This window comes from Candidatus Methanoperedens sp. (assembly GCA_012026795.1).
Taxonomy (GTDB): domain Archaea; phylum Halobacteriota; class Methanosarcinia; order Methanosarcinales; family Methanoperedenaceae; genus Methanoperedens.
The window spans coordinates 57,672-153,777 of the sequence record VEPM01000009.1 but is presented as its reverse complement, the minus strand read 5'-3'; the positions used below and the strand labels follow the sequence as shown (position 1 = coordinate 153,777).

The 96,106-nt window shown below is 40.5% G+C and carries 101 protein-coding genes and 1 CRISPR repeat array (1 of these 102 running past the window's edge); of the genes, 55 read left to right on the top strand and 46 right to left on the bottom strand.

Annotation, left to right across the window (positions count from 1 at the left end; translation table 11 throughout):
- Nucleotides 1-42: 42 nt before the first annotated feature.
- Complete coding sequence (locus FIB07_05150; protein NJD52237.1) at nucleotides 43-516, bottom strand: ATP-binding protein; 474 nt, start codon at nucleotides 514-516, stop codon at nucleotides 43-45.
- A 245-nt stretch (nucleotides 517-761) separates the two neighbouring features.
- Here FIB07_05150 and FIB07_05145 point away from each other — a divergent pair, with 245 nt between their 5' ends.
- The 3 genes from FIB07_05145 to FIB07_05135 all read left to right on the top strand — a co-directional run bounded on the left by FIB07_05145 (nucleotide 762) and on the right by FIB07_05135 (nucleotide 1,952).
- Nucleotides 762-1,178 carry a nucleotidyltransferase domain-containing protein gene (locus FIB07_05145; protein ID NJD52236.1) on the top strand — a complete coding sequence of 139 codons (417 nt, stop codon included), beginning with the start codon at nucleotides 762-764 and terminating at the stop codon, nucleotides 1,176-1,178.
- A gap of 127 nt (nucleotides 1,179-1,305) precedes the next feature.
- The gene (locus FIB07_05140; GenBank protein ID NJD52235.1) at nucleotides 1,306-1,542 is read left to right on the top strand and encodes a hypothetical protein; all 237 of its coding nucleotides are present in this window, start codon (nucleotides 1,306-1,308) and stop codon (nucleotides 1,540-1,542) included.
- Nucleotides 1,539-1,952, top strand: a complete 414-nt coding sequence (locus tag FIB07_05135; GenBank protein NJD52234.1) for a PIN domain-containing protein — start codon at nucleotides 1,539-1,541, stop codon at nucleotides 1,950-1,952. Before FIB07_05140 ends, FIB07_05135 begins: the two co-directional genes overlap by 4 nt.
- A 23-nt stretch (nucleotides 1,953-1,975) precedes the next feature.
- On the opposite strand, the gene FIB07_05130 is transcribed toward FIB07_05135, so the two are convergent.
- The 21 genes from FIB07_05130 to FIB07_05030 form a co-directional block, all read right to left on the bottom strand.
- Entirely contained in the window at nucleotides 1,976-2,956 is a 981-nt protein-coding gene (locus FIB07_05130; GenBank protein NJD52233.1) for a metal-dependent hydrolase, read from the bottom strand.
- Complete coding sequence (locus FIB07_05125; GenBank protein ID NJD52232.1) at nucleotides 2,956-4,128, bottom strand: MFS transporter; 1,173 nt, start codon at nucleotides 4,126-4,128, stop codon at nucleotides 2,956-2,958. Before FIB07_05125 ends, FIB07_05130 begins: the two co-directional genes overlap by 1 nt.
- 31 nt (nucleotides 4,129-4,159) lie before the next feature.
- Nucleotides 4,160-4,429: a hypothetical protein gene (locus tag FIB07_05120; protein NJD52231.1), complete on the bottom strand. Its 270-nt coding sequence runs from the start codon at nucleotides 4,427-4,429 to the stop codon at nucleotides 4,160-4,162.
- Nucleotides 4,430-4,432: 3 nt separating this feature from the next.
- Entirely contained in the window at nucleotides 4,433-5,131 is a 699-nt protein-coding gene (locus FIB07_05115; GenBank protein NJD52230.1) for a hypothetical protein, read from the bottom strand.
- A gap of 66 nt (nucleotides 5,132-5,197) precedes the next feature.
- Nucleotides 5,198-5,617, bottom strand: coding sequence for a type II toxin-antitoxin system VapC family toxin (locus FIB07_05110; protein ID NJD52229.1), 420 nt, complete (start codon nucleotides 5,615-5,617; stop codon nucleotides 5,198-5,200).
- Entirely contained in the window at nucleotides 5,574-5,774 is a 201-nt protein-coding gene (locus FIB07_05105) for a ribbon-helix-helix protein, CopG family (GenBank protein NJD52228.1), read from the bottom strand. The genes FIB07_05110 and FIB07_05105 overlap by 44 nt, the downstream gene beginning before the upstream one ends.
- Before the next feature lie 39 nt (nucleotides 5,775-5,813).
- A CRISPR array of direct repeats spans nucleotides 5,814-6,512; the repeat unit is 37 nt; unit sequence ATTTCAATCCTCATTTTGCGAGGAAGCGCTCTGAAAT.
- 112 nt (nucleotides 6,513-6,624) lie between these two features.
- On the bottom strand, nucleotides 6,625-7,206 hold the full coding sequence (gene cas4 / locus FIB07_05100) for a CRISPR-associated protein Cas4 (GenBank protein NJD52227.1): 582 nt from the start codon (nucleotides 7,204-7,206) through the stop codon (nucleotides 6,625-6,627).
- On the bottom strand, nucleotides 7,200-8,243 hold the full coding sequence (gene cas1 / locus FIB07_05095; GenBank protein NJD52226.1) for a CRISPR-associated endonuclease Cas1: 1,044 nt from the start codon (nucleotides 8,241-8,243) through the stop codon (nucleotides 7,200-7,202). Before cas1 ends, cas4 begins: the two co-directional genes overlap by 7 nt.
- 7 nt (nucleotides 8,244-8,250) lie before the next feature.
- Nucleotides 8,251-8,646 carry a HEPN domain-containing protein gene (locus FIB07_05090; GenBank protein ID NJD52225.1) on the bottom strand — a complete coding sequence of 132 codons (396 nt, stop codon included), beginning with the start codon at nucleotides 8,644-8,646 and terminating at the stop codon, nucleotides 8,251-8,253.
- Nucleotides 8,639-8,992, bottom strand: coding sequence for a nucleotidyltransferase domain-containing protein (locus FIB07_05085; GenBank protein ID NJD52224.1), 354 nt, complete (start codon nucleotides 8,990-8,992; stop codon nucleotides 8,639-8,641). Before FIB07_05085 ends, FIB07_05090 begins: the two co-directional genes overlap by 8 nt.
- 97 nt (nucleotides 8,993-9,089) lie before the next feature.
- The gene (locus FIB07_05080) at nucleotides 9,090-10,430 is read right to left on the bottom strand and encodes a TIGR02710 family CRISPR-associated protein (protein ID NJD52223.1); all 1,341 of its coding nucleotides are present in this window, start codon (nucleotides 10,428-10,430) and stop codon (nucleotides 9,090-9,092) included.
- Entirely contained in the window at nucleotides 10,427-11,416 is a 990-nt protein-coding gene (gene csm5 / locus FIB07_05075; GenBank protein NJD52222.1) for a type III-A CRISPR-associated RAMP protein Csm5, read from the bottom strand. Before csm5 ends, FIB07_05080 begins: the two co-directional genes overlap by 4 nt.
- The gene (gene csm4 / locus FIB07_05070) at nucleotides 11,413-12,387 is read right to left on the bottom strand and encodes a type III-A CRISPR-associated RAMP protein Csm4 (protein NJD52221.1); all 975 of its coding nucleotides are present in this window, start codon (nucleotides 12,385-12,387) and stop codon (nucleotides 11,413-11,415) included. Before csm4 ends, csm5 begins: the two co-directional genes overlap by 4 nt.
- A complete protein-coding gene (gene csm3, locus FIB07_05065; protein NJD52220.1) occupies nucleotides 12,384-13,070 on the bottom strand; it encodes a type III-A CRISPR-associated RAMP protein Csm3 in 687 nt (228 codons plus the stop codon). The genes csm4 and csm3 overlap by 4 nt, the downstream gene beginning before the upstream one ends.
- Nucleotides 13,067-13,546 carry a type III-A CRISPR-associated protein Csm2 gene (csm2, locus tag FIB07_05060; GenBank protein NJD52219.1) on the bottom strand — a complete coding sequence of 160 codons (480 nt, stop codon included), beginning with the start codon at nucleotides 13,544-13,546 and terminating at the stop codon, nucleotides 13,067-13,069. Before csm2 ends, csm3 begins: the two co-directional genes overlap by 4 nt.
- Nucleotides 13,543-15,933 (bottom strand): type III-A CRISPR-associated protein Cas10/Csm1, encoded by a 2,391-nt coding sequence (gene cas10, locus FIB07_05055; protein NJD52218.1) that lies wholly within the window; start codon nucleotides 15,931-15,933, stop codon nucleotides 13,543-13,545. Before cas10 ends, csm2 begins: the two co-directional genes overlap by 4 nt.
- Before the next feature lie 56 nt (nucleotides 15,934-15,989).
- Complete coding sequence (locus FIB07_05050) at nucleotides 15,990-17,924, bottom strand: hypothetical protein (protein NJD52217.1); 1,935 nt, start codon at nucleotides 17,922-17,924, stop codon at nucleotides 15,990-15,992.
- A gap of 34 nt (nucleotides 17,925-17,958) precedes the next feature.
- Nucleotides 17,959-18,852, bottom strand: coding sequence for a type I-A CRISPR-associated protein Cas4/Csa1 (gene cas4a / locus FIB07_05045; protein ID NJD52216.1), 894 nt, complete (start codon nucleotides 18,850-18,852; stop codon nucleotides 17,959-17,961).
- 13 nt (nucleotides 18,853-18,865) lie between these two features.
- Nucleotides 18,866-19,150 (bottom strand): CRISPR-associated endonuclease Cas2, encoded by a 285-nt coding sequence (gene cas2, locus FIB07_05040; protein NJD52215.1) that lies wholly within the window; start codon nucleotides 19,148-19,150, stop codon nucleotides 18,866-18,868.
- Entirely contained in the window at nucleotides 19,147-19,749 is a 603-nt protein-coding gene (locus FIB07_05035) for a CRISPR locus-related DNA-binding protein (GenBank protein NJD52214.1), read from the bottom strand. The genes cas2 and FIB07_05035 overlap by 4 nt, the downstream gene beginning before the upstream one ends.
- A gap of 101 nt (nucleotides 19,750-19,850) precedes the next feature.
- Complete coding sequence (locus tag FIB07_05030) at nucleotides 19,851-21,218, bottom strand: ATP-binding protein (protein NJD52213.1); 1,368 nt, start codon at nucleotides 21,216-21,218, stop codon at nucleotides 19,851-19,853.
- A 290-nt stretch (nucleotides 21,219-21,508) separates the two neighbouring features.
- On the opposite strand from FIB07_05030, the gene cas3 reads away from it, so the two are divergent.
- The 6 genes from cas3 to FIB07_05000 are packed head-to-tail and all read left to right on the top strand — an operon-like array spanning nucleotide 21,509 to nucleotide 28,008.
- A complete protein-coding gene (gene cas3 / locus FIB07_05025) occupies nucleotides 21,509-23,071 on the top strand; it encodes a CRISPR-associated helicase Cas3' (GenBank protein ID NJD52212.1) in 1,563 nt (520 codons plus the stop codon).
- Entirely contained in the window at nucleotides 23,064-23,819 is a 756-nt protein-coding gene (locus tag FIB07_05020; protein ID NJD52211.1) for a CRISPR-associated endonuclease Cas3'', read from the top strand. Before cas3 ends, FIB07_05020 begins: the two co-directional genes overlap by 8 nt.
- A complete protein-coding gene (locus FIB07_05015) occupies nucleotides 23,816-25,426 on the top strand; it encodes a hypothetical protein (protein NJD52210.1) in 1,611 nt (536 codons plus the stop codon). Before FIB07_05020 ends, FIB07_05015 begins: the two co-directional genes overlap by 4 nt.
- Nucleotides 25,423-26,379 (top strand): hypothetical protein, encoded by a 957-nt coding sequence (locus FIB07_05010; GenBank protein NJD52209.1) that lies wholly within the window; start codon nucleotides 25,423-25,425, stop codon nucleotides 26,377-26,379. The genes FIB07_05015 and FIB07_05010 overlap by 4 nt, the downstream gene beginning before the upstream one ends.
- Nucleotides 26,366-27,103, top strand: a complete 738-nt coding sequence (locus FIB07_05005) for a hypothetical protein (protein NJD52208.1) — start codon at nucleotides 26,366-26,368, stop codon at nucleotides 27,101-27,103. Before FIB07_05010 ends, FIB07_05005 begins: the two co-directional genes overlap by 14 nt.
- A gap of 2 nt (nucleotides 27,104-27,105) precedes the next feature.
- A complete protein-coding gene (locus FIB07_05000) occupies nucleotides 27,106-28,008 on the top strand; it encodes a hypothetical protein (protein ID NJD52207.1) in 903 nt (300 codons plus the stop codon).
- A 33-nt stretch (nucleotides 28,009-28,041) separates the two neighbouring features.
- Here FIB07_05000 and FIB07_04995 read toward each other — a convergent pair whose 3' ends face one another.
- On the bottom strand, nucleotides 28,042-29,340 hold the full coding sequence (locus FIB07_04995; GenBank protein NJD52206.1) for a hypothetical protein: 1,299 nt from the start codon (nucleotides 29,338-29,340) through the stop codon (nucleotides 28,042-28,044).
- A gap of 9 nt (nucleotides 29,341-29,349) precedes the next feature.
- Between FIB07_04995 and FIB07_04990 the strand changes: the two genes are divergently transcribed.
- Genes FIB07_04990 through FIB07_04980 form a run of 3 tightly spaced genes read left to right on the top strand, consistent with a single transcriptional unit; the run spans nucleotide 29,350 to nucleotide 33,258 of the window.
- The gene (locus tag FIB07_04990; protein ID NJD52205.1) at nucleotides 29,350-30,102 is read left to right on the top strand and encodes a uroporphyrinogen-III synthase; all 753 of its coding nucleotides are present in this window, start codon (nucleotides 29,350-29,352) and stop codon (nucleotides 30,100-30,102) included.
- A complete protein-coding gene (gene cobB, locus FIB07_04985; GenBank protein ID NJD52204.1) occupies nucleotides 30,092-31,429 on the top strand; it encodes a hydrogenobyrinic acid a,c-diamide synthase (glutamine-hydrolyzing) in 1,338 nt (445 codons plus the stop codon). Before FIB07_04990 ends, cobB begins: the two co-directional genes overlap by 11 nt.
- Complete coding sequence (locus FIB07_04980) at nucleotides 31,426-33,258, top strand: ABC transporter substrate-binding protein (GenBank protein ID NJD52203.1); 1,833 nt, start codon at nucleotides 31,426-31,428, stop codon at nucleotides 33,256-33,258. The genes cobB and FIB07_04980 overlap by 4 nt, the downstream gene beginning before the upstream one ends.
- A gap of 12 nt (nucleotides 33,259-33,270) precedes the next feature.
- Here FIB07_04980 and FIB07_04975 read toward each other — a convergent pair whose 3' ends face one another.
- From FIB07_04975 to FIB07_04965, 3 genes are all read right to left on the bottom strand, one after another.
- Entirely contained in the window at nucleotides 33,271-33,669 is a 399-nt protein-coding gene (locus tag FIB07_04975; GenBank protein ID NJD52202.1) for a HEPN domain-containing protein, read from the bottom strand.
- Complete coding sequence (locus FIB07_04970) at nucleotides 33,666-33,995, bottom strand: nucleotidyltransferase domain-containing protein (GenBank protein ID NJD52201.1); 330 nt, start codon at nucleotides 33,993-33,995, stop codon at nucleotides 33,666-33,668. Before FIB07_04970 ends, FIB07_04975 begins: the two co-directional genes overlap by 4 nt.
- Nucleotides 33,996-34,117: 122 nt before the next feature.
- Nucleotides 34,118-34,762, bottom strand: a complete 645-nt coding sequence (locus FIB07_04965; GenBank protein NJD52200.1) for a DUF4145 domain-containing protein — start codon at nucleotides 34,760-34,762, stop codon at nucleotides 34,118-34,120.
- A gap of 158 nt (nucleotides 34,763-34,920) precedes the next feature.
- Between FIB07_04965 and FIB07_04960 the strand changes: the two genes are divergently transcribed.
- The 12 genes from FIB07_04960 to comE all read left to right on the top strand — a co-directional run bounded on the left by FIB07_04960 (nucleotide 34,921) and on the right by comE (nucleotide 45,925).
- On the top strand, nucleotides 34,921-35,142 hold the full coding sequence (locus FIB07_04960) for a type II toxin-antitoxin system HicB family antitoxin (protein NJD52199.1): 222 nt from the start codon (nucleotides 34,921-34,923) through the stop codon (nucleotides 35,140-35,142).
- 130 nt (nucleotides 35,143-35,272) lie between these two features.
- Nucleotides 35,273-36,232 carry an ABC transporter permease gene (locus FIB07_04955; GenBank protein NJD52198.1) on the top strand — a complete coding sequence of 320 codons (960 nt, stop codon included), beginning with the start codon at nucleotides 35,273-35,275 and terminating at the stop codon, nucleotides 36,230-36,232.
- 3 nt (nucleotides 36,233-36,235) lie between these two features.
- Nucleotides 36,236-37,138 carry an ABC transporter permease gene (locus tag FIB07_04950; GenBank protein ID NJD52197.1) on the top strand — a complete coding sequence of 301 codons (903 nt, stop codon included), beginning with the start codon at nucleotides 36,236-36,238 and terminating at the stop codon, nucleotides 37,136-37,138.
- Between the two features lie 11 nt (nucleotides 37,139-37,149).
- The gene (locus tag FIB07_04945; GenBank protein NJD52196.1) at nucleotides 37,150-38,112 is read left to right on the top strand and encodes an ABC transporter ATP-binding protein; all 963 of its coding nucleotides are present in this window, start codon (nucleotides 37,150-37,152) and stop codon (nucleotides 38,110-38,112) included.
- Nucleotides 38,109-39,068 (top strand): ATP-binding cassette domain-containing protein, encoded by a 960-nt coding sequence (locus FIB07_04940; protein ID NJD52195.1) that lies wholly within the window; start codon nucleotides 38,109-38,111, stop codon nucleotides 39,066-39,068. The genes FIB07_04945 and FIB07_04940 overlap by 4 nt, the downstream gene beginning before the upstream one ends.
- A 91-nt stretch (nucleotides 39,069-39,159) precedes the next feature.
- On the top strand, nucleotides 39,160-39,690 hold the full coding sequence (locus FIB07_04935) for a hypothetical protein (GenBank protein NJD52194.1): 531 nt from the start codon (nucleotides 39,160-39,162) through the stop codon (nucleotides 39,688-39,690).
- Nucleotides 39,691-40,869 carry an SPFH domain-containing protein gene (locus FIB07_04930; GenBank protein NJD52193.1) on the top strand — a complete coding sequence of 393 codons (1,179 nt, stop codon included), beginning with the start codon at nucleotides 39,691-39,693 and terminating at the stop codon, nucleotides 40,867-40,869.
- A 22-nt stretch (nucleotides 40,870-40,891) separates the two neighbouring features.
- On the top strand, nucleotides 40,892-41,641 hold the full coding sequence (locus FIB07_04925; GenBank protein NJD52192.1) for a hypothetical protein: 750 nt from the start codon (nucleotides 40,892-40,894) through the stop codon (nucleotides 41,639-41,641).
- Nucleotides 41,638-42,690 carry a hypothetical protein gene (locus tag FIB07_04920; protein ID NJD52191.1) on the top strand — a complete coding sequence of 351 codons (1,053 nt, stop codon included), beginning with the start codon at nucleotides 41,638-41,640 and terminating at the stop codon, nucleotides 42,688-42,690. The genes FIB07_04925 and FIB07_04920 overlap by 4 nt, the downstream gene beginning before the upstream one ends.
- A gap of 4 nt (nucleotides 42,691-42,694) precedes the next feature.
- Nucleotides 42,695-43,315 (top strand): hypothetical protein, encoded by a 621-nt coding sequence (locus tag FIB07_04915; protein ID NJD52190.1) that lies wholly within the window; start codon nucleotides 42,695-42,697, stop codon nucleotides 43,313-43,315.
- A gap of 117 nt (nucleotides 43,316-43,432) precedes the next feature.
- On the top strand, nucleotides 43,433-44,743 hold the full coding sequence (locus FIB07_04910) for a cysteate synthase (GenBank protein ID NJD52189.1): 1,311 nt from the start codon (nucleotides 43,433-43,435) through the stop codon (nucleotides 44,741-44,743).
- 48 nt (nucleotides 44,744-44,791) lie between these two features.
- Nucleotides 44,792-45,925 carry a sulfopyruvate decarboxylase subunit beta gene (gene comE / locus FIB07_04905; protein ID NJD52188.1) on the top strand — a complete coding sequence of 378 codons (1,134 nt, stop codon included), beginning with the start codon at nucleotides 44,792-44,794 and terminating at the stop codon, nucleotides 45,923-45,925.
- Nucleotides 45,926-46,099: 174 nt separating this feature from the next.
- Here comE and FIB07_04900 read toward each other — a convergent pair whose 3' ends face one another.
- On the bottom strand, nucleotides 46,100-46,363 hold the full coding sequence (locus tag FIB07_04900; protein NJD52187.1) for a hypothetical protein: 264 nt from the start codon (nucleotides 46,361-46,363) through the stop codon (nucleotides 46,100-46,102).
- Nucleotides 46,364-46,554: 191 nt separating this feature from the next.
- Between FIB07_04900 and FIB07_04895 the strand changes: the two genes are divergently transcribed.
- From FIB07_04895 to metG, 4 genes are all read left to right on the top strand, one after another.
- Complete coding sequence (locus tag FIB07_04895; protein NJD52186.1) at nucleotides 46,555-47,310, top strand: glycosyltransferase; 756 nt, start codon at nucleotides 46,555-46,557, stop codon at nucleotides 47,308-47,310.
- Between the two features lie 83 nt (nucleotides 47,311-47,393).
- The gene (locus FIB07_04890) at nucleotides 47,394-47,666 is read left to right on the top strand and encodes an AbrB/MazE/SpoVT family DNA-binding domain-containing protein (protein NJD52185.1); all 273 of its coding nucleotides are present in this window, start codon (nucleotides 47,394-47,396) and stop codon (nucleotides 47,664-47,666) included.
- Between the two features lie 15 nt (nucleotides 47,667-47,681).
- Nucleotides 47,682-48,506, top strand: coding sequence for an arsenite methyltransferase (gene arsM / locus FIB07_04885; protein NJD52184.1), 825 nt, complete (start codon nucleotides 47,682-47,684; stop codon nucleotides 48,504-48,506).
- A 45-nt stretch (nucleotides 48,507-48,551) separates the two neighbouring features.
- Entirely contained in the window at nucleotides 48,552-50,573 is a 2,022-nt protein-coding gene (metG, locus tag FIB07_04880) for a methionine--tRNA ligase (protein NJD52183.1), read from the top strand.
- Nucleotides 50,574-50,612: 39 nt separating this feature from the next.
- On the opposite strand, the gene FIB07_04875 is transcribed toward metG, so the two are convergent.
- Nucleotides 50,613-50,807, bottom strand: a complete 195-nt coding sequence (locus FIB07_04875) for a hypothetical protein (protein ID NJD52182.1) — start codon at nucleotides 50,805-50,807, stop codon at nucleotides 50,613-50,615.
- Between the two features lie 201 nt (nucleotides 50,808-51,008).
- On the opposite strand from FIB07_04875, the gene FIB07_04870 reads away from it, so the two are divergent.
- Nucleotides 51,009-52,184 (top strand): MFS transporter, encoded by a 1,176-nt coding sequence (locus FIB07_04870; protein ID NJD52181.1) that lies wholly within the window; start codon nucleotides 51,009-51,011, stop codon nucleotides 52,182-52,184.
- A 204-nt stretch (nucleotides 52,185-52,388) separates the two neighbouring features.
- On the top strand, nucleotides 52,389-52,583 hold the full coding sequence (locus FIB07_04865; protein ID NJD52180.1) for a hypothetical protein: 195 nt from the start codon (nucleotides 52,389-52,391) through the stop codon (nucleotides 52,581-52,583).
- A 27-nt stretch (nucleotides 52,584-52,610) separates the two neighbouring features.
- On the opposite strand, the gene FIB07_04860 is transcribed toward FIB07_04865, so the two are convergent.
- Together FIB07_04860 and FIB07_04855 are read right to left on the bottom strand one after the other, a co-directional pair.
- Nucleotides 52,611-53,570 (bottom strand): TerC family protein, encoded by a 960-nt coding sequence (locus FIB07_04860; GenBank protein ID NJD52179.1) that lies wholly within the window; start codon nucleotides 53,568-53,570, stop codon nucleotides 52,611-52,613.
- A 61-nt stretch (nucleotides 53,571-53,631) separates the two neighbouring features.
- Nucleotides 53,632-53,850 carry a hypothetical protein gene (locus tag FIB07_04855; GenBank protein NJD52178.1) on the bottom strand — a complete coding sequence of 73 codons (219 nt, stop codon included), beginning with the start codon at nucleotides 53,848-53,850 and terminating at the stop codon, nucleotides 53,632-53,634.
- A gap of 129 nt (nucleotides 53,851-53,979) precedes the next feature.
- On the opposite strand from FIB07_04855, the gene FIB07_04850 reads away from it, so the two are divergent.
- Together FIB07_04850 and FIB07_04845 are read left to right on the top strand one after the other, a co-directional pair.
- Nucleotides 53,980-54,564, top strand: a complete 585-nt coding sequence (locus FIB07_04850) for a carbonate dehydratase (protein NJD52177.1) — start codon at nucleotides 53,980-53,982, stop codon at nucleotides 54,562-54,564.
- Nucleotides 54,565-54,580: 16 nt separating this feature from the next.
- Nucleotides 54,581-54,859: a winged helix-turn-helix transcriptional regulator gene (locus FIB07_04845; protein ID NJD52176.1), complete on the top strand. Its 279-nt coding sequence runs from the start codon at nucleotides 54,581-54,583 to the stop codon at nucleotides 54,857-54,859.
- 224 nt (nucleotides 54,860-55,083) lie between these two features.
- Here FIB07_04845 and FIB07_04840 read toward each other — a convergent pair whose 3' ends face one another.
- On the bottom strand, nucleotides 55,084-56,406 hold the full coding sequence (locus FIB07_04840) for a signal recognition particle protein (GenBank protein ID NJD52175.1): 1,323 nt from the start codon (nucleotides 56,404-56,406) through the stop codon (nucleotides 55,084-55,086).
- 107 nt (nucleotides 56,407-56,513) lie between these two features.
- Between FIB07_04840 and FIB07_04835 the strand changes: the two genes are divergently transcribed.
- The 4 genes from FIB07_04835 (at nucleotide 56,514) to FIB07_04820 (ending at nucleotide 59,759) form a co-directional block, all read left to right on the top strand.
- Entirely contained in the window at nucleotides 56,514-56,717 is a 204-nt protein-coding gene (locus tag FIB07_04835) for a hypothetical protein (protein NJD52174.1), read from the top strand.
- A 2-nt stretch (nucleotides 56,718-56,719) separates the two neighbouring features.
- A complete protein-coding gene (locus FIB07_04830) occupies nucleotides 56,720-57,283 on the top strand; it encodes a UbiX family flavin prenyltransferase (protein ID NJD52173.1) in 564 nt (187 codons plus the stop codon).
- Complete coding sequence (locus FIB07_04825) at nucleotides 57,280-58,548, top strand: UbiD family decarboxylase (GenBank protein NJD52172.1); 1,269 nt, start codon at nucleotides 57,280-57,282, stop codon at nucleotides 58,546-58,548. The genes FIB07_04830 and FIB07_04825 overlap by 4 nt, the downstream gene beginning before the upstream one ends.
- A 308-nt stretch (nucleotides 58,549-58,856) precedes the next feature.
- Entirely contained in the window at nucleotides 58,857-59,759 is a 903-nt protein-coding gene (locus FIB07_04820) for a hypothetical protein (protein NJD52171.1), read from the top strand.
- On the opposite strand, the gene FIB07_04815 is transcribed toward FIB07_04820, so the two are convergent.
- Complete coding sequence (locus tag FIB07_04815) at nucleotides 59,756-60,982, bottom strand: hypothetical protein (protein ID NJD52170.1); 1,227 nt, start codon at nucleotides 60,980-60,982, stop codon at nucleotides 59,756-59,758. The two genes, FIB07_04820 and FIB07_04815, sit on opposite strands and share 4 nt — an antisense overlap.
- 399 nt (nucleotides 60,983-61,381) lie before the next feature.
- Here FIB07_04815 and FIB07_04810 point away from each other — a divergent pair, with 399 nt between their 5' ends.
- Nucleotides 61,382-62,539 (top strand): DUF521 domain-containing protein, encoded by a 1,158-nt coding sequence (locus FIB07_04810; protein ID NJD52169.1) that lies wholly within the window; start codon nucleotides 61,382-61,384, stop codon nucleotides 62,537-62,539.
- Nucleotides 62,540-62,827: 288 nt separating this feature from the next.
- Here FIB07_04810 and FIB07_04805 read toward each other — a convergent pair whose 3' ends face one another.
- Together FIB07_04805 and FIB07_04800 are read right to left on the bottom strand one after the other, a co-directional pair.
- Entirely contained in the window at nucleotides 62,828-63,835 is a 1,008-nt protein-coding gene (locus FIB07_04805; GenBank protein NJD52168.1) for a 4Fe-4S binding protein, read from the bottom strand.
- A gap of 17 nt (nucleotides 63,836-63,852) precedes the next feature.
- Nucleotides 63,853-64,575, bottom strand: a complete 723-nt coding sequence (locus FIB07_04800; protein NJD52167.1) for a DJ-1/PfpI family protein — start codon at nucleotides 64,573-64,575, stop codon at nucleotides 63,853-63,855.
- Nucleotides 64,576-64,725: 150 nt separating this feature from the next.
- Here FIB07_04800 and FIB07_04795 point away from each other — a divergent pair, with 150 nt between their 5' ends.
- Nucleotides 64,726-64,911: a hypothetical protein gene (locus tag FIB07_04795; GenBank protein ID NJD52166.1), complete on the top strand. Its 186-nt coding sequence runs from the start codon at nucleotides 64,726-64,728 to the stop codon at nucleotides 64,909-64,911.
- On the opposite strand, the gene FIB07_04790 is transcribed toward FIB07_04795, so the two are convergent.
- Complete coding sequence (locus FIB07_04790; protein NJD52165.1) at nucleotides 64,862-65,431, bottom strand: TetR/AcrR family transcriptional regulator; 570 nt, start codon at nucleotides 65,429-65,431, stop codon at nucleotides 64,862-64,864. The two genes, FIB07_04795 and FIB07_04790, sit on opposite strands and share 50 nt — an antisense overlap.
- A 180-nt stretch (nucleotides 65,432-65,611) precedes the next feature.
- Between FIB07_04790 and FIB07_04785 the strand changes: the two genes are divergently transcribed.
- The 3 genes from FIB07_04785 to FIB07_04775 are packed head-to-tail and all read left to right on the top strand — an operon-like array spanning nucleotide 65,612 to nucleotide 68,290.
- Nucleotides 65,612-66,610 (top strand): ATP-binding cassette domain-containing protein, encoded by a 999-nt coding sequence (locus FIB07_04785; protein ID NJD52164.1) that lies wholly within the window; start codon nucleotides 65,612-65,614, stop codon nucleotides 66,608-66,610.
- Nucleotides 66,607-67,377, top strand: coding sequence for a multidrug ABC transporter permease (locus FIB07_04780; GenBank protein NJD52163.1), 771 nt, complete (start codon nucleotides 66,607-66,609; stop codon nucleotides 67,375-67,377). The genes FIB07_04785 and FIB07_04780 overlap by 4 nt, the downstream gene beginning before the upstream one ends.
- Before the next feature lies 1 nt (nucleotide 67,378).
- Complete coding sequence (locus FIB07_04775; GenBank protein NJD52162.1) at nucleotides 67,379-68,290, top strand: 2-phospho-L-lactate transferase; 912 nt, start codon at nucleotides 67,379-67,381, stop codon at nucleotides 68,288-68,290.
- A gap of 17 nt (nucleotides 68,291-68,307) precedes the next feature.
- Here FIB07_04775 and FIB07_04770 read toward each other — a convergent pair whose 3' ends face one another.
- Entirely contained in the window at nucleotides 68,308-68,613 is a 306-nt protein-coding gene (locus tag FIB07_04770; GenBank protein ID NJD52161.1) for a hypothetical protein, read from the bottom strand.
- A gap of 97 nt (nucleotides 68,614-68,710) precedes the next feature.
- Here FIB07_04770 and FIB07_04765 point away from each other — a divergent pair, with 97 nt between their 5' ends.
- The 8 genes from FIB07_04765 to FIB07_04730 all read left to right on the top strand — a co-directional run bounded on the left by FIB07_04765 (nucleotide 68,711) and on the right by FIB07_04730 (nucleotide 77,322).
- Nucleotides 68,711-69,178: a DUF255 domain-containing protein gene (locus FIB07_04765; protein NJD52160.1), complete on the top strand. Its 468-nt coding sequence runs from the start codon at nucleotides 68,711-68,713 to the stop codon at nucleotides 69,176-69,178.
- Nucleotides 69,179-69,356: 178 nt separating this feature from the next.
- Complete coding sequence (locus tag FIB07_04760; GenBank protein NJD52159.1) at nucleotides 69,357-70,484, top strand: hypothetical protein; 1,128 nt, start codon at nucleotides 69,357-69,359, stop codon at nucleotides 70,482-70,484.
- Between the two features lies 1 nt (nucleotide 70,485).
- The gene (locus FIB07_04755) at nucleotides 70,486-71,250 is read left to right on the top strand and encodes a cytochrome c biogenesis protein CcdA (protein NJD52158.1); all 765 of its coding nucleotides are present in this window, start codon (nucleotides 70,486-70,488) and stop codon (nucleotides 71,248-71,250) included.
- A 2-nt stretch (nucleotides 71,251-71,252) separates the two neighbouring features.
- Nucleotides 71,253-72,662, top strand: coding sequence for a 4Fe-4S binding protein (locus FIB07_04750; GenBank protein ID NJD52157.1), 1,410 nt, complete (start codon nucleotides 71,253-71,255; stop codon nucleotides 72,660-72,662).
- A gap of 126 nt (nucleotides 72,663-72,788) precedes the next feature.
- Nucleotides 72,789-73,268, top strand: a complete 480-nt coding sequence (locus FIB07_04745) for a thioredoxin family protein (GenBank protein ID NJD52156.1) — start codon at nucleotides 72,789-72,791, stop codon at nucleotides 73,266-73,268.
- 5 nt (nucleotides 73,269-73,273) lie between these two features.
- On the top strand, nucleotides 73,274-75,664 hold the full coding sequence (locus FIB07_04740; GenBank protein ID NJD52155.1) for a hypothetical protein: 2,391 nt from the start codon (nucleotides 73,274-73,276) through the stop codon (nucleotides 75,662-75,664).
- Between the two features lie 99 nt (nucleotides 75,665-75,763).
- Nucleotides 75,764-76,426: a hypothetical protein gene (locus FIB07_04735; GenBank protein ID NJD52154.1), complete on the top strand. Its 663-nt coding sequence runs from the start codon at nucleotides 75,764-75,766 to the stop codon at nucleotides 76,424-76,426.
- Nucleotides 76,427-76,458: 32 nt separating this feature from the next.
- A complete protein-coding gene (locus tag FIB07_04730) occupies nucleotides 76,459-77,322 on the top strand; it encodes a RimK family alpha-L-glutamate ligase (protein NJD52153.1) in 864 nt (287 codons plus the stop codon).
- 19 nt (nucleotides 77,323-77,341) lie between these two features.
- Here the strand turns inward: FIB07_04730 and FIB07_04725 are convergent, their stop codons facing one another.
- The 4 genes from FIB07_04725 to FIB07_04710 are packed head-to-tail and all read right to left on the bottom strand — an operon-like array spanning nucleotide 77,342 to nucleotide 79,798.
- A complete protein-coding gene (locus FIB07_04725) occupies nucleotides 77,342-78,520 on the bottom strand; it encodes a hypothetical protein (GenBank protein ID NJD52152.1) in 1,179 nt (392 codons plus the stop codon).
- Nucleotides 78,517-78,990, bottom strand: coding sequence for a GNAT family N-acetyltransferase (locus FIB07_04720; protein ID NJD52151.1), 474 nt, complete (start codon nucleotides 78,988-78,990; stop codon nucleotides 78,517-78,519). The genes FIB07_04725 and FIB07_04720 overlap by 4 nt, the downstream gene beginning before the upstream one ends.
- Complete coding sequence (locus tag FIB07_04715; protein ID NJD52150.1) at nucleotides 78,960-79,367, bottom strand: DUF2111 domain-containing protein; 408 nt, start codon at nucleotides 79,365-79,367, stop codon at nucleotides 78,960-78,962. Before FIB07_04715 ends, FIB07_04720 begins: the two co-directional genes overlap by 31 nt.
- A gap of 32 nt (nucleotides 79,368-79,399) precedes the next feature.
- A complete protein-coding gene (locus FIB07_04710) occupies nucleotides 79,400-79,798 on the bottom strand; it encodes a universal stress protein (GenBank protein ID NJD52149.1) in 399 nt (132 codons plus the stop codon).
- Nucleotides 79,799-79,900: 102 nt separating this feature from the next.
- Here FIB07_04710 and FIB07_04705 point away from each other — a divergent pair, with 102 nt between their 5' ends.
- The 3 genes from FIB07_04705 (at nucleotide 79,901) to FIB07_04695 (ending at nucleotide 83,710) form a co-directional block, all read left to right on the top strand.
- Nucleotides 79,901-83,059, top strand: coding sequence for an isoleucine--tRNA ligase (locus FIB07_04705; protein NJD52148.1), 3,159 nt, complete (start codon nucleotides 79,901-79,903; stop codon nucleotides 83,057-83,059).
- Nucleotides 83,060-83,063: 4 nt separating this feature from the next.
- Nucleotides 83,064-83,321, top strand: coding sequence for a hypothetical protein (locus tag FIB07_04700; GenBank protein NJD52147.1), 258 nt, complete (start codon nucleotides 83,064-83,066; stop codon nucleotides 83,319-83,321).
- A 125-nt stretch (nucleotides 83,322-83,446) separates the two neighbouring features.
- Nucleotides 83,447-83,710 (top strand): hypothetical protein, encoded by a 264-nt coding sequence (locus FIB07_04695; GenBank protein NJD52146.1) that lies wholly within the window; start codon nucleotides 83,447-83,449, stop codon nucleotides 83,708-83,710.
- Between the two features lie 109 nt (nucleotides 83,711-83,819).
- Here FIB07_04695 and FIB07_04690 read toward each other — a convergent pair whose 3' ends face one another.
- A complete protein-coding gene (locus FIB07_04690; protein ID NJD52145.1) occupies nucleotides 83,820-84,017 on the bottom strand; it encodes a helix-turn-helix transcriptional regulator in 198 nt (65 codons plus the stop codon).
- 10 nt (nucleotides 84,018-84,027) lie between these two features.
- On the bottom strand, nucleotides 84,028-84,246 hold the full coding sequence (locus FIB07_04685; GenBank protein ID NJD52144.1) for a hypothetical protein: 219 nt from the start codon (nucleotides 84,244-84,246) through the stop codon (nucleotides 84,028-84,030).
- A 283-nt stretch (nucleotides 84,247-84,529) separates the two neighbouring features.
- Here FIB07_04685 and FIB07_04680 point away from each other — a divergent pair, with 283 nt between their 5' ends.
- The 3 genes from FIB07_04680 to FIB07_04670 all read left to right on the top strand — a co-directional run bounded on the left by FIB07_04680 (nucleotide 84,530) and on the right by FIB07_04670 (nucleotide 91,017).
- A complete protein-coding gene (locus FIB07_04680; protein NJD52143.1) occupies nucleotides 84,530-86,890 on the top strand; it encodes a PAS domain S-box protein in 2,361 nt (786 codons plus the stop codon).
- Nucleotides 86,891-87,083: 193 nt separating this feature from the next.
- Complete coding sequence (locus FIB07_04675; GenBank protein NJD52142.1) at nucleotides 87,084-88,094, top strand: ABC transporter substrate-binding protein; 1,011 nt, start codon at nucleotides 87,084-87,086, stop codon at nucleotides 88,092-88,094.
- Nucleotides 88,095-88,104: 10 nt separating this feature from the next.
- A complete protein-coding gene (locus tag FIB07_04670; protein ID NJD52141.1) occupies nucleotides 88,105-91,017 on the top strand; it encodes a PAS domain S-box protein in 2,913 nt (970 codons plus the stop codon).
- Here FIB07_04670 and FIB07_04665 read toward each other — a convergent pair whose 3' ends face one another.
- The 4 genes in view from FIB07_04665 to carB are tightly spaced (at most 43 nt apart) and all read right to left on the bottom strand, a layout consistent with a single transcriptional unit that may run on beyond the window.
- Nucleotides 91,018-91,827, bottom strand: a complete 810-nt coding sequence (locus FIB07_04665; protein ID NJD52140.1) for a hypothetical protein — start codon at nucleotides 91,825-91,827, stop codon at nucleotides 91,018-91,020.
- A 20-nt stretch (nucleotides 91,828-91,847) separates the two neighbouring features.
- Nucleotides 91,848-92,252 (bottom strand): hypothetical protein, encoded by a 405-nt coding sequence (locus FIB07_04660; GenBank protein ID NJD52139.1) that lies wholly within the window; start codon nucleotides 92,250-92,252, stop codon nucleotides 91,848-91,850.
- Complete coding sequence (locus FIB07_04655; protein ID NJD52138.1) at nucleotides 92,233-93,096, bottom strand: menaquinone biosynthesis protein; 864 nt, start codon at nucleotides 93,094-93,096, stop codon at nucleotides 92,233-92,235. The genes FIB07_04660 and FIB07_04655 overlap by 20 nt, the downstream gene beginning before the upstream one ends.
- A gap of 43 nt (nucleotides 93,097-93,139) precedes the next feature.
- On the bottom strand, nucleotides 93,140-96,106 hold the 3' portion of the coding sequence (carB, locus tag FIB07_04650; protein ID NJD52137.1) for a carbamoyl-phosphate synthase large subunit. The gene runs 228 nt beyond the window's last position; 2,967 of the gene's 3,195 nt are visible here — the last part of the coding sequence; its start codon lies off the right edge, out of view; its stop codon occupies nucleotides 93,140-93,142.

The window sequence follows — 96,106 nt, the reverse complement described above, 5'->3', positions numbered from 1 at the left end:
GCATGATGAATCTCAGAGAAATTCACAGGAAGATATTGGCACTTATGGGCTCAAATTATGAAAAAATGTATTTGTGTTAGGGGGTATGCGGAATGTGGGATATATGAAAATTTCCTCTTTAAACAATGGGGCTCGAACTGAATTTGATAGTTCGACTTTATATTTTATTATATTAGAAATATCCTTATCAAACTCTTCAAAAGAAACCTCCTGAAGTGATAATTTAGAGAATAATGAATTTTTATCGTCGTATGAGAGAGAGATTTCTAAATTGAATGCAATTCTTTTTTTGTTATCACCACCAAAAACAATTTGTTCATAACCTCCCCAAGAATTTAGTGCTTTTTCCATTTCCCATTCACTCATCACAACTTCAGAAATAAACATCAGAGTATCTATTATATTTGATTTTCCGACATTATTTTTTCCTATTAGAATATTGAAATTTCCGTTGAGATGTAGATCAATATTTTTAATACTTTTATAATTTTCAATATGCAGTTTTTCTATTTTCATTTTATTACTTGGTAAAATTGTCTGCTAACATATTATCCTTTTGCTGTCTGTCGAAGTGAAGAGAAATTTATTGGGGCGAGAATTTAAATTTCATATGCCATTTTTCTGCAACTTTCGGCGCTGGAATTTTAATAATTATAACATAATAAAATCCCTAACGATACCTGCCCCTGTTATGCTACCGCCTAAAAAAGCTACAAATGAGCGAAGGACATATATTTCAAAAAACAAATTACAAAGTGTACATGACACCCTACGAAAAAGAACTGAGAGAATATTTCAGCGGCAAAGATAGCGTGATACTTGCTTATCTGTTCGGTTCAACAGTGAGGGGCGATGCAGGCAGGTTGAGCGATGTTGATATCGGAGTATTAATAGATGAAAATTTATCTAAAATAGACCGCTTCGATCTGGAATTAAAAATGATGGGGGAAATCGCAGCTTTAATTAAGAAAAATAAAATAGATCTGATTATTTTAAACGAAGCGCCTTTACTTCTGGCATATAATATTGTTAAAGATGGAACTATTTTAAAATCCAGTGAAACAAAGAGAGTACAGTTCGAAACAAAACTCCTTTCTATGTATCTTGATCGAAAATATTACATAAAAAGGCATACTGAAGAAACTTTGAAACGGACTGCCGAGGTTGGTTTTTCATGAATGACGAAATAGCCTCCAAACTTGAACACCTCAGGGAATATGTGACCATATTAAAAGGCTATCAACATTATCAATATAGAAAGGGGAAGCAATAACTATATATTCTCATGTAACACATGTGTTACACATGGACACCACAATCAGGAACATTGACCCTTTCGTTTACAAAAAATTAAAAACAAAGGCCGCAGAAGAGGGTATCTCCATAGGGGAAGCTGTCACAAAGGCGGTCAGTGAATGGCTTGGACTTCCCGGGAAAAAGAGAAGAAGTATAATTGATATCAAACCAGAGCATTTTGGCGACCAGTTCCGAAATCTCAGTGAAGAGATCGATGAGGCTTTATATAAACGGAAGCAAATTTGATATTTCTTGATTCCAGCGTGATTATTGCATATAAGAATGCTGATGATACAAATCACAAAAAGGCTGTGAATATTTTTCAAAAACTCAACGCAGGGGAATACGGGATCGGAGTAATATCGGAATTTGTGTTCTCGGAAGTCACAACCGCTCTGGCGCTCCGAAAAAGTATGGAGGCTGCAAAGGAGGTGGGAAATGTCCTGCTTGAGGCCAGGGAAATTGAAATAATGAAAGCGAGCGAAGTATTTGAAAGAACGTGGGATATTTTTACGCATCAAGAGAACACGGCGCTGAGTTTTGTGGATGCTTCGAATCTTGCATGTATGGAGAAGAGGGGGATAAGGAAGATAGCAACTTTTGACCGGGATTTTTTAAGAATAAAAACTGTGGAGGTCGTGAATGGGTTGATATAAAACATGTCTGATATAATTATCAGTTACCTTGCAACCGCTTTATCCCCGGTCACGTTTATAGTAAGTGAACCGAATCGGGCTCCGGATCTTCTGAATATTCCCGGTATATTCCTCATTTGTGCTCTCTGGATCGGGTCATAATATTCAAGCGACCATGTTCCATTGCCGTAAGATGCGTTGACAGCCACTGAATGCGCCCTCCACCTGAACATTTTTAACTGTGCAAGTTCGTCAGCAAGCTGAAGCGCATTATCAAGACCATCTCCTTCTGATATCACGTTCAAACGCGGAAAAGTATCATTGTATTGTGATGTTCCTTTCAAACCATTATATTCGTATATTTCTATTTTCGTACTCTCTTCTTTCTGGGCATACCAGTTGAAGGGATTCATAGTAGAAAATAATTTAATAGAAGTATCATGGAAAAATTGCTCTGCATTGCTTTTTTCTGCAAACCGCAGGGCGCCCAATCCACCTGAAATGAGAAGTAATATTATCAGGAATTTTGAAATTGTCCTGGTCCGGAAAGGCTTCCTGAATAAATATATTACCATTATCAGGCTGGCTATTGTTAGATATAAGTCCGTATAAAAGAATAATTCGGCAGAATATCTTGTCGTATCAAACGGATAAAACAGCGGTATACCTCCTGATGTTGAATAATCAAGGGCAAGGTGGACAACAATACCTGCGAAAGCATACACTATGTTGCGGCGCGAGAATACGGGTTTAAAATCGATGTACTTCTGAATTCTCTTCTTAATAGCGTTACTGGAAGCAAGATATAATACAATAACCCCGGTGAAAAACCCAAAGAAAATCGAATGGGCTATACCCCTGTGGGTGATCAGGAAAAAAGTAGGGTAAAGATATTGTATCAACAAGAGAAAAATATCAAAATCCGGGGCAATGCCGCCGAGAACAAAAGCTGTGATCTCTTCTTTCTTTTTTTTGAAATAATTCCCGAACAGATATGGAAATAACGCATGAGTGAAAAGATCCATTATATCTGCCTCGAAGCCCTTCCGTTACCGGCTATTAAAACAATCGCGCCTGTTAACACTATCAGGCCGCTGAGTGTATACATGATATGGAAACCATAGTATTGCAGGACTAAACCAAGAATGATAGAACCCACTCCAATCCCAAGGTCAAAAGCTGCTGTAAACGTACCCATGGCAGCGCCGCGGCCCTTGTCACTCACTTTGTCAACAAGATATGCCATAAGCGACGGATGCACAAGCCCAAAACCAAGACCGTAAAGAAACGCGGATGTGAGAAAACTCTCAAGAGCGCTTGCTGTCGATAAAACCCAGAGACCTGCGGAAATAACAACCATCCCTGGTATTATTACATATTTTCTTCCTTTTATATCTGATAGTTTACCTGCAAGAGCCCTTACAAGAATGAGGGTCGCAGCAAATACTGTAAAAAAAATTCCCGGGTTTGCCATCCCCTGTTTCTCGGCAAACAGTGAAAGAAACGAAACTATTGAACCATATGTTAATGAGACTGTGAACATAAGCGCTGATGGAAATAACGCCTCTTTGCTGAAAAGAGATGTTTTCGGACGCACAACCATGGTTTCAGCTATCGGAAGTGCAAGAAGCAAAGATACAAGTGCAATGCCTGCGCCTATTGAAAAAAGAATAGGAAAGTCATACGCCTGAAGCAGTATCATGCTTAATGCAGGGCCTATCGCCATGGCGACGTTGGAGGCCATTCCGAATACACCCATGGCCTCGCCTCTCCTGTTTGGAGGAGCGATATCAGCTATAAGAGTGTTTGCTGCGGTTGTTGCAGCCCCCCAGGCAACCCCATGAAGCATCCTGAGAAGAAGTAAAGAGATAACACTCTTCGTATAATCATAAAGAAGCATGGATATCAGGAAAACAATGAGGCCCACTATGAGAATTATTTTTCTTCCACGTCTGTCAACCTCCTGCCCTATGAACGGTCGAAGTGCCACTGCGGATATAGTAAAAACACCTATGATCAATCCGATTTCGGATTCAGTACCGCCAATTTTCTGAATGTAAATCGGAAGAGTGATAAGAAGGAAATAAAAACTTGCAAAAAGAGTAAATGTTGAAAGGCTTGTAAGGACAAAGTCCTTTGAGAAGAGCTTTTCGTTTTTCGCCGTTTTTTGCATGTAATATTCTTTAATGAAGTTCATATATTAAAAATCATGACATTTCACACTTATTTCAACCTTTGAATCCCAGAATAAGCTGTTTTCCCTTCTTTGCAAGATCAATAACTTCAATCCCCTGGAATCCCCCGTCCTTGAGCCATTCCCTGTACTGAGCCTCAGACCAGGTATTTCCTTCTTCCGAATTCGCAAGCATATTTACTGCAAAAATCTCAGCGTGCGGGCTTCGTCCGCGAACGAAATCCTCTATTGCTATCATCCCTTTCTTATTCAGTAAATTATAAACCTGCCTGATAAGTTTTCTGTTATTGTTTTCAGAATAAATATGTCAAATATTTCCCATGAAAACAATATCAAACTTTTCGTTAAGAACATTTTCAATGTCTTTTATGAAATCCCCTTTTACAAGGACAAGATTCTCTATCTGGTTCAGATTGAATGCTGTACTGACATAATCGATTACTTCTCCCATGTCAAAAAGAACTGCCCTTAGCCCTCTTTCAACAAAAGCTCTTGAATATTTTCCAGGGCCTCCGCCAAGATCAAGGACATTCTTCGCATCTTTTTTCCTGCTCAGGATCTGGCTTACTGCCTCCTCTGCTATCGTATCCGGCCTTGATGCCATAGCATGCATAAAAACCGGGATATCGCGGGGAACAGGTTCTCTTTCCGGCCTTTCTCCCCTGATAATTTCAGGAAGCGCAAGCCATGATTTCAATATGTTCATAAGATGCGGCAGATAACCGCCTGCGTATTCTTCGCCTTGCAGAAGGAAAAGGGGACGAGCCTTTCTGGCAATTACATACCTGCCGTCCGATTTAACAACATATCCCAATGAACAGAGTGCCTCAAGCACGATGAAAAGAGCTCTCTCATCAGCTTTGAGTTCTTCCTTAAGGGTGGCTAGAGGCTTTTCCGTCTCAAGAGCCTGGAATATTCCTGCTTTCAGGGCAGAACCAAGCAGTATAAGCTTGTTTGCATCATCACCTGCTTTTTCGATATCCAGTTCCTCGTTTGAATTCCACATATTAGTTACCCCATTTATTAATTTTCTTCATGCTCCACATACCCCAGAAGGGCTCACTGTGATTTTTCACCTTTCCAGGAATATAACATCACTTAAGCCCCTGAAATGCGGATCTCCAGTCATTACCTTTGCTTCTTCTCGTTTTGCGGTTGCATATATTATAGAATCCCCAAGACCCCATTTCTTTTCATGCATTATCTTTGCAGAATCAACAGCGATCTTTTCATCGACCTCACAGATATATGACCTTTGTTTTATCGCATTCCTTGAAGCCTTCGCATAGCGATTGTTATCCGGATAAGAATAATCCCTCAGAAATGAGTTATACACTTCTGCAATATTTACCGTACTTACAATTATCTTATCCTGTGAGTTTTCTAATAATTCCTTGACCTTTTCACCAGCCAGAGTTCCTTTAAAATACTCGATCCATGCCCAGGAATCAACCAGCACAGTCATCTTCTTCCTCATCCCTCTTGAATTCATCAAGCTCAGTGAACGTCCCAAAATATGATTTTTTAAGCCTCTTCTCTGATCTAAGAAGTGCCCTGATAACCTCTTCGTAGGATTTGAGATTTAATTCCTTCTTTAAAGCGTTCAATTCCTTTATGATATCTTCATGCATCTGGATGGAGGTTACCATTTTTCACCTATAGAACTATAGGTGGGGGGATATATAAATGTTTCAATCCTCATTTTGCGAGGAAGCGCTCTGAAATCGGAAAAAAGGAGTAAATTATGGCAAGAAGATTTAGTATTTCAATCCTCATTTTGCGAGGAAGCGCTCTGAAATCAACTCGGCCGTCAATTCTGCATCGCGGGTACAGTACTATTTCAATCCTCATTTTGCGAGGAAGCGCTCTGAAATTAACATAATAATATTGGAATTGTTGCAGCAACACGAATTTCAATCCTCATTTTGCGAGGAAGCGCTCTGAAATTGATTACCTTTTAGGTAATGGTAATATAGATATTAAATTTCAATCCTCATTTTGCGAGGAAGCGCTCTGAAATTGGCCAGACTGATAACGTTGCGCGAGTCGCGCATAGATTTCAATCCTCATTTTGCGAGGAAGCGCTCTGAAATTTTAGATAAAGTCAATTTAACCATTATAAGATCAATATTTCAATCCTCATTTTGCGAGGAAGCGCTCTGAAATCATTGGCAGAAAAGAAACAGAAAGTTCTATCACTCAGATTTCAATCCTCATTTTGCGAGGAAGCGCTCTGAAATAACAACCAGAAGGTTCTGGCATTCAAATTGTTACATTATTTCAATCCTCATTTTGCGAGGAAGCGCTCTGAAATATTCAGTAAAGAGATGGTGATTTGAGGTTATAAGAAATTTCAATCCTCATTTTGCGAGGAAGCGCTCTGAAATAGCCAATAAAACAAGGCTTTATTGCGGTTTAAAGCTTCCTATTGCCTTGAATCCCAGGGCCATTTGTGAAGGTCTAAAAATCGTAAGGGTATTTATCAAGGTCTGCACAATCTCAGGTACAGAATTTCTTCATCTCACAGTAACCACACTGATTTCCCTTCGAAATAGGTGGCATCTTTTCACTATCGATCAGAGCTTTTATCTTTATTATATCCTGTTTTAATACGGCCTTGGCTTCATCGGGAATATCAACCAGTATTTGCCGGTGTTTTGCCGGTAAATAAACAAATCCTCTTCTTACTGTTGTCTCAAATCTGGAGTCCAGGAGGATAGCATAAGCTATTAACTGTTTTTTCCAATTTATTCTAACGCTCTCTGCATCTGTATATTTAACATCTACTGGAACCACTTCTTTGCTTTTCATTATGATCGTCGTATCCACCATACCATAAAGACCTGTTTTAATATCCTCCACAGCAAGGTCATGGATAACCTGAGCTATCTTCTCTTCTGGAAAGCCATATACTGTGTTTCTCTCTTTGACGCGGCGGTGCTCCTTTTCATGTTCTTCTTTGCCCATATCCATCTTTGGTTTAGCTCTGATCTTGATGCCAAGCGTTTTCATAAAATACACCTTGCGAGGACAATAAAAATATTGAGTAATATCGCTTACTGCAAGCATCTCCTCTACCATCGTAGCCAGAACCCCTTATATGTTTTAGAATCTCCTCTCAGGAATTGAGCAACATCCCGGGCCTGGTTAAGGATAAGATCAGTCCATTTAAGGTTCTTATCCTCATATCTCACCTGGCTTTCAAGCTTGGTCAAAAGTTCATTCAATAGCAGCTTGCGTGCGCCATCAGCCATTTTGCATATCCCATTTTCGATGGTGAAATCATCAGGTTTTACCTGTCCAAGTGAAAAAATCTTTATAACCGACTTATCTACTATCTGCTGCCTGAACTCTTCCATGATATCATAGACAAGGCTGGCTTTACCTGGTCGATCTACATGCAGGAAACCGCCATAGGGATCAAGACCTGAGTAATGGATTGCACGCCAGCATTCGCCTTCAAGCACTCCATAGCCGTAGTTCAGCATGGCATTGACAGGATCGGCAGCGTATCTTCCGCTCCTGTCTTTAAAGCCAAACTCATCTGGAATTATCGCTAAGATAGATTTCCAGTAGGAAGCAGATGCATTTCCCTCATAACCCATGATGGTCTCTCTCATGTCACTGCATGACTTGCCTTTGATATTCAGCTTTTCAAGTTTGTCTATCCAGACATTGGCCGCATCCCTGGCTATTTTTAGCGCTTCTGCTGAATCCGGGAATGTATCTTTTCTGGATTTTGAAAGTGTACCAAGAGTAGCGGACATGTTGTGCAGCTTTGCATTAATGAACTCCTTTGCAAGCACTGTGCCAGCAGGAGTATCGAAAGCACGGTACTGCTCGCGCCGGGTGTTCACAGTTCTCATCTGAGGCGGGGAAATATAGGCTGTGACCTGGCCGCGCCAGTCTATCAGAACCACATCCACGCCGTGTTCAGCCAGAAGCTCGATGGCATCGGTGCTTATGCTGCCCCTGCCTGAGATCACTACCTGGCGCAGGTCCTGGGGGATGCATCTATGTATGACGGTATTTACACCATCCTTTTTTTCTTTTACGATTATCTGTTCATGGTCTGTGCCGATGAACTTTCCCCAGCCGTCGATTACGAGGCGATCCATGATTTCATTAATCCTTTTTCGTACTTGAAATTTCTTTTATGGCTTTCTTTACAATCCCAAGAAACCGTTCCGAATACTCAATTACACTCTCGGCTTCTTCGTGTGTGAATTCATATCCTATCCCATAGTCAGCCCTTTCGCGTATCTCTCTTGCAGTGCTTATCGCTTTCAGGTAATAATCCTCAATAATACCCTCTTTTACAAATTCCAGACCAAGCTGTGCAATGACCCCTTTGTGGGTTTTTGGGAAAATATTCCTGGTACTCAGCAGTGCCCGCGCTGAGTAGTGCATGCTGTAGTATGCCCTGCTAATGGCATCGCTATACATTCTTTTTTCAAATAGGAATGTTGCAGAAATGAATTTTGATTCCGCTTCTTTTATGAGAAGCCCGGCTTCATCCAATCGCCACACCCTCTCTTGCAATGTTCTGGTAAAATCCGGTGTTTATTTTTTTCATGAAAGAATACTCTTCAACTGATACTGCTTTTGCCGATATATACACTCCAGTCTGAAGCAAAATTTCAACAGTTATTTCTGAAAGGTTTTTCTGCATTTCAAACCTGTTCCCGCTTGTAATAACAAGCACATCTATATCGCTTTCCTCTGTGGCTTCTCTTCTTGCAAAGCTACCAAAGAGAAGGATTTCCTTGGTTTTGTCGCTGTATTTTTTCTTTACTGATTCTATGAATTGTTGTAAGATTATTTCTTTGTTAATGGGATTTTTTGGAGGAGCACTAGCATCTCTCATAGCGGTATTGCCTCCTTAAGGATGCTGTGCTTTCTGGCGTTGCGTAGGATGGCGGGGCGGTGGAGGGATAGAATAGGGGGATGGGGGCATAGGTTAATCATTGTGGATTGTTTGAATTATTGATATTAAATTGACATCTTTGAATATGTTTACTTCCAAAATTCAATAGAAATTTTTCCAGAATGTCATCAACAAATATCTTATGGAATTCTTCATATTGCTCTTTCAAAATCGGGGTCAGACCGTGTGCGTACAGTGAATTATTTCTAACATTTAGTGAGTTCCACAGATATTTTTCTTTTTCAGTATATATTTTAGCCAGAGGATCTTCACGGTTCTTTTTTACAAGTAATTCATAGCTTTCTTTTAGACCGATTTTGATTTTGTTATCTTTTTTGTCTCTTTTTGCTTCATATTCATTTTTATAAACATCAGGAAGTTTTTCCACATCAATATTGGCAGTAAGGATTGAATACTCTAACCATAATCTCAATTGAATCAACAGCTCTAACGCCCTGTAAAGCCTTCCAGTGGCATCATCATATCTACCCTGTTTTGCTCTCCTTTGGGCATTTAAAACAATATCTTCAACAAGCTCATAACCACATCCCTTTTGCGAATGACTCAGATCTTCTATTGCATTTTTATTGAAATCTTCATCAAACTTTTTATGGCTCCATATAACAGCCTCCAAAAACATCACATTTTTTACATACAACCTGCGATAATTATGCAGCAATCTCCATGCTTCAATATGGTCGAAACGATCCCATGCCAGATATGCGTTCGAAATATTAAGATATTTGTCGATTTGTGTGTCGATTTCTGCTGGTAAATTTGGAGTCTTTGCAGTTTCTTCAAGAACACTTATGGCGCCATCATAATCATATCTGTCCATTCGGTTTTCTGCAATTTCAACCTGTCTTTTCAGAAAAACCATGTTCATTTGAGTGAGCCGTATCCTCTGAGTTCCATTTTGAACTTTTATCAAATCAGTTCGTGTTCCTTTAACAAGACAGACAGTTATTCCACTTATATCCATAGCAGCCGCCCCAAGTCCAACGCTCATGGATTTTGTTCCGCCTGTATAGTCAGTAAGGATTTCTGCACCGGGATTCTTATCTTTAATATTTTTGAGTAATCTCAGACTTTCAATATAGCAATCATTAAGATCATCAAAATTCTTTATTTTATGTATGTGCTCCTTCTCCCATTCTTTATTCTTAATTAGTCCGACTTGTTTAAGAATATTTACTTCATCTGGATTTTTTGGGTCTTTTCCACATACTTTTCCATCACCAGTCACTGTATTATAGCTTCCTTTGACTATATCTAAATCATCAGAACAGATAAAATGGACGTCATCTGGAGAATTCTGATTGATTGATGTAATTATTGGTGCGCATGAACCACCTACGGTAAGTATCAGGATTTTCATTTCTCATCCATAATTTTCACTTTCACCCATCCCAGTGGGAATTCTCCTTTAATCAGACGGCGAGAGATTTTATTATCAGGTCGTTCTTTTGCTAAATTTATGGTCACAGAATTATATGCTGAACCCCATCCAAGCCTTAAAATAAATGAGTTTTCATTTTTTAAGGATTCCATATCTTTTGCCAGTTGTTCATATTTCTCATAAGCATAACTTGTTTTTGAGCTTCCAAAAAATTCTAATTCTTTGTTTATGACCATTCCATAAAATTCGTTGCATGATGAAATTATTTTTTTTATGTTTATATCAATGAATTCACTTTTCTTCTTCAGATCTTCATCTATCCAAATATCATGAGATGCAACTGCTGCCCTGTCAAAATAATATGATTTTGTTCCTTCAAACATCATATTATACCCTGATGCAGAAAAATTATCCTTTTTTGAAAATGTTTTTACATTATAAATCTTCATATCATCAAAAGCTAAAGGTAAAGAATCAGATATTTTCAAAACTCTGAAAGGATCATCCTGTGGATTTCTATATCCAAAAACATCTTTTTCAATATTTCCGCTTTCAGTCAGCGGTTTAGGAGTCATTGAATAAAGCAATGCAGTCCTTATTGCACCCTTTACGGAACTCCCTGGAATAAACGGTCTGCTTGATGTCTTAATGAATGTCTGTATAGATAACTGGTTATTCGGATCGTTCTTTTTATCCTCATATACTTCCAGTACATCAGAATCAATTTCCATTGAATATTCCTGAACTTTTGAAGTGTCTGCCATCTCTTTAATAAAATTGCGTGTTTTTATCATATCAGATGATGAGATTTTTAAAAACTCCTCTTTATTCGCTTTATCAAGAGATAAAATAAATTTGGAAAGATTTATTCGATAAAACCTGTCTTTAATAAAATACTCATATGGTTCAATGCTTTCACCGCTTCCTATAAAAACTGGAGTCAGAGTTTCCACTATCATTTTCATATTTTCATCCCCACTGCAAAAACATAGCCGTATTGTTTGATCTTCTCGTCGGTATGGACATTAGAAACCAGTTGACCATAATATTCTTTCAAATTATTTGTTTTGAAAACAGAGCCTGCCTGAAACATGCGAATCGGTTTCTTAAAAGGTGTTCTTGAATTCCCTGAAGCATAATGACCGCCAAGTTTTCCATATTTCACCTGCAGATCATACCATCCTTCAACAGGGTCATTTTCGGATGGAACAAATGAAGAAAGAGAAACAAAAGCATTCGGATTTTCAGGAGAATTAAACTTATATTCTTTAATATCAATTAATTTGAAATGACCTTTTCCGGTAGTTTTCTTCTTTCCAAATCCATTCAATGAAATGAATTTAAATATCTTTTCGATAAATTCTTTATCGATCCCATTAATTTTTATGAAAAATGAAATGTTTGTTTCATTTGAATAAAAAGTTTCATCCTGTGTAAAAAGACCTCCTTCTTCATTAGTATGAGAAGTTACACGATTGATAGCATTTTTATAAAGTGTAAATTTTTTTTCTGGATAATAAACTTCATGATTTTCGTCTATCTTTCGTTTCAAATAATCTTTTTCAGATAAACCATTTAATAATTCTTCAAACACATCTTTTTTGATCAGCTTTTCTTTCTTGAATTTTTTCATTATTTTCAGGATATCAATTAATTCTTTTTTCGAATCTTTTTTGATTTTATCTGTTTCCTTCACAATCTCTATAAGCTGTTCTCTGGTAACAGGTTCATGTAATGGCTTAGGAAAAAATCCTGTGGGAAAACCATTTGAGATTATCAGTGGTGGCGATGTTTGATATTTCGAGATAAAATCTTCAAGTTCTTTTTCCCCTTCCATGTACCTTATCGCCCAGCAAATTGAACCGAATATAGTATCTGCTTGAAAGGGCGTCAAGAATGATGATTCGGGATGGAGAATTATTTCATATGTTTTCATATATTAAAATCCACTGCTGAGGATTGATCTGAACTATCAAACATTTTAATATTGTTGAACTTCACTTTTCCTGAGCCGCGGCTTCCAGAACCGCCAAGCGCATCATTTTCTATTAATTTCAACCCTTCTTTAACATGTTTGAGTAAATCAAGATCAGTCTTGCCTTCATCACCCATATCGAAAACACGATATACAAGTTCAAAATTAAATTTAATTCCGGCAGGGACTCTTTCTATAGATCTGGGATTTGCTCTGGCAGTAATTCTATTTATCGTATTCTCATATTTTTCTTCAGAATAGGGCAGTCCTTTTTCTTTTTTCAGCTTTGTTAGTTTTTCTTGAGATTCCTGAAAAAGATTTGCATCACGAACGATTAATCTACCAGGTCCAAGTTCTGATTTTTCTGCTGATGTTCCAAATATTCGACATATAAAACAATTATTATTTCCACAATATTTATGGAATTCACCTTTGTTATCAAACAATCCATATTTCAATTCCAATAATGACCGCATTCGCCCCTTGACAGATGATCCTGGAATATAAGGAAAACCTGTAATTGGATGTTTTATAATTGGATTATCCATCCCACCTATTTCAATGGTTTCAGACGAACCGCCTATGTGAAGACCAGTTATACACTCGATTTCTCCCCTGATTATTTTATGGGCTATCAATTTCATCTATGTTCCTCCTTGAATTTACTATGAAAGTAATAATATCCAACTACACTTTCAAAAAACTTCATGAATGCGTCAAAATCTTTACTATCAGAGATTTTGTCTACACATGCATCAATGAATTCTTTAAACTCTTTAGGTGTTTTACTTGAATCTTTTCCGACGGAATATGCCACCTTGGATTTAAGCATTAAAATCAAAGCTTTTTGTTCATCAAATCTTCCATCTATTTGTGCTTCAATAGAACGAACTTCATTGAAAAATTTCCTTAATTGTGAACTTGTTAATTTCAAATCCGCAAATTTCTTTCCTAATTTTTCAGACTCTGTCGTTATCAAAATATCTATTAGTTTGGTCTTTTCTTTGTCTTGATAAAATCCCTTGTCAAGAAAACTCATATTCAAAGGTTGGGAAACCTGTTTTTGACTGAAATTTCGTCCTCTATCAGTTCTGAAATTTGTCCGGTCATAATCTCTCATTTCTTTTCATCCCTGTTTTTATATAATGCATAAGATACTGGAATTATCATATCTGACATTTCATCCCTCATTTTCAGAAGCCTCCTAATTATTTCATTTTCATTTGTTCCCATATTTTTATTAATAATATTTCGCCCAATATCATATTTTATCCTAGAAAGATACATTATATCCCCTTCCTCAGCCATCCTGCAGTATTTAAAGAGCCTGTTGACAAATGACGAATTAATTGGAGACTCTCCGTTTTTGTTTTTCTTCAATTCTTCATCAAGAAAATTACCATGATCAATTAATTCTGTAAATCGTTGCCACTTGACGGTTTTATTAAACAAAGTTACCTGATTTTTATCCCCTTTTTTGGATTTCTCCAATTCTTCATCAGAGAGGTTTGAACTTCTTGCGATTGGAAACTTTGATTTGGACAGGAATATCCCGGCAGATAATGTAATATTTTGATTATTGCAGGTATAGCTCCTGAAATCCTGGTTTATTTTTTGAGATAATTCTATTATTTTATTCCAGGGACCTGCGATCAGGAGGTCATCTCCCCCTGAATAGACAATGTAGCACTGAGGATAAACTGTTTTCACCACATGATGAATCCACCCTGTAAAAAACATATCAAGCATTCTGCTGAGCATTGTGATTCGGGAAATTGTGTCCCGGTCTGAATCTTCTTTGTTATTTTTCTTAAGCCCCATGCTGAATATATAACCAAGGTTATCAACATCGGCTTTTAAAATACCTAACAGAAATTTGCCTTCACTCAATCTGACTAAACAATCAAAACTTGCTGTTTTGGGAAAGTTTCCCTCTTGTATGACAGCACATTCATCTATTTTCTGGCAAGCAGCGCACAGAGTGTTGCGATCTTTTAATTGAAATACATGATTTGCAATGAGTTTAAAACCATTCGCTGTGTGGTCTATAGTAAAATCATTGAGTTTTAAAGTTGATTCATAATTGTTCCCATCAATTCTATTTAATATTGATACATAATATGGAACATCAGAGAATAATGTGATATGTTTTTCATTTGTCGGTTTTGTTTTTGAAATAGCAATATATTTAGCTTCAAGAAGTAAATCCCCAATGTTAGCATCGAATTCACATTTATCACATATTTCCAAATTTTTAACAACTGGCATTTTTCCACAGCTTCTGCATATATTTGCCATTTTAATTTCAGTCTTGAAACTATCATTCCATTTGTTTTCTGAAACAAGAATTTCGTTGAATTTATGTAACTTTGCGCTGTCAAGCTTATCACTTATTCTATCAAAAACTCTTGAAAAACCTGATTTACTGCTGCTGTTTCCAATTTCTAATCCTTTTCCAGAGAATTCAATGTATTCAAGGTTTAAAGATAAATTCCCATGAAACTCATTCAACAGCCATTCCGACACATTTTTCTTGATATTTATGAATTTATCGTTGGTTGTTTCTGTATTTGGGGCAATTATGAAAAATCTGCCACCAGATGAAATAATATTGCATACAGAAGGTAGATTAAACTCATCCAGAAGTCTTTGTGTAAGGACTTCAGAGATCATGCTGATATAAAATGATCTTGCACGCAATCTTTTTGCTACTCCACCGACTCCAACTGATGTTATATAGTATATATATTTCTGGATTCCGGAAATATCTCCTCCAATTAATAAAAATTTCTGTGTATTTCTGTCATTAATAGATTCACCATCCCATTGATCGAAAGAATCATGGAATTTGTATAAACAAGCTGAAATAGCACAGGTTGTTTTCAAATGGTCGAACAATGAAATATCAGGTGTATTTTTATAAACCGCAGAGGGGATGCACCAGGTATATTTTTGGAGAATATAATATAAACTATTAAAATATTTATTAAAATCCAATATTCCCTTTATTGTATCTACTTCGCCAATGAACTTATTCCAGAGATTTCTGTAATCAGATTTTAAATCTACCTTTCCATCTTCAATTTTAGGGAATAGACTATTTTCATCCAGAGATAATATTTTTAGAGGTATGCGCCATTTTTTATTTTGTTGATCTATACCAAGATTGATTTCTGAAAATATCGATAGCAACGGTTCGTTGATTCTTTTCCCCAAATCATCTTCGTCCCGATCATATCGTTCTCCTGAAGAAAGCCAATCACTGACCATTAGAATCTTTAATAATTCGTATCCTGCTGAATTGAGTTTGCCAGCCTCATGATGCATTGAGATAATTCCCGCTGCCTCTTGCCACTGCTCTGGAAAATACTCTCTTACAAATTTTGTGCCAAGTTCCTGATGCGTTCCCTTCTCTCCTGTCCCCTGCCAGAACTTCCCAATATCATGCACCACCGCCGCCAGCATCAGTTTCTCACAATCCTTATTATCACCCATACCGTTATTCATGTGACACTTCTTTATATATTTTTCTCAATATTTTCAACTTCAGTGAAAGCATCGCTTCACAAAACCACTTTGAACTCCTTCCTCACCATTTCTATCAGCTTCTTCTTACCCTTGTTTTCAGCAGCGAACTTCCTGATGAACTCCTGCCATTCAGGCTCATTTCCTGAATAGATTTCCTTCACAGCAGATAGAAGACTGACCGCTTTATCATAATGAACATGCGACTGCAAAATATCCTGATTGATGCGCAATCTGCATAGCATTGCCCCCTCGCCAGGTGACTTCTGCGCTACTGAAAGAGCGACTTTAATCACCATCTCCACAGGAATATCCTTAATGAAGTTCTTTGCAAGCAAAGCCGAAAGCTCAGGTGATTTTTTCAAAAAATATGGTATCAATAAGAGTGCAGTTCCTCTATCTTTGTTTTTCAAAATGCGATCACAAAGAGATTGCAGAACGGGCATCTCAGAAATATCTACCATTACCTTAAGCAGTTCTCCCACATGCGGTAAATCATTGATCCTTCCACGCTCAAGCGCAATTCGCATGAGCATGGCTGATTCCTGTTTCATCCCCTTATCCAGCGCTGCTCTTGAAACCGCAATGATAGTCCCCTGAGAAATATTTGGCTCTGTGCGGACTGTATCTATTGCAGCCTGTAATTCGCCATCCTTCAACATTGCAAGAACAGCGCTGTTCCTGTTCTTGATGGTTATATAAAATGCTGATCTGAAAGCCCCGGATTTTCCGATCGCTTCGAATACCTCTTTTGCTGCTATGTATTTTTCTCCATCAAAACGTCCTGACATAAGGTCAAGCGCCACATTAAGAGAGAGATTGAAATCTATCATATCAGGTCTCAAACCGATCAGCGCGCGGGCAATATCAAAATAGAGATCATTCAAATAATGCGATTCACCCGGCATCAGCAGTCCTTTTTTGGCAGCATCAAAGGCTTCCTGGAATCTCTTTTTCTCAAACAGTATTTTTGCCAGCCTGTAATAGTCCTCTTTATCCACAAGCTCATACATGGCAAGGCGCAGCCTCTCATCTGGCTTTCCAAGTTTTTCATAAAGCCCGTTAAGTATCCCCAGCGACTTTTCTTTATGATACCTGTAACTTGAATCTGATGCGATCTTCCTTGTCTCATCCAATTTTCCAAGAAAATATTCTTCTACTCTTTTGATATTCTCATCATTGATCACACTATAGAGCATGTCGCTTGCTTCCAGGCCATAATCCTCGATCCTGGCAAGATTCATTATCTTGCCAAGGAGTCTGTTGTTATAAGCAGGATCGTTTATCTGCTCCGCACATTCATTAAAATCTTTTATGCAGCTTATTGCAAAATCTCCCATGCTGCCGTTAGAATCATCAGCACCTTCATCAAATGCATCGACGCATCCTTCAACCAAGACAAAATATATATCAACAGCATCTTTAAAAGATTTCTCTTCTTTTAGCCTGTCAGCGATATTTTTAATCTCATCAAGTTTGTCGATGGCATCGTCGATATGGTAGTAGTCAAGTTCTCCACTTGTTATCCAGGCTATCTTTTTGGAAATAGCATCTATATTAATTCTGGGTTTTTCTCTTTCCTCTCTTGTAAATTCAATGACAAGAGACGGATGTTGTTTTATTGCTCTCCCAATCATATTGATTATTTCATCTTTGCTAACTTCATCCAGAGATTCCAGGAATCTATCAGCATCAATAAATGAAGAAGGTTCAAACAACCATTTCAGGAGAAGCGCTGTTCCATGTTTGCACATATTTCCTACAGGGCATGTACATTTTGTGCTTATCTCTGAATCTTTGATCAAAGCTCTCACCTCATATGGTTCGGGAGAACTTCCCATCACCTGAGCAAAAAGAGTATCATCTAATTTTACAGTTCCCCGGACATGACCGTTTTTATAATAATCCTGTCCCTTGAAGAACGTTGTATTGCCAAAGATTTGTTTAATTGCATCTTCTGTCAAAGCTTTCATATTTCACCGGAATATTCTTCTGCCATGCCTGAAATCACACTGTCATGCACTCAGCCGCGTACATGCACCTTCTCTCGCATTGCGCCATTCCGGGGTCTTTCTCCTCATATACCATCTCCGCCTTTTTGTCCCTTTCCTCAATCCACCAGCTTCTCAGGTCGTCGCTAATGTGGAAAATATCGCGCTCAACCAGGAGGCGGTCATCTTTAAAATTCAGGAAAACCGTGCATCCTATGTCAACAGGAATCTCGTATATGCTCTCAAAGACAAGAGCATAGCCTGTTGCGTAAAGCTTGAAGGGGTTCACTTCTTCTTTTTTTATACCGGTTTTAACATCGAACATGATATTATGCAGATAGTCGTAGCAGTCCACGCTGAGGATGCCGCTGCATCCTATTAACTCACCGCTGATCTTATGTTCGATAAGGAAGGGCGCTGAAGTTGCGATCATATCTTCCTCTGTAGAATACGGCTGGCTGCTTGAGGCATCTGTGAATTTAGATTCGGCGTTAGTGAGAACATGCTTCCAGACCATTCCTGCATATTTTTTTATAAGTTCAAGGTTTCCCTGGATATGCGTCTCAAACTTCTGCGTATTATACCACTCTTCAAAAGCTGGAGTGAAGCTTTTCCGCCTCACCTGCCTGTATGCTTCATTTATTGAGGCATGTGTAACAGAACCCAGAGATACAGGATATGTCATCTCGCCTTTCTTTTTAAGCACATGCCTCAAGTAGACATCCCTTGACGTCGGGCAGTACTTGCTGCATATAGAATACATTGGCAGCTTTACATCGTAATAGGGTTTCAATGGGGAATTGTCCCAGCTCCAGCCACGAAGTTCCTCTGTTACGCCAACACTCCTTGAAAGCGGGCGGAGCTTCTTTAAGAGCTGCTTATGCTCGATATCGTTTAAGTAGTACACCATAATATCACACTCATCACACTATCTGTACGCTTGAGTCCTTAACGAGACACGTACCGCTGTTACTGATTATCTCAGCTGTGCCTGTACACCGGTCACACAGGGGAATAATAAAGATGCTGTCATGTCCATCGTTCACGAATTGGCTTACTCTCCTGGCAAGTACGGCCCTGTCATTAGCATTTAACTCACCTCTGAAAGCGCTGTACTGGATACGTGCAAGACCAAAGGTCTGGAGCATTGTAGCAAGCCTCTTCCGCTGGCCGTCATCTGTTATATCGTACACTACGAGGCAGTTCATATTATCGCGATCCTCCCTGCGCTTGTTATTTTGAAGCCGTTCCCCTCACTCACATAACCCATTGATTTGAGTTCCCTGAGATGGCTGTAAGCCATTCCTTTTGAGATGCCGATCTTTATAGCAATCTTGCTTACAGATGTCTCACTGCTCTCAAGCTGTTCAAGTACCGCGCGCTTTGTATCCGAAATACCGAATCCAAGCAGAGGGAAATCGATCACAAACTGGTCTTCCTCTGTAACATAGACTACCTGCTCTACCATTTCCTTCCTTGCATAAGATCCAAAGAGTGCGCCAAATGCCTGGGGCTTCCTGCCGCCAGAGACGTTCACTATTATGCGCTGCCCTTTTGCGTTCTCTTCTTCAATTATTGCAGCAACGTCCCTGGCAACTTTTACAACATCGTAGAGAGAGGTATATTTTTTCTCTACCTTAAGGACCGAGCCGAGGGTGTCAGTGATCATCTTCTCCGCACGCTCCTTCTCTTCGGGAGCCTTCTCTTCAGTCAGCAGAATAATACGCGAGGGTGAGAAGCGGGTGGCACAGACGATAACAGGCTCTATGGAATAGATGGTTGAGATGAGAGTGAGGGTGGTTGTCATTGATATGTATTTTGAATATAAATGTATATATTGTTTACTAATTTATGAATATATATGATGTATTTGTGAGGTTTTGAGGTGTACAAATAGAACCTTCACGTTCATATCAGTAATAAGAAAAGCCATATCGGAATAAACAGTACCCGGCGTCCTCCAAGTTCTCCTTTCTTAAAGGTGTCTTTTGTCACGACTATCCCGGTGTTCAGATCTTCCATCTCCATGAATTCTATAAGTCCTTTCAGATCGGCATTTGTAGGATGCTCTCTGTACTTTATTTCGATTGGGATTACTTTTTTCGAGTCATCATATACGAAATCAACCTCATGTTTATTTTTCCAATAGTAAGGTTCATAGAATGGTTTTGACTCACGACCTTTTTTAATCAGGTGCCATGCCGCTACATTTTCTGCAGCTTTACCATCGTCCCTGTCCAGGGTCAGCGCCCTCCTGAGACCTTCTTCCCAGAAATATAGTTTCTTTGCCCGCTTCTCAGCCGCTTTCTTGGAGGGCGCAAAAACATCTGCTACGAACACCATCATTGAACTCTGCAGGTAATAAAGGTAGAGTTTCAAGGTCTCCCGGTCAATATCGAGCCTTTCGGATAATCCTTTGTAGGTGAACCTGTTAGTGGAAACGGCAGCAATATCCCGTACCATCTTTTCAAGAAGTATGGGGTCCTTCACTTTGAACACGCTTACGATGTCCTTGAACAGGATGAGGGCGAAATAATCCTCCACGATAGTTCTGTACCACTGCTCCATATCCCTGATCTTGAACCATTCAGGATACCCTCCCGTATCGAAATACTGGCTAAGAAAATACAATATGCTCTGTTTATGTTCTACAATGCCGTTGTATGCTTTTTCAATATCTTCAAAACCCTCAAGGTCGGGTTTTTGTGGAAGCATCCCGGAAACATCAATATTATTGAATTCCAGGAACTCCCGGAGCGTCAGAGGAAAAACGTCCAGGAACCTTATCCGCCCTGCCAGACTTTCTGAAGCATCCAGATACAGCAGGGTTTTGGATGAACCTGATATTATGAACCTGCATTTTGCATGTGCATCTATGTAATATTTCAACTGCAACTGCCACTCTTTCATGACATGTATCTCATCAAGCAGGAAGTATGTTGATTCCCTGGATGGGTCTATGCCTGTAAGTTCATGGTACGTGTTCAGGATATCGTGGACGCTGTCTATTTTTCCGATGAGGTCATCAATTTTCGCATAGACGATCTCTTCGGGTTTTTTGGTTTTAAGAAGAAGGTCTATGTACTGGTATAGTATGGTTGTTTTTCCGCTCCGCCTTATCCCTGAGAGGCAGATGATCCTTTCAAGTTTGTCGGATTGCTGTATCTTGTTGAGATAATCCTGTCTCTCTGTTCCTCTGTCCGAAGGTGCGATATTTTTTGTTTGCCACCAGTAGTTTCTTTTTTTTAGATAGCTTATCAGGAACTCTTTATCCATGTGCAAGTATAGTAAGCAGAATAAATATAAATGTTGCGGTTTATGTTTGCATCTATATATAGTGCTGATAGCATCGCTCTATATTTTTAACAGACTTGGTGCAGGAAGTATATGTATTTACAGTATTTGTGAAGGTAAATGGTAAACAAGTGTATAGTAAAACGAAAAAGTTAAATATTGAAACTGCATAGTTTCAGCCATGAACTTTAGGGATGTATGTGGAAGAATGGCGTTGCAGTTGGACGCAAGAGACGCTACGCTTAAACAATGGAAAGGGATAGGCGTAATAAATGCTTGAATTATACCATCACCAAAAAGCAATGCAGGAGCCGATGCGTGAGCGCAAGAATGCGCTTCTTCTCGCGCCATGTGGTAGCGGAAAAACACTCGCAGTAGTTTATAGCTGGTTGAAAGAGCGCCCGACTAAGCATTTGATTTATGTTCTACCGACTAAAACGCTTCTTAAAAGCATAAAACAGGACATTATCGAGCTTATCGAAGGAAAAGATGGGAAACCTGACGCTGTAAAAGAATTAGGTTACAGAATTGTTGATCTGGAACAGACTGAATTCAGCAATCCTAAACTGATAAGTATCGCCACCGATTATGGGGAAGAAAGGGAATCAAAACTTTATGCACATGATATTATTATTACGACAATGGATAGTTACATTGCGCGACTTTATCGCAGTTCCCTGACTCCTAAGAAATTCAGGGATTTGCCTATCGCCCGCATTTTTAATTCAACCACTATTTTTGATGAAGCGCAGATGTATGATAACTATACCCATACCCTGGCGCGCTATACTTTTAAATTACTGAGGGAAGGAAAGGCACATCATATCGTTATGACTGCTACACTTAGCGATAAAATGATAGATTTTTTAGAATTAAAAGACGAAAAAGGTTACAAGAAAATTCCAGTTCCTGATGATAAATGGATGAATTTTACTGGTAAAAAACAAATCGCAAAGATTGTTGAATTCAATGACTTTACATCAAAAGTCGAAGAAATAATTAATGAAAATAAAATCTCAAAAGCTTTGATAGTTTGCAATACGGTTGGTAAAGCTCAGGACTTATTTAATAAATTAAGTGGCAATGTAAGAAATGTTCTATTGCTGCATAGCAGATTCAAATATGAAGACAGAGAAAAGAAAGAAAATCAAATAAGGGAGCATTTTACGAAAGACAATGCGTTTATCGTAGCTACTCAGGTTGTAGAGGCTGGAATTGATATCAGCGCGCCATGCTTGATTACTGAAATTGCTACTGGTGATTCGCTTGTTCAGAGAATTGGCAGATGCGCTCGAAGGAAAAATGAAGAGGGAAGTATATTCCTGCTGTACTCAAAAGAAGAAAAACAATTGCCGTATAAAAAGTCTAAAATAGAGCCAGCTATTCAGATGTTAAAGGGATTGTCGGGTAATCAAGATTATGATTTTACTCTGGAAAAACAACTTGTTGGGAGTGTGATTCCTCCAGCACTTGAAGGCAATGCCGAATCAAAGGCGAGAGGAATAATATTGAGTGCTTTTGTATCGCTTTCAGCTTTCGGAGATGCATGGATAAATGTTCCAACAAGGGATGCAACACCTGTTTATATTTATTTTGGTAAAAATATCAATAAAGATGATAATAATAAAGTGATGGAAAATTGTGTAAGAGTAGATTTGCGGTTCTTATATAGTATTTCAAAAGATCTTTCTGAATTTAAATTTTATGACCGAGAATATGATAAAGAAGACCAAAAAATCACCTTCAGAGAAAAAAATAATCCTAATGCCTGGTCAATAGCAGTTTCAAAGAGTGTTGGATATGACTCGATTTTAGGAGTGACAAGAAATGAATAATGATATTTATAAATTGTTACCCACCGAAGATTGTTACTCAAAAACTCATGGGAGTGATTTTTTTGAAACCTACAATAGCCATATAAACCTGTGCCTCGCATTTCTTAACCCGGTTTTAAAAGCGTTAAATTATCATAATTCAATAGATGACGTAAAAAGGATGGTTCAACTTCACGACATTGGAAAGCTGGGCCCTGAATTTCAAGAAGCTATAAAAATGAATAAACCACAATACATTCGTCATGAAGAGTTGGCATTTATTAAATGGTTGGATAATTATTCAAATCTAAAGGATTTAAAATTACCTTATATTTTAGCAATTCTTGCACATCACAAAACACTTATAGATGATGAATCTGCAATATTAATCGAACAATTCATATCAAATCATCCTAATTGGAAAAAATTGTCCAAAGAGTGGCTGAGCATTATTAAAAGACAGAGACCCGAAAGAATAGACCATGAATTTCTTTCAGCTCTGCCGCTCATTGATATTCTAAGAACTGTTGACATTCTGGCAAGTTTTACAAGTGAAACTGTTTATCTGCAATATATGAAAAAACCAGAGATTAAAAAATCACTGTATGAAGCAGCCTTTTCTGATATCAGTAAAGAACTTTCTTGCATCAATATTAGAACAGATGAAATAAAGTATGAAACAATATCCGATGATGGGAAAACTGTGAAAATCGATTTGAATTCTCCTGTTAATTCGATTATTGAATACGTGCGAAGGGAGAAGTCATGAAACTTATATTTCCAAATTTGCAAAACGAAGAGGGAAAAACAATTTGCCAGTTATTTGCAGTGGATTTTTTAAAATTCCTTCAAAGCAAAAATATGAAACTTAAAATGGTAGATTTAAACAATATGGTCGCAGAACTGGAAGGTACAATAGATTTAGATAAAAATTTTGATGATTACTTAAATGAAGTTTTTGATGAAGGACTGGTTTCTTACAATTATACAAGTAAATTGATAAGGCGTGGTAAGGGCGACATAGCCAAGAAAGTCACTAATCCTGATAAGGTTAGTGACTTTACAAAGAAAATTTTTGAGCATTCTGGCAATGAATTTGAATTTAAAGATAAAAGTGAAAGCCTGTTTGCAGGACACATAGAGGGGCTTCATTCTATTAGAAATAACATAAAAGCGCATAGATGCGTACAGAGCAGCGATGAAAAAGGAAGCGTTTGCAATGTGTGTGGGTTAGTAGAAGGCAAGAAATCAGATATCACAGAAAGAATAAGTCTTGTGGCAGATAAATGCTGGAAACCTCTTGGAACGTATGAACAGCTTAAGGGATGTAAGAGATGTACATATGTTATGGGGCTAATCAGCAACATGCGCTTTTTATGGAGAGTTAATATTAGCGGGAAAAATGGAAAAGCGCGCTATTCCGTCATCCCAAAATTTAGAATAGATACAAATGAACCAAATATAATTGACAAAATCATTGAAAACTCGGCATATTTTGGATTATTTAGAACCAGAATGTATGGAACAACTTCCATTGATTTTCTCTTAAATTCACTAAAAGCGCAGCCAATCATAGCTAAAATAGTGGACGATGAGGAAGTAAGCCTCATGGTATTCAGTCAATCTGCCACTGGGCAAGGCGGATTTATCACCGAGAACGTCATTAGTTCAAAAAAAATCCAGAAAATTGCCAAGTTTGCGGTGTTTTTGAATAAATACTTCCCAAAATTGCCGTATGCTGACGGCGGTGCACAGCAAACACTTCCGCGGATCATTAGCGATACAGCCTATATTTGTACCACAAAAGGTAAAAGTGCTGCAATGTTGCATTTTTTCACTGAAATAAGTACAGATTTTGATGTTCTATTAAAAGTATTAGGAGGAGACAAAGATATGAAAGTAGAATATTTCAGAAATAATGAAGTAATACAAAATATGAATGAATACGAATGGGATAACCCATTAGTAAGAGTAAGTACCTTTTTTGTTGCTGAAAGAGCCAATGAAGAAAATAAGAAGAAAATAAGAGGAGATCGTGCTAGAGATGTTCAACAAGTAATTAACTCGCCTATGGCACTTTTTAACTCAATACCAGAAAAAGAAAAAAATAAAACGATAAGGAAATTTATAGAAGAAATTACAGAAAATGGAAGAAGCCCGTTATTAGGAAGAATTGACAGACCGGAAGATTTTCGAACAGAATTTTCAAAAGCGTTGAATGTATGTAAACCGGATCAACTAAAAGAAATTGTTAGATCGATGCGAATGTTTGCAAATACATACCAGTATAAAAAAGCAGAGGAAAAAGATGCAATTCTTAAGGAGACACTTGAAAAATTGGGCTATTCATTTAAACCACGGGAGGAAAAAGCATGAGCTTGATTAAACAAAAAAATAATAAAGAGTTTGAAACTAAGCGAATAGGGGTCACCTATCTCATAAAATTAGAAAACGAATCGCCGCTTAATGAAAATATGGTTGAAGAGACCGGTAATATTCATAAAAGGATAACCTTATACGATGGAATCGAAAAAGCAAAGCGCAGCGGCAATAGCGTAAAATCGCAGCATCGAAAAGCATTGATGGACCATATTGGAAAAGATGAAGCCCAATGCGATTCGACTGAGAATCCATGCGGTGAATGTCTTGGATGTGCCCTTCATGGATTTGTAATGTTAACAAAGAACACAATGCACAGTTCCCTTGTCAGTTTCAGCGATATGGTCAGCATCGAAAAATCGGATGACTGCATCACAGGTTTGAGAGAGACGATGTTAAAATCGCCAAGTATGAACGTAAGTCCGCAGCCTTTCAGTTACGAAAGAGTGAAAGCGGGAACACATTTAGTCGGAACTGCGTATCTGACGCTTACAGGCAGAAAAACCGATATGGAATTTGTCTTTGAAGATGAAGCACAAATAATCGATGCTTTCTGGTATGGTCTGCGCTCTGTATTAACAAACCAGACATACCAGCAGACTGTCATGACCGCACGCCATGATGCAAGATTCACGCCAGAACTGCTCGTCGTTTCAGAAGCAAAAAATTTACCCGTTGATATAATGGTCAGTCCAAATCTAACAATCTGTGAGCCAGAAAAGACAAAGGATGATCTAAAAGCAAAAGCCAATGCGCTCAAATCTCTGTTAAAACAGGGTGATGTAAACACTATTGATATAAAAGAGGGCGCAGAAGTACTGCAATATTTGAGTACAAAAGGCCATATCAAATCAAAAACAATAAAATCCATCAGCAAAGTCAAACCCAAAAAATCTGATAAGTCAGAAAAGCCTGTATCGAGCGGGGATTCTGAGAATGAAAGCAATTAAAATGATTCTTGACCCTGCCATCGGATGGCATATTCGCAACCCTGCGACATACAGGATAGAACGAACCTATCCTGTGATCCCACCAACCGTTTTATTCGGAATCGTTCAAAATCTGTTAAATACAAGTTCGCATAAAACAACTTTTAAACAATTTATAGCTTTAGGAGGTTTTCCATCAAGCGATGTTGGGCTGAGTCTTGAAATGCAAAGAATTGTGAAAATAAAAGGCAAAGATGATATTGTAGGAGACAGGCACGAAATAGAGGTTGCTCATACAAATTTGATAAATTCCTATCTGCTTGTACCTGGTGAGCTTGCTGCTGAATATATTTCAAGTTTGAGGCAACGGGTAGGGGATGTTGTTCTGTTGACTACAAACCAATTTTCGGTAACTATCAGAAAAATATCAGAACATGAAGTTATAAAAACAAAAAGTAAAAAGCTGCTTTTCGGACTGGCACGTGAAGGTATGGGATTCCCATATGTGCTCCCGTTGCGATACAAATTTGGCAAAACGATAGATCACAGGACGCAACAATACTGGAGAGTTTTACTCCCTTTTGTACCTGTTGTGTCAGATAAATCGATCAGAAAAGCAGATATTGAATTATTTGAAGAAATTGATGTGCTTTCTATTGATGGTGCAAACTTTGATGCTGAATTGGTAAAGCTTTGTGAAAATAAATGGGATAAGAGTATTGCACCTCTGGTTGGTACGATTTAGATATGCTCCCCCTCGCCAAACTCACCGCCCGCCTCTCCTTCCCCACTTCGGTCACCTTCCCCTACTGGATGGGCAACACCTTTCGGGGCGGCTTCGGCATACACCTGCGCCGCGCCTGCTGCCCTGATTTAAAGAGGGACTGCTATTCCTGCGATGCCAGGGAGGACTGCATCTTTTATTATACGCATATGAAGAAAGACTCTAAGGTGGGTTACGGCGCTCCTCCCAAACCAATTGTTTTTATTCCTCCTTTTTTCGGGAAAAGTTTCACCGTTGAAGAGAACGGTTTCCTCGATGTGGGTATTCTTCTGTTTGGCAGGTTTACCCGTTTCCTTCCCCATGTGGCACTTGGGCTCTCCATGCTCGGGCAGAGCGGCATCGGTTCTGAGAGACACTATGACATTAATAAGTTCAGGCTGGATGAAATGAGATGCAGCTTCTCCGGAGATGTTGTTTATGATGGCAATACGATAAATATCGGTGCGATGAGAACAGTTGATCTGGCTGATTATGCCAGTGATGGCGTTTCTGCTACTGACAGCCTTTCCATCGGCTTTGAGGCACCCATTATGGTTAAGACCGGAAAATTCCCGCCTGGATTGGATAAGCTACTTGGTATGATTCGCCAGCGACTGATTCTTTACGTTAATGAATATGGTGAAGGCGCAAAGATTCCTGATTTTGAATGCAGCGCATCCATAAAATCTTCAAGTGTCCATTTTCATAACATTAAGAGCAGATCGCAAAGGGAAGGTAAAAGGGACTTCTTTACATATACAGGAACTGCTGAATACTCCATTCAGAAAATAGATGAGAATGCAATTCAATTACTCCGCATTGGTTTACTCATAGGTGCTGGCCCTAAACCATCATTTGGGCTTGGATTTATAAAAAAGATTGATTAAAAGGAATCATGCTAATAGATAAAATTCTATTCATCATATAAAATACAATATCACAGGCAGCATTATGACCCCCATTGCGTTTATTTTCCTTATCTTTGCATACGATGCTATCATTCCAACAGGCGTGGAGATCAAAAATATGATAAACCCGAACCAGCCTGTGAACACAAATACCATAATTGCCAGTCCCGCCAACACAGTTGCACACAATTTAGAATAATTGATCCTTGAAAGGAAGCCCGAAATCCTGCCGCCAAGATAGATCGTTGTAAAATATGAAATTACAGAAACAAAGATTATGACGATCAACAGGAGGATAATGATCGAATAATCCCATTCGCTGACATCCACGAGCTGGTCGATCGCGACCATTGCACCACTTCTTGCTTTTCCAATAATGAACAGGGCAATAAGGCTGAAAATCGCATTTGCTGTATTGGCGCTGCTTATTGAAACCATGAATTCTTTTGATGACATGCTATCCCTTTCCTCGCGGACAAAGAGCCTCGCAAGAAGTGTCCCTACCGCTGATGATACACCAGGAAGCCATGCCACAAAAGAGCCTGCTGCTGTCCCTGACACCATCCCCCTGATAATTCTTTTTCCGGGAAGCACGAACATGCAGTTCTTCTGCTGAGGCGGCAATTCGGATTTTGTCATGAGGCTAATAACGAGCATGGAAGCACCGAATAATCCCGAAAGAAGGGGTAAAAGAATTGAGGGCTCGCCAAATTTAACAAGGGGCTGCATCAATACTGCGTTGTCAAATGCAAATATGCCAAGGAACCCGGAAATAAAGAAAAGAAGAATTGCATAAAACTTGAATTTAAGATGCACAAGCGACCCCTGGCCTTCCACGTATTCCCCATTCTCTGTGGCTATCATCAGTACTACAATCAAAATAAGGATCCACCCGATGTAAGCGTTGATCATTCCATATATTTCCAGAAAGAAAAAAGCCATTGGGATTGCCATTATCAAAGATACGATGACCGCCCCGGCGCTGCCTATGGCAGAAAGGCGTATTGCCTCAGCGCCTCTTCCCTCCATGAGGAGCGCATGACCGGGGAGCACGGCAAGGGCAGTATCTGCTTCAGGAGCGCCAAGAAAAATTGAGGGAATTATGTCCAGAAAGGTATGAGCTATCGAATTTGAAAGGATTATTACGGCAATGTAGAATGGAGCAAACCCGATCCCTGAAAGAAAAGGCGATATCGCAACAAGTATTAAGGCGAAATTATTTACATGTATCCCCGGGGTAAGGCCTGTTATGATACCAAGCAGGAAGCCGAACATTATTGATATGATCAGGATTGTCAGGGAGATGTCCATGGATTTCTCCTGAAAGCATCTCTTAAACAAAAGGGTTATGTTTTCAAGTGTGATTTTAGCTTTGTGAAAATCGCAGTAACTAAACTTGAAGAAAAATCCGAAGGTGTCCATGAACTATTCAGGAGCTATGGCCATGAAGCAGTAATAGTATCAACGATGCGTGCTGCTGCCCCCTCCGACCCTGAACCGCTTTTAAGGTTGTGCGATATGATATCGAAAGAGAAGATAGATATTCTTATTCTCACAAGCTCACTTGGCGCTGAGAAACTCCTCGATAATGTAAAGCCCGGGAAAAAAATAAGAATCGTAAGCGTGGGGCCTAAAACTGCAAAGAAAGTGGAAGAGTACGGATTGAAGAGTGAGATCATTGAAAAGTTCTCCTCGGAGAATTTCGCTGGTTACCTGGGCGAAATAAAAGGCAAAACCATAGGCATCGCGCGTGCAGAAGTTCCGAATCCTGAATTGATAGGATCACTGGAGTCAAAAGGCGCAGTGGCTATTGAAGCCCCAGCATATCGGTTAGAGCCTGCCGGGAACAGTATTCTTGAAGTATTAAATGATGTTGATGCGGTGATATTTACAAGCGCGAAATCTTTTGAGCTTTCAGGATTCAAACCCGGAAATGGGAAAAAAATCAAATCAATTGCGATTGGGCCAAAAACTGCTGATGCTATGAGGAAATATGGTGTACACCCGGATTTTGTGGGGAATGGGACTTTAGAAAATTGTCTATCTTCATTATTTTATATTTATGATAGATAAAACAAGGGCGCTTTTGATCGCAGGGACCGCCAGTGGCGTGGGAAAAACCACGGTCGCAACAGGTCTTATGGCTGCCCTTGGCAAAAATCACATAGTACAGCCTTTCAAGGTCGGTCCTGATTTTATCGACCCGGGGCATCATACGCAGATTTGCGGCCGACAATCGAGGAATCTTGACAGCTTCATGATGGGAGAAAGAGGTGTGCTGGAAACATTCGCGCGCGCATCCAGGGGTGCTGAATATTGCATAATTGAAGGTGTCATGGGCTTATTTGACGGCCTCGATTCAACCGAGATCGCAAGTTCTGCCCATATTGCAAAGATCCTGGATGTGCCGGTTCTACTTGTTATTAATGCGCACGGAGTATCGCGAAGCATTGCTGCTATTATAAAAGGTTTCTCTGAATTTGACCGCAGTGTCAACATCCAGGGAATAATACTCAATAATACAGGAAGCGACAGGCATGTTAATCTCATCAGGGATTCGCTGCACAGCGCAGGGATCAAAATACCTGTTATCGGCGCGCTTCCAGGAAACAAAGAATTATCAATCCCATCCCGGCATCTCGGCCTTCATATGGCCGGTGAAAATGATCCGAAAACATCGGAACTTGCCAATTTTATTGAACAGCATATCGATCTGGATTCAGTGAAAACAATTGCAGGGAACTTTAGAGCACATGATATTGATTTTAAGGAATCAGATGCAAAATTCAATGTGAAAATAGGCATTGCAAATGACAACGCCTTCTGCTTCTATTACCAGGATACATTTGATGCACTTAAAAGATCGGGAGCAGAGCTTATCTTTTTCAGTCCAATGAACGATACGCTGCCGGAAGTCGATGGACTCTACCTTGGAGGAGGGTATCCTGAATTATTTGCGAAGGAACTTGAAGCCTCAGGCACACGCCACGAGATAAAAAAAGCAGCAGAAGACGGGATGCCCGTATATGGTGAATGTGGCGCGCTTTTATATTTATGTAAAAGCCTCGAAACCGATAAGACTTATAAAATGGCAGGAGTCTTTGGCGCAAATTCAAGGATGACAGGGAAGCTCCAGGCGTTGGGTTATACCGAAGCTGAATCTGTTATTGATTCTCCGGTGGCGAAAAAAGGCAAAATAATAAGGGGGCATGAGTTCCATTATTCCGTAACGGAATGCGACCGAGATGCGCGTTTTGTGTATAAATTGAGGCGCGGGAAGGGGATTATTGAAGGGCGGGATGGTTTGATGGAGCATAATACAATGGCAAGTTACATGCATACGCATCCGGCTTCGAATTCATTTGATGAGTTCCTGCGACAATGCAGTAAATATGCGTGAGATTTATATATTGTGAGACATATTCGACTCCCAGAACAAATGGTGATTTTATAATTTACAACCGGATGATCAGCAGGCGCAGATTCATGAGCATGTGCGGGAAGGCAGCGCTCCTTGCCGCAGGCACAGGGCTTTCAGGGTGTCTTGGGGCAAAAAATGTCGAATCAAAGAATTCAACGGCAGCTACGTCCAAACTGGGCGGGACTTTCATAGACGGCGCATCAGGAGCCGATGCCGAAACTCTCAACTGGATCCTTGCCGCAGATGCTACCTCCCTTGGATATATCGGGCTTGCACTTGATGGTTTGATAACTTATGACAACAAGTTCAATATTGTTAATCGCTGGCTAAAAAATGAAATTCAGGCATCTGAAGATGGATTATCCTATACTGTCACAATCCGCGATGACCTTTTCTGGAGCGATGGCAAGCCTGTTACAACAGATGATTTTGTTTACACCATGAAAAACCTGATGTTTTCCGACTGGATGGCATATACCTATGCGGGAGACTGGATGGAAGAGGTTGACGGTAAGAGCGTCTACGTAGAACCCGTGACAGAGAACGAAACCACTCTCACAATCCACAGGAAGACCGTTGATCCTGAGTTCCTGTACACTGTAACCGACCTGCTTGTATACCCGAAACACATTGTCTCAAAATATGAAGGTGATGTTAAGGCGTTCACCCAGGCTCCTGAACTAAATAACCTGTCTTATACAGGAAATCTTGGCCCTTACCGGTACAAGGAATGGATACGAAATGACAAGATCGTGATGGAACGAAATCCTGATTATTACCTGGGAAAACAACATGGTGAGCCGTATTTTGAAGAATATGTAGTCAAGATATTCGGGACATCGGCTGCACGTCATGCAGCAATGGAAGCAGGCGATATTACATCTACTGGTATCGATCCCGAACAGGTCATGAAGTTCAAAGCCATTCCTTCAATCCAGGTTTTTACAGTACCGACATCCGGGTATCGGATATTGCAGTATAATATGAGAGATAACGGATGGCCGGGTTTGCGGGAAAAGAAAGTCAGACAGGCGCTTTCAATGGCGATCAGTAAAGAAAAAATAATCCAGCAGATCTTGCTTGGCTTTGGTGAGCCAGCATTCAGTTTCATACCAAAGGTCTCTCCATGGTATGATGAAGCAGGGCTTTCTATGTTCGGGGTTGGCACACTGTATGACAAGAACGGGGCGAAACAATTGATGAAGGAAGCTGGCTATGGAATTGAGAAAAATGGTGAAATCCAGGTCATTGATAAGAAAGGGGGAAAAATAAAGTTAAATTTTGTCACAATAACAGGAAGCGCAGTCCATGAGTCAATGGCATACCTGATAAAACAGGAATTAGGCGATATCGGGATTGATGTAGAAATAAAGTTCGTTCCATGGGAAACAATTCTTCGTAAATATTACATGAATAAAGTTCCTGGCAGCGACCAGCCTGAAAGGAACAACAACGGTCTGCGTGCAGTGAGTGAGGAACCATGGGATCTCATTTATGCCGGGCAGGTCACTGACCCATTGCAGCCCTCAGGAACTGAGATATTCTTTGTCACGGACGGAGGCCTGAATACCTATGGATACTCAAATCCGCAGGTTGATGCCCTGTTCAAGAAAGTACGCTCAAAAGAAGCGCTTGATAAAGATGCAAGAAAAAAGATATACGCTGAGCTATCAAAGATCATTTCAGATGACCAGCCCCTTGATTTCCTGGCATATCCGGCGGCAAATATGGCTTTTTCTGCAAAGGTCAAAGGGATCGAGCCGGGGATAAGTATGAGCTATAATTACCAGGAATGGTATTTTGGATGATCTCGCTTTCTTCTAAATATCCCTATCTAATTCCAACTTCCTTAATACAAAATCCCTGACCGCAGACGCTATTTTGAAACATTCTTTTGCCTCTTGCACGGAAGGCATGTAAAATTCATCAGGATATCTGACTGCCACAGCATAAAATGAAAGATTCCCGACATCTATTTTCCCAAAATCAAGGTCTTGTTTTTTGCAGAGTTCCAATAAAAATTCCAGGTTATGTGTTTTTCCAGTATCGATATTTTTCAGGACAAGATAAGCTTTCAAGAATTTCTCGACTGATTGCTGACAGTGAAAACATATAGCGTCGGTAACCATCTCGCTTTCCGGGTGGACTAACTCATGTTTTGAGATATTGATGTCATTTATAGCTTTCATGGTCCATTTCTTGACATAATCATCATTCATAATGCAATCCCCTCCTTCAATGCACTCTTTATGATACTTCCTGTTTTCTCTCTCAAAAATTGGACTTCAGCGTCTGATTTTATAATTACATCTACATCAAAACCTGCTTTTGCGAGATATTCCCTTATTTTTTTAGATAAATTCATTTTTTCTTTGATTTCAATTGTTCTATCAGTTATCAAAAGAATGTCATAATCGCTAAATTTGGTATAATCCTCTCTTGCTCTTGAACCAAAAAGAATAATACGGGCTGAGGTTCCTGCATTTTGCAATATTTCAAAAATTTTTGCTTTTATTAGAATCTTAGAATTTTCTGTTTCTTCCATTTTGCACCCGCGTCTCAAGTCATAATACCTTTTTTATATTTGTTAGTATTTATACCCCTTCAATGTTTTTCTTTTTTATCTCAGCTTATTTTGAATGATATGTCTATAACCTATTATTTTTTTCACTTCATGGGAGGTTTTCCTGCATCCTTCAATTTTTGATTCAATGCAGCCTTCTTTTTTTGCAATATATCCGGTTGCACAAAATAGAAATCAAAAAGTCCTTCTAAGACATCAAGTAGCCATTCAGCTTCTCCCTGTTCAACATCAACGATTGCCCCCGTATTGGTACTTTTAATAGGATGTGCAGCAAAGTTACCGATGTTTCTAACAGCATCAATCGCTTCAGATAAATGAGATGGAAGTACCTTCAATCCGAGAACTTCATCAATCTGTTTGCTTAAATCTGAAGATTTTACCTTTTGAACATTTCTCAGAAGATTCTGCAAGCAACGACGACTTAAAGCCGCACTTGCTTTTGCACTATCTGATAAAACCAAGCACGCTTCTTTATATTCCTGAGCATATATATCAGGCACCACCGGGCTCAGAGGTGCCCTAGATATTCCTTTGGGATAAACAAGAAATTCTTTTATGAAATTCAAATTTCCAATTTTGTCTGTCGAATATTGCTCTAACCATATAATACACTTTTTGCAATGAGGACACGTAGCAATCGATGTCTTCCAATAGAATTCATTATCCGCTCCAATGTCACGGTTCTCTGATGTTAGATGAACTTCAACAAGGCAATGTGGGCATTTCATTCATTTATTTCTCCATAGAATTTTATAAATCCTTAACTTTCACTATACACGATGTGCATATATATACTCACTTTGATTTATTATTCATTTTTTACGGTTTAAATAAGTATAAGAGAAATCAGCAACTATAAATCAATTTGTAATTACAGAGGTTTAAAATGCCTACACTAACAGCATATATCGAAAAAGATCCGGAAACTGGCCTGTATGTGGCCATAGTTCCGGGAATTCCTGGCGCCCATACTCAGGCAGAGACTCTTGATGAGCTTCAAGACAACCTTAAAGAGGTACTGGAATTATGTCTGGAAGAAATGGAGCCTGAGAACAAGCAACATTTACCTCAATTTATCGGAATTCAGCAAGTTGAGGTAGGTATTTGAGCAGGCTTCGAATAATCGATGCCAGAAAAATGGAGAAGTTGTTGTTCAATCTTGGCTTTGAGCGCGTTCGTCAAGATGAATATGAGGAATATTTGAGAAAGTTATAAACTCCCATTATATTTTACTATTTATGAAATCCTACATCGCAAAAAGGCTCCTCCACACATTCCTTATCGCATGGGGTGTCATGACCGCAGCCTTTTTCCTGATGAGGATCGGCCCGCATTCCCCGGCTGATAAATATCTGGCAACCCTTGGGGCAGGCCATAATGTGAGCCAGGTCGCGGCTGCAATCGAATCCCGTTATGGTGTTGACCGGCCGCTGTATGAGCAGTATTTCACTTACATCAGTTCCCTTCTCAATGGGGACTGGGGCTGGTCATTCAGTACTTCAATGCCTGTCAGCGACCTTATCCGTACCCACTGGGTATATTCATTCCAGCTAATTCTCCTGAGTTCGATTTTTGCGATATTGCTCGGCATAATTATTGGAATTTTTTCAGCCGCAAAAAAGAATACAACAGCAGACCACATTACAACATTTTTTTCATTTGCAGGGATCTCTATTCCTAACTTCTGGCTCGGTATGATGCTTATCCTTATTTTTTCTGTGAAACTTGGCTGGTTCAAAACATATTATGATACCGGTCTTCCCATGTTCTCACTTTCCAATCTATATGCACTTATATTACCTGTTATAACTCTTGCTACTGGTATGGTAGCAGGATACAGCAGGTATGTCAGGAGCGCAATGCTTGAAAACATGAACAAGGATTTTGTAAGAACAGCAAGAGCAAAAGGACTCCCTGAAAGTATAGTCATAAGAAGGCATGTATTTCGAAATGCGCTTCTCCCGATCGTTACTATAATCATGCTTGATATGAGCGGTATCTTTTTCGGGGGCGCATATATTACCGAGGTGATCTTCGGGATACCTGGTCTTGGATGGATGTCCCTTAAGGCTGTTTTTTCCGATGATTATTCTGTTGTACTGGCCGTTACATTGATCGGGGCATTTGTGACATTATTATTCAACCTGATAGCAGATATCGCATATACATATTTAGACCCGAGGATAAGGTATGAATAAAACATGAAGTTCACAATATATTACTGGGAACGAATAAAAGGGCATATACTTGCCATGTCTGGCCTGGCATTTATTATAATTCTCATTTTAATAGCCTCCATCGGTCCATTTTTCACTGTAAGCCCGACTGTTGTGAATTTTGATGAAAAGAACCTTCCTCCAATCGGTTTTTCCATAGAACAATCAAAATACAGCAAGGAAGCAGGAGGCTTGATCCCAACTCATGTCCAGGGAACATGGAAACATCCTCTTGGCACGGATGGCATGGGACGTGATTTGCTATCACAGCTCATTTCAGGGGCGAGGATTTCCTTGCTTGTAGGCTTGTTCGCTACCGGTCTTGCGATAATAATAGGTGCGATTATAGGTGTTTCTTCAGCCTATTTCGGAGGGATCGTAGATAATATCCTGATGAGATTTACAGACATTATGATGACTTTTCCTTTCCTCCTTCTCCTGATACTTATCGTTTATATGTTTGGCTCCAGCCTGGCATTAATAATACTTTCCATAGGTCTCACAGGCTGGACTGGAACGGCACGGCTGGTAAGGAGCGAGACACTGTCCCTTCGGACAAGGGAATTTGTGATTGCATCAAAAGCTCTTGGGGCAAGCAATCTACGGATAATTTTCTATCACCTTCTTCCCAATACGATCAGCTCAATAATCGTGCTGGCAACTCTCACAATCCCCGGGGCGATACTTGCTGAAGCTGTTTTGAGTTTTATAGGTCTCGGAGACCCGCAGGTTGCAAGCTGGGGAAATATTTTAAATGCAGGACAGAATGATATCCAGACCGCATGGTGGATCGCAGTTGAGCCTAGGATTATGTTATTCCTTACTATTATTTCATTTAATTTCCTGGGAGAAGGTCTTCGCGATGCCTTTGATCCAAAAAATGGATGATGGGGGATAAAATGGAGCCAATCCTCTCAGTTTCGAATCTTAAGACCTATTTTTTTACAAAAAAAGGAACTATAAAGGCAGTTGATGACATTTCCTTTGACTTGCGGAAAGGAGAACTCCTGTGCATTGTTGGTGAATCCGGTTCAGGAAAAACCGTAACCGCATTATCCATCATGCGACTTATAGAAAGTCCCGGGAAAATAATTGGCGGGAGAATTATCCTGGATGGCAGGGATCTTCCTGGGCTTTCCCCTGAACAAATGCAGGGAGTTCGTGGGAGTAAAATTGCTATGATATTCCAGGACCCGCATTCATCGCTTAATCCTGTTTTTACAATAGGATACCAGGTAGATGAGGCAATAACCGCGCATAAAAGACTCAATCAAAATGAAATTACATCAAAAACCATCGAACTTCTGGAACTTGTAGGAATTCCAATGGCTAAAGAGCGATATCATGATTATCCCCACCAGTTCTCAGGCGGGATGAAACAGAGAGTTGTTATTGCAATGGCGCTTGCATGCCATCCTGAGGTGTTGATAGCAGATGAACCGACAACTGCTCTTGACCTGACAGTACAGGCACAGATCCTTGACCTTTTTTTAGAGCTTCGCAATAAATTTTTCATGTCAATAATTTACATAACACATGACCTTGCGGTGGTATCCGAAATAGCGGACAATATAGTTGTCATGTATGCAGGAAGAATTATGGAAAAAGGAAGCAGGGAAGATATATTGGATTATCCGTTGCATCCTTATACGAAAGGATTAATTGGGTGCCTGCCTTCCCATCATGGGGAAATCGTTCCAATCCCGGGAACGATACCGAATTTAATAAATCTCCCTGAAGGATGCGTTTTTCATCCACGATGCATTAATGCAATGGAAATTTGCAGGAAAAAGAGACCCCTGTTAAAACAGATCAACGAAGCACATTATGTCAGCTGCTTCCTGTATGAGGGATATTCATGAATAACCTGATTGAAATTGAGAATATAAGGAAATATTATCCTGTAAAACGTGGTTTTTTTTCAAGGAAAAGAGGTGATGTTAAAGCAGTTGATGGTGTTTCACTTTCAATTGGAAGAGGCGAGACACTTGGCCTTGCAGGTGAATCCGGATGCGGTAAATCCACATTAGGACGAATCATTTTAAGACTTGAAGAGCCTGATTCAGGAAAGATATTGTTCAGGGGCAGGGATATCGCCAATTTCAAAACAGATCAGTTAAAAGAGTTCAGGAAAGAATGCCAGATAATATTCCAGGACCCAAAATCCAGTCTTGATCCGAGAATGACAGTTGGGAATTCGATCGAGGAAGCACTGGTAATTCATAATATTGGCAGCAGGGAAACGCGCGAAAATATTGTTGAAGAGTTGCTTATAAAGGTTGGTCTTGAACCTGGTTTTATCGCACGATATCCGCATGAACTGAGCGGGGGCCAGCAGCAAAGAATAGGCATTGCAAGAGCCCTTGCAGTTAATCCCGGACTGATAGTTGCAGATGAACCTGTAAGCGCTCTTGATGTTTCAGTACATGCCCAGATCCTGAACCTTCTGATGGAGTTAAAAAAAGAGCTTAAAATTTCGTATTTATTCATCGCCCATAACCTGTATGTCATCCGCTATATCTCTGACAGGGTGGCAATTATGTATCTTGGAAAGATCGTGGAGCTTGCCAGTAAAGATGAGTTATTTGAGAATCCGCTACATCCATATACTGTAGCGTTATTATCTTCAATCCCGGGTAGTAAGAACCGGAAAACCTTAAGAGGGGAGGTCCCTTCACCAATAAACCCGCCGAATGGATGCAGATTTCATACACGCTGTGAAAAAAAGCTGGATATATGCAATATAATTGAGCCTGGAATGAAAGAGATCGGGAAAGGACATTTTGTTATATGCCATTTATATGATACATCTATATGAGAAAGTTTCATTACACAAACATTTAATTACAATGAAATAATTCACAGTCAAAATTTTGGAAAACATTATAAAATTTTAAAAGAGTGAAAAAATGACAGACCTTCGAACACGAGTTGAGGCAGATAGGGGACTATTGAAAAAGATCGAGCTTTTCATACCCGGTTTTAAAGGATACCGCCGGCGTGAGGATTTGCGGGCCGCAGATAGCCTGCTAAGACAACAGCTTGCCAGGCGTATGGGTGAGATAAATAGAAAGTTTGAGAATTGCAGGGAAGAGCTGACAAGAGCCCTGGAACTTGAGCTCGTCTCGGATATAGGTGATGTATTGAAATTATCAAGACAGATAGAAAATAAGATACGGCATACAGAGCAGGGATATTCAGGAGTATCAGCAGATATCCGGATAGAAGAAGAAGAACTCAATAAAATGTATGAATGGGACCTTTCTCTTCTTCAAAATATAGATTTTATCGGGAAAACAGCGGACGAACTCAATAGTTCCATAATAAGCTCTGATGGTACATCAGGGCAGAAAATGAAAGAAATAATAAAAGCATTGAAGGATTTTAATTTGATATTCGATAAGAGGATTTCTATAATTACAGGGCTGGAGGTAAGTTAGATGTTATTTGATAAAAAAACCCCAACAACATCGGGTTCAGGTGGAAGTATCCTTGGCTCTACCACTTTAATGTGGGATGATGCGGCAAAAGGCGAAAATGTAATATTCAGGATACCAAGGAACCTTATCTGGAATGATAATGTAGTTGTCAGGGAAGATGAGTATGCGGTTTTCCTCAGGGATGGGAAAATACTTACAGTACTTGACCGCCCGGGCAGGTTCGGGCTCTCAACACTTAATATTCCCGTACTTACAGAACTCCAGAGAATAGTAACTGGTACCCAGCCTGTAGCTGAAGCATATTACGTCCAGCGCAGGGAACTGAGAAGTAAATTCGGAAGTGCCGAACCAATGGTATTCAGGGACCAGGATTTCGGGATTGTCAGGCTTAGGATTTTCGGGCAGTTCGCTTATAAAGTTGTTAACCCCATACAGTTCATTACCCAGTTTGTGGGCACAAAAGGATTTAGCGACAGCGACCAGGTAGTGGGCTGGCTAAAGGGCGAGATAATCATGCAGCTCAATGATACCCTCGGTGAGCTCAAGTCTAAAAAACAATTATCAGTCTTAGATATACCTGCATATCTTGAAGAAATCTCACAGATGCTACTTTCAAAGGTTGAGACAAACGTGGCTGAGTACGGGCTAAAGGTCATGCGTATCGCAGAACTTAACATCAACCTCCCAGAAGAAGTCCAGAAAGCCATTGATACGCGCTCTGGCATAGGCGCACTTGGTTTAACAGACCAGAGACAGAAGGAAGCATTTCTTGCTTTCCAGGCTGGAAGTGCCATGCGGGATGCTGCAAAACAGGAAGGCGGGGCAGCAGGCGCCGGGGCAGGGGCTGGTGTCGGGCTGGGGGCCGGCATGGGAATGGGAATGATGATGGCTTCCCAGCTGGGGCAAACTATGCAGCCGCAACAACAGCAAGCGCGCCCAAATGGAATAAAATGCCCCTCATGCGGCGCTGACTTACCTTCAGGTTCTAAATTCTGCACTAATTGCGGAAACAAGATCGGAGGAGGCATATCATGCCCGAAATGTAAAGCAGATATTCCGGCCGGTTCAAAATTCTGTCCTGGCTGCGGATATAAAATTATCTCAAATTGTCCGAAATGCAACGCCGAGCTTGCACCAGGGGCTAAGTTCTGCCCATCATGCGGCACAAAGATAGAATAGGAAGAGCAGGAGGAAGGCAGTAATGGAAATAAAATGTCCTCAATGCGGCGCAGATGTCAAAGCCATAGAAGGCCAGACATTTTTAACGTGTGAATATTGTTCATCTGCCATTTACATTGATAAAAGCAAAATTGTATTCCATTATATGCTAAAATCCACTATTGACGAGGTTGCAGCCGCCGCATCGCTTCGGCGCTGGATGGCGGGAAGTTCCACTGTGAAAGGTCTGGATAAGGAAGCAGCGATATCAGGAAAAGAATATGTATATTTTCCGATATGGTATTTCAAGATAAAACAGGGGGAAAAAGAGGTAATAAAGATACAACCGGCATTACCTGCCCCATTGCCTGGAATAAGAACAATGGTTATTCCTGCAGGAGATTTTAGGTTCTATGGACAGGAAGATGCAGGTAACCCGGTCATAAAAGATCCTACTGTGTTATACTTATCAGCAGTGGAATGGCTGAAAAAAGAAGCTGTAGATGTGTCCAATATCACCCAGAGCGCTCTTGTCCATATACCTCTATATATTTTTCATTATAATTACAAAAAAAATGCATACACAGCCATAGTGGATGGCTCATCAGGCAAGATCATGGCTTCGGAATACCCATCCAAACAGGAGATGCCTTATTTTCTGGTTGGAGGCGGAGCCGCAATAATATTTTTCCTTGAAGGTATGTCAATGGATTTTCCACAGGTGCTGGGAGCATACATAATAACTGCAATAATTGTTGTTATTGCAGCAGTATTCGTTGCTGAGAGGGTATGAAAATGGAATCAGGCAAGCATGAAATAATAAAGGGGCTAATGTGTCCTGGCTGCGGGGGAACAGTTGAGCTCAGGGAAGGAAATAATGTCCTTAAATGTACGTATTGTGAGATACCTCTTCTTGTAATGGGCGATGAGGGCGTGATACAATATTATGTAAAAAGCAAGGTCAGTGAAACTGATACAAAAGCCGCCGCAAAAAACTGGTTCGGTAAATTCGACAAGGACAGGAAACTGAGAACAGGAGCCGAGTTTACTGAGATATTCCTTGTCCACCTGCCATTCTGGAGATCCATCGGCCAGGTATGCGGCTGGATTTTCGGGAATAAGATACATCATGAGACACACCGGGACAACAAAGGCAATATGCACACTACTACAAGAAAAGAGCCGGTTGAACGCATGATCATGAAAGAATATATCTGGAATAAAGCGGCCTGCGATGTTTCCGAATTTGGCGTTGAAGAAATAGACAATTCAGGGATTTCCGGGAACCTTGAACCCTTTGATATCTCAACAGTTGAAAAACAGGGAATGGTGTTTGAGCCAATGCATTCAAGAACAGATGCCGTTTTAGAGTCAGAAAACTGGATGTTAAACCAGGCAAAAAGAAGTGTGGATATAGATGAAGTTACTTTCCAGAAACTTCACTCCACAGGAAAAAAATTATCCATTATTTATTATCCTCTCTGGATTGTCAGGTATAAATTCAAAGACAGGAATTACCAGCTTGTAATTGATGGGCTTCACAACAAGCTTCTGTATGGGCGTGCACCCGGAAGCACCATTTACAGGGTTAGCATGTTCGTCGCAAGCCTGATGATAGGGAACCTCATACTTACGACATCGCTCCGGCTATTTTCTGAGGAATCAAATGAATTAATAATTGCGGGTGCAATAGCAGGTATTGCATTGATAATCTTTGGTTTCAGTAAATTCAGGTATGGTGGCGAGGTGATCGAAGGAAAGACAACAGGATTTAAGGCAAAGGGCCTTCAGGAGACCTTCAATTCATTAAAAGAAATTGGTTTTGACAATACACCGGGATGAGATAATGACTGACCATTCAGGATTAAGATTAGTACCTTTAAAATGCAAAAAATGCGGGTCGCTTCTAAATGCAGATACCAGGGACGTGGTATATTATTGCGGCAATTGCGATTCAGGTTTTGAACTTATCAGTGAAAAAGACGAACTTGTTCCTGTGAATATTGATTTTGCGGTTCCGAATAAAAATATGGATACCGGGAAAATATATTTGCCTTTCTGGGTTTTTGAAGCAGATATCAAAATCAGTTCAAGGGATGCAGCAGGAAGCATCACCGGTTTTATCATGAATATTTTTGGCAAAGAAGATAAACATGTTGGAAAATTCTATGTCCCTGCATTTGAGACATCATTGGAAAATATCCGCAAACTTGGGCTTGAATTCACAAAGAGCCAGCCTGAGTTCGCTGTTATAAAAAAGGGCAAGCTGAACGGATGTTCCTGTTCAAGTAAAGATGCTGAAAAGATCGCTGATTTCATTTTCCTGAGCATTGAAGCAGGGAAATCCGATATGTTAAAAAATATTACATATTCTCTTGGACTTTCATCTCCGAAAGTAATCGCAGTGCCTTTTTACAAATTAAGTGGTTCTGGCATGGTAGATGGCATAATTGGTATAAGTATATAAATTAGTTATATAAATGATTGGACAATCGTATTTTTTATAAAAAATAATGTCCCATTACGGGCAATTCTGTGAATCCAATGGATAAAACTATATACTCATCGATTGAAACTATTAATTATGACAATAAGTGAAACCGTGTGCCGTGGGAGCATTTTAGACAAAAATCCTGCCATCACAATACCTGAGAACCAGAAGTACGATCTTATATGTACAGGCTGCAAAACCGCTTATTTTAACGATCGCCTCAAATGTGATTGTGACAATGGCCTCCTGCGCACAAATTACAGGAACAAAAAACTTGAATTAAAAGATGCTCCCGGAATAGGAAAATTCCATGACTGGCTGCCTGTTAATGAACTCATCACCACTGATTCGGGCCCGGTAACATACAGGAGCACGGAACTTGCACAATATCTTGGCCTGAAGAATCTTTTCATCGGTTTCAACGGCTACTGGCCTGAAAGGGGAGCAAACATAAAAACATGCAGCTTCAAGGAGCTGGAAGCTTTTCCAACGCTATCAAAATTCAAGAACTCAGGTAAATCCCTTGTCCTTGCTTCTGCCGGGAATACGGCGCGGGCTTTTGCCCACGTGTCTGCAATGACTGGAGTAAATGTTTATATCGTGGTGCCCGGAAGCGGAATATCAAGAATGTGGCTGCCGGAAGAGCCCACTGATTCAATTCATTTTATACAAATGGGTAATAACTGCGACTATACGGATTCCATCCATCTTGCAGAAAGACTTTCCGCCGCTCCGGGTATGCAGGCTGAAGGCGGTGCAAGGAACGTGGCACGAAGAGATGGTATGGGAACAGTGATGCTTGATGCATCGGTTTTTATGAAACGGATTCCGGATCATTATTTCCAGGCAATAGGAAGCGGAACAGGAGGAATAGCCGCATGGGAAGCAGCACTCAGACTGCTTGAAGACGGAAGATTTGGTACGGCTCTCCCCGAACTTCATCTTTCCCAGAACCTTCCATTTGTACCGATGTACAATGCATGGAAAGCAGGGCGGCGCGATATCATAAAAGATATTGATATGCCTGAGCCAAAAAAACTCATTCATGAGATGTATGCAGATATCCTTTCCAACAGGGAACCACCATATTCAGCATCTGGAGGCGTATATGATGCGTTGTGTGCAACGAATGGCAGCATGTATGCGATCTCCAACAACGACGCAAAGAACGGTGTAACGTTATTTGAAGATCTTGAAGGCATTGATATCTTCCCGCCTGCAGGAGTTGCTGTTGCCTCATTGATCGAAGCGATAGATGCCGGAAAAGTGAAAAAGGATGATTATATCGTATTAAATATCACTGGCGGCGGAGTAAAACGTGTTGAGCAGGATCATCATCTTTATAAGATTGAACCATCTGCACATGCTGAGAATGCGAATGTTCCCCTGGAAGAGATAATTTAATATTGGATCAACATAATTGCACCGATATAAAAACACAGATAAATATAAATGAATGCAGATACCCCGGAACAGAAAGTTGTCGATATTCTTAAACAAAACAGGGTAGATATTGCAGCCACACTCCCATGTGACAGGATAAAGGCGCTTCTTCCACTTGTTGCCCGGAACATAAAGACGCTTCCTCTCACGCGGGAAGAGAATGGTGTGGGGATATGCGCAGGCGTTTATCTTGGCGGGGGGCGGCCTGTCATGGTCATCCAGAGCACTGGCATCGGCAACATGATAAATGCACTTCTTTCACTTAATCTTACATACAGCATCCCTCTTCCGATAATCGCAAGCTGGCGAGGTGTTTATAAAGAATCGATAGAAGCGCAGTGGCAGCTTGGGAGAAGGTTGCCTGATATCCTGGCAGCCTCAGGGATGAAGTTTACGATCATAGAATCGCTAAAAGAAATCGGGAGATTGGATGAAGCGATCAAAGAATCCTTTGATAACTTTCATCCGCATGTTATTCTGGTGTCTCCTGCTGTCTGGGAGGGTTCAACAAGTGATGTTCCTGAACCCATGGATATATGCGGCAGGAATATTGACCTGGTATTCAGTGTAACCATTCAAAAACCGGTTTTAACAAGATACGAAGCGATAAGGACCATTGCAGGAACGATCGGTGAAAATAATGACGATAATATTATCATCGCCAACCTGGGCATCCCGTCAAAGGAATTATTTGAGATAAAGGACAGGGAACTCAATTTTTACATGCTTGGTTCAATGGGGCTTGTTTCATCAATAGGTCTTGGGCTTGCGATCATTCAAAAGAAGCATGTATATGTGATTGACGGGGACGGCAGCCTGCTTATGAATCCAAATGCGCTGATCAGCATCGGCGAATATTCACCGCACAATCTCACGGTTATTGCTATTGACAATGCATCATACGGCTCAACCGGCAACCAGGAGACATGTACACAAAGCCTGATCGATCTTGAACTGCTGGCAAAAGCAAGCGGGGTAAATGATACAGTAAAAGCACATTCCCAGGATGATCTAAGCGAAGCCCTGAGGCGCAAAGCACAATTCATTCATGTAATCGTAAAACCAGTGAATGCCAGATGTAAAGAGATTCCCTTTTCTGCTAATGAAATAAAGAAAAGGTTCATGAGCGCCCTGGGGGCATAATTGCGTTCTTCGAATTTAAAAACTACAAAGTATTGCCTATTGCGATAATCTTATTATCTATTATGAATATGTAGCGTTACTCCCCCTGCCAAGGTGGCGGAACGGCTACGCAATCGCCTGCAGAGCGATTACAATCCGGTTCGACTCCGGACCTTGGCTTTTTTTTTCCTGAATTTATTCGTTACCATGACACTGATGTACGAAATCTGTTATTTTTCCGATTACATAGCCACAAGTTACTATAAATGGTATGCTTCGTATCGTAATCGTTAGATTTTTTATCCCGTCCCATTCAAAATGTGCCTTAACGCCACTGCCCTCCATGTCGCCACTGTTTCCAGGTGGAACATGAATTCCAGCGCTCTCAAGTTTTTGTTTCATACATGTAAATACATCCGGTGGAACGTTATGATATGTTATTGGATTGCACCCTGACATTTTATCACCTCCTTTTATAGCAGGTTACATGCTTATTATCATAGTTATATTTTTCTGTTATATCTAAGTATAGAATACGATATTATTCCGTTTTTCTTCAACGCTCCAAACATCTGAATTCTCTTTTAATTATAAATGGGCAACTTTAATATAATTGGGATCTATTAAATACCTGATATTTGGAGAATACTATGACAAAAAACATTACTCCAGAAATTTCAATAATCGTCCCGGTCCTTAATGAGGCAAAATACCTTGAGCCAACTCTTGAATCGATCAAGAACCAGAATACAAACATACATTTCGAACTTGTAGTTGTTGATAATGGAAGCACGGATGAGAGTATGGATATCGCGAAGAGATACACTGATTTCGTGCTCCAGTGTGAAGAACCCGGAATCGGGGCGGTAAGGCATTATGGCGTTATGAATTCAAATGATAATAGCAAATATTTTGTATTCATCGATGCAGATACCATTATCCCGGGATATTTTCTTGCCTACATATACGAAACATTCAAAACCAATCCTGATCTTATCGCATTCTCAACGGGCTTTAAATTTTCAGAACGATCAAATAAAATAAAATTCGCCGAGCGTGTTGCCAATGAATATTTTTTATTGCGTGATAAATTGAATTCTGCGACATTGCCAGGATTTAATACTATAGTCCGGCGTGATGCATACTTTAAATGTGGAGGCTATCATAATGTCCTGTTGGAGGACGTTGATTTCAGCAGGCGGATAAGCACGCTTGGAACTACAAGATATTTTCCCCAGATAAAAGTTATGAACTCATCCCGGCGTCTTGAGGCAACAGGGCTTCTTGGAACTCTCTACTATTATTCGCAATTGGACCTGGGGTGGGAGTTGAACTCGACCTGGGTAGACAACCTGACAAAGAAAGTGGGGATAGCTGATCTGCGCAAATATATCGGTATTCGCTGATTCTTTTTTCCACTAATTCAGATTTTTCTGATTAATCAGTAAAGTATAAATATTCAGAAATCCATCTTCCAGTGAGGACGAAAATGACCCGGAAAGATAAAAACGAATCATGTTGCGGCTTTGATGCCACGTCAAGCTGCTGTAAGGTAGAATCCATGATAAGCGTGGATGAGCGCGGACAAATGGTGCTGCCGAAAGAGATCAGGGAGAGGGCAAATATCCATGCGGGCGATAAACTGGCAGTTGTGTGCTGGGAAAAGGACGGCAAGATTTGCTGTATTAGTTTTATCAAAGCCGAAGAACTTGCTGGAATAGTAAAAGACATGCTCGGGCCATTAATCAAAGATGTACTCTAAAAGGGAGAGATCAATTTGAAAGAAGAAGATATAAAGAAGAATGTTCGTGAAGGCTATGCGAAAATTGCGACAAAAGGGAAATCGTGCTGTTCACCTGTAACTTCCTGTTGCGGTAGCGAGGGGCGTGCAGTAGAGATAAGCCAAAAAATAGGCTATGGAAAAGATGAAATCGAATCAGTTCCTGAGGGCGCAAATCTCGGGCTTGGATGCGGAAATCCGGTAGCTCTGGCAACACTTAAGCCTGGTGAAACTGTTCTTGACCTGGGTTCAGGCGCAGGGTTTGATTGTTTCCTTGCAGCCAAAAAAGTAGGAACCAGCGGGAAAGTCATAGGCGTTGACATGACTCCTGAGATGTTAGAAAAAGCGAGGGAAAATGCCCGGAATGGGAATTACAGCAATGTGGAATTCAGGCTCGGTGAGATCGAAAACCTGCCTGCTGCGGATAATTCTGTTGATGCTGTCATATCCAATTGCGTGATCAATCTGTCTCCTGATAAAAAGCAGGTTTTCAAAGAGGCGTTCAGGGTTTTAAAACCTGGCGGCAGGTTAATGGTTTCTGATATTGTATTACATAAAGAGCTTCCTGAGATTATTAAGAATTCAGTTGAATCGTATATTGGCTGTCTTTCGGGTGCGATTAAGAAAGATGCATATATAAAAACAATTAAAAGTGAAGGGTTCAAAGATGTCAGGATAATCGATGAGACAAAATATCCGATCGAATTGATGGCAAACGACCCGACAGCAAGGGCAATTGTCGAGAATTTCAATATCCCTGAGGAGGAGCTAAAAAGTATTGCTGATTCGGTGGTGAGTATCAAGGTACAGGGAATAAAATAATTTTTTACAGAAACATATTTTATAAAGAAATCCCATGTAGCACCCATGTCAAACTTTCCATCTGATAAACCTGTTCTTGTTACCTGCGGGCTTCCTTATGCTAACGGCAAATGCCATATCGGGCACCTGCGTACTTATGTACCGGGTGATATTTTTGTACGATCCCTGAGGAAACAGGGGCAAGATGCTGTTTTCGTATGTGGTTCTGATGCCCACGGTACGCCGATCGTGGTGAATGCTGAAGAGCTAAAGACAACCCCGACAGAACTTGTTAATAAATACCACAAGCATTTTGAGAACATTTTCAAAGCGATGGAGGTGGATTTCAGTATCTTCGGCAATACCGATTCACCTACAAACCATGCAAGAACGACCAGCATTGTGGAAGCGCTGATCGAGAGGGGATATGTCTATCCTCAGGTCATAAGACTTGCTTACTGCCCGTATGATGAGCGATTCCTTCCTGACAGGTATGTTGAAGGGATATGCCCTTATTGCGCAAAACCAGCACGTGGTGACGAGTGCGACCAGGGATGCGGAAAACATCTTGAACCCGGTGAGATCAAGAATGCTAAATGCCGCATATGCGGGAATCCCGCAGAATACCGCGAGCAGGAGCATTTCTTTTTTAAACTTTCGTCTTTTGGGGGCTTCCTCTCGGATTACCTTCAAACACTCGGAGGTACATCTAATGCCATCAACTACGCAAAAGAATGGGCAAAGGAATTGAAGGACTGGTGCATTACGAGAAATCTCGAATGGGGCGTGCGATTCCCCGGTCATGATGACCTTGTCGTTTATGTCTGGGTGGATGCGCCAATAGGTTACATCTCGTTCACAGAGGAATGGGCAAAAAAAACAGGCGGCGACTGGGAAAAATACTGGCGCCGTGATTCGCGCATAATTCACTTCATAGGAGAGGATATCACATACCACCATTGTATATTCTGGCCTGCGATGCTAAAAGGAGCTGGTTACACCCCGCCGTGGGCTGTTGTTGCATCAGGTATGCTGAAGATAGATGATAAGAAATTTTCAAAGAGCCGCGGATACGTGGTATGGGTTGATGAGGATTACCTTGACCATGGTTTCCATCCCGACCTTTTGAGGTATTATATTGCAAATTACACATCCCATACAAAAGAATTAAATTTCTCATGGAAAGTGTTCCAGGAAAAGGTCAATAACGAACTTGTGGGAGCGCTTGGCAATTTCCTGCACAGGACGCAGCATTTTGCCCAGAAGAATTTCGGCGCTGTCCCTGATGGGAGAGTAGATAAAGAAATTCTTGGAAAAATAAATGCGACTATTGAAACCGTGGTTTCGGCTCTTGATGAATACGAATTCAAGAAAGCCACCGATGCAATGATGGAACTTGCTGCATACGGGAACTCATATTTCCAATCCAGGGAACCCTGGGCGCTTATAAAGACAGATAAAGATGCATGCGCCCGTGTTGTTAAGAACTGCCTCCAGATAGGAAAGGCGCTCATATTATTGTTTGAGCCCATCCTTCCGGGAAATATGGAAAAGGCATGGAAACAGCTCGGACTTGCAGGCGATGTTCACAGTGCGCAGTTTGAAGATGCGCTAATCGAGATACCTGCCGGGGAATTAAAAGTACCTGAGATATTATTCACAAAAATTGAAGACAAGAAGATCAAGGAAATGGAAGCGATCCTTGATAAAAGGATAAAGATAGCAATGTCAAAAGAGAAAAAGCACGATGAAGAAACAAAGGAAGAGAAGACCGAAATAACATACGAAGACTTCCAGAAACTTGATATCAGGATCGGGAAAATATTGTCTGCCGAGCCCATCAAGGGTTCTGATAAACTACTGAAACTGGAAGTTGATATTGGCGAGAAACGCCAGATCGTTGCAGGGATCGCAAAATCCCATGATCCTTCAGAACTTGTTGGCAGGCAGGTCGTTGTGATGGCAAATATGAAGCCTGCAAAACTCTTCGGAGTGGAATCCCGCGGGATGGTGCTGGCGGCTGATGCTGAAGGCGCGGTGCTGCTGATGCCGGAGAAAGAGGTAAAGGAAGGGATGCGGGTGAGGTGAATAAGAAATATTACCTTTTAAAACCCGTATTCGTCTTTCCTATTCACCTTTCTCGTGACCTTTCTCTTTATGGTGTTTCAGAACCGTCCTTGCAGCCACTTCCTTAGCACGTTTCCCATAGCGGCCCGATTCTTCAGCCGATTCTTTAATATGTTCATACTGACGTTGCTCTTTTTCGCCTACGCCGGCAACATGTTCCTTTTCTGGCTCATTCTCTGATTTCTTTTTATCCATGCTTTCACTCCCATTTTTCCGTATAAATTAATTAATCTCCCTGGTATTAAAGCATTTCCAGGGTGCAGGCTGTGGGACATAATTAACCGGAGTACAAGTATTACAGTAAAAACTGGGGTTTATCACACGTATCATATATTCTAATAAAAAGCCTTATAATTATTGAAACTGGAATACATCCAGGTTAAAGGAGAGTTGCATATGCAAAATAAAAACTACCAGGAGATATACCTCCTTGGCATTTTGATGTTCCTGCTGATGTTCAGCGTTACCCTCATCTACCCTGTACTGGAAGGATTTGTCATGGAAAGGTTTGAAGTCGAATCCGTGGCAGAAACAAGCCTCTTTGTCTCCGTAAATCTTGCGGCTTATGTGATATTCGCTCTTATATGGGGTAGCATATCGGACAGAATTGGAAAAAGAAAAGTATTCATTATTATGGGTTTTCTGGGGAACGCTATCATTATGTTCAGCCTCACGCTGGCACCTACCATGCCTTCGCTGCTGATGCTGCGCTTTATAGAAGGGAGCTTCACCGTGATGGCTTTCTCTATCCTCATGACTTCAGTTCTTGATGTAATGAGGCATACGCACTACGGCAAAGGCATGGGAATACTTGGTATGGGCATGGCTCTGGGCAATGCGCTGGGTGCTCCAGTTGGCGGGAAAATCGGCGCCGTTAATTCCTTATATCCCCTCTATTTTGGCTCATTCATGCTTCTGCTTGGAGGATTAATTGCATCAATAGCTCTCAAAGAGCAAAAAATTGAGTCCAGACCAGCATCCCTGAAGGATGCGTTGCTGCTGCTTCGGGAGGAAAAAAAGATATTCATACCTTATGCCTTTTCCTTCGTGGAGCGATTCACAGTGGGGTTTTTTGTGGGTGTATTCCCGTTGATGCTTGCCATGAAATACGATATGGGCTCCGGGAGTATCGGGATGCACATGGCAGCGTTTTTGATACCTTTTGCCCTCCTTCAGTATCCCCTTGGCGCGATATCCGATAAAATAGGAAGAGCACCTCCTCTCATAGTTGGTTCCTTGCTCTACGGCATTATAGTTATAAGTGTAGGTACAATTGCGCCGCCAGTGCTGGCTTTAGTTATGGTGCTGGGCGGCATTGTCGGAGCACTCATGTATCCCCCATCAGCAGCGTTAGCAGGCGACCTTTCAAATCCTGCAAAGCGCGGGACTGCAATGGGTGGTTTCAACATGTTCGGTTCACTGGGTTTTGCAATAGGCCCATTCATAGGTGGGCTGATAGCAGATATGTATGGTTTTCATGTAAGCTTTGCTGTAGCTGGAGCTGCTGTATTAGTGATAGCAATAATATTCATACCTTTCTTATTGAATATAAAAAACTATCTGAAAAAGTGATGCTATAATGAGAAGTCCGAGGACTATCCAGAGCATCATTACCAAGATATTATCTTCCGGTCGTTATGAACTCTGAAGCACATTTTCTCACCTTTTTTCTCTTTAATCGACCGTGTAGTTTAAGTATCTTGTCATAATTACTAATATAAACTAATAAAACCAGTTGAAGATTGACTGCAATCAAAAAGCAAAGGAGTATATAACATGGTATTAGACATAATAGAAGATCTCTTCGAAAGAGAGGAAAGGGAAGATAAACCAAGAAAACGCCGAAGAGACGAAGTGAATGAAATAGATGAAAAAAAAAGGAAGTACTATGAAGAAGATGACGAACAGGACAATGATAATAGGGGAAAGAAGAGGGGATTTTTCGACAGGATATCAGAATTGTTCGATTAAAATCCCGTAATAATTGCCGGAATTGCTTTATTTACGGTCTTGAAATCTCTTTAACTCCTTAGCCCTGTATTCTAACATACGGGCACGTACAACAGAAAATATCACAGCAGCTATCAGGATGCCAGCCACAACACCTAAGGAAACCATAGTTGGCACCTTATAGTAGTCAGATATCAGCATCTTTGTCCCGACAAAAGTAAGTATAGCGGAAAGCCCGTAATTGAGGTAATAGAACATTGGCATAACTCCCGCAAGAGCGAAATAGAGCGCACGCAAACCTAAAATTGCAAACACGTTCGATGTATATACAATAAACGCATCGGTAGTGATTGCGAGGACGGCAGGTATTGAATCAACAGCAAAGAGCAAATCCGTACTTTCAACGACAAGAAGTACAATGAATAGCGGCGTTGCAAAATATTTCCCGGCTCGTTTTACAAAGAACTTATCTTCCTCATAACTTTCCGTAACAGGCATCACCCTACGAAAATACCTGAGCAGGGGATTTTTTTCAGGTTCTATCTTTTTATCCCCCTGAAATGCCATTTTGATGCCTGTAATAATCAGGAATGCTCCAAAAATGTATATGATCGCATGAAATTCTTCAATTAGCGTGATGCCAGCGGCAATGAATATCGCTCGCATTACAAGAGCGCCAAGGATACCCCAGAAAAGGATCTTATGCTGGTAGATCGAGGGAACATGAAAGTAAGAGAATATCATTAAAAAGACAAACAGGTTATCAACACTGAGCGCCTTTTCTATCACATATCCTGTCAAGAAATCAAGAGCTTTCTGCGGACCAAACAAGAAATAAATCCCTATATTGAATATTATGGCCAGGGATATCCAGAAAATACTTAATATAAGTGCTTCCTTGATTTTGATGACATGGGCTTTTCGATTAAATACCCCAAGATCCAGGGCAAGCATTAAGAACACAAATACAATAAATCCAATCCATAACAGACTTTGTTGATCAAACATTTTTCATCTTATAGTTTTTTATAATTTAAATAAAGAAGTTTAATCGGTTCACTTCGAATTATCACAGTCGTCTATCCTGGCATACTTTCAAAATACCATCATCAGTACTCCTTGCAGAGCAGATAATAGCATGCCTGTCAAGGATTTCCCAATCTTTTTGCAGTTTCTGTGAGATAACCCCTGCTCTTGGGCAGACAATACTGCAACCACTGCAGAGTCCCATATCAAGAATCTCGGACTTCAATATTCCAAAACCAGGTACCGGGTAATAATCAATCATTCTGTTCCCTTTTTTTTAGATGATACTGTTTAAACATGATATTTTATTATAGTATATGAGAAATTATTTATAGTTTTGTGTTGAACTCAGGGTTATAATAAATCATTTCTATCGAAAAGGAAGATTTTTATGTTATTAAGAAATCCGAATGGAGATATACCGCAAATCGATAAGACAGCTTATGTCTGTAAATCAGCGATGATCATAGGGAATGTCATTATCGGGGAGAATGTATTTGTATCCTCTCATACCAGCATTCGTGCCGATGAGCCTGGTTCCGCAATAATAATTGGAAACAACTGCAATATTCAGGATAACGTGATAGTACATGCTCTGGCAAATACAAAAGTAATTATTGATGATTTTACCTCACTTTCCCATGGCTGTATTGTACATGGGCCGGTCAATATAGGTATGAACTGTTTTATTGGGTTTAATTCTGTTGTATTTGATTGCTCGATTGGGAACATGTGCTTTATTTCACATAGGGCCCTGGTAAAAAATGTAAGTATTTCTGACAGAAGGATTGTAGAGGATGGGGGAGTAATTAATGAACAGGCTGATGCGAATAAGCTTGGGGAAATTACAGGGGAAATTTTGGAATTTAATAATAATGTCATACAAACGAACATTAAGCTCGCCAGAAATTATTCCAAAAAGCACCTCATTGACGTGCATAGGGATTTCGATGCATTACAAAAGATTAATAGCTAATAAGTATATTTTTGGAATGATGGATATAGACGAACTGACAAGATGGGTATTGAGTGTAGATAGAAGAGTACTGGTAATTAAGGAAATCCAGGAAAATGAACTGATAAAAACATCCCAGATTGCCGAAAAGACAGGTAGATCATTGCAGAATATAAGTCATGCTGTTCGGGAACTTGAAGATTATGGGTTGATAGAATGCCTCACTCCTGAAAAGCATACTTGGAAGAGGTATATTTTGACAGAGAAAGGAGTTCAGATATTCGAAAAATTCAAGAGAAAACATCTTTTTAATTAATGATTGAAATTTTCTATCGTTTTGAATTATCAATGAGAACCGCGCCATCTATTTCACGTGTTCTATTTCACAAGTATCTATTGGTTTCTAATGTCGGAGATAAAGGGGGCTTTGCGGAAACATCGGAGGGGATGGATGCGATGCCGCTGCCCCGTAAGTAATATAAATCTCATTCCTTATAAATATTTTCCATAATCCTATTATCATAATCAAAATAGTGGACATCACATTCCAAATTTCTTCATCATTTTCTGCATATTGAACTTTCCGCCGCCACTCATACCTTTCATGGTCTTTTGCATCATTTTGTGGTATTTCAGAAGTTCCCTTACCTCATCATATTTCGTCCCCGATCCCCGAGCTATCCGTGTGATCCTTGGGCTGTTTATGTGTTTCGGGTCTTCAAGCTCTTTGTCGGTCATGGAATCCATGATATACTTGTATTTCTTCATTTTTTCCTGGGTAACGGTGAACATATCATCCGAGACCTTCATTCCAAGTTTCCCCAGAGGTATCATTGACATGACCTGTTTAAGAGGTCCCATTTTGTTCACTGCTTCCATCTGTTTGTACATATCTTTAAGAGTGAATTTCCCGCTGAGCATTGATTCCATATCAAAATCTTCTGCTTTGAGAGTCTCCTCGGCTTTTTCAAGCAGGGATTTGAGATCCCCCATTCCAAGGAGGCGTGAAATGAACCGGTCGGCTTCGAACCTCTCTAGGTCATCGGGAGTTTCGCCAACCCCGAGAAAAGCAATAGATGAATCGGTATCGGAAACAGCGGATAAAGCGCCTCCGCCTTTGGCTGTCCCGTCAAGCTTTGTTATAATAACACCGGTTATCCCTATAGATGAATTGAAAGCTTTTGCCTGGTCGCTTGCAAGCTGACCCATAGCCGCATCAAGAACAAGGAACCTGTGATCCGGTTTTGCAGCCTGGTGAATATTCTCCATTTCCTTGATAAGATCTGTTTCAAGGGCATGCCTTCCCGCAGTATCTATTATCTTGACATCGAATTTTTCAATTGCTTTGAGGCCGCGCTGTACGATACCAACAGCATCTTTCACATCTTTTTCCCCATAGAAAAAAACGCCGCTCCTTTCACACAAAGTCTTTAACTGGTCATAAGCTCCAAGCCTGAAATTATCTGCGCATATGACAGCAGCTTTCAATCCTTTTCTCTGGAAATAGCGGGCAAGTTTAGCAGTCGTTGTGGTTTTTCCGCTTCCCTGGAGCCCCACCATCATTATTGTCTGTGGCGCAAGTTTGATATTTGCGCTTTTTCCAAGGATATTTATCAATTCCTGGTAAACGATGCGTATTACATGCTCTCTCGGATTCATACCGCTTGGCGGTTCTTCCTTGAGTGAGCGCTGTTTTATTTTCTGGGACAGCGCCATCACATGCTTTACGTTCACATCCGCCTGCAGCATGGCGCGCTGGATATCCCTGACTACATCGTCCACTAACTTTTCATCGATCCGGCCTGCACCGACTAATTTTTTAAGGGCATCCTGAAGCGAGCCCCCAAGTTTATCAAGTACCATATTTTCTTTCCATTTTAAGATTATCGTATTAAGCCTTTGATTTTAGTTAAAGCATTGCATGATTTGAAGGATAGATATATAATAATTCCGATTGTTACAGATAGTGTATGAGTATAGAGTATACAGGAGTTAATAAAGAGACTGTAGCAGGAGAGATAAAGAATTATCTTGATTCCTGTCCTGAAGATACGGTATTCAGGATGGTTATTAATTCAAAGAGGGGATATCTCCGGTTAAAAATTAAAAATGCAAGTAAGAACCGCCTGAAAACACTGATCGGGAAATTAAGAAGAAAAAAGCCCGGCCCTTAATTATGAAAAATGAGATAATAATAGGCATGAGTGGCGCCTCAGGTATCCAGTACGGAATACGCATACTTGAAGCCTTAAAAAAAATGAAAGGTTTTGAAACTCATCTGGTAATTTCCGAATCCGCAAAGCAACTTATAAAAATTGAGACCGATTATTCGGTCAAAGATGTGGAAAACCTGGGTGATAACGTTTATGACGATCATGATTTCACAGCCCCGATAGCAAGCGGATCACACAGGTCAAAGGGAATGATAATTGCGCCATCCAGCATGAAAACCCTTGCATCCATTGCCAGCGGGATGTCTGATACATTAATATCCAGGGCTGCCGACTGCTGCCTGAAAGAAAAACGCCCATTGATAATCATGGCCAGGGAAACGCCTCTGAACCTGATTCATATTGAAAATATGAAAAAAGCAATGGAAGCCGGAGCTTGCATCCTTCCTGCATGCCCGGCCTTCTATCCCAGGCCCGGGACCATTGATGATATTATTGATTTTATGGCAGGACGCGCCCTGGACTTACTTGATATTGAGCATAATTTATACAAGCGGTGGCGGGAATGACTTTTCGTGGCTTCATTGAACAATTAAGATCAGAGGGCAAACTCACCGAGATAAAAAAATCCCTCTCACCGGTTTATGAGGTTTCTGCCGGTGCAGGAAAAGACCCCACACTTTATACTAATGTCAACGGGTCAAAGGTTATCATGAACATCCTGTCATCAAGGGAACTTCTGGCTGAAGCTCTGGGAGTAGAGCCTGATAAAATCATAGAACATCTTTCATCCTGCCCGCCTGATGGAGAGGTAAAGCTGGTAAAAGATTCACCAACAAGAGAAGTGATTGAAAAACCTGATCTGTACAGGCTCCCGATCCTTACGCATTTTGAAGGAGACGGCGCCCCGTATATCACTGCGGGTGTTGTCGTTTCTGAATATGGTGGTCTGATGAACGCTTCCATCCACAGGCTCAGAGTCATCGGGAAAGACCGGCTGGCTGCGCGGCTCGTTGAATTCAGGCACACTTATAATCTTCATAAAAAAGCTGCTGAAAAAGGAGAGCCGCTTCCGATAGCGATAGTTATCGGAATAGACCCGGTTACCCTGTTTGCCATCTCGACCCGCGTGCCAGAGGGAAAGGAGTACAATTATGCGGCGGCTCTTGCTGGCGAGCCGCTTGAGGTAATTGAGCTGGAAAACGGGATAAAGGTACCGCATGCTGAAATCGTACTTGAGGGATACATACATCCTACCGAACTTGTTGATGAAGGTCCGTTCGTGGATATAAGCGGCACTTATGATATTGTGAGAAAGCAGCCTGTGATCCATATTACTAAAATATTACACAGGTGCGACCCTATTTACCATGCACTGATCCCTGCAGGAAGTGAGCATCATATTTTGATGGGAATTCCTTATGAGCCCCTGATCTTTAATGAAGTCAAGAAAGCTGCGGACGTCAGGAATGTTATTATGACCCCTGGAGGATGCTATTATTTCCATGCCGCAGTGCAGATACATAAAACGAATGATGATGAACCCAAAAAAGCTATTGATGCCACATTTGCAGCGCACAAGAGCCTGAAACATGTAGTAATAGTAGATGATGATATCAATATTTTTGATCCGAACGATATCGAGTTTGCAATTGCCACGAGAGTAAAAGGTGATGAGGACATCTATATCTACCCGGATGTCAGGGGCAGCACGCTTGATCCGCGCTCTGAGAATGGGATTGGGACGAAAGTAGGGATTGATGCAACGATGGATTTGAGCAAGAAATGGAAATTTGAGAGGGCAAAGAGGCCCAGGATAAAGAAAGACAAATAACATAAAGTTGATATTTTCATAACAGGCATTGGTTGTGGTTGATGCCTATGATATTTTATAATTTCTAAAGGAAAATCCTGATCATAAAAATATTCTATAATAATTATTATAACTATTAGCATTTTTTTCTGAATAAATATATTAATCATTGGTGTGTGATTTAATATTGCCCTTCAGTGGCAAAAAATTAGGAGGAAATATAAATGAAAAACGAAAAAAAGGTTAGTCCAAAAAAAGATGAGGAACAGAAAGTAGCAGAACAGATGTTTAAGAAAGCACGTCTGTGGGCCTGGTAAGTAGAAATCAATATGTACTGGAGTAAACCTGTTGCATTACTAAAGTTATGCAACACTCCAGCTACAATATATTCCCCCTTTCCTCTGTTCGCCATATCGCTTTTCTTAGTATCGCACAAAGAGTTATCAATTTATAACTTTCCAGTTTTGTTTGCTGGAATAGTTGTTTCATGGCTTTTAGCCTTTCCTTCTAATTTATGGAACCATTGCAATGATTTAAAGGAAGATAGAGCAGGAGGGAAAAAAACTATCTTAACTCAGGACAGCTCGATGCAGAAGAAAGCTCTTTTTATCTCAGTATTACTTTATGCTTGTTCTTTGCTTTTTGTTTATTATTTATCTATCGAATTTAAACGGCCGATCTATCTGTTTACTTTAATCTGGATTATTGCTACATGGTGGTATTCAGATAATTTGATCCTTAAAAAAGTGATTGGTTTCAGATTGAAAGACCATTATCTGGGTGAGTTGGCTGCTTATAGTATCGCGATGCCCATGTTCACTTTGAGCATCTGGCTTGTATATTCTGATCTAAATTCAAATGGACTGTTAATTACTGTAGCGGTCTTTTTCTTCAGTGTATCAACGTTGCTATTAAAGGATTTAAAAGATATATCCGGTGATATGAAAGCTGGCCTGAAAACTTTCGGGGTTGTTTTCCCTCCATTTCAACTTGTTCGGTATTCATGTTACTTTATGGTGTTTTATTATTTGGCCCTATTGAATCTAATTAATCTGGGCTCCTATGGTATTCTGGTTATTACGATCCCATTTCTTTATTTTTTAAAAAATACATTTATTCCTATGTATAAAAAAGATTGGACTTTAGGATCCGGAGATTTTCTATTGCTTAAGCATATGGGTAATTCGATATATGCATCCTTTATTTTTTTAGGACTGAGCGCCTTTATTTAAATTTCCAGGCAACTACTTGTTCCTGCACCCATGAAAAAAGTATTATTATGTGTTTCAGATAAATAATTTCTTAACCTGAATTCAGGTGGAATATAAGCTGAAGAAGGCGCTGACATAATTCCAAAATAGTTATCACCTAATAAATTATTTATTTTATCCTTGTATTCTAAAGTTTTTTTCCCGAATGCTGCGACAGCTCCAACATCCATAGAGAAAAAAATGAATCTGCCATCATCATATTTCAAATTATCCAGACATGAAATGAAAGCATCAAATTTATCATCAATATTTTCATATACAAGTGCAACATCTTCCGAATAATCCGAAATATCCATGAAAAAAGGAAATAACTCAAAAGGAAAATAAGATCCTATTCCAAGAAGAAACGCCCCATTTGTCTGTTTATTTAGAAATAATAGTTCATAGGGCATTTGAACTTTAAAATCCCCTTTATCGAGATGTTCATGTAATTCTTTTTCTTCTTCGCCTGAAATATATATTAAATTTTTTACTGCCTCTACAGGCGGCTTGCCGTCAAGGGAGATCAATATATTTTTTTCAAACTTTGCTTTAAATTCCTGGATAAATTTAAATTCATTACTTACAATATTTTTAGTTTCTTCAAAATTTTTCCCCTTCTGGGGGAAAATATCATCATAAACAGCATTTATATCCTTTTTCTCTATGGTCAGTGCTGCAATACCGCCATCTATATCCTCGAAGTTAGAAAATATATTAGGAGAGTTGAATCTAACCTGTGTATGCATCACATTCATACCCATAATTGGAACTTTATAATTCGTCTGCCTGGCAAAGATATTTAAAATTCGGGAGGATTGGTAGAAAATATTTTCTCTGTCGCAGTATTCAGAAAATTTACCTGCATATTCTTTCTGTTTTTCTAAATTAGCTTTTTTGGATTTTTTACTATAATAAAATCCGTTTGCGAAAAACCTGGCGAACCTGATAGCATTTGGTACATGAACCATCGGAAAATGCAGCATAATAATCCCATGTTCACATTTTACTTTTTCTGCAAGTTTTCTGGCAGACTCAATTATGCCCTTTCCTTTAACCCCATCCACCCGTATCCTGGCATCGCCATCTTCACACAGCACCAGCGCCGCACCGTCGGCCCTCATGTCATCGGGAAAAATCATACCATCAACGGAGGCGCCTATTTGCGGGATGTCGCCATATTCATCGTTTAATATATCCAGCATTGACTGGTATTTGCCGTGATACTTTAAAGTTGCATAAAATAAAGCGAGATCAGGCTTAAAATCCAGCTTATCATCAGCCTGTTCAATTAGATCACATGCTGCCTGATCAGGGCTCTTCTTATTGCTGAATAGAGTGATGGATTTCGTTTTTTTCGCCTCTTGATTGTTTTTTATTTATGATTATATTTATAAGGATATAAATTTTTCTATATGATACTAATTATAATGAGCATAAAAATTGAATGTTAATGTCCAGTTTTTCTTTTCTCTGTGTTCTCGGTGTTCTCTGTGGTTTTGAATTGCATAGATTATTTCAATAATAAGAATAATACTCAAGCTACACAATTCCTCTTAAGTGATTGTATGAGAAAGCAAAACGCCATTAAACAGGAGGCCTGAATGTACCTCACCCCTGAAGAAGAAAAGCTCATGAACGGAGAGAGCGGCCCCGCATACCAGAAAGCCATCGAGATTCTCGCTGCCCTTGGGGACATATACGGCGCGGACAGGCTGATCCCCATAAAGAGCGCGCAGATCGCAGGTGTTTCGTATAAGACGATAGGCGATGCCGGTCTTGAATGGATATCCGGCCTGAAAGGAAAAGTGGTTGTGCCATCGATCCTCAATCCCGCAGGCATGGACCTGGAATGCTGGAGGGAAATGGGAATAAGCGAGGATTTTGCGAATAAGCAGCAGGAAATAATCAAAGCCTATGAGGCGCTCGGCGTCAGGACAGAATGCTCCTGCACCCCGTATAATATCTATGATGATCTTGCAAGCTTTGGCGACCATGTGGCATGGAGCGAGTCCTCGGCTATTTCTTACGCCAACTCCGTGATCGGCGCGCGCACGAACAGGGAAGGCGGGCCAGGCGCCCTCTCGGCTGCACTTATCGGGAAAACGCCGAATTACGGTTTCCACCTGGATGAGAACAGGCGCCCGGTCATCCTCATCGAAGTGGAGCCAGAGCTTTATGATTCTGATTATGGGGCGCTGGGATACATTGTTGGTGAGATGATCGGCGATAAAGTCCCGGTTTTTGATCTCAATACCATCCCGACAAAAGATGAACTCAGGTCCCTGGGGGCTGCGATGGCGGCTTCAGGTTCTGTTGCGCTGTATCACGTTCGCGGGGTTACGATGGAATCAGGCAAATACGAATTACCTCGCGAAAAAATAACAATTGAAGAGCAACAGATAAAAGAAGTTTATAAAACAGGCGAGCCCGACCTCATAGCTTTCGGATGTCCTCACAGCAGTGTTAAGGAACTTGAAAAACTGGCCCAGCTCCTTGGTGGGAAAAAAGTGAAAAAGGAAGTCTGGGTTTGCACATCGCGCGCCTTAAAGAATAAGCACCCTGAATTGATAAAAAGGATCGAAAAAAGCGGAGCTAAGGTTTTTTGTGATACCTGTATGGTGGTATCCCCGGCAAGTGAGAAGTTCAAATGCATGATGGTGAATTCAGGTAAGGCGCATAAGTATGTGCCAAACCTTTGCGGGGTTAACAGTGTACTGGCAAGGACGGAAGATTGTATCAGGGTAGCTGTGAATGGATAATTAATAAAATATAAATAAATTGAAATTGAAGTTTAGCTTTAAAATTGTCGTATAATTTAGCCTTATATCCAAATTTGAAAAAAGAAGAATCATCTACAATATATCAAATAAAGCCTGATTTATATTATTGTTCCTCTCCCGGCCATATCATAGTAATCTTCAATTGTTTGCATTTCCCGGTTTTCACCGGAAACGGTCCGGTATTGACTAGGGGTGATCCCGATGCAACGTGCAAAACGTCAGCCAGAAGTCAGAGGCTTTCAAGCGCAGCCAGTGTGAACAATTCTATCACTTGTGTCTCACTCCCATTTGATAGGCATTCCTGAAATCATCAAGAGTCAATACCGAATTCCAGTGGCCGGTCCATATTGCGATAGCATAGGCAACAAAAATTATCCCCACTATTCCTAAGGGAATAAGCCAGTTGCCGGCACGAGTACCCCACAAGGTGCGAACCACCAAAGTGTTCTCGGTGGGACATGCCGAGACACAAGATAAACACATAGTACATTCTGGAGAATGTATTATGTGCTTATCCTCTACTTGTATGCCTACCCCACAAGACAGATTGCAACACATACAGTGCTGGCATGAGACATCATTTCTGGTTATTCTTAGTGGTGACAACAATCCTAAAACCGACAAGAGGGCCCCGTATGGGCAAAGAAATCTACACCAGCCGTTTTTTACTATGATTGTAAAGACAATTAATCCAGCAATGACAATCATGACAATGATTGAAATGTGGCTAATGAATATGAGCATGTTTGCGTCAGCAGCCAGGTTGTAAGGTAGAAACAAAAACCACTCAATGCTTGAAAGAGGCATTGTAAAGACCATTATCCAAAGAATTAGGATCAGGAGGATGTATTTGATTCCGAGCGCAGTTATTTTGAGCCATCTTGGAATGTTCCAATGTAATGGTAGATTGACCAGCCTATGATGAGCCCATTCAAGAAAATGCGATAATGAGCCAAAAGGACAGATCCAGGAGCAGAATGCACGGCGGAAAAATATTGCGCCAATTATAACTGCAACCAGGAAAGTCAACCCTGCAGGATGAATCATGTCCCAATAGCCGGTTAAAAGCAATCTCTTCATTCCAAGGAGAGCCGATATTGGCAAAAATGCTTCAACCCCTGCTGGCCGAGGAGTAGTTACAGGACCACCTGACACAATTTGATTGTAAAATGTGTTAAATTGTAATCCGATACTGATAGAGAGAAGTATGAAACTGGCCTGTACAATTCGGCGCCAAATTTGAAGGGACGATGTTATCGCAAGCTTTTTGGGCATAGTCAATCTGCCATGCTTCAAGATAACCTTAAAACGTCGGCTCCAGTGCGGTTTATCTGGTAGGCGGTGCGTGCTGTCTCTAGGTAGATGTTGGTTATTTCCTGGAAAGAATCCAGCGATTTCTTCATAAGATCCGGACCCGCAAGTTCAGGGCTCCCCACCTTGAATGGCGGATGAGGATTGTATTCCAAAGTTAGCTCAATCATTTTGGCAATATCCTCACCACGCAGTGCAGCAAGAGCGATAAGTGCTGCCTCAAAACAACCGTGTACCGGGCCCGCAGTATATAAATTACCATCGACAACAACCCGTCCGCCCGAAACAGGTACGGCCCCAAAATCCTTCAATGATTCACCCAACTGAAAATTCGTTGTGGCACGCCGACCTTCCAGAAGGCCAGCCGTACCAAGCACCAGAACCCCGTAACAAATACCGATGATAGCAGCAGCATGTTTAGCCTTTTGTTTGAAGAAGGCAATGACTTCAGGATCGACAATAACTTCTGGTGGTATCGCACCGACAATCAGCACGTCAACATCAGGGCATTCGTCATAGGTGGTCGTTGCAGCCATAGGCCAGTTTGGCATCCCGTTGAAAGGCTCAAGAGTTTTCCAGACGAGGTGGGTTTCGACATTTGGTGACATGCTAAACGCTGCATTTGCATCCACAACGTCCGGTAAAAATACACCGGGACAAACGAGTGTAGCAACCTTTAGTGTCTGATCAATAGGTTTCAGCATTTTTCCATCTCCTTAATAATGAATATTTTCATATATGAACGTATTCAATTATATGCTCAATGTTCTTAAAGCTTTCTGATTGGTTCTCACATTCAAGGTATTTTATACCCAACTTTACCCCTATAATTTATTACAGCGTTTCGATTCGGCTTGCCAGCTATTATTTCCAGGACAATAGAACAAAATGTTTCTGAAAATTTCAAAGAAAAGTACAGCAATGCAACACTATTTTATGATATCACCAGCATTGCTCTTAACGGTTATCGCTCAACTGGAACACACTTTGCTATTTTTTCTCCGCTAGTCCCTCCAAAAACAAAACCAGTTTATATTTGAGGTTTTCCAGAAAAGGAATTTGCGAACGGCTGGCCATAGCTGATTGGATCAGTCCCATAAACATCTCAATAACTATTTCAACTGGAATAGTCGCTTTGAATTCTCCATTTTCCTGTCCCTCCTGAATAACGCTAATTAAAATGTTTTTAAACTCTGGGCCGTGTAACGGTTGAGTTGATGATAGTAATTGGTCACTATATAATTTGAATAATTGTTGATTGTCTTCATAAATCGTCCCTAAGAGCAATAAAATTTGAGTGATTTTTTGTGAAGGGTTAACCGGTGATTGGTTCAGTTCTTCAAGCAATTTTTTAGCCTCGTCGATTTTCTGAGCCAAGACATATTTAAGGATATCTTCTTTAGATTGAAAATAATTATAAAAAGTACCTATACCAAAATCCGCCTTTTCCATGATTTCAGCGACAGTCGTTTTCTCAATGCCCTTTTCTATAAACAGTTTCAGTGCAATATCAACTATAGATTTCTGTACCTGTAGTTTTTTCCTATCCCTGCGATTCATTACATCCTGCATCAGACCATCCTCCATAACTCTAATTCAAGAATGAATAAATTCATTTTTGAATTAAAGATAGGAATTTATCATCGTCAAATGTTAAATAACTGCTCCATAAAATATGTGCACTTTTCAGAATATTAAGGCAAATTCTAATATCATTCAATTTAATTAAACCTGTAAACTATGCTCTACGCCATTGAAACCTCAGGAATAACAAAGCGCTTTGATGAGATGATCGCAGTAAATAAGATCACCATCTCTGTAAAACCCGGGGAATTGTTCGGGCTGCTCGGTCCGAACGGTGCAGGAAAAACGACATTGATAAGCATGCTTTCAACGATGATAGAACCCTCAGGAGGAAGCGCTCTTGTCTGGGGTCATGATGTAATGAAAGATGCTGATTCTGTGCGGCAGAATATCGGCGTGGTTTTCCAGGATACAACTCTTGATGACAGGCTTACGGGCAGGGAGAACCTTGATCTTCACGGAAGGCTCTATGGGCTTGATGGAATAAAGAGAAAAGAGCGCATCAAGGAAGTGCTATCTCTTGTTGAGCTTACGGAAAGGGCTGATGCCATTGTCAAAACTTATTCAGGAGGGATGATGAGGCGCCTTGAGATCGCACGCGGGCTCATGCATCATCCCCATGTCCTGTTCCTTGATGAACCCACGCTCGGGCTTGATCCGCAGACGCGTATGCATATCTGGGACTACATAAAAAAATTAAATAAAGAAGAAGGAGTAACCATATTGCTTACCACACATTATATGGAAGAAGCTGACAAATTGTGTGACCGGATAGCAATAATCGACAATGGCCGGATCGTTGCTCTTGATACTCCGCAGGATCTTAAAAATTCACTCGGCGGGGATGTAATAACACTGGGGCTTGGAAATCCCGGTGATGTCGATAGGTTATGCAGTTCTTACCAGAAAGACGGATGCGCCATTACAATTACCCGGAAACAAAACGAGGTTTTTATTACGGTCAGTAATGGCGAACGCCAGATCCCCCATATCCTTTCGCTTGCTTCACACGCAGGAATTCCTATAATTTCAGTGAGCCTCAGGAAACCCACGCTTGATGATGTATTTATACACTATACCGGCCAGGCAATAAGGGATAAGGAAGTAAGCCTGATGGAAGAAGTAGGGTACAAAATGCGATCAAGGAGGAGATGATGACGTTAGACCGGGCGGTTCAGACTGTTTATACAATGTGGCTGCGCGAGATGTTACGGTTCTCACGCTCAAAATCACGTATAATAGGGGCGCTTGCGACACCTCTTTTTTTCCTCATAATACTTGGCACGGGTTTCAGTTCAGCTTTCCAGGTAAAAGGAGGCGGAACTTTCGATAAGAGCTACCTGGCTCCGGGTCTTATCGGAATGTCCGTACTTTTTGCTTCACTGATGGGGGGCGTATCCATTATCTGGGATCGTGAATTTGGATTTCTTAAGGAAATACTGATCGCCCCTGTAAGCCGCTTTTTTGTCTCATTAGGGAAAGCCATAGGCGGTGTTACAACAGCAATGATACAGGGAATATTGATAATGATTATTGCATGGCTTATCGGGATTCATTTTAGATCATTCTGGGGAGTCCTGGCAGGTATTGCGGTCATGTTCATTTCGGGGATAGGCTTTATAGGGCTGGGAATAGCGATCGCTTCTAAGATCGAAAGCCATGAAGGTTTCCAGATGGTGATGAGTTTTCTCACAATGCCTCTTGTTTTACTGAGCGGGGCATTTTTCCCGATTTCGAACCTTCCTGCCTGGCTAAAGATCCTTGTATACCTGAATCCCCTTACCTATGGTGTTGAAGCCCTGCGCTATTTCCTTCTTGGCAATTCCATAATTCCTGTATGGCAAAGCATCATAGTACTTGTAATATTCTCTATCGCTATGATAGCGCTGGGCGGGAAACTGTTCGGGAAAATGAGGGCCTGATATGATCCTCCTGTCTGGCGGAACAGGTACGCCCAAACTCCTTCAGGGCATAAGGAAGATCATTCCTGATGAGGAAATCACTGTAATTGTGAACACGGCAGAAGATATAATGGTCTCAGGAAGCCTTGTTTCACCCGATGTGGATACGATCCTGTATCTTTTTTCGGGAGCGCTTGATACCTCAAAGTGGTGGGGTATCAGGAATGACACTTTTCATACGAATAATGCATTAAGAAAAATGGGCATCAGTGAAAAACTCATGATCGGGGATGCTGACCGCGCCACCTGTATTTTCCGGGAGGTGCTTATGCAAAAAGGTGCTTCTTTAACAGAAGCTACACTTTCGCTGTCTGCCGCGCTTGGGATAAAAGCAAAGATACTGCCCATGTGTAATGAAAAAGTGGACACAATGATAAAAACGCCGGAAGGTATCCTGCATTTCCAGGATTTCTGGGTCGGCTCCCGTGGAACTCCGGAGGTTCTTGATGTTGATATTACGGGGATCAGGAAGGCCATGCCTACAAAAGAAGTACTGGATGCCCTGGAACTTGAGAAAAATGTAATTATCGGACCCAGCAATCCCATAACAAGCATAGGACCGATACTTGCCCTGAAAGGGATCAGGGAAATTTTAATGACAAAGAACGTTATAGCTGTAAGCCCTATAATAGGGGATTCCCCGGTTAGCGGTCCTGCCGGGAAATTGATGGGTGCAAAAGGGTATCCTGTATCATCAAACGGAGTTGCCCGGTATTATGGGGATATTCTTGATATTATGGTTATTGACGATAAGGATACTGCAAAAGAACCGGATTCTGGCATGAAAACAGTAAGGTTTGATACAATAATGACATCAGTTGAAAAAAGTGAATTGCTGGCAAGGAATATACTTAAATTATTTCAGGATATTTGATAAATTTTCGTGGATAATTACGGGATATTCGATAACAAAACAAGTCCCCTGTCAGTCAGCCTGTAATTACCTTCTTCAATTTTGAGATAATTTCCTTTAATAAAGAAATCTATCTGGAAATTTAACATGGCCTCATCCACCCCGACTTCTTTTTTCAATTCATGCTTTGTTTTCCCGAATATTCCTATTGTTTTTATCATCTTTCGCCTGACAGGATGTTCAAGCGCCTTTACCATGAGGGCGTGGTCATCTACCTTTGCTTCACGCATTGTAGGTTTACGCTCAAGCATTGCTTCCAGGTCGTCATCACTTATTTCCGGCATAATCACTGTATTGTCCTGCTATTATAATAAAACCCTGCTCACAATTGATAACCGCAATCCTTATATAACTTTACACTCATCGTAAACAGGATAGAACTTGAAGAAATGGATATTCGTACTAATCATTCTCTTTGTCCTGCTTTCAGGATGTTTGAGTGCCAGATCAGGCGATATGGCAGGTAATATTTCAAATAAAAAAATTCCGGGGCAGAAACAGATAACGTTACAGGGGTTGACCTTCAACACAGAAGTTGATCCGGCCCTCCTTTTAGCAAAAGCACAGGGAAAGCCGGTATTTGTATATGCAAGGTCGCAATATTGCGGGGCATGCAAACAATTCGAAGCTGAAACCTTCACTAACGAGACCGTGATCGAAAAATTGAATACGGATTTCATACTGGTCTCTATAGATGTGGATAATCAAAAAACAGAAACCAGGAATTTTAAGATACGCGCTACTCCGACTGAAATATTCCTTGATTCAAATGGAACTGAAATAAAAAGAATACTTGGATACAGGACAAATCAAACGTTCCTCGATGAAATAAATAAAATCGTAAAATAAAGGAGGCATGAAAATGAAGCCTGAAAAGAAAATAAATAATGCACAAAAGAACAAAAAGATAACGAAAAAGAAAGGAAATAATAATAATATTATAATAATTGCAGTCGCAGCAATTATTCTCATCGGAGCATTCGTTCTCCTGAGTGGTGGTTCGCAAAAAACAGAACCGGCCCAGAAAATGACTCTTAAGCAGGTGAGGGAATTGATCGATACAGAATACGGAAATAGAGGTGGGGCAGGGACAAACACGCCTCCTGTGAAGGATAATTATCTACCGATATTTGCACCAAGAGCAGCAGGCAAAATGCCGGATTTTGCAGTTACTAATGCTATGACATTGAAAGCATATAAATACGCGACTGAGCATCCTGAGGTGCTTGAGCAGATACCATGCTACTGCGGTTGCGGAGATCATGGAAGCATAGTATCCGAGGGAAAACCTCACAAGTCTGTTAGAGATTGCTTCGTATCAGATAGTGGTGTTTATGATGACCACGCCTCATTCTGTGATGTGTGCATCGGCATAGCAACAAAAGCACAGAGCTACTTACCAACAGGAATTCCTGTTACGGGATTATCAGCCAGCCAGCCTGCCAGCCAGGCTACGCCTGCCCCATCAGTTGATCTGTCAACGCTATCACTGCCAGATAGTTTCAAATCAATCGCCGACGGCCTGAAACTCACACCAGCAGGTGTAAACAGGGCATATTTTGTTAATACCAGGACCCTTGCAGGAACTGGATTGGAAACCCCGATTTTACAGGGGCAGGTTCAGGCGACTGGCTTCTATGGTAAGAAAATAATAGGTATGTATAGCGCTGATTTCAGCACGGATTCATGGATAGAACTTCATGACCTGGGTTATGACAGCAAAAATGATGCATCCATAAAAGCAAAGATCCAGCCTGGAATGAAAAATATTGTAACGACAAGACCGCTAATATACGGACATAGCCAGAATGCGGATAATGCTGCAAAATTAATAAATGACCCGAACAGCATGAGTACTTCATATTCCACCTATAAACCACTGCTTGATGCCGTGGATTACCAGGATGCTGCATATGCGCTTGTGCTCTCTGAAAAGACCGGTTTTTCGGATATGGATTACATGAGTTTAACCCCTGCAGGAGGTAAAGTAGAACTTATCAAGGCATTCAATATCACGGATGCTAAATCCGTTCCAGCAGGTCTTGCCAAATATAATCCCGAAACAAAAGGTAATGTTCTTGTGATCAAAATGACAGATGCCCTTTCGACCATACAGGCCGAAAGCGATAATATTGATGCGGTAGCAAGAACATAAAATGGTTGAAGCCCCCCCTATATTACTGGTATTCCTGGCAGGCATGGCAACAGTTGCAACGCCATGCGTTCTTCCCATCCTGCCTGCGGTTTTATCGGGTTCTGTAGGGAGCAGGCTTCGTCCTCTTGCGATTGTCACCGGAATGACTGTGAGCTTCACACTAATGGGTCTTCTTGTTTTTACAGTCGCATCATTTGGTTTTTTTACAGAATACCTGCGCTGGTTCTCGATATTTGTAATTATAGGAATGGGTGCGGTGCTGTTTGACGATGATATGAATGAAATTTATGTGAAAATATCAAGCTCCATTTTGAATTATTTCCGTGAGCATGTGACTTTTATTGGAAAAATTACCTCAAAAGCCAATCCTGAAGGACTTCTGGGCGGTCTATTCCTGGGAATGTCGCTTGGAATACTATGGATACCATGCGTGGGCCCGATACTGGGTTCAGTATTCTCTGTGGTAGCCGAAAGTTCAGCAGGTTCTGGTAATATTTCTTCTGGTATGATTCTTCTTCTTGCATATTCCCTGGGTGTCAGCATACCAATGCTTGTTATAGCATATTCGGGAAAAAGTATGTCAGGCCGCGTCAAATGGTTTTCAAAGAGAAGCCATTTCTTTAAGAAACTCTCCGGATTGATCCTGATACTTGTGGGATTGATGATGCTATTTGGCATAGATAAATATCTGAAGATACTGTTCCTTCCTTATTCAGTCAATATCGACAATGAAATTTCAAGGCTTTATGGACTATATTTTGGTTAATTATGGTAAATAAAAAAAAGATTGGAAAAAACGAAGATAAAGAAAATCACGAAAGCATAGAAAAATATGACCTGCTTGATGTCTATTATTTCAGGAACATTGTAAAGAACAGGTTTTTTAAGCCGGTTGTCAACTTTTTTTTATTTATTTTCCTTCTAATAATAATCTATTTTGGTCTTTCAAGCGAACCCGATCTGCGTTTCCCTGGGGGAATACCATTCGCCACAACCATGATATGGGATTTGTGGCATCCACTGCTTGCTTTTACCCTGATACTTTTTGGAAGGCTCTGGTGCTTTGCATGTCCAATCGGAGCTGTCGGCGATTGGACGCAGTCTGTTTTCAGCCTTAACAGGAAATATCCTGAAAAATACCGCAATCTCTGGGCAGCAGTAATACTTTTCCTTTTCATTTTCGCAGCAGAGCGGCATCTGTTCATGTTCACAAGAAACCCTCCGAATACTGCATATCTTCTTGTCTTTTTCACCGGGCTTGCTGTGGTTATGGGAGCTATCTACGAAAAAAGAAGCTTTTGCCGCTACATCTGCCCCATCGGGCTTGTTCTGGGTTTATTCTCCATGCTCTCAAGCATAGAACTGCGATGCAAATCAAAGAAAACATGCCAGGATCATGATATCAAGGAATGTGTATTAGGGAACGAATCAGGGAAAGCCTGCCCAGTCGGTGAGTTTCCCCAGACTATGGAAAGGAACAACCAGTGCATCATGTGTATGGAATGCGTCAAATCATGTTCAAAGGGGAATATCAGATTAAGTCCGAGACTTCCGGGAGCGGATCTAATTCATTCAAAGAAGATACATCTTGCTGAAGCATACCTGGTTCACGGGATAATCATAATATTTCTTTTTGTCCTGGGTATGGAACGGTTGCAATTCAGGAATGTGATCATCAGTTTTGTAAAATCAACTCTTCCTGTTGATTCAATAACGTTTCTTGACCTTTACTGGAGAAATATGTGGGCTATAATCATATTCGCCCTGATAACGCTTGGCGCAGCAGGATTGATGTATATTTCCACAAGGGCAACTTCAGGGAAAAAAGCAAAGCAAAAATTTATTGAATTATCCTATGCTTTCATCCCCCTGAGTTTGTCGGTCTATCTTGCTGAAAACACATTCCGCCTCATAAAAGGATTGTTTTATATAGCTGCAAGCATCGGAAGCTTCTTCGGGAGATTATGGGAATTTTCACCCGATTTTGATACGATCAACAGGTTGCAGATACTCCTGCTGGTTTCAGGTTTTATCTTCACCTTATGGGCAGGCTATCTTATCAGCAAAAGGGATTCACTGGATGAAAACGAATTGCAGCAAAGTATGATTGCGATTGGATTTACTGCTGTTGTTTATTTAATCATTGGAGTTAAGATTCTGACTTTACCTATAATCTAAATCAACTTTACATCCGACGTAAAGTATATGGCCAAACAGGATAGATATAACCACAATTCAATATCTGCAAAAAAATGGATAAAACATATATACTTATATTCGATTCAAAACAATAGGAAATAACATATGAGAACCAAAAAATTAGTGTCAATAATTGTATTGGTATTAATATTATTATTTGCGTATTTTAGTTATAATACTGCGCTTAGTAATTTTACTTTAAGCGATAAGAATGCCAGTTATCTGGGAGGAATAAAATTCCATCGTGCAGCATCAGGGCTTGAGGAGAGTTTCCAGATCGCCCAGCAGGAAAATAAACCCATAATGATGTATTTCTGGGCTATATGGTGCCAGTATTGTGCCGGGTTCCAGACAAATACACTGGGGAACCCCCAGGTAAAGAAGATCCTTGAGGAAGACTATATTCTTGTAGCAATGGATCTTGATATCGACAGGGAAGTCGCCCGGCAATACGCGGTGAGCTATCCCCCATATCTTGTTTTCATGGACCCGAAAGGTAATATCCTGCAACGGGTACCAGGTGCTGTTGATGCGGATTATCTACTTCCGATTGTTACGAAGATAAGAGATGACGTAAGGAGATAAAAAAAATGATACCACTCGGTGATATATTACTTTATGCAAGTCTTGCAGTTAGCGTTATTGCACTTGCCGGATTGCTGTTGAAAGATCTGAAAAATATCGAATTATTGAATAAGTTTGTCACGCCTGCAATAATTTTGGTGGCAGGGATTTTAACATTTTCTTATCTTCTCCTTACGTATTATTTTGTAAATGGCAACTTTGAATATGACTATGTCTGGCAATATTCAAGTAGCGACCTTCCCCTTGTATATAAGCTATCAGGTACCTGGGCAGGCCAGCCCGGAACGTACCTCCTGTGGGTATGGGTAGTGTACCTGTCAGCTGCATGGCTTGCCTGGACTACAAAGCATTCAACTGCGCTTGCAAGAAGAACCCAGATTATAACTCTGCTTACCGGGATTTATTTAATCATACTTACTCTCATACAGACACCTTTCAAGCTTATTATCGAGCGGCCTGAAGTCGTTGAAATGATCGCGAAAGGGACTCTGCAACCTGATTTTGTCCCTGAGGTTGGCAATGGCCTTAATGCGCTCCTTGTCAATTTCTGGATGATCGTCCATCCGCCTTTTATGTTCATTGGCTATGCAACTATGACAATACCGTTTGCTGCAGCAATTGTATATCTTCTTACAAAAGAAGATGGCTGGGAGGAACTTGGCAGGCAGTGGACACGATTTACCTGGCTATTGCTTGGTATGGGTATTGCGGTAGGCGGCGTATGGGCATACCTGGTATTGGGCTGGGGCGGGTTCTGGGCATGGGATCCGGTCGAGACAGCTTCATTTATACCCTGGCTTACGCTGACTGGTTTCATGCATGCTGCAGCTCTTCACAGGAAGAATAAAACCACATTTTCAACAGCCGCACCAATACTTGCCATCGTATCATTTATACTGGTGCTTTATGCCGCAATAGTTGTCAGGAGCGGGCTGTTCAATTCAGTTCATGCTTTCGGCGAAACTTCCACGGGTACGCTGCTTATAATATTCATTGTTATAGTTTCGCTGGTCTCCTTAGTTCTGGGTATGCGGCGTTATTTTGAAGAGCCGGATAAAATAATTGAGGACAGCGGATTCTGGAATAAAACAAATATATTCTATGTTACCCTGCTCTTGTTCGTCATCCTGGCATTTATCTCATTATGGGGTATTTCCTTCCCTGCGTTCATCCAGCTTACACAGGGACTCAAAGTAGGTGTTGCCTCAGATACAAAGAATTTCTTCAATGTATGGAGCTATCCTTTCACAATAGTATTGCTGCTTGCTCTCGGGTTCTGTTTGAATTATAATGAGAGGGAAAAGGAAGAGCAGAAAAAGATATTATTCATAGTAATTGGTCTGACGATAGTTACCATGTTCCTTCGGACAGAGACATTTTATGTGCTTGATCATAGCAGTCCCTTCTGGGCAAGGGAGCCTCCCTTTTATAAACTGATAGGTAATATTTCTGTAATATCTATTTTCCCATCCCTGATATACGCCACATGGTCAACGATCCAGCGTCTCATAACTTATCTCAGGATCGAAAGCATCAAACCCAAAATAAAAGGGATTGGCATAGCTATCGTTCATTTTGGCGTAGTATTTATCCTGTTAGGTGCAATCTTAAGTTCAAATTTTACCCAGACCATTGACAGGATCAATATACCTCTTGCCACGAAAGGAGAATTGGTCCCTGTCGGACATGGCTATGGTATAAAAATAATTGATTTTTCAACACGCAACCTTGCTGAAACTAAGAATGTCCCGGCAGGAGCAGTAAGTATATCGGAAATATACGGAAGTCCTGAAAATTATGTAAGTAATAATGTAAAAATCAGCGGAAAAGTCACAGATGTAGCAAATGTTCAGTCTCCGCCTCCTGTTGTTTATACGACCTATATGAAAATAAATGATGGAACATACACAGATGGCCTCTGGGCCGCAACACAGTCGGATGAACCTTTGAACATCCAGGAAGGATTGGAACTTACTATGGAAGGCTTCCTGATGACAGGTTTCAAGAGTAATTCTACAGGTTCGCCCTGTACAGCAGTAACTCCCTGCGATCTCATTGTTTTCTCAAGCCCTGAACAGATCACAGGTGGGGCAACAGCTGCAGGCAAATATAATGTCCAGAGCGTCCGGCTTGAAGTTTACCAGGATAACAGGAAAATCGGAAGTGGAGTTGCAGAATACCTTCAATCAGACGGCGGAAGCGGGACATTCCCGCTTGTTGACAGCAGCATAACAGGAACCGACGTATATGTTATATTCCAGGGTCTTGGCGGCGGAACTGTACCACTCACTTTGAAAATAATTCCTGCTGTGAATTTTGCATGGATAGGCGTTGTACTTTTTGCATTAGGAATAATCCTGATAATGGCAGTGAAAACAAAATCAAAAGACGGATAAGTTTGGCTGGATAAGGATATTTCACTTAAAACCTTTGTTGCATGTCGTTACTTTTATATACTCAGGTTATAATGATAAGGTAACGGACTGATATCAACAATGATTATAGTCAGTGAAGACGAAGATGATAGCGACTCTAATCCGTTTAATTTTTTAGGGCAACCAGTACACGACAGCGTACTTAATGTTAACCATGACTACCGTTATTTAAGAATGGGATATTATGTATCTGCGCATGCTGAAACCTTTGGAGTAGAGGTCACACCGAATTGTACCGAAATAATGGATGCATACAGGAACCCGCTTTTGATGGAAAAAGCGAAAAGAAATGGCCTTCGCACCAGTAATTACAGGCTTGTAACATATCTCAGGAGTGAAATTGACGCCCCGGTAGTAATGTTTGCCGTAAATCCTTTTACCAATAACTCAATGAAAGTGGTAGATTCAGGCTCAAAACTTCCCGGAATGATAAAGAGAATGAGTATGGGTGCAAGATTTCCTGTCTCGTTACATCCTCTTACAGGAGAAGTGGTGGAAATAATACAGATGTTCGGGGAATCAACCAGCGAGGAAACATCAGAATTTGCAAAAAAATTTTATGATGTATTCAATATCCCTATTTGTAAACTGGTTGTTCAGATAGACGATGGTGGTGTCATACTGAACCATTGCGAACCTGCAACAAAAAAAGAAGTGAAGTGGGATATTGTTCATGATAAAGTGCACGAGATAATCGGCGAAAGAACGATTGGAAGCCGATAAAAATTGATGCTACAGCATGAGAAGAGTATGGTATGAAAATAGCATGTTTTGTCGAAGGTTATAACTTTACTGATAAATCCGAACGCAGCGCCCTGAATAAATTCAAGTCCACCGCAGAATCGATGGGGCATGCATTTGAATTTATCTATAAAGACGATATTTCGAAAATCGCAGATTATGATGCCCTTTTCATCAGGGCGACCACTGATCCTGGTAATTCGGCGTACATCGTTTCAAGACTTGCCGAACAATCAGGATTGAAGGTCATCGATGACCCTCACTCTATCAGGACATGTTCGAACAAAGCAATACTCCATGACCTTTTCCAGAAAAATAATATACCTTCGCCAAAGTCCATTTTGTTTCAAGGCGATTATTCAAGGGAAAATCTTGATCTGATTTTCAAGACTCTTGGATTGCCAGTGATAATTAAAACACCATATACGCGTTTTTCATCCCATGTTGAAAAAGCCAGGGATGAAGCCGAGTTCATTAAAATCTCAAAACATTTACTGATAAAAGCTAAAGTTCTTGTACTCCAGGAATACATCCAGTCGGATTTTGACTGGCGTGTCGGGATACTCAGGAATGAAGTGATTTATTTATGCAAGTATTGCATGCCAAAAGGAGGCTGGAAGGTAAAATCAAAGATAAATGGGAGAAATGTGTGGGGAGATACTATTCCAATATCAAGGGATTCTATTTCACCGGAACTGAAGGAAATATCCATAACCCTGTCAAAATGTGTGGGCAATGGTCTTTATGGTCTTGACGTAAAAGAAACAAATGATGGATATAAGGTCATCGAGATAAACGATAATCCAAGCATATATGATGGATATGAGGATGTAGTGGACAAGGATATTTACGAAAAGATAATAAACGCACTGGTATAATAATTCCAAAATAACATGTTTATTTCCTCTTTTTTTTAAATATTCCATACTTATATCCTATTAATATTAATGCTGTGGCAGCCACAGCAGGAGCAGCATAGGTATATGCTGGAGTCAGAATCAAGGTCGAAGTGCTTTCTGGAGTAATGGCCGGAACAGAACCTCTCCAGATGTTAATTACTTTTTCTTCTGCGGTTGAACCCGGATAATTTCCGGAATCCGGCCACAGAAGAGTAACATTATTCCCACTTGCCAATAATCCTTCTCTAAATATTATGGCTTTGTAACTCTTCTGTTTTGCATAGGATAACTCCGAGAAAAACTGCTGGTTATAACAATCAGGACTACCATATCCTCCAGCAGGCAGTTTTATGCATGTTGGTTTATTTATAAGTCCACTGGACGATACATAAATCCACGCACCAACATCTATATTTGTAAAACGGGATTTCCAGGTATTTAACAAATTCTCGTACATGGTTTTTGCTTCACTGTCTGATAGGGTCTGATCAGATGTAGGCAATTGAAACTCGAAGGCGTTAAAAAGAGGAACATTGAGAGGATTTTTTCCATTTATGTAAGAAACATCAAGACCACCCGTTGATATGCCAGAATAACTATTGCTTGGATAATTGAATCCAAAATAGAAATTATCATATGATGATTGAGTTACTTTATATTGTCGAACAAGTTGATACATCTCAGTAAACCATTTGTTATTGAAAGCTAATCTGGTTGGACTATCCTGGCCATTTGGTTCTTCAATTTGAATACCATCCAGCTCAGGGTATGTTATTAGCATCCATTCTAAGTCTGACATGAATGCGATTTTGGCTTGTGGTTCGGTTTCAAATAGATTTTTCGACTTGGCATCTGATGCATATTTCTTCGGGTCAAAAACAAAGATAAACTTCATCCCAAGCTCATGTGACCTATCGATTGCTATTTTAAGATAGTCCGTTCCTCCATAATTACGGATCTGGTCTATAGAACGTGCATCCAGTCCATAGATTATGGCATCTGCGCCTTGTTTTTTCGAGTCGTTGATGCATCCCTGGATATATACCTTATCTGTAAAAGCACATCCGATTCCTTGTTTATAATGGTCGATTTTTGCAGCCTGTGTTGCCGGCATTGCCGGTATTAATAGTATTAATAACGCAAATATCACTACTATTATGCCATTTTTAAGTTTCATAATTTTCTTATAAGATGCAGCGCATCATCGCCATTCGTATAGTAATTGTATAGCTTTTTATCAACAATAAAACCCTTTGACTGATATAGATTCCGGGCGATCCGGTTATTGACCCCTACCTCAAGCGTGATTTTTTTATATCCTTTTTCTTTTAATATTTCAAAGGCAGTATCCATGAGCAACTTTGCTATCCCCTTGCGCCTGTGTTCTGGATGCACATTAAAAGAATATATCCTTGCATTTAAAATATGTTCTCTTAACAGGATTATAATCGATCCGATAATATTGCCATCAATTTCTGCGACCAATATTATCGATCTGGCTTTCTGCAGCAGGTATTTTAATTGCCTTCTATGAAATGTCTCTTCCTTGAAACATATATTTTCAAGATTCAAAAGGGCAGCAAGATCTTCCTTTGTTGCTAAACGGATATGTGCCTTCAAGGAACCGTCACGCGTGCCCTCACGCATTCCTGGACCTGTTTTACCACTTCAGGATAATCACCGAAGATGAAACCAAGGTCCACCGTACCCACTACATCAACTACCCCGATGGCAGCAATGCCATAGCCTTCTTTATTTCTAATCGGTACCACAATAACAGGAATCCCGGCGTATTTGCCGCTTGTGGGAATTGTACGCAATGTCTTGTTTTCTTTCAGGACTGCTTCAAGTACGGGACCTGAATAATTATTATCAAGAATCTTTCCTTTTTCGATCCTGACCCCTTTTTTATTCAGGCTTCTCATAGTAACCGGAAGCCCCAGAAGTTCATGTATTGCCAGTGCAAAGTGAGCAATATCTTCTGCACCTGAATCTGCTGATATCTGGATATTAGTATATTTCATATTTCATGTCACTCCCTTGATTTATAATCGGATCATCTTGCAACAAGGACGCTACATTGCGCATTCCTTACAACGTTTTCGGCTACGCTTCCCAGAAGTACTCTCTTTAATCCTTTTTTCCCTTCAGAGCCCATCACGATAGTATGGACGTTGAGGCTTTTTGCCACATTAAGAATCGTGTCAGCCGGACTTCCGAGTTTTAATATTTTTTGGACTTCTATGCCCATCTTTTTTCCATCTTCGGCCACTTCTTCCAGTACTTTTTCACCGAATTTTATCAATTCTGCCTGTTCAGATGTGGACGGGACATTCACCACATACAGGGCCGCCATTCGAATATTATATGATTTTGTGATTTTTAAAGCCGCTATCTCCGCTTTTTTTGCCGAATCTGAACCATCGGTCGCCAGAAGAACTTCAACTTTTACCATAAATGATTTTTTAGGCGTTAAACAATATTAAAGCTTACAGTACCATAAGGTTTTAATTGCTTCATCGCCTTACTAACCACTCATTACCTTGGAGATTATTTTATGCTAAAAGAAGCCGGGCAATATGATGCTAAATCACTTGAACAGAAAATCCATAAATTATGGGATGAAATTGATGCCTATTCCCGGGTGAGAGAACAAAGGATAGACGGGAAGAAATTCTTTTTCGTTGACGGCCCGCCTTATACTACAGGACGCATACATCTCGGGACTGCCTGGAATAAAATTATAAAGGACTCGATACTGCGTTATAAATCCATGAACGGTTTCCATGTTCTTGACCGGGCAGGATGGGATATGCATGGTCTTCCCATAGAAGTAAAAGTCGAAGGGGTTCTTGGATTCAAATCAAAAAAGGATATTGAAAAATACGGTGTGGAGAATTTCGTGGCAAAATGCAAGGAATTCGCGCTTTCACATCGTGATGAAATGACTCTCCAGTTCCAGAACCTGGGTGTCTGGCTTAACTGGAAAGACCCATACATGACGCTGCGCGATGAATATATTGAAGCTGCCTGGTGGACTCTTAAGAAAGCGCATGAAAAGAACCTTCTTGAAAGAGGTTTAAGGGTCGTAAACTGGTGTCCCAGGTGTGAAACTGCCATAGCTGACTCCGAGGTTGAATACTCGGATGTTTCAGACCCTTCGGTCTATATCAAGTTCCCTGTTGCCAGTGAGGAGAATACCTTCATAGTAATATGGACAACAACCCCCTGGACTATTCCTGCCAATATCGCTGTGGCGGTTCATCCTTCGTTTGAGTACGTAAAAGTAAGAGCGACCAGGAACGAAAAGGAAGAGATCCTGATAATGGCAAAAGAACTTCTGAAAAATGTCCTGAAACAGGGAAGATACCAGAAATCTGAGGTTCTTGAAACTATTCTGGGTGAAGATCTTAAGATCGAATATAAAGCTCCTCTTGGGCATAAAGTGCCAAAACAGAACACGTTCCCCCATAATGTTTATATGGCTGACTTTGTTACTGCTGAAAACACAGGTTGCGTCCACATCGCGCCGGGTCACGGTATTGACGACTTTGAACTTGGAATGAAACACAAGCTCCCCATTTTTTGTCCTGTCGGGCCTGATGGAAAATATACTGAGGAAGCGGGCGAATATAAAGGGATGCATGTCAGGGAAGCTAATAAAGTAGTTCTTGATGACCTTTCTGAAAAAGATCTCCTGCTTGCAAGCGGAAAAATCTTGCACAGGTATGGTCATTGCTGGAGATGCAAGACCCCGATAATATATCTTGCCACAGAGCAGTGGTTCCTGAGAGTTACTGACCTGAAGGAAAAAATGCTTGATGAGATAAAGAAAGTAAAATGGTACCCTGATTGGGCAGGTTCAGCCCGTTTTGCCGACTGGGTAAAAGGGTCGCGCGACTGGTGCATCTCCCGCCAGAGATACTGGGGTATCCCGATCCCGGTATGGATATGCGATTTTTGCGGCGAGACAGAAGTAATGGGGACCATGGAAGAGTTAAAGAGCAGGTCGGGTGTGAAAAATCTCACGGATCTCCACCGGCCCTATGTAGACAATATCCATATCAAGTGCAGTAAATGCGAAAAGAGAATGACCCGCGTTCCTGACGTATTTGATGTATGGTTTGATTCAGCAGTGGCATCATGGGCAACATTGAATTTCCCGCGCGATGAGAAAACGTATAAGGAATGGTGGCCTGCCGATTTTATTACCGAGGGCCATGACCAGACCCGCGGCTGGTTCTATTCCCAGATGGGAGCAAGCATGGTCTCATTCGGGAAAGCTCCTTATAAAAGCGTCCTGATGCATGGTTTTACCCTGGACACGGAAGGAAAGAAGATGTCAAAGAGCCTTGGCAATGTGGTTTCTCCTGATGATGTTATTAACAAATATGGGGCAGAATCTCTTCGCTTGTACGTGCTTTCGCAAAATGCGCCCTGGGATGACCTGAAATTCATATGGGAAGAAGTCGGAACTATTAACAGGATGCTCAACATCCTGTGGAATGTTTATCGGTTCCCGCTGCCCTATATGATCCTTGATAATTTCAATCCCGTGGACGTTAAAGAGCGTCTTGCCGCGCTGCCGCTCAGGGTTGAGGACAGGTGGATCCTTTCAAGAGTACAGAGCCTGATCAAGAAGATTGAAACTGCAATGTCAGAGTACAATCTTCATAAAGCCACGCGGCCAATATCGGAATTCATTCTTGAAGACCTCTCGCGCTGGTATATCCAGCTTATAAGGCCAAGGACATGGACTGAAGCGAATGATCCTGACAAACTTGCAGCATATTATACTTTATACGAAGTTCTTGTCACCCTGACAAAAGTGCTGGCTCCGTTTGCACCTCATATATCTGAGGAAATGTATGGGAACCTCGTGCGAAATATCCATCCTGATGCGCCTGAAAGCGTTCACATGTGCGATTGGCAGGGGCCGGATGAGAAATTTATTGATATTGAACTTGAAAAGAGGATGGATATCATAAGGGAGATAGTGGAAGCATCCTCGAATGCACGGCAGAAACTCAAACGCAAATTGAGATGGCCTGTTAAAAGAATTGTAGTAGCGCCAAAGAATGAAATCGTAAATGAAGCTGTTCTGGGCCTTGAAACCGTACTGAAAGAACAGACAAATGCCAAGGAGATCGTCTTATTGAAGACCGGTGAAACTTTCAATGAGCTTGGCGTTGAAGTCCTTCCCAATCATGCAGTTCTTGGTCCTGCTTTTAAGAAAGACGCAGGAAAAGTCATTGCCGAACTAAAAACAGCAGATGGCAGGGCAATAAAAAGATCCATTGTGGGAACCGGAAGTTTCGAATTGAAGGCCGGGACCATCACCGCCGAGATGGTTACTTTTAAGGATTTGATCCCGCCTGCCATTGCAGCAGCGGGATTCTCAGCAGGCGACGTATATGTGGACACCGAACTTACCCGGGAAATTGAATCCGAAGGTTATTCACGCGAAGTCATTCGCAGGATTCAGGATATGCGAAAGGAGCTTGATCTTGCAGTAGAAGAAGAAATAAGGGCAGCAGTGGAGATCAAGGATGAAAGGGTTGCTATACTTGTTCTTGAAATGAAAGATTTCATAGCTGGTGAGGTACGTGCAAAATCACTGGCGATAGGCCCTGAGGTTGATGTAGAGGGTGAGCTTGTGAAGGACTGGGATGTAGAGGATGTTAAGATGAGGGTGGGGATAGGGAGGAGGAAGTAGGGGAATGATGACTGATATTGTGATAGACCTCAAAAATAGATTCTCGGTAATTTCCAACAGGCTCGAACTTCTAAAACTGGAGGGAGAAATCAAGGAGTTTATGAAATCTGACGCTTTCAAGATTCTATCAGATAAGAAAATGGAGGCACTTGATGACCTTCTTATTGATGTGATTAACAAAAAGGAGTATCTTCAAACTGGTTTAGACCCCTGGAGGATGAAACGGTGGTTAAATGATACTAAATGGAGAAATCACGAATAACTTCAACTTCGCCATTCTGACCAGGCGGCACAGGGAACAGCTTTGCGCCATTCTACCGCACAGCTATGCCTCGACTGTATTGTCGATATAAAAATATTTATACCAAATTACCATAATGGTATAATATGGAAATTGTGAGCATCGACAAGGCTGGCAGGATCGTTATTCCGGGTATCCTTAGAAAGAAGCTAAAGCTGAATGAGAGTTTTAAACTGCTCATAGCAGATGTTAAGAATGACCTCCTGATTATAAAAAAGGTAAATATCGAAGAACTGGCGGAGCAGCTTGAGAAAGACTTTAAGAAAATTAACGTCGATGCAGTAGTCGGCAAGGTGCGTAGTGACATCAAAGAAAAAATTAGGAAAAAACATCCGTCGATTTTTGGTTGACACAAATTTGTTTATCGCAGCCATCAAAAATCCCAAAAAAGAAACTAACTCACTGAGGCTACTTTTGGAATTGATTGATGGTAAGTACAGAGAACATCAGGCTTGAAAACTACTCTTCTTCGTATTTGAATAACTCTTCTATTGTCACATTAAATAATTTTGCCAGTTTGAAGGCAAGACTTAAAGATGGGTCATATTTTTTTAGTTCAATGGCATTTATCGTCTGCCTGGTAACACCCACTTTTTTTGCAAGATCATCTTGAGTCATATCATGAATTGCCCTTTGTACTTTAAGAGTATTTCTCATGCGCTATCGCCTACATCCTGCTTTTGTAATATGCAAAGAGGAACTGCTGGCATATCATCATGATAGCAGCGAGATATCCAAACATGCTGCCTGCACCTTCGGATGTCAACGGTCTTATAAAAGGATAGTAGTAGTTGATAAAAAATAGCGATCCAAACCTTAAAGCAAACATTCTAAAGGTTGCGTCACCTGCCTTTAGCCATATCATCTGTATTCTTTCATCTGCCAATTATGTGTTTTTTCGTAATAATTTTCTGTCAAGTTATATCATCTTTATGTAATGTATATTGTACATTAAGTATATATATTTAATCTTTTTGTCTATAAGGTACTGTTAAATCTACAGATATTTGACGAAAAAAGCTATTTTAAGATGCCAGCAACCCAGAACAGTTGCTTAAGAAATAATTCCAGATTCACACAATTTTCACAAATCCATTTATAAACTCATTAAAAGATAACAGGAACTTAAGAATCAATAAAAAATTCAACAATTAATGAGGTAGTGAGTTTTGAAACATGCGTTAAAACTGTTTGCAATAATAGTGTTAGTTTTCTTGATAGGGTTTTTTCTTGAGGAAACCATTGATTCTTCAGAATCGGATAACATAAAATCACTGGAAGAACCCCTGGAGATAATTTCTGAGTTATTTTCCGTATTTGTGGCAATCTCTGTTTTTGGCATAACGTGGTATGCATATAATAAAAGCCAGGATAATCATTCTCTTTTACTTGGCGCTACTTTTCTTATTACCGGGATCTTAATCCTGTTTCATCTACTTTCCTATCCTTTTATGCCTGATTTCATCAATCCCAATTCATCCCATAAAGCAGGGATTTTCTTTATTGAATCCCGACTCATCCTGGCCATTTTACTTCTTTTTAGTGCATATATATATGATCATTCACTTCCTGGATTGATTAACAAAAATATAATGATCTTGTTTATAATAGCAATATTATCAATCTTAGCGGCACCTGTTTTCTTTCATGAGGATTTAATCTTAGCGGCACCTGTTTTCTTTCATGAGGATTTAATCTTTGCAGCATATAAACTTGATAGTTATTCCACTATAACTATATTATTATCCGTAATTACAATTATTACTTTAGTCACTTGCTATCTTTATATAAAAAGAGCTAGAGAAACAAATCAGAAAAATTTTCTAAATTTAACAAATGGTTCTATCATAATACTTTTCAGTAATCTGGTTTACTTTGATTATGAATTCTCAGGGCATTTTCTAATAATTACCGGATTTTTTTATTTTTATCTTGACTTATATAAATCATCTGTAGAACTACCATACGAAAAACTGGCTATGGCAGAAGAAAAAGCCAAAACAGAGAGTATTATTGCTGCACTTGGAGATGCGATCAGTATCCAGGATACTGATTTTAAGGTGTTATACCAGAATAAGATACATCAGGATGTTACAGGAGACCAAAAGGGCAAATATTGTTACAGGGAATATGAACACAAAGGTCACATTTGTGAGGGTTGCCCGGTGAATATGACATTTATGGATGGTAAAATCCATATTGAAGAAAGGTCTGTGATCAAGGATGGACAGAAATTATTTTATGAAATAACATCCTCCCCCTTAAAGGATTCAACAGATAATATTATTGCAGGTATTGAAATTGCAAGGGACATCACAAAGCGCAAGCAGACAGAAGAAGCATTAAACAAAAGCCGCAACCTGCTGGATACTATAAAAAACGTCCAGGATAATTTTATTGTTGATTCAGATATAAAAATTACACTTAATGACATTTTAAGCAATGTTCTTTCATTGACCCAAAGTGAATACGGTTTCATCGGTGAGATCCTCTATACTGCAAAAGATGATCCATTTTTAAAAATCCATGCATTCACAAACATTGCATGGAATAAAGAGAATCAAGATTTCTATGAAAAGAATGCTCCGCAAGGAATTGAGTTCTATGATCTTAAAACGCTATTCGGTTCAGTAATAACAGATGGAAAACCGGTAATTGCCAATGACCTTTCAACAGATTCCAGGCGAGGAGGTCTACCTGAAGGGCATCCACAGATTTATAAATTCTTAGGTATACCGTTTTATCATGGAGGGAAACTTAATGGCATGATTGGTGTTGCTAATTGCCCTGAGGATTATAATGAAGATATTATAGAGTATCTGAAGCCTTTTTTGACTACATGTGCAAATATTATAGAAGCTTACAGGATCGATCAACGCCGCAAGCTGGCAGAAAAACAAATTGAAGTCTCCCTGAAAGAAAAAGAAACACTTCTTAAAGAAATCCATCATCGCGTCAAGAACAACATGCAAATTGTTTCCAGTCTTCTTGAACATCAAACCCATTATATCAAAGATAAAAATGTGATCGATATTTTTACAGAAAGCCAGAACAGGATAGCATCGATGTCTCTTGTCCATGAAAAACTCTATCAATCCAGAGATCTGGCAAAAATAGACTTCAAAGATTATATAAATGATCTGACGGCTAACCTTTTTCAGTCTTATAATTCCAATTCTGGAAAAATAACATTGGATATGAACATTGAAAATATTCAAATGGATATTGATTTTGCCATTCCTTGCGGACTGATAATCAATGAACTGGTCACAAATTCTTTAAAATATGCATTTCCAGAAGATATAAAAGGCGAAATCGGGATAGTATTACATAAAACGGATAAAGAAATGTTCGAACTTGTGATCGGAGATAATGGCATTGGTCTGCCGAAAGATCTGGATTTTAGAAAAACCGAATCATTGGGTTTACACCTTGTCACTATACTGACAGAAAACCAGCTACATGGTGAAATCAACCTGATTCGAAATCATGGAACAGAATTTCAAATTAAGTTCAGAGGGACATCATAATACATGGTAATATGGATGGGGAGACCGCATCACAAATGCATTCCCTTTAATTGAAATCATCATCCGTGGGGAGTTAATTATTTATAGTACATTATCATCATTACGATTATTATATAATTGAATGGAATTCCATGCTCATGATTATGTCAATTAACAGAAACATCGCAGGCGATAGAAAATAGAGGTAGAAACTTTGAAAAAAAAAGTAACCCTGTTACTGGCTGGCATGATTTTGATAACAATATTTTCTGGCTGCATGACAACTGGAAGTTCCACAAAAGATGTCAAAGCCGATGAAGCGTCCACAAAAACTTTTGAAGGTAAAAAAATTCTTTACATAGATTCCTATAATACAGGTTATGAATGGAGCGATGGTGAGACAAAAGGTATTGAGAACATACTTAATAATACAGGCATTGAACTTAAAATCTTCAGGATGGATACCAAGAGAAACGATTCTGAAGATTTCGGGAAACAGGAAGGGATAAAAGCAAAATCTGTTATTGAAGATTTTCAGCCTGACGTTGTTATTACTTGCGATGATCCTGCTTTCAAATATGTGATAATGCCTTATTACAGGGATGCAGCCCTGCCTGTTGTTTTCTGTGGTATAAACTGGGATGTTTCTATTTATGGTGCACCATACGAAAATACTGCCGGAATGATAGAAGTAAGTCTAACCCCGCAGCTAATCTCTTATTTGAAGGAATATTCAAAGGGTGATAGGATCGGGTTTATTGCAGGAAATACTACTACTGACCGGAAGAATGCAGAATATTATACGAAATTATATAATATTAATTTCACCAGGAAATATCATGTTACGACGTTTGAAGAATGGAAAAGGGATTTCCTGAAGCTTCAGGAAGAAGTTGATATCGTTATACTTGAAAATAACGCCGGGATAACAGACTGGGACAATAATGAAGCTCAGGCCTTTGTTCTGGAAAATACAAAAATCCCTGCTGGTGCAACTCTGGACTGGATGCCACCCTATTCGTTAATAGGTATGACAAAAATAGCTGAGGAACAGGGAGAATGGTCAGCAATGGCAGCTTTGCGTATTCTTAACGGTACCCGCCCATCGGATATCCCGATAGTTACAAACAAGAAAGGCAGACTTTATCTGAACCTGAAGATTGCAGAAAAGTTAGGTGTAATTATCAATCCGGAGATACTTAAAAACGCTGAAATTATTCACTAATTCGAAAAACATGTCTAAAAAAATACTCAAATTATCTATTGGAAATAAAATTTTACTTGGTTTCTCAATTTTTATTGGTATTTATCTGGGTATGACACTGATAAGTTATCAGGAAATGGAGGAAATAAGTATCCTTGCAGACCGGGCAGTGCCATTAAATTCCCAGATCAATTCACTGCAAGAATTCTCTATTTCCATGGAAACCCTGGAAAGGGACCTGGACAGGTATTTTGTAATTAATGATGAAGATAGTCAGGACAAGGCCAATAAAGATTTCCAGAAAATGAATTTAATTATTGAGTCTTTAAAAAAAAATTCCAGTAATAATAATTCAATAAATAGTTTTCAGGATATGAAAATGATATTGAATGAAATTAACATGAATTTTAACAATATAGTGGCCTTAAAAAATAATCCTGCAAATTCAAGAGAAATCAATGAAAGAAGAATTATAATTTATCAACTGATAGATAAAAACAGAAAGAAGAATAGCGAACTGTTGTTAAAAACTACGAATGATAAAGAGGATAATTTTCATGAACAGCAGAGGCTTATTTATGAAAGTATTAAAATATTTTTAATTCTTAACGTCTTTATCCTGATGCTTGGAATATTCCTCTCTTACTTTACTTTAAGATCCATTTCCCGGCCAATAGACAAACTAAAGGACGCCACCAATGAAATCGGTAAGGGGCGCTTAAATGTAAATATCCCGATCCAATCGAATGATGAAGTAGGGCAACTGGCCTCTGCCCTCAATAAAATGGCCAAAGAGCTGCAAAAAACAACTGTTTCAAACGAATATGTGGAGAATATTATCAGAAGCATGTTCGACTCACTGGTAGTCGCCACGACTGATGGTAATATCAAGACAGTGAATAAAGCCGTATGTGAATTGCTGGGATATGGATCAGAAGAGCTTGTGGGACAGCCTGTTGATAAGCTATTTTCTCATGAAAATACGCAATCCAGCAGTCCATGGCTGGATGAATTATTCAAAAAAGGTATCATTAATTTAGAAGAAACCTGCCTTGCAAAAGATGGAAGAAAAATACCCGTATTATTATCGATATCAAGCATGCGCGGAAATGAAGGAAACATACTTGGGATCGTATATGTAGCTAAGGATATTACTGATCGTAAGCAGATGGAGGATACACTGCGTCGCAAGGAAGAACTTTTCCGCTCATTCATCGAAAACGCCCTGGATACTATTACAATTCTTAATAGAGATGGAACAATAGGCTACCAGAGTCCCTCTGTCGAACGGGTGCTCGGATATAAAGCTGAAGAGTTGATTGGCAAAATAGCATTTGAATTCATACACCCGGAAGATTTGCATCGTTCCATGAGCTCTTTTAATCAAGTAATTGGAAATCCGGGTTCTGCCCAGTCAATTGAGTTTCGTTTCAAACATAAAGACGGTTCATGGCGCGTTCTTGAAGCAGTAGGCAAAACGATGGATGATAAGGCCGGATTAATCAATACTAATGTCCAGGTCATAATTAATTCCCGCGACATAACAGACCGTAAGCATATGGAGGAGGCACTGCAAATAAGTGAAAAGAAATACTCAACACTTGTGGAAAAAGGAAATGATGGAATTGTTATTATCCAGAATGGTTTTCTGGAATTTATAAATTCAAAGATGTCTGAAATCGCGGGATACCCCATAAAGGAGGTAATTGGAAAATCATTCATTAACTTCGTATCTGCGGAATTTAAAGAAGTAGTAATTAACAACTATAAAAAGAGATTAGCAGGAGAGGAAATCCCGAATAGATATGAAATAGCAATCATTTCAAAAGAAGGCAAAAATATACCTGTTGAAATAAATGCTTCTTTGATTGATTATAAAGGTAAACGGGCGGAGATGGCGATAATCAGGGACATAACCGACCGTAAGCATGCGGAAGAGGCGCTAAGGGAATCTGAAGAAAAATATCGTGTTTTGATGAACGATGCCAGTGATGCGATTATATTGGTAGATACCAGAGAAAACATTGTAGATGCGAATAAAAAGGCTGAGCAACTTACAGGCTACAATAAAAATGAGCTTTTAACAATGAAAATCTTTCAGCTTCATCCGGAAGAGGAGCGTGAAAGAATCAGGGTTTCATTTAAAGAAGGAATACAAAAAGAGCCAGCGGTTTTAAATGATCTGCCGATACTGAGAAAAGACGGCAAGATGGTCCCGGTAGATATAACCGGAAATAATGTTGTATTTGCGGGTAAGCAAATGGGATTGGTAGTATTCAGGGATATCACTGAGCGCAAGCTTGCTGAGGATAAGATTAAGACATCCCTCCAGGAAAAAGAAACGCTTCTGAAAGAAATCCACCATCGTGTCAAGAACAATTTGCAGATTGTTTCCAGTCTTCTGGATCATCAGACCCAGTATATTAAAGATAAAAATGTGATCGATATTTTTACAGAAAGCCAGAACAGGATCTCGTCGATGTCTCTTATCCATGAAAAACTTTACCGGTCAAAAGACCTGGCAAAAATCGACTTCAATGATTACATCAACGATCTGGTGGCTAACCTTTTCCAGTCTTATAATTCCAATTCGGGAAATATGAAGCTCAACATGAATATCCAGAACGTTCGACTGGATATTGATTTTGCTATTCCGTGCGGATTGATAATCAATGAACTGGTCACTAATTCCTTGAAATACGCTTTTCCAGAGGGAAGAAAAGGTGAAATCAAGATCGCTTTTTTCGAAACTGGTGAAAATATGCTTGAACTTGTGATCGGGGATAATGGCATTGGCATATCTAAAGATCTGGATTTTAGAAAAACCGAATCATTAGGTTTACATCTGGTCACGATACTGGCAGAAAACCAGCTTCATGGCGAGATATATTTAAATCGAAATCACGGAACAGAATTTCATATTAAATTCAATAATAAACATTGATCATATCGCATACTTTACAGCCTCTTCAATAGTCCTGACCTCCATCACTTCTATCCCTATATCCCCTGCCTCTCCCTTTTGACCGGGCGGCACAAGGAACAGCTTTACGCCATTCTCACGCGCAGCAATGCCTTTTGCCCTTGGCGCACCGATCTGTCCTATTGAATGGTCTTCTCTTATCGTTCCTGTCATAAGCACATCTTCTCGCGGCTGTATTCCCTTCATTGCCGCAATGGCTGCTATTGTAATAGCTCCGCCTGCGCTGCCCCCTGAAATACTCAACTTCCCATCCTGGATGGGTGCTTTGATATTTATAAGGATATCTTTATCGGTAAGGCTTGTCCTTGTCGCTTCCCGGGCTACTTTTATTGCGGTCTGGGCGGATGATTGCATTGATTCATCAACAAGAATATTGGCGACGTCAAGAAACAACTTTCCATTACCATCTTTAATTATGACTTCAAGAGGTATCACATGCCCGATATCATTATCATCGACACCAAGCACTGCGTAGTCACTTTTGGTGACCATCGTAAGATTTACGATCTCTCCTTCCAGCTTCTGGCGTGTTTGAGTTTCGTTCCTCAGGAGCATTTCTGTCCTGGATAGATCTTCCTTCAGGTCTGAGATGTTAGATTCAAGTTGTGAAATTTGTTGTTTTTGCGATGTTACCTCAACGGATAAAGCTGCGATAGATGTATCTTTTTGTTTTATTTCTTCAAGACTTACGAATAAAAACACAGATGATCCGATCAATAATATTGAGAGGATGAAAATAATTATTTTGTATGTTCTGCTGTTTTCTGGCATAAGTCAATTAAATATATCTGTTATTCAACTATTATTTTCCCATGAGGCATGGCCGGATGATTGGAGGAATTATATTCAAAAATCCCGGTTTTATTGAACGTATGGTTCCACGAATCATTTTTATTAAGAACTGGCGATTGTACATTATCCACATTCACTATATACGAAGCGCTATCAGCATTCGTCCATTTTATTGTCGTCCCGTTTACAATTTTTAATTCAAGAGGATTGAACATGCTTCCTTTTATTTTAACATAAACTGTCCGCGGTTCAGGAACTGGAAATCCCGGAGTTGGAGTGACGGCTGGTGTTTTTATTACTGTCTGGTTCGCACCGGTCATGAGGTCGGCATTATCATCAATACAACCCGATATGGCAATGATCAATAACGTAAGGATACATCGTTTATCCATTGCTATGATCATAGTGGTCATCCATATTCAACTTATCGAAAAACCTGAGATTCACATCTCCAATGACACCGCATTCCATTGCATATTTAAAAAAGAGCTTGAGGCTTTCCACAGTCTCTTCATCGAAATCATAATTCAACGTGTGAAGATATTCCCGCATGAAATTGCAATCGATATTTTTCTGCCGCCCTATCTGGCTGGCTATTCCGTTAATATTTTTATACCCGAAATCCTTTGATCTGAGGAGGATATCATGGACATATTTTACTTTTCCAGGGTATTTTCGTGCAAAATCTCCCCTCACTACCCAGAGTGCATAGACCATTTTCTTCCCTGTAAGTTTTTTCCACTCATTCCCCAGGTCAGCGATTATACGGTATTTTCCAATAGCATGAATGGCGCTATCGCCGATCAAAAGAGCAGCATCCCCCTGTTTTAGCATCTTTTCAATATCAGTCCCATTGCATTGCCTGATTTTTACATTTACTCCCTTTAACCACAAAATAATTTTAACAAGAGTAGCCGAACTGGCAGTAGTTTCAGGTATGCACAATGTTTTTCCTTCAAAACCGGATATTTCAATTTCCCCATTTGAGCATATCAGGACGCTCTTTGTAAAGTCGTTTGAAGTAATGGAAAGTCCAGGTAATATAAGAAGGTCATCCTGTTTTGCATACATGATCGATGATATCGGGCTTATATCAAGCTCACCGGCATCCAGTCTTCGTGCAAGTTCAACAGGATGCGCTTCGATAATGTCAATATCATCTGTTCTTATCTTTCCGTGTTCTATTGCGTAATAGGGAAAATCACAATTAGCAAAGGCAATTTTACCAAGATGAACCATATTTGTCATATTCAGAATAGCAGTGTACGCTTATTATTTTATTGGATGATTTCTAAATATGGTATTCACCCAGCGATTTTATTGATATTTCGCCCCTGTTCATTGCTTCAATAGCATCAGCAGCAGCAAGCGCAGCCTGGATAGTTGTGATATAAGGCACATTGAAATCAACGGCTGCACGCCTGATCTGGAAACCATCCTTAACAGCCTGCTTGCTCGTGGGAGTATTAATAATCAGGTCCACTTTCCTGTTATGAATAAGTTCTACCACGTTCGGTAAGCCTTCGCTGACCTTTTTTATGACCTCTATCTTAATCCCCTTTTGCGCAAGAAATTGCGCTGTTCCCCGGGTACCAAGAATATGAAGTCCAGCTTCCTGCATTTTCCTTGCCACGCCGACTATTTGCACTTTATCAGTATCACGGATCGACAGGAAAACAGTACCTGACATGGGAAGTTTATTATCTGCTGCCCACTCGGCCTTGAAGAACGCTTTTCCGAAATCGTAGTCTATACCCATCACTTCCCCTGTGCTTTTCATCTCAGGTCCAAGCAGCGGATCAGCCCCGGGTAATTTATCAAATGGTAAAAGGACTTCTTTTACGGAAACATGTTTCGGAGTAATATCGCCTGTAATCCCAAGCTCTTTCAGTGTATGCCCTGCCATGACCCTTGCAGCGATTTTAGCAAGCGGAACTCCCGTAGCCTTGCTCACAAAAGGGATTGTGCGGCTTGACCTGGGATTGGCTTCAAGAACATACACGATCCCGTTTTTCGTTGCCATCTGGATATTGATTATTCCAACGACACGTAAAGCCATAGCGATCTTTTTGACATAATCGCGAACAATAGCGAGAATTTCCGGTTTGAGGGACTGGGGAGGAATAACACAGGCTGAATCCCCGGAATGAATTCCTGCTTCTTCAATATGTTCCATTATTGCGCCGATCAGCACGTCCCTGCCATCACAAATAGCATCCACATCAATCTCCACAGCATTGTCAAGAAAATCATCGATAAGCACCGGATGCTCATTCGAGACCTTTACGGCTTCTTTCAGGTAGCGGTCAAGGTCGCGTTCATCATATACGATTTCCATGGCCCGTCCGCCAAGAACGTATGATGGCCGCACAAGTACCGGATATCCGATCCTTTTGGCTTCATTGAAAGCTTCGATATAATTTGTGGCGCATCCTGCTTCGGGCTGGAATATTCCCAGTTTTTTCATCATTGCATTAAAACGTCCCCTGTCCTCTGCGATATCCATATCATCAGGCGTGGTCCCCAAGATGACGGTTTTAAGGTCAGTTCTCCTGTCAAGTTCTTTCTTAAGGGGTATGGCCAGGTTCACAGATGTCTGCCCCCCGAACTGAACCATTACGCCATATGGACGCTCCCTGTCAATCACGTTCATGACATCTTCAAGCGTCAGCGGCTCAAAAAATAATTTGTCTGATGTATCGTAATCCGTAGAAACTGTTTCAGGATTATTGTTCAAAATATGGGTCTCTATACCCATCTCGCGAAGCGCCGTTACCGCATGAACAGTACAGTAATCAAACTCAATGCCCTGCCCGATACGGATCGGGCCTGAGCCAATGATCAGGACTTTTTTCTTATTCGAAGGTATGTCTTCGCATTGTTCTTCATAGGTCGAATAATAATATGGCGTTGCCGCTTCAAATTCCGCGGCGCATGTATCAACCATCTTTAAGGTCGGAATGATACCATTATGCCTTCGCATGTCGTTTATCTCTTCGCGGGTCTTTCCTGTCAAAAATGCTATTCTTTCATCACTCAGGCCCATGCGTTTGGCTTTCCTGAGATTTTCCGGGGATAGGCCGGCTTTTACCGTATCCTCTATATCAATGATATTGCGGATCTTTCTGATAAAGAAGGGATCAATATTGGTAATTCTCGAAATTTCATCAGCCGGTATCCCATCACGCAATGCCTGGTAAATGACGAACATGCGCTCATGGTTGGGATGGCGCAAGATATCAAGGATTTCATCCTTGCTCCATTCCTTAAAGCCAAAGTGCATATCCACTTCAAGTGAGCGTATAGCTTTCTGTAGCGACTCTTCAATATTGCGCCCTATCGCCATCACTTCTCCCGTGCTTTTCATTGCAGTGGTAAGATGCTTGTCTGCTGTTACGAATTTGTCAAATGGCCAGCGGGGTATCTTGACTACAGTATAGTCAATAGTGGGTTCAAAGGAAGCCGGCGTTTTCTTGGTAATATTGTTAGTGATTTCATCAAGTGTCATACCGATAGCGATCTTTGCAGTTACGCGGGCTATCGGGTAACCCGTTGCTTTGGAGGCAAGGGCGGATGAGCGCGAAACACGCGGATTGACTTCCACGATCCTGACCTCATTATCGCGTACAGCGAACTGGATATTGCATCCGCCTTCTATACCAAGCGCCCTTATGATCTTGATTGATGTACTTCGCAGTTTCTGGTGATCGGCGTCAGATAGTGTCTGGGAAGGCGTTACTACGATCGATTCACCCGTATGTATCCCCATGGGATCAATGTTTTCCATATTGCATATCACAATACAGGTATCATTCTTGTCGCGCATGACCTCATACTCGAATTCCTTCCAGCCCATAATGCTCTCTTCGATCAGTACCTGGCTTATCCGTGACCTTTTAAGCCCCCGCTCTGTTATTTCAAGAAGCTCTTCTTTTGTATAGGCTATGCCCCCTCCCGCCCCGCCAAGGGTATATGCGGGACGGATAATGAGCGGAAGACCAAGTTCCTGGATTAGCGCCTCAGCTTCCTCAAGTGTGTTCACAGCTTTTGAGCGCGGGACTTTTTCACCGATACTTATCATTTTTCTCTTGAAGAGATCCCTGTCTTCCGAGTCCTTGATCGCCTGCAATGATGTGCCAAGAAGTTCCACGCCGAATTTTTCAAGCACTCCCAGTTCTGCAAGTTCAGTAGTCAGATTAAGACCTGTCTGCCCGCCAATACCCGCAATAATACCATCAGGACGTTCTTTTTCAATGAT

Excerpts from the sequence above, each read along its gene's own strand:
- cas1 (NJD52226.1), bottom strand. The coding sequence starts at position 8,243 with ATGGATCGCCTCGTAATCGACGGCTGGGGAAAGTTCATCGGCACAGAC.
- FIB07_04710 (NJD52149.1), bottom strand. The coding sequence starts at position 79,798 with ATGGTAAAAGTTGAAGTTCTTCTGGCGACCGATGGTTCAGATTCGGCA.
- FIB07_04920 (NJD52191.1), top strand. The coding sequence starts at position 41,638 with ATGAAAATGGAATCAGGCAAGCATGAAATAATAAAGGGGCTAATGTGT.
- FIB07_04780 (NJD52163.1), top strand. The coding sequence starts at position 66,607 with ATGATGACGTTAGACCGGGCGGTTCAGACTGTTTATACAATGTGGCTG.
- FIB07_05140 (NJD52235.1), top strand. The coding sequence starts at position 1,306 with ATGGACACCACAATCAGGAACATTGACCCTTTCGTTTACAAAAAATTA.
- FIB07_04975 (NJD52202.1), bottom strand. The coding sequence starts at position 33,669 with ATGAATGATGATTATGTCAAGAAATGGACCATGAAAGCTATAAATGAC.
- FIB07_04860 (NJD52179.1), bottom strand. The coding sequence starts at position 53,570 with ATGTTTGATCAACAAAGTCTGTTATGGATTGGATTTATTGTATTTGTG.
- FIB07_04965 (NJD52200.1), bottom strand. The coding sequence starts at position 34,762 with ATGAAATGCCCACATTGCCTTGTTGAAGTTCATCTAACATCAGAGAAC.
- FIB07_04870 (NJD52181.1), top strand. The coding sequence starts at position 51,009 with ATGCAAAATAAAAACTACCAGGAGATATACCTCCTTGGCATTTTGATG.
- FIB07_05030 (NJD52213.1), bottom strand. The coding sequence starts at position 21,218 with ATGGATAAAGAGTTCCTGATAAGCTATCTAAAAAAAAGAAACTACTGG.
- FIB07_04660 (NJD52139.1), bottom strand. The coding sequence starts at position 92,252 with ATGATCATAGCAATGGATAAACGATGTATCCTTACGTTATTGATCATT.
- cas4a (NJD52216.1), bottom strand. The coding sequence starts at position 18,852 with ATGGTGTACTACTTAAACGATATCGAGCATAAGCAGCTCTTAAAGAAG.
- FIB07_04855 (NJD52178.1), bottom strand. The coding sequence starts at position 53,850 with ATGATTGATTATTACCCGGTACCTGGTTTTGGAATATTGAAGTCCGAG.
- FIB07_04875 (NJD52182.1), bottom strand. The coding sequence starts at position 50,807 with ATGGATAAAAAGAAATCAGAGAATGAGCCAGAAAAGGAACATGTTGCC.
- FIB07_05105 (NJD52228.1), bottom strand. The coding sequence starts at position 5,774 with ATGGTAACCTCCATCCAGATGCATGAAGATATCATAAAGGAATTGAAC.
- FIB07_04760 (NJD52159.1), top strand. The coding sequence starts at position 69,357 with ATGACTCTTAAGCAGGTGAGGGAATTGATCGATACAGAATACGGAAAT.
- FIB07_04825 (NJD52172.1), top strand. The coding sequence starts at position 57,280 with ATGACTTTTCGTGGCTTCATTGAACAATTAAGATCAGAGGGCAAACTC.
- csm3 (NJD52220.1), bottom strand. The coding sequence starts at position 13,070 with ATGAAATTGATAGCCCATAAAATAATCAGGGGAGAAATCGAGTGTATA.
- FIB07_05150 (NJD52237.1), bottom strand. The coding sequence starts at position 516 with ATGAAAATAGAAAAACTGCATATTGAAAATTATAAAAGTATTAAAAAT.
- FIB07_04865 (NJD52180.1), top strand. The coding sequence starts at position 52,389 with ATGGTATTAGACATAATAGAAGATCTCTTCGAAAGAGAGGAAAGGGAA.
- FIB07_05010 (NJD52209.1), top strand. The coding sequence starts at position 25,423 with ATGAGCTTGATTAAACAAAAAAATAATAAAGAGTTTGAAACTAAGCGA.
- FIB07_04840 (NJD52175.1), bottom strand. The coding sequence starts at position 56,406 with ATGGTACTTGATAAACTTGGGGGCTCGCTTCAGGATGCCCTTAAAAAA.
- FIB07_04740 (NJD52155.1), top strand. The coding sequence starts at position 73,274 with ATGATACCACTCGGTGATATATTACTTTATGCAAGTCTTGCAGTTAGC.
- FIB07_05130 (NJD52233.1), bottom strand. The coding sequence starts at position 2,956 with ATGGATCTTTTCACTCATGCGTTATTTCCATATCTGTTCGGGAATTAT.
- FIB07_04770 (NJD52161.1), bottom strand. The coding sequence starts at position 68,613 with ATGCCGGAAATAAGTGATGACGACCTGGAAGCAATGCTTGAGCGTAAA.
- FIB07_04970 (NJD52201.1), bottom strand. The coding sequence starts at position 33,995 with ATGGAAGAAACAGAAAATTCTAAGATTCTAATAAAAGCAAAAATTTTT.
- cas10 (NJD52218.1), bottom strand. The coding sequence starts at position 15,933 with ATGAATAACGGTATGGGTGATAATAAGGATTGTGAGAAACTGATGCTG.
- FIB07_04695 (NJD52146.1), top strand. The coding sequence starts at position 83,447 with ATGGAAATTGTGAGCATCGACAAGGCTGGCAGGATCGTTATTCCGGGT.
- cas4 (NJD52227.1), bottom strand. The coding sequence starts at position 7,206 with ATGGTAGAGGAGATGCTTGCAGTAAGCGATATTACTCAATATTTTTAT.
- FIB07_04835 (NJD52174.1), top strand. The coding sequence starts at position 56,514 with ATGAGTATAGAGTATACAGGAGTTAATAAAGAGACTGTAGCAGGAGAG.
- FIB07_04785 (NJD52164.1), top strand. The coding sequence starts at position 65,612 with ATGCTCTACGCCATTGAAACCTCAGGAATAACAAAGCGCTTTGATGAG.
- FIB07_04815 (NJD52170.1), bottom strand. The coding sequence starts at position 60,982 with ATGCTGGATATATTAAACGATGAATATGGCGACATCCCGCAAATAGGC.
- FIB07_04910 (NJD52189.1), top strand. The coding sequence starts at position 43,433 with ATGACAATAAGTGAAACCGTGTGCCGTGGGAGCATTTTAGACAAAAAT.
- cobB (NJD52204.1), top strand. The coding sequence starts at position 30,092 with ATGATAGATAAAACAAGGGCGCTTTTGATCGCAGGGACCGCCAGTGGC.
- FIB07_04735 (NJD52154.1), top strand. The coding sequence starts at position 75,764 with ATGATTATAGTCAGTGAAGACGAAGATGATAGCGACTCTAATCCGTTT.
- FIB07_05115 (NJD52230.1), bottom strand. The coding sequence starts at position 5,131 with ATGTGGAATTCAAACGAGGAACTGGATATCGAAAAAGCAGGTGATGAT.
- FIB07_04690 (NJD52145.1), bottom strand. The coding sequence starts at position 84,017 with ATGAGAAATACTCTTAAAGTACAAAGGGCAATTCATGATATGACTCAA.
- FIB07_05085 (NJD52224.1), bottom strand. The coding sequence starts at position 8,992 with ATGAGAGATGCTAGTGCTCCTCCAAAAAATCCCATTAACAAAGAAATA.
- FIB07_04805 (NJD52168.1), bottom strand. The coding sequence starts at position 63,835 with ATGCCCAAAAAGCTTGCGATAACATCGTCCCTTCAAATTTGGCGCCGA.
- FIB07_05005 (NJD52208.1), top strand. The coding sequence starts at position 26,366 with ATGAAAGCAATTAAAATGATTCTTGACCCTGCCATCGGATGGCATATT.
- FIB07_04845 (NJD52176.1), top strand. The coding sequence starts at position 54,581 with ATGATGGATATAGACGAACTGACAAGATGGGTATTGAGTGTAGATAGA.
- FIB07_04940 (NJD52195.1), top strand. The coding sequence starts at position 38,109 with ATGAATAACCTGATTGAAATTGAGAATATAAGGAAATATTATCCTGTA.
- FIB07_04725 (NJD52152.1), bottom strand. The coding sequence starts at position 78,520 with ATGAAACTTAAAAATGGCATAATAGTAGTGATATTTGCGTTATTAATA.
- FIB07_04700 (NJD52147.1), top strand. The coding sequence starts at position 83,064 with ATGATGACTGATATTGTGATAGACCTCAAAAATAGATTCTCGGTAATT.
- FIB07_04665 (NJD52140.1), bottom strand. The coding sequence starts at position 91,827 with ATGCCAGAAAACAGCAGAACATACAAAATAATTATTTTCATCCTCTCA.
- FIB07_05050 (NJD52217.1), bottom strand. The coding sequence starts at position 17,924 with ATGAAAGCTTTGACAGAAGATGCAATTAAACAAATCTTTGGCAATACA.
- FIB07_05145 (NJD52236.1), top strand. The coding sequence starts at position 762 with ATGACACCCTACGAAAAAGAACTGAGAGAATATTTCAGCGGCAAAGAT.
- FIB07_05080 (NJD52223.1), bottom strand. The coding sequence starts at position 10,430 with ATGAAAATCCTGATACTTACCGTAGGTGGTTCATGCGCACCAATAATT.
- FIB07_04960 (NJD52199.1), top strand. The coding sequence starts at position 34,921 with ATGCCTACACTAACAGCATATATCGAAAAAGATCCGGAAACTGGCCTG.
- FIB07_04655 (NJD52138.1), bottom strand. The coding sequence starts at position 93,096 with ATGACAAATATGGTTCATCTTGGTAAAATTGCCTTTGCTAATTGTGAT.
- comE (NJD52188.1), top strand. The coding sequence starts at position 44,792 with ATGAATGCAGATACCCCGGAACAGAAAGTTGTCGATATTCTTAAACAA.
- metG (NJD52183.1), top strand. The coding sequence starts at position 48,552 with ATGTCAAACTTTCCATCTGATAAACCTGTTCTTGTTACCTGCGGGCTT.
- FIB07_04705 (NJD52148.1), top strand. The coding sequence starts at position 79,901 with ATGCTAAAAGAAGCCGGGCAATATGATGCTAAATCACTTGAACAGAAA.
- FIB07_05125 (NJD52232.1), bottom strand. The coding sequence starts at position 4,128 with ATGAACTTCATTAAAGAATATTACATGCAAAAAACGGCGAAAAACGAA.
- FIB07_04720 (NJD52151.1), bottom strand. The coding sequence starts at position 78,990 with ATGCGTGAGGGCACGCGTGACGGTTCCTTGAAGGCACATATCCGTTTA.
- csm5 (NJD52222.1), bottom strand. The coding sequence starts at position 11,416 with ATGAAAATGATAGTGGAAACTCTGACTCCAGTTTTTATAGGAAGCGGT.
- FIB07_04995 (NJD52206.1), bottom strand. The coding sequence starts at position 29,340 with ATGGACATCTCCCTGACAATCCTGATCATATCAATAATGTTCGGCTTC.
- FIB07_04730 (NJD52153.1), top strand. The coding sequence starts at position 76,459 with ATGAAAATAGCATGTTTTGTCGAAGGTTATAACTTTACTGATAAATCC.
- FIB07_04810 (NJD52169.1), top strand. The coding sequence starts at position 61,382 with ATGTACCTCACCCCTGAAGAAGAAAAGCTCATGAACGGAGAGAGCGGC.
- FIB07_05020 (NJD52211.1), top strand. The coding sequence starts at position 23,064 with ATGAATAATGATATTTATAAATTGTTACCCACCGAAGATTGTTACTCA.
- FIB07_04955 (NJD52198.1), top strand. The coding sequence starts at position 35,273 with ATGAAATCCTACATCGCAAAAAGGCTCCTCCACACATTCCTTATCGCA.
- cas2 (NJD52215.1), bottom strand. The coding sequence starts at position 19,150 with ATGAACTGCCTCGTAGTGTACGATATAACAGATGACGGCCAGCGGAAG.
- FIB07_04935 (NJD52194.1), top strand. The coding sequence starts at position 39,160 with ATGACAGACCTTCGAACACGAGTTGAGGCAGATAGGGGACTATTGAAA.
- FIB07_05015 (NJD52210.1), top strand. The coding sequence starts at position 23,816 with ATGAAACTTATATTTCCAAATTTGCAAAACGAAGAGGGAAAAACAATT.
- FIB07_04830 (NJD52173.1), top strand. The coding sequence starts at position 56,720 with ATGAAAAATGAGATAATAATAGGCATGAGTGGCGCCTCAGGTATCCAG.
- FIB07_04930 (NJD52193.1), top strand. The coding sequence starts at position 39,691 with ATGTTATTTGATAAAAAAACCCCAACAACATCGGGTTCAGGTGGAAGT.
- FIB07_04715 (NJD52150.1), bottom strand. The coding sequence starts at position 79,367 with ATGAAATATACTAATATCCAGATATCAGCAGATTCAGGTGCAGAAGAT.
- FIB07_04755 (NJD52158.1), top strand. The coding sequence starts at position 70,486 with ATGGTTGAAGCCCCCCCTATATTACTGGTATTCCTGGCAGGCATGGCA.
- FIB07_04790 (NJD52165.1), bottom strand. The coding sequence starts at position 65,431 with ATGAATCGCAGGGATAGGAAAAAACTACAGGTACAGAAATCTATAGTT.
- FIB07_05000 (NJD52207.1), top strand. The coding sequence starts at position 27,106 with ATGCTCCCCCTCGCCAAACTCACCGCCCGCCTCTCCTTCCCCACTTCG.
- FIB07_04925 (NJD52192.1), top strand. The coding sequence starts at position 40,892 with ATGGAAATAAAATGTCCTCAATGCGGCGCAGATGTCAAAGCCATAGAA.
- FIB07_04950 (NJD52197.1), top strand. The coding sequence starts at position 36,236 with ATGAAGTTCACAATATATTACTGGGAACGAATAAAAGGGCATATACTT.
- FIB07_05110 (NJD52229.1), bottom strand. The coding sequence starts at position 5,617 with ATGAATTCAAGAGGGATGAGGAAGAAGATGACTGTGCTGGTTGATTCC.
- FIB07_04670 (NJD52141.1), top strand. The coding sequence starts at position 88,105 with ATGTCTAAAAAAATACTCAAATTATCTATTGGAAATAAAATTTTACTT.
- FIB07_04895 (NJD52186.1), top strand. The coding sequence starts at position 46,555 with ATGACAAAAAACATTACTCCAGAAATTTCAATAATCGTCCCGGTCCTT.
- FIB07_04945 (NJD52196.1), top strand. The coding sequence starts at position 37,150 with ATGGAGCCAATCCTCTCAGTTTCGAATCTTAAGACCTATTTTTTTACA.
- FIB07_04820 (NJD52171.1), top strand. The coding sequence starts at position 58,857 with ATGTACTGGAGTAAACCTGTTGCATTACTAAAGTTATGCAACACTCCA.
- FIB07_04775 (NJD52162.1), top strand. The coding sequence starts at position 67,379 with ATGATCCTCCTGTCTGGCGGAACAGGTACGCCCAAACTCCTTCAGGGC.
- FIB07_04900 (NJD52187.1), bottom strand. The coding sequence starts at position 46,363 with ATGTCAGGGTGCAATCCAATAACATATCATAACGTTCCACCGGATGTA.
- FIB07_04915 (NJD52190.1), top strand. The coding sequence starts at position 42,695 with ATGACTGACCATTCAGGATTAAGATTAGTACCTTTAAAATGCAAAAAA.
- FIB07_04750 (NJD52157.1), top strand. The coding sequence starts at position 71,253 with ATGGTAAATAAAAAAAAGATTGGAAAAAACGAAGATAAAGAAAATCAC.
- FIB07_05035 (NJD52214.1), bottom strand. The coding sequence starts at position 19,749 with ATGACAACCACCCTCACTCTCATCTCAACCATCTATTCCATAGAGCCT.
- FIB07_04890 (NJD52185.1), top strand. The coding sequence starts at position 47,394 with ATGACCCGGAAAGATAAAAACGAATCATGTTGCGGCTTTGATGCCACG.
- cas3 (NJD52212.1), top strand. The coding sequence starts at position 21,509 with ATGCTTGAATTATACCATCACCAAAAAGCAATGCAGGAGCCGATGCGT.
- FIB07_04850 (NJD52177.1), top strand. The coding sequence starts at position 53,980 with ATGTTATTAAGAAATCCGAATGGAGATATACCGCAAATCGATAAGACA.
- FIB07_04745 (NJD52156.1), top strand. The coding sequence starts at position 72,789 with ATGAGAACCAAAAAATTAGTGTCAATAATTGTATTGGTATTAATATTA.
- csm4 (NJD52221.1), bottom strand. The coding sequence starts at position 12,387 with ATGAAAACATATGAAATAATTCTCCATCCCGAATCATCATTCTTGACG.
- csm2 (NJD52219.1), bottom strand. The coding sequence starts at position 13,546 with ATGAGAGATTATGACCGGACAAATTTCAGAACTGATAGAGGACGAAAT.
- FIB07_04800 (NJD52167.1), bottom strand. The coding sequence starts at position 64,575 with ATGCTGAAACCTATTGATCAGACACTAAAGGTTGCTACACTCGTTTGT.